This window comes from Xenophilus sp. Marseille-Q4582, from assembly GCF_916700565.1.
Taxonomy (GTDB): Bacteria; Pseudomonadota; Gammaproteobacteria; order Burkholderiales; family Burkholderiaceae_C; genus Xenophilus.
This window is the reverse complement of the sequence record NZ_CAKAKO010000002.1, coordinates 335,874-448,487: the sequence shown is the minus strand read 5'-3', so window position 1 is coordinate 448,487 and position 112,614 is coordinate 335,874. Positions and strand designations below refer to the sequence as shown.

The 112,614-nt window shown below is 71.0% G+C and carries 99 protein-coding genes and 3 pseudogenes (2 of these 102 running past the window's edge); 49 read left to right on the top strand and 53 right to left on the bottom strand.

Annotation, left to right across the window (positions count from 1 at the left end; translation table 11 throughout):
* The 5 genes from LG388_RS07375 to gtdA all read right to left on the bottom strand — a co-directional run.
* Positions 1-834, bottom strand: the 5' portion of a protein-coding gene (locus LG388_RS07375) for a tripartite tricarboxylate transporter substrate binding protein (RefSeq protein ID WP_225782212.1). It extends 129 nt beyond the left edge of the window; 834 of the gene's 963 nt are visible here — the first part of the coding sequence; it begins with the start codon at positions 832-834; the stop codon falls past the left edge of the window.
* Between the two features lie 74 nt (positions 835-908).
* A complete protein-coding gene (locus LG388_RS07370) occupies positions 909-1,898 on the bottom strand; it encodes a tripartite tricarboxylate transporter substrate binding protein (protein ID WP_225782211.1) in 990 nt (329 codons plus the stop codon).
* Positions 1,899-1,958: 60 nt separating this feature from the next.
* On the bottom strand, positions 1,959-3,155 hold the full coding sequence (locus tag LG388_RS07365) for a 3-hydroxybenzoate 6-monooxygenase (protein ID WP_225782210.1): 1,197 nt from the start codon (positions 3,153-3,155) through the stop codon (positions 1,959-1,961).
* Positions 3,156-3,182: 27 nt separating this feature from the next.
* A complete protein-coding gene (locus LG388_RS07360) occupies positions 3,183-3,887 on the bottom strand; it encodes a fumarylacetoacetate hydrolase family protein (protein ID WP_225782209.1) in 705 nt (234 codons plus the stop codon).
* 173 nt (positions 3,888-4,060) lie between these two features.
* Positions 4,061-5,134, bottom strand: coding sequence for a gentisate 1,2-dioxygenase (gtdA, locus tag LG388_RS07355; protein WP_225782208.1), 1,074 nt, complete (start codon positions 5,132-5,134; stop codon positions 4,061-4,063).
* A 180-nt stretch (positions 5,135-5,314) separates the two neighbouring features.
* Here gtdA and LG388_RS07350 point away from each other — a divergent pair, with 180 nt between their 5' ends.
* The 4 genes from LG388_RS07350 (at position 5,315) to LG388_RS07335 (ending at position 11,328) form a co-directional block, all read left to right on the top strand.
* Positions 5,315-6,247 carry a LysR family transcriptional regulator gene (locus LG388_RS07350; protein ID WP_225782207.1) on the top strand — a complete coding sequence of 311 codons (933 nt, stop codon included), beginning with the start codon at positions 5,315-5,317 and terminating at the stop codon, positions 6,245-6,247.
* Positions 6,248-6,561: 314 nt separating this feature from the next.
* Positions 6,562-7,938: a dicarboxylate/amino acid:cation symporter gene (locus tag LG388_RS07345; RefSeq protein WP_225782206.1), complete on the top strand. Its 1,377-nt coding sequence runs from the start codon at positions 6,562-6,564 to the stop codon at positions 7,936-7,938.
* 130 nt (positions 7,939-8,068) lie between these two features.
* Positions 8,069-9,970 carry an ATP-binding protein gene (locus LG388_RS07340; RefSeq protein WP_225782205.1) on the top strand — a complete coding sequence of 634 codons (1,902 nt, stop codon included), beginning with the start codon at positions 8,069-8,071 and terminating at the stop codon, positions 9,968-9,970.
* Positions 9,967-11,328, top strand: coding sequence for a sigma-54 dependent transcriptional regulator (locus LG388_RS07335; protein ID WP_225782204.1), 1,362 nt, complete (start codon positions 9,967-9,969; stop codon positions 11,326-11,328). Before LG388_RS07340 ends, LG388_RS07335 begins: the two co-directional genes overlap by 4 nt.
* Positions 11,329-11,373: 45 nt before the next feature.
* Here LG388_RS07335 and paoC read toward each other — a convergent pair whose 3' ends face one another.
* The 5 genes from paoC to hmgA all read right to left on the bottom strand — a co-directional run bounded on the left by paoC (position 11,374) and on the right by hmgA (position 18,028).
* Positions 11,374-13,614 (bottom strand): aldehyde oxidoreductase molybdenum-binding subunit PaoC, encoded by a 2,241-nt coding sequence (paoC, locus tag LG388_RS07330; protein ID WP_225782203.1) that lies wholly within the window; start codon positions 13,612-13,614, stop codon positions 11,374-11,376.
* Entirely contained in the window at positions 13,611-14,573 is a 963-nt protein-coding gene (locus tag LG388_RS07325; protein WP_225782202.1) for a xanthine dehydrogenase family protein subunit M, read from the bottom strand. Before LG388_RS07325 ends, paoC begins: the two co-directional genes overlap by 4 nt.
* On the bottom strand, positions 14,570-15,157 hold the full coding sequence (locus tag LG388_RS07320) for a 2Fe-2S iron-sulfur cluster-binding protein (protein WP_225782201.1): 588 nt from the start codon (positions 15,155-15,157) through the stop codon (positions 14,570-14,572). The genes LG388_RS07325 and LG388_RS07320 overlap by 4 nt, the downstream gene beginning before the upstream one ends.
* Positions 15,158-15,401: 244 nt before the next feature.
* On the bottom strand, positions 15,402-16,682 hold the full coding sequence (gene fahA, locus LG388_RS07315) for a fumarylacetoacetase (RefSeq protein ID WP_225782200.1): 1,281 nt from the start codon (positions 16,680-16,682) through the stop codon (positions 15,402-15,404).
* A gap of 32 nt (positions 16,683-16,714) precedes the next feature.
* Positions 16,715-18,028, bottom strand: coding sequence for a homogentisate 1,2-dioxygenase (gene hmgA, locus LG388_RS07310; protein ID WP_225782199.1), 1,314 nt, complete (start codon positions 18,026-18,028; stop codon positions 16,715-16,717).
* A 186-nt stretch (positions 18,029-18,214) separates the two neighbouring features.
* Between hmgA and LG388_RS07305 the strand changes: the two genes are divergently transcribed.
* On the top strand, positions 18,215-19,057 hold the full coding sequence (locus tag LG388_RS07305) for an IclR family transcriptional regulator (protein WP_225782198.1): 843 nt from the start codon (positions 18,215-18,217) through the stop codon (positions 19,055-19,057).
* 88 nt (positions 19,058-19,145) lie between these two features.
* On the opposite strand, the gene LG388_RS07300 is transcribed toward LG388_RS07305, so the two are convergent.
* Positions 19,146-20,039 carry a LysR substrate-binding domain-containing protein gene (locus LG388_RS07300; RefSeq protein WP_225782197.1) on the bottom strand — a complete coding sequence of 298 codons (894 nt, stop codon included), beginning with the start codon at positions 20,037-20,039 and terminating at the stop codon, positions 19,146-19,148.
* A gap of 197 nt (positions 20,040-20,236) precedes the next feature.
* Between LG388_RS07300 and LG388_RS07295 the strand changes: the two genes are divergently transcribed.
* On the top strand, positions 20,237-21,601 hold the full coding sequence (locus LG388_RS07295; protein WP_225782196.1) for a M20/M25/M40 family metallo-hydrolase: 1,365 nt from the start codon (positions 20,237-20,239) through the stop codon (positions 21,599-21,601).
* Between the two features lie 305 nt (positions 21,602-21,906).
* On the opposite strand, the gene LG388_RS07290 is transcribed toward LG388_RS07295, so the two are convergent.
* Complete coding sequence (locus LG388_RS07290; protein ID WP_225782195.1) at positions 21,907-23,406, bottom strand: M20 family metallopeptidase; 1,500 nt, start codon at positions 23,404-23,406, stop codon at positions 21,907-21,909.
* A 213-nt stretch (positions 23,407-23,619) separates the two neighbouring features.
* Here LG388_RS07290 and LG388_RS07285 point away from each other — a divergent pair, with 213 nt between their 5' ends.
* Positions 23,620-24,411: a DUF72 domain-containing protein gene (locus LG388_RS07285; RefSeq protein ID WP_225782751.1), complete on the top strand. Its 792-nt coding sequence runs from the start codon at positions 23,620-23,622 to the stop codon at positions 24,409-24,411.
* Positions 24,412-24,447: 36 nt separating this feature from the next.
* Here the strand turns inward: LG388_RS07285 and LG388_RS07280 are convergent, their stop codons facing one another.
* From LG388_RS07280 to LG388_RS07265, 4 genes are read right to left on the bottom strand one after another with little or no spacing between them, the layout of a single operon-like run.
* Positions 24,448-24,972 carry a polymer-forming cytoskeletal protein gene (locus LG388_RS07280; protein ID WP_225782194.1) on the bottom strand — a complete coding sequence of 175 codons (525 nt, stop codon included), beginning with the start codon at positions 24,970-24,972 and terminating at the stop codon, positions 24,448-24,450.
* 55 nt (positions 24,973-25,027) lie between these two features.
* Positions 25,028-25,630 (bottom strand): YigZ family protein, encoded by a 603-nt coding sequence (locus LG388_RS07275; RefSeq protein WP_225782193.1) that lies wholly within the window; start codon positions 25,628-25,630, stop codon positions 25,028-25,030.
* 48 nt (positions 25,631-25,678) lie between these two features.
* A complete protein-coding gene (gene metW / locus LG388_RS07270) occupies positions 25,679-26,263 on the bottom strand; it encodes a methionine biosynthesis protein MetW (protein ID WP_225782192.1) in 585 nt (194 codons plus the stop codon).
* Positions 26,260-27,399, bottom strand: coding sequence for a homoserine O-acetyltransferase (locus tag LG388_RS07265; RefSeq protein WP_225782191.1), 1,140 nt, complete (start codon positions 27,397-27,399; stop codon positions 26,260-26,262). Before LG388_RS07265 ends, metW begins: the two co-directional genes overlap by 4 nt.
* Positions 27,400-27,993: 594 nt before the next feature.
* Between LG388_RS07265 and LG388_RS07260 the strand changes: the two are divergent.
* Positions 27,994-28,485, top strand: a pseudogene (locus LG388_RS07260) (RNA recognition motif domain-containing protein); the annotation flags it as partial.
* A 217-nt stretch (positions 28,486-28,702) separates the two neighbouring features.
* On the opposite strand, the gene LG388_RS07255 reads toward LG388_RS07260, so the two are convergent.
* The 14 genes and pseudogenes from LG388_RS07255 to rpmH all read right to left on the bottom strand — a co-directional run bounded on the left by LG388_RS07255 (position 28,703) and on the right by rpmH (position 38,551).
* On the bottom strand, positions 28,703-28,858 hold the full coding sequence (locus LG388_RS07255; RefSeq protein WP_225782190.1) for a hypothetical protein: 156 nt from the start codon (positions 28,856-28,858) through the stop codon (positions 28,703-28,705).
* Positions 28,859-28,864: 6 nt separating this feature from the next.
* On the bottom strand, positions 28,865-29,644 hold the full coding sequence (locus LG388_RS07250; protein WP_225782189.1) for an SDR family oxidoreductase: 780 nt from the start codon (positions 29,642-29,644) through the stop codon (positions 28,865-28,867).
* 27 nt (positions 29,645-29,671) lie between these two features.
* On the bottom strand, positions 29,672-30,334 hold the full coding sequence (lptC, locus tag LG388_RS07245; protein ID WP_225782188.1) for an LPS export ABC transporter periplasmic protein LptC: 663 nt from the start codon (positions 30,332-30,334) through the stop codon (positions 29,672-29,674).
* Positions 30,331-30,921 (bottom strand): HAD family hydrolase, encoded by a 591-nt coding sequence (locus LG388_RS07240; protein WP_225782187.1) that lies wholly within the window; start codon positions 30,919-30,921, stop codon positions 30,331-30,333. Before LG388_RS07240 ends, lptC begins: the two co-directional genes overlap by 4 nt.
* A complete protein-coding gene (locus tag LG388_RS07235) occupies positions 30,921-31,907 on the bottom strand; it encodes an SIS domain-containing protein (protein WP_225782186.1) in 987 nt (328 codons plus the stop codon). Before LG388_RS07235 ends, LG388_RS07240 begins: the two co-directional genes overlap by 1 nt.
* Before the next feature lie 30 nt (positions 31,908-31,937).
* On the bottom strand, positions 31,938-32,783 hold the full coding sequence (locus LG388_RS07230; protein WP_225782185.1) for a hypothetical protein: 846 nt from the start codon (positions 32,781-32,783) through the stop codon (positions 31,938-31,940).
* A 25-nt stretch (positions 32,784-32,808) separates the two neighbouring features.
* Positions 32,809-33,486, bottom strand: coding sequence for a hypothetical protein (locus LG388_RS07225; protein ID WP_225782782.1), 678 nt, complete (start codon positions 33,484-33,486; stop codon positions 32,809-32,811).
* A gap of 81 nt (positions 33,487-33,567) precedes the next feature.
* A pseudogene (locus tag LG388_RS26785) lies at positions 33,568-33,639 on the bottom strand (zinc-ribbon domain-containing protein); the annotation flags it as partial.
* Between the two features lie 170 nt (positions 33,640-33,809).
* Positions 33,810-34,277 (bottom strand): Crp/Fnr family transcriptional regulator, encoded by a 468-nt coding sequence (locus LG388_RS07215; RefSeq protein ID WP_225782184.1) that lies wholly within the window; start codon positions 34,275-34,277, stop codon positions 33,810-33,812.
* A gap of 93 nt (positions 34,278-34,370) precedes the next feature.
* Positions 34,371-35,786, bottom strand: coding sequence for a tRNA uridine-5-carboxymethylaminomethyl(34) synthesis GTPase MnmE (gene mnmE, locus LG388_RS07210; RefSeq protein ID WP_225782183.1), 1,416 nt, complete (start codon positions 35,784-35,786; stop codon positions 34,371-34,373).
* A 98-nt stretch (positions 35,787-35,884) separates the two neighbouring features.
* A complete protein-coding gene (gene yidC, locus LG388_RS07205; RefSeq protein ID WP_225782182.1) occupies positions 35,885-37,651 on the bottom strand; it encodes a membrane protein insertase YidC in 1,767 nt (588 codons plus the stop codon).
* A complete protein-coding gene (yidD, locus tag LG388_RS07200) occupies positions 37,648-37,932 on the bottom strand; it encodes a membrane protein insertion efficiency factor YidD (RefSeq protein WP_225782750.1) in 285 nt (94 codons plus the stop codon). The genes yidC and yidD overlap by 4 nt, the downstream gene beginning before the upstream one ends.
* Positions 37,929-38,378: a ribonuclease P protein component gene (locus LG388_RS07195; RefSeq protein ID WP_225782181.1), complete on the bottom strand. Its 450-nt coding sequence runs from the start codon at positions 38,376-38,378 to the stop codon at positions 37,929-37,931. The genes yidD and LG388_RS07195 overlap by 4 nt, the downstream gene beginning before the upstream one ends.
* Before the next feature lie 38 nt (positions 38,379-38,416).
* The gene (gene rpmH, locus LG388_RS07190) at positions 38,417-38,551 is read right to left on the bottom strand and encodes a 50S ribosomal protein L34 (protein ID WP_005798102.1); all 135 of its coding nucleotides are present in this window, start codon (positions 38,549-38,551) and stop codon (positions 38,417-38,419) included.
* Positions 38,552-38,990: 439 nt separating this feature from the next.
* Here rpmH and dnaA point away from each other — a divergent pair, with 439 nt between their 5' ends.
* From dnaA to gyrB, 3 genes are all read left to right on the top strand, one after another.
* Positions 38,991-40,379 (top strand): chromosomal replication initiator protein DnaA, encoded by a 1,389-nt coding sequence (dnaA, locus tag LG388_RS07185; protein WP_225782180.1) that lies wholly within the window; start codon positions 38,991-38,993, stop codon positions 40,377-40,379.
* Positions 40,380-40,467: 88 nt separating this feature from the next.
* Positions 40,468-41,586 (top strand): DNA polymerase III subunit beta, encoded by a 1,119-nt coding sequence (dnaN, locus tag LG388_RS07180; RefSeq protein ID WP_225782179.1) that lies wholly within the window; start codon positions 40,468-40,470, stop codon positions 41,584-41,586.
* Between the two features lie 114 nt (positions 41,587-41,700).
* Complete coding sequence (gyrB, locus tag LG388_RS07175; RefSeq protein ID WP_225782178.1) at positions 41,701-44,310, top strand: DNA topoisomerase (ATP-hydrolyzing) subunit B; 2,610 nt, start codon at positions 41,701-41,703, stop codon at positions 44,308-44,310.
* A 63-nt stretch (positions 44,311-44,373) separates the two neighbouring features.
* On the opposite strand, the gene LG388_RS07170 is transcribed toward gyrB, so the two are convergent.
* The 6 genes from LG388_RS07170 to LG388_RS07145 all read right to left on the bottom strand — a co-directional run bounded on the left by LG388_RS07170 (position 44,374) and on the right by LG388_RS07145 (position 49,633).
* Positions 44,374-45,681, bottom strand: a complete 1,308-nt coding sequence (locus tag LG388_RS07170; protein WP_370630114.1) for an MFS transporter — start codon at positions 45,679-45,681, stop codon at positions 44,374-44,376.
* Positions 45,682-45,793: 112 nt separating this feature from the next.
* Entirely contained in the window at positions 45,794-46,357 is a 564-nt protein-coding gene (locus LG388_RS07165) for a hypothetical protein (protein ID WP_225782177.1), read from the bottom strand.
* A 149-nt stretch (positions 46,358-46,506) separates the two neighbouring features.
* Positions 46,507-46,830: a hypothetical protein gene (locus tag LG388_RS07160; protein WP_225782176.1), complete on the bottom strand. Its 324-nt coding sequence runs from the start codon at positions 46,828-46,830 to the stop codon at positions 46,507-46,509.
* A gap of 168 nt (positions 46,831-46,998) precedes the next feature.
* On the bottom strand, positions 46,999-47,631 hold the full coding sequence (locus tag LG388_RS07155; RefSeq protein WP_225782175.1) for a response regulator transcription factor: 633 nt from the start codon (positions 47,629-47,631) through the stop codon (positions 46,999-47,001).
* A 328-nt stretch (positions 47,632-47,959) separates the two neighbouring features.
* Positions 47,960-48,208, bottom strand: a complete 249-nt coding sequence (gene infA / locus LG388_RS07150) for a translation initiation factor IF-1 (RefSeq protein ID WP_225782748.1) — start codon at positions 48,206-48,208, stop codon at positions 47,960-47,962.
* 369 nt (positions 48,209-48,577) lie between these two features.
* The gene (locus tag LG388_RS07145; RefSeq protein WP_225782174.1) at positions 48,578-49,633 is read right to left on the bottom strand and encodes a sugar phosphate isomerase/epimerase; all 1,056 of its coding nucleotides are present in this window, start codon (positions 49,631-49,633) and stop codon (positions 48,578-48,580) included.
* Positions 49,634-49,788: 155 nt separating this feature from the next.
* On the opposite strand from LG388_RS07145, the gene LG388_RS07140 reads away from it, so the two are divergent.
* Positions 49,789-50,679, top strand: a complete 891-nt coding sequence (locus LG388_RS07140; RefSeq protein ID WP_225782173.1) for a gamma-glutamyl-gamma-aminobutyrate hydrolase family protein — start codon at positions 49,789-49,791, stop codon at positions 50,677-50,679.
* Between the two features lie 10 nt (positions 50,680-50,689).
* On the opposite strand, the gene LG388_RS07135 is transcribed toward LG388_RS07140, so the two are convergent.
* Positions 50,690-53,473: a LuxR C-terminal-related transcriptional regulator gene (locus LG388_RS07135; protein WP_225782172.1), complete on the bottom strand. Its 2,784-nt coding sequence runs from the start codon at positions 53,471-53,473 to the stop codon at positions 50,690-50,692.
* A gap of 185 nt (positions 53,474-53,658) precedes the next feature.
* Between LG388_RS07135 and LG388_RS07130 the strand changes: the two genes are divergently transcribed.
* The 6 genes and pseudogenes from LG388_RS07130 to LG388_RS07105 all read left to right on the top strand — a co-directional run bounded on the left by LG388_RS07130 (position 53,659) and on the right by LG388_RS07105 (position 60,817).
* Entirely contained in the window at positions 53,659-54,453 is a 795-nt protein-coding gene (locus LG388_RS07130) for an SDR family NAD(P)-dependent oxidoreductase (RefSeq protein WP_225782171.1), read from the top strand.
* Positions 54,454-54,526: 73 nt separating this feature from the next.
* Positions 54,527-55,711, top strand: a complete 1,185-nt coding sequence (locus LG388_RS07125) for an acetyl-CoA C-acetyltransferase (RefSeq protein ID WP_225782170.1) — start codon at positions 54,527-54,529, stop codon at positions 55,709-55,711.
* Positions 55,712-55,817: 106 nt separating this feature from the next.
* Positions 55,818-56,639, top strand: a complete 822-nt coding sequence (locus LG388_RS07120; RefSeq protein WP_225782169.1) for an enoyl-CoA hydratase/isomerase family protein — start codon at positions 55,818-55,820, stop codon at positions 56,637-56,639.
* Between the two features lie 41 nt (positions 56,640-56,680).
* Positions 56,681-58,345, top strand: a pseudogene (locus LG388_RS07115) (long-chain-fatty-acid--CoA ligase).
* Positions 58,346-58,491: 146 nt separating this feature from the next.
* Positions 58,492-59,574, top strand: a complete 1,083-nt coding sequence (locus LG388_RS07110) for a CaiB/BaiF CoA-transferase family protein (RefSeq protein WP_225782168.1) — start codon at positions 58,492-58,494, stop codon at positions 59,572-59,574.
* A gap of 61 nt (positions 59,575-59,635) precedes the next feature.
* Positions 59,636-60,817, top strand: coding sequence for an acyl-CoA dehydrogenase family protein (locus LG388_RS07105; RefSeq protein ID WP_225782167.1), 1,182 nt, complete (start codon positions 59,636-59,638; stop codon positions 60,815-60,817).
* A gap of 33 nt (positions 60,818-60,850) precedes the next feature.
* Here the strand turns inward: LG388_RS07105 and LG388_RS07100 are convergent, their stop codons facing one another.
* Positions 60,851-61,057: a hypothetical protein gene (locus LG388_RS07100; RefSeq protein ID WP_225782166.1), complete on the bottom strand. Its 207-nt coding sequence runs from the start codon at positions 61,055-61,057 to the stop codon at positions 60,851-60,853.
* Between the two features lie 66 nt (positions 61,058-61,123).
* Positions 61,124-64,075 carry a DNA topoisomerase III gene (locus tag LG388_RS07095; protein WP_225782165.1) on the bottom strand — a complete coding sequence of 984 codons (2,952 nt, stop codon included), beginning with the start codon at positions 64,073-64,075 and terminating at the stop codon, positions 61,124-61,126.
* A 322-nt stretch (positions 64,076-64,397) separates the two neighbouring features.
* Between LG388_RS07095 and LG388_RS07090 the strand changes: the two genes are divergently transcribed.
* Together LG388_RS07090 and LG388_RS07085 are read left to right on the top strand one after the other, a co-directional pair.
* Positions 64,398-65,012, top strand: coding sequence for an SET domain-containing protein (locus tag LG388_RS07090; RefSeq protein WP_225782747.1), 615 nt, complete (start codon positions 64,398-64,400; stop codon positions 65,010-65,012).
* 26 nt (positions 65,013-65,038) lie between these two features.
* On the top strand, positions 65,039-65,860 hold the full coding sequence (locus LG388_RS07085; RefSeq protein WP_225782164.1) for a biotin--[acetyl-CoA-carboxylase] ligase: 822 nt from the start codon (positions 65,039-65,041) through the stop codon (positions 65,858-65,860).
* Positions 65,861-65,894: 34 nt separating this feature from the next.
* Here the strand turns inward: LG388_RS07085 and LG388_RS07080 are convergent, their stop codons facing one another.
* Positions 65,895-67,523, bottom strand: coding sequence for an MFS transporter (locus tag LG388_RS07080; protein ID WP_225782163.1), 1,629 nt, complete (start codon positions 67,521-67,523; stop codon positions 65,895-65,897).
* A 101-nt stretch (positions 67,524-67,624) separates the two neighbouring features.
* On the opposite strand from LG388_RS07080, the gene LG388_RS07075 reads away from it, so the two are divergent.
* From LG388_RS07075 to LG388_RS07055, 5 genes are read left to right on the top strand one after another with little or no spacing between them, the layout of a single operon-like run.
* Positions 67,625-68,377, top strand: coding sequence for a MerR family transcriptional regulator (locus tag LG388_RS07075; protein WP_225782162.1), 753 nt, complete (start codon positions 67,625-67,627; stop codon positions 68,375-68,377).
* Positions 68,374-69,837, top strand: a complete 1,464-nt coding sequence (locus tag LG388_RS07070; RefSeq protein WP_225782161.1) for a TolC family protein — start codon at positions 68,374-68,376, stop codon at positions 69,835-69,837. Before LG388_RS07075 ends, LG388_RS07070 begins: the two co-directional genes overlap by 4 nt.
* Positions 69,834-70,829, top strand: a complete 996-nt coding sequence (locus LG388_RS07065; RefSeq protein ID WP_225782160.1) for an HlyD family secretion protein — start codon at positions 69,834-69,836, stop codon at positions 70,827-70,829. The genes LG388_RS07070 and LG388_RS07065 overlap by 4 nt, the downstream gene beginning before the upstream one ends.
* Before the next feature lie 25 nt (positions 70,830-70,854).
* The gene (locus tag LG388_RS07060; protein WP_225782159.1) at positions 70,855-72,042 is read left to right on the top strand and encodes an ABC transporter permease; all 1,188 of its coding nucleotides are present in this window, start codon (positions 70,855-70,857) and stop codon (positions 72,040-72,042) included.
* A complete protein-coding gene (locus LG388_RS07055) occupies positions 72,039-73,211 on the top strand; it encodes an ABC transporter permease (protein ID WP_225782158.1) in 1,173 nt (390 codons plus the stop codon). Before LG388_RS07060 ends, LG388_RS07055 begins: the two co-directional genes overlap by 4 nt.
* A gap of 30 nt (positions 73,212-73,241) precedes the next feature.
* Here the strand turns inward: LG388_RS07055 and LG388_RS07050 are convergent, their stop codons facing one another.
* Entirely contained in the window at positions 73,242-73,718 is a 477-nt protein-coding gene (locus LG388_RS07050) for an Lrp/AsnC family transcriptional regulator (RefSeq protein WP_225782157.1), read from the bottom strand.
* A 173-nt stretch (positions 73,719-73,891) separates the two neighbouring features.
* On the opposite strand from LG388_RS07050, the gene LG388_RS07045 reads away from it, so the two are divergent.
* The 5 genes from LG388_RS07045 to LG388_RS07025 all read left to right on the top strand — a co-directional run bounded on the left by LG388_RS07045 (position 73,892) and on the right by LG388_RS07025 (position 83,718).
* Positions 73,892-77,503 (top strand): indolepyruvate ferredoxin oxidoreductase family protein, encoded by a 3,612-nt coding sequence (locus tag LG388_RS07045; protein WP_225782156.1) that lies wholly within the window; start codon positions 73,892-73,894, stop codon positions 77,501-77,503.
* Between the two features lie 239 nt (positions 77,504-77,742).
* A complete protein-coding gene (gene yajC / locus LG388_RS07040) occupies positions 77,743-78,072 on the top strand; it encodes a preprotein translocase subunit YajC (RefSeq protein WP_225782155.1) in 330 nt (109 codons plus the stop codon).
* 191 nt (positions 78,073-78,263) lie between these two features.
* Positions 78,264-80,168, top strand: a complete 1,905-nt coding sequence (gene secD / locus LG388_RS07035) for a protein translocase subunit SecD (RefSeq protein ID WP_225782154.1) — start codon at positions 78,264-78,266, stop codon at positions 80,166-80,168.
* 12 nt (positions 80,169-80,180) lie between these two features.
* Positions 80,181-81,134, top strand: coding sequence for a protein translocase subunit SecF (gene secF, locus LG388_RS07030; RefSeq protein ID WP_225782153.1), 954 nt, complete (start codon positions 80,181-80,183; stop codon positions 81,132-81,134).
* Positions 81,135-81,267: 133 nt separating this feature from the next.
* A complete protein-coding gene (locus LG388_RS07025; RefSeq protein WP_225782152.1) occupies positions 81,268-83,718 on the top strand; it encodes a DUF1631 family protein in 2,451 nt (816 codons plus the stop codon).
* A 39-nt stretch (positions 83,719-83,757) separates the two neighbouring features.
* Here the strand turns inward: LG388_RS07025 and dprA are convergent, their stop codons facing one another.
* A complete protein-coding gene (gene dprA / locus LG388_RS07020) occupies positions 83,758-84,927 on the bottom strand; it encodes a DNA-processing protein DprA (protein ID WP_225782151.1) in 1,170 nt (389 codons plus the stop codon).
* 50 nt (positions 84,928-84,977) lie between these two features.
* Complete coding sequence (locus tag LG388_RS07015; protein ID WP_225782150.1) at positions 84,978-86,213, bottom strand: LysM peptidoglycan-binding domain-containing protein; 1,236 nt, start codon at positions 86,211-86,213, stop codon at positions 84,978-84,980.
* Between the two features lie 171 nt (positions 86,214-86,384).
* Here LG388_RS07015 and def point away from each other — a divergent pair, with 171 nt between their 5' ends.
* The 11 genes from def (at position 86,385) to LG388_RS06960 (ending at position 96,448) form a co-directional block, all read left to right on the top strand.
* The gene (def, locus tag LG388_RS07010; protein WP_225782149.1) at positions 86,385-86,918 is read left to right on the top strand and encodes a peptide deformylase; all 534 of its coding nucleotides are present in this window, start codon (positions 86,385-86,387) and stop codon (positions 86,916-86,918) included.
* Between the two features lie 27 nt (positions 86,919-86,945).
* Complete coding sequence (locus LG388_RS07005; RefSeq protein WP_225782148.1) at positions 86,946-87,440, top strand: hypothetical protein; 495 nt, start codon at positions 86,946-86,948, stop codon at positions 87,438-87,440.
* Between the two features lie 82 nt (positions 87,441-87,522).
* Positions 87,523-88,611 carry an IS5-like element ISCte5 family transposase gene (locus LG388_RS07000; RefSeq protein WP_225781276.1) on the top strand — a complete coding sequence of 363 codons (1,089 nt, stop codon included), beginning with the start codon at positions 87,523-87,525 and terminating at the stop codon, positions 88,609-88,611.
* 3 nt (positions 88,612-88,614) lie between these two features.
* A complete protein-coding gene (locus tag LG388_RS06995; RefSeq protein ID WP_225782147.1) occupies positions 88,615-88,791 on the top strand; it encodes a hypothetical protein in 177 nt (58 codons plus the stop codon).
* Positions 88,788-89,759, top strand: coding sequence for a methionyl-tRNA formyltransferase (fmt, locus tag LG388_RS06990; protein ID WP_225782146.1), 972 nt, complete (start codon positions 88,788-88,790; stop codon positions 89,757-89,759). Before LG388_RS06995 ends, fmt begins: the two co-directional genes overlap by 4 nt.
* Positions 89,760-90,005: 246 nt before the next feature.
* On the top strand, positions 90,006-90,746 hold the full coding sequence (locus tag LG388_RS06985; RefSeq protein WP_225782145.1) for an AzlC family ABC transporter permease: 741 nt from the start codon (positions 90,006-90,008) through the stop codon (positions 90,744-90,746).
* On the top strand, positions 90,743-91,096 hold the full coding sequence (locus LG388_RS06980; RefSeq protein WP_225782144.1) for an AzlD domain-containing protein: 354 nt from the start codon (positions 90,743-90,745) through the stop codon (positions 91,094-91,096). The genes LG388_RS06985 and LG388_RS06980 overlap by 4 nt, the downstream gene beginning before the upstream one ends.
* Positions 91,097-91,586: 490 nt before the next feature.
* Positions 91,587-92,780: a phosphoglycerate kinase gene (locus LG388_RS06975; RefSeq protein ID WP_225782143.1), complete on the top strand. Its 1,194-nt coding sequence runs from the start codon at positions 91,587-91,589 to the stop codon at positions 92,778-92,780.
* A gap of 206 nt (positions 92,781-92,986) precedes the next feature.
* Complete coding sequence (gene pyk, locus LG388_RS06970) at positions 92,987-94,432, top strand: pyruvate kinase (RefSeq protein WP_225782142.1); 1,446 nt, start codon at positions 92,987-92,989, stop codon at positions 94,430-94,432.
* Positions 94,433-94,546: 114 nt separating this feature from the next.
* Positions 94,547-95,434, top strand: a complete 888-nt coding sequence (locus LG388_RS06965; protein ID WP_225782141.1) for a fructose bisphosphate aldolase — start codon at positions 94,547-94,549, stop codon at positions 95,432-95,434.
* A 105-nt stretch (positions 95,435-95,539) separates the two neighbouring features.
* Positions 95,540-96,448, top strand: coding sequence for a phosphoribosylaminoimidazolesuccinocarboxamide synthase (locus tag LG388_RS06960; RefSeq protein WP_225782140.1), 909 nt, complete (start codon positions 95,540-95,542; stop codon positions 96,446-96,448).
* A gap of 113 nt (positions 96,449-96,561) precedes the next feature.
* Here LG388_RS06960 and LG388_RS06955 read toward each other — a convergent pair whose 3' ends face one another.
* Together LG388_RS06955 and LG388_RS06950 are read right to left on the bottom strand one after the other, a co-directional pair.
* Complete coding sequence (locus LG388_RS06955) at positions 96,562-97,032, bottom strand: META domain-containing protein (protein ID WP_225782139.1); 471 nt, start codon at positions 97,030-97,032, stop codon at positions 96,562-96,564.
* 124 nt (positions 97,033-97,156) lie between these two features.
* Positions 97,157-98,077 (bottom strand): tetratricopeptide repeat protein, encoded by a 921-nt coding sequence (locus LG388_RS06950; RefSeq protein WP_225782138.1) that lies wholly within the window; start codon positions 98,075-98,077, stop codon positions 97,157-97,159.
* Positions 98,078-98,173: 96 nt separating this feature from the next.
* Between LG388_RS06950 and purE the strand changes: the two genes are divergently transcribed.
* The 3 genes from purE to LG388_RS06935 are packed head-to-tail and all read left to right on the top strand — an operon-like array spanning position 98,174 to position 100,927.
* On the top strand, positions 98,174-98,716 hold the full coding sequence (gene purE / locus LG388_RS06945; protein ID WP_225782137.1) for a 5-(carboxyamino)imidazole ribonucleotide mutase: 543 nt from the start codon (positions 98,174-98,176) through the stop codon (positions 98,714-98,716).
* On the top strand, positions 98,713-99,909 hold the full coding sequence (locus tag LG388_RS06940) for a 5-(carboxyamino)imidazole ribonucleotide synthase (RefSeq protein WP_225782136.1): 1,197 nt from the start codon (positions 98,713-98,715) through the stop codon (positions 99,907-99,909). The genes purE and LG388_RS06940 overlap by 4 nt, the downstream gene beginning before the upstream one ends.
* 16 nt (positions 99,910-99,925) lie before the next feature.
* Positions 99,926-100,927: an L-threonylcarbamoyladenylate synthase gene (locus LG388_RS06935; protein WP_225782135.1), complete on the top strand. Its 1,002-nt coding sequence runs from the start codon at positions 99,926-99,928 to the stop codon at positions 100,925-100,927.
* A gap of 90 nt (positions 100,928-101,017) precedes the next feature.
* Here the strand turns inward: LG388_RS06935 and LG388_RS06930 are convergent, their stop codons facing one another.
* The 4 genes from LG388_RS06930 to dacB form a co-directional block, all read right to left on the bottom strand.
* On the bottom strand, positions 101,018-101,278 hold the full coding sequence (locus LG388_RS06930; RefSeq protein WP_225782134.1) for a VF530 family DNA-binding protein: 261 nt from the start codon (positions 101,276-101,278) through the stop codon (positions 101,018-101,020).
* 27 nt (positions 101,279-101,305) lie between these two features.
* Positions 101,306-101,707 (bottom strand): VOC family protein, encoded by a 402-nt coding sequence (locus LG388_RS06925; protein ID WP_225782133.1) that lies wholly within the window; start codon positions 101,705-101,707, stop codon positions 101,306-101,308.
* A 175-nt stretch (positions 101,708-101,882) separates the two neighbouring features.
* Entirely contained in the window at positions 101,883-103,451 is a 1,569-nt protein-coding gene (locus LG388_RS06920) for a S9 family peptidase (protein WP_225782132.1), read from the bottom strand.
* 277 nt (positions 103,452-103,728) lie between these two features.
* A complete protein-coding gene (dacB, locus tag LG388_RS06915; RefSeq protein WP_225782131.1) occupies positions 103,729-105,258 on the bottom strand; it encodes a D-alanyl-D-alanine carboxypeptidase/D-alanyl-D-alanine-endopeptidase in 1,530 nt (509 codons plus the stop codon).
* A 244-nt stretch (positions 105,259-105,502) separates the two neighbouring features.
* Between dacB and tsaB the strand changes: the two genes are divergently transcribed.
* From tsaB to LG388_RS06900, 3 genes are read left to right on the top strand one after another with little or no spacing between them, the layout of a single operon-like run.
* Positions 105,503-106,222 (top strand): tRNA (adenosine(37)-N6)-threonylcarbamoyltransferase complex dimerization subunit type 1 TsaB, encoded by a 720-nt coding sequence (gene tsaB, locus LG388_RS06910; RefSeq protein ID WP_225782130.1) that lies wholly within the window; start codon positions 105,503-105,505, stop codon positions 106,220-106,222.
* A complete protein-coding gene (gene rimI / locus LG388_RS06905; protein ID WP_225782129.1) occupies positions 106,219-106,773 on the top strand; it encodes a ribosomal protein S18-alanine N-acetyltransferase in 555 nt (184 codons plus the stop codon). The genes tsaB and rimI overlap by 4 nt, the downstream gene beginning before the upstream one ends.
* Positions 106,770-107,564: a uracil-DNA glycosylase family protein gene (locus LG388_RS06900; RefSeq protein ID WP_225782128.1), complete on the top strand. Its 795-nt coding sequence runs from the start codon at positions 106,770-106,772 to the stop codon at positions 107,562-107,564. Before rimI ends, LG388_RS06900 begins: the two co-directional genes overlap by 4 nt.
* A gap of 16 nt (positions 107,565-107,580) precedes the next feature.
* Here LG388_RS06900 and LG388_RS06895 read toward each other — a convergent pair whose 3' ends face one another.
* Entirely contained in the window at positions 107,581-108,012 is a 432-nt protein-coding gene (locus LG388_RS06895; RefSeq protein WP_225782127.1) for a PaaI family thioesterase, read from the bottom strand.
* Positions 108,009-108,437, bottom strand: a complete 429-nt coding sequence (locus LG388_RS06890) for a MerR family DNA-binding transcriptional regulator (protein WP_225782126.1) — start codon at positions 108,435-108,437, stop codon at positions 108,009-108,011. The genes LG388_RS06895 and LG388_RS06890 overlap by 4 nt, the downstream gene beginning before the upstream one ends.
* A gap of 107 nt (positions 108,438-108,544) precedes the next feature.
* On the opposite strand from LG388_RS06890, the gene pyrF reads away from it, so the two are divergent.
* The gene (pyrF, locus tag LG388_RS06885; RefSeq protein ID WP_225782125.1) at positions 108,545-109,369 is read left to right on the top strand and encodes an orotidine-5'-phosphate decarboxylase; all 825 of its coding nucleotides are present in this window, start codon (positions 108,545-108,547) and stop codon (positions 109,367-109,369) included.
* 66 nt (positions 109,370-109,435) lie between these two features.
* On the opposite strand, the gene LG388_RS06880 is transcribed toward pyrF, so the two are convergent.
* Complete coding sequence (locus LG388_RS06880; RefSeq protein ID WP_225782124.1) at positions 109,436-110,197, bottom strand: 16S rRNA (uracil(1498)-N(3))-methyltransferase; 762 nt, start codon at positions 110,195-110,197, stop codon at positions 109,436-109,438.
* Between the two features lie 19 nt (positions 110,198-110,216).
* A complete protein-coding gene (locus LG388_RS06875) occupies positions 110,217-111,305 on the bottom strand; it encodes an aminoglycoside phosphotransferase family protein (protein WP_225782123.1) in 1,089 nt (362 codons plus the stop codon).
* A 137-nt stretch (positions 111,306-111,442) separates the two neighbouring features.
* Here LG388_RS06875 and LG388_RS06870 point away from each other — a divergent pair, with 137 nt between their 5' ends.
* Positions 111,443-112,614, top strand: the 5' end (the start) of a protein-coding gene (locus LG388_RS06870; RefSeq protein WP_225782122.1) for an LPS-assembly protein LptD. The gene runs 1,405 nt beyond the window's last position; the window shows 1,172 of its 2,577 coding nt (coding positions 1-1,172); it begins with the start codon at positions 111,443-111,445; its stop codon lies off the right edge, out of view.

Here is a 112,614-nt window from a genome sequence, read left to right as displayed (position 1 = left end):
CACTTCGGGCGTGCGCATGATGCGCGCCAGCTCGTCGCCGATGCGGGTCTTGGCAGCCTGCGACAGGTTGGCCGGGCCCAGCAGCGCCGTCCACACCTCGAGGTTGAAGTCGCGCACGCCCAGGTCGGCCAGCGGGGCGATCTGCGGTGCCAGCGTGCTGCGGCCGCTGGTCAGGCCCACGGCCTTGAGTTTGCCCGACTGCGCCTGCGGCAGCGCGATGCCCGGCGGCACCAGCGCCATCTGCACCTGGCCGCCCAGCATGCCGGTCACGACCTGCGGGTTGCCCTGGTAGGGCACATGCTCGGCCTGGAAGCCGGGGATGCGGCTCTTGAGCAGTTCCATGCCCAGGTGGCCCACCGAGCCCACGCCCACCGAGCCGTAGTTCCACTTGTTGCCCGAAGCCTTGGCGGCGTCGAGGAAGGCCTTGCCCTCGGGCAGATCATTCGTGGCCACCAGCACCAGCGGCGCGGTGGCGATCAGCGACAGGTAGCTGAAATCCTTGGCCGGGTCGTAGGGCAGCTTGGGATAGAGCATCTTCGACGACGTGAGGTTGCCGTTGATGACGATGCCCAGCGTGTGGTCGTCGGTGGACTTGGCCACGATGTCGGCCGCGATGTTGCCCGAGGCGCCCGCGCGGTTGTCCACCACCACGGGCTGGCCCAGGGCCTTGGCCAGCGGCTCGGCGATCACGCGCGCCGCGATGTCGGGCGTGGAGCCGCCCGGGAAGCCCACCACCAGCCGCACGGGCTTGGTGGGCCAGGCCTGGGCATGGGCCACGCCGGCTGCGGCGAGGGCAAAGGCGGAGAGCAGAAGGGCTTTGCGGCGCTGAATCATGGTCGGTAGAGAAGCGGGATTGCAAAAAGTCACAGTCTATCGGCCGACGCGAAAGGACGCGCCGGCCGTGGACCCTATTCCAGGCTGATGTTGCCGCGTTGCACCAGCTCGCCGTAGGTGCGCGACTTGGCCTCGGCCTCGCGGCGGATCTGCTCGGGCGACCAGGCCAGCGGCTCGAAGGCGAAGGTGTCGAAGCGCGCGCGGATCTCGGGGTCGGCGATGACCTTGGCCACGTCGGCGTTGATCTTCGCCTGCACGGCCGGCGGCACGCCCTTGGGCGCCACGAGGGACACGAAGGAGTTCACTTCCAGCCCGGGCGGGCCGCCGGCCTCGCCCATGGTGGGCACGTCGGGCATCTGCGGAATGCGCCTGGCGGCGGCCACAGCGATGTAGCGCAGCTTGCCGGCCTTGTAGATGCCCTGGCTCGACGGGAGGCTGGCGAAGGCCCAGGGCACCTCGCCCGTGCCCACGTTGGCGTACAGCTGCGACACCTCGCGGTAGGGCGCATGCTGCATCTGGGTGCCTGCCAGCGCATCGACCTGCTGGCCGCCCAGGTGCCCCGGGCTGCCCACGCCCCAGGAGCCGTAGACGATCTGGCCCGGGCGCGCCTTGGCGTCGGCGATCAGCTCTCCCATGGTCTTCCACTTGGACTCGGTGCCCACAGCCACGAAGAAGGGCGTGCGAAACAGCGAGGCCACCGGGTCGAAATGCTGCAGCGTCTGGAAGTTGCGCGACTTGTACAGATGCGGCAGCGCGGCGATGTGCTCGCTGTCCAGCTGCAGCAGGGTGTAGCCGTCGGGCGCGGCGCGGCGCGCCTGGTCGATGGCGATGAAGCCGCCGCCGCCGGGCTTGTTCTCCACCACCACGCGCTGGTTCCACAGGCGCCCCAGCTTGTCGGAGACGAGGCGCAGCACGGCGTCGGGCCCGCTGCCGGCCGCGAAAGGCGTGATCAGCGTGACGGGCCTGGCCGGGAAGTCGGCAGCAGCGGGTGGCTGCGCGAAGGCCGCGCCGCCCAGCAGCGCGAGGCCCAGCGCCAGGGCGCTGCGGCGGGGGAGTCGGTTCATGGTTCTTGTCTCCTTGTGGGTGATGATGATCGGTGCGCGTGTCGTGTTCTTCTGTCGCGTCTATTCGGCCAGGCAGTGGTCCACCGTCCAGCCGTACAGCCATTCCATGGCATCGTAGAAGCGCTCGGGCGTGCGGCCCTTCCAGAGGTCGTTGCGCACCAGGCGCTCCACGCCCTGGGCGTGGAAGATCCGGCCCATCTCGCGCGCCGACAGCACCACGCGCGCGGTGCGCGCCACGCGCGATTTCTGGTACAGCGCGAAGGCCGCGTCGAAGCGGTTGCCGTGCACCCGCAATGCCTCGCCCAGGGTCACGGCGTCTTCCATCGCCATGCAGGCCCCTTGCGCCAGGTACTGCAGCGTGGGGTGCGCGGCATCGCCCAGCAGCGCCGCGCGGTCGAACACCCACTGCCCGATGGGCTCGCGGTCGGCCGTGGCCCAGCGCTTCCAGTCCTTGGGCAGCTCGATCAACTGGCGCGCGCGCGGGCAGATGCCCTCGAAGTAGCTCAGCACCTCTTCGCGGCTGCCTTCGCGCACGCTCCACTCTTCCTGCTCGCGGCTGTGGAAGGTGACGACGACGTTGTACTGCTCGCCGCCGCGCAGCGGGTAGTGCACCAGGTGGCAGTGGGGGCCGACCCAGATGCTGGCCGCGTTCCATCGCAGGTCGGCCGGAAAGTCGGCACGGTCCACCACAGCGCGGTAGACCACGTGGCCGGACACGCGGGCCTCGTCCCCCACGTACTGACGGCGCACGGCCGACTTCACGCCGTCGGCGCCGATCAGGGCCTGGCCCCGGTAACGCTGGCCATCGGCCGTCAGCACAGTGACGCCGCTTGCGTCCTGTTCGACGCCTTGCACCTGCGTGCCGGTCGCGATCTCGATGCGGCCCGTGGCCTGCGCGCCTTCGAGCAGCGAGCCGTGCACGTCGGCGCGGTGGATCACCGCGTACGGGTTGCCGAAGCGCCGGCGGAAGGCCTCGCCCGTGGGAATGCGGCCGACCAGGGTTTCGTCCAGCGCGTCATGCATCACCATCTCGTCGGTGTAGACGGCGCGGGCCCGGGCGATCTCGCCGATGCCCAGCGCGTCGAAGGCCGCGAAGGCGTTGGGGCCGAGCTGGATGCCGGCGCCGATCTCGCCCAGCTGCGCCGCCTGCTCCAGCACCTGCACGTCGAAGCCGCGCCGCACCAGGGCCAGTGCCGCGGCCACGCCGCCAATGCCGCCGCCGGCCACCAGCACGGGAAGTTGTTGGCTGTCGCTCATGGAGATTGCTCCCGCGTGGCGCCGCCCTCAGGCGACGCGCACCACCAGCGGCGCGAAGCCATCCAGGCGCAGCGTCATCGTCTGGCCGCGCTGCACCGCGCCCACGCCTTCGGGCGTGCCGGTGAAGATCAGGTCGCCGGGCTGCAGCGCGAACAGGGTCGACAGGTTGGCGATCACCTCGTTGACGGACCAGATCAGGTGCGAGACGTCGCTCTTCTGGCGCACTTGGCCGTCCACCTCCAGCACGATGGCGCCCGCGTTGTATTCGCCGCCCTGGGCGAGCGGGCGCAGCGGACCCACGGGCGCCGAGAAGTCGAAGGCCTTGCCCACCTCCCACGGACGGCCCTTCTCGCGTGCGGCGATCTGCAGGTCGCGGCGCGTCATGTCCAGGCCCGGTGCGTAGCCGAAGATGTGCTGCGCGGCCTGCTCGACCGGAATGTCGCGCCCGCCCTGGCCAATGGCCACGACGAGCTCGGCTTCGTAGTGGTAGTTGGCGGTCTGCGGTGGATAGGGAAGGGTGGCGGTGCTGCCTGCGGCCACCGGCACGATGGACGCGTCGTCACCCGGCTTGCAGAAGAAGAAGGGCGGCTCGCGGTCGGGGTCGAAGCCCATCTCGCGCGCGTGCGCCGCGTAGTTGCGGCCCACGCAGTACACGCGGCGCACCGGAAAGCGCGCGTCGGTGCCCACCACGGGCAGGCCCACCACCGGTGCGGGGTCGAAGACGAAGGACATTAGAAAAAAGCTCCTGCCGCGCGGTGCGGCGTTGAAGGGTCAGAAAAAGCGTGTGTGCGGCGCCCGCACCTGGCGGTGGCAGCGGCTCGCCCGCCACCGGGCCGCCCCAAGGCGGGCGGCGCCCTCTCGGGGGGCAGCGGACCGCGCGAAGCGGGGGAGCGTGGGGGCCGACATCACCGCTCGAAGTGCTCGCGCAGCACGTCCATGGCCTGCTGCACGGGGCGGTCGGAGAAGCTGAACAGCACCACCTCGTCCTGCGCGACGAGGCGCAGCGGCGCCCACGAAGGCACGACGAAGGTGTCCTTGGGAGCGAAGTCGAAGCGCTGCCCCGCGATCTCGGCCTGGCCCCGGCCTTCGACCACGCTGTAGACCGTGCCGTCGGTGCTGCGGTGCGCGCCGCCCGAGAAGCCCGCCGGCAGCAACTGCAGGAAGGGCTGGATCGTGGGCATGGGCGAGCCGCCGGTCAGCGGGTTGACGTAGCGCAGCTTGTGGCCGGTCCAGGCGTCGGGCGCTTCCTGCTTCGCCAGCTGCGCCAGCGCCTCGCGGCTGCGCGCATAGGGGTAGCTGAAGATGGGCGAGGTGGCGCTCGCATGGTCATGCCGCACCGGCACCATGTTGTGGCCGAAGCGCGCGAAGCTGTGCCCTTCCGGCCGTGCCACGCGCTGGACCTTCACGTCGTCGTTCTCGGCGAAGCCGGCGTCGAAGAAGCGCAGCATGGGAATGTCCAGACCGTCGAGCCACACCACCGGCTCGCTCGTGCCGGCGATGCCCTCGTTGCCGTGGTCGTGCCAGGCCCACGAGGGCGTGATGATGAAGTCGCCCGGGAACATGGTGGTGCGCTCGCCGCCCACGGTGGTGTACGCCCCTTGGCCGTCGACGATGAAGCGCAGCGCCGACTGCGTGTGCCGGTGTGCGGGCGCCACTTCGCCCGGCATGATCAACTGCAGGCCCGCGTACAGCGACTGCGTGATGGAGGCGCGGCCGTGGAGGGCCGGGTTCTCGAGCACCAGCACGCGGCGCACCGCTTCTTCGGCCGTGATCAGCGTGGCCGACTCCATGAGGAAGGGCCGGATGTCCGCATAGCGCCACAGCGCCGGCACGCAGGGGCTCTGCGGCTCGCGCGGCACCAGCGCATGCAGCGACTCCCACAGGGGCGAGAGATGCAGCGCGCGGATGCGCTCGTAGTAGGCGCGGCGTTCGGCCCGCGCAGCGGCTTGGCCGGCATCCTGGGGCAGGGCGGTGTTCATGGCGATGTCTCCGGGGCAGGGCCGCCGGGCGGCGGGCATGGGATGCACGCCCATCCGGGGCTGGCACGCATTGTTCGGCCGCACCACTATCCGATCAAGCACGCTGCACGATACTTGTCATTCCAAAACGAAATAATGGTCGGTGCCCGGCACGCGGCGTTCGGCTGCAGGAGGCCCAGGATGGCAACTCTGGATCTGGCATGGCTCGCGGTGTTCGACGAGATCTACCGCACGGGCAGCGTTTCGCGCGCGGCCGACAAGCTGGGCATCGCGCAGGCGGCCGCCAGCACCATGCTCAACAAGCTGCGCGCGCATTTCGACGACCGGCTGTTCACGCGCACCGCCCAGGGCATGCTGCCCACGCCGCATGCGCAGCGCATCCACCCGCACCTGCGCGAGGTGCTGGCGCAGCTGGAACAGGCGCGCGGCAGCCAGCGCGGCTTCGACCCGGCGCGCGCCGAGCGCAGCTTTCGCATCTGCATGACGGACATCAGCGAGGTGGTGCTGCTGCCCATGCTGCTGGGGCACCTGCGCCAGCGGGCGCCGGGCGTGCACATCGAGACCGAGATCGTCTCCACCGCCAGCGCACGCCGGCTGGAGGAAGGCGCGCTGGACCTGGCCGTGGGCTTCATGCCGCAGCTGGACGCGGGCTTCTACCAGCAGAAGCTGTTCATGCAGAACTTCGTGTGCCTGGCCGCGCGCGAGCATCCGCGCATCGGCACCCGGCTCACGCGCAAGCGATTCGAGGCCGAGTCGCATGCGGTGATCGCGTCCTCGGGCACGGGCCACGCGATCATCGACAAGACGCTCGCACGCCTGGGCGTGCAGCGGCAGGTGGTGGTGCGGCTGTCCAGCTTCCTGAGCGTGGCGCGCATCGTGGCGCGCACCGAGCTGGTGGTGATGGTGCCGCGCGTGCTGGGTGAGATCCTGGCCACGCAGGAGCCGGTGAAGCTGCTGGCCCTGCCGTTTCCGATGCCCTCTTACGCGGTCAAGCAGCACTGGCACACCCGCTTCCATGCCGACGCGGGCAACGTCTGGCTGCGGCGCACGGTGGCACAGCTGTTCTCGGGCCCCCATCCGCCGGGCCGGAGTGGCCCCATGGCTCAGGGTTAACCCTTTGCTTCGATTCCGGGACATCGGAATGCCCTGCGGCGGCCCATTCCGGGTTTCCCGGCGGCCAGCGCCGGTGCATGAGAAAAACCCTTTGCATATCAGCCGCTTGCGCGCATCCGGGCGCCCCGAATCGCTGGCACCGTCCTTGCGCTGAAAGCGCAGCTGGAAGCACGGCAGCGGGTTCAGCGCTCGCACCCGCGCCGCCTCTGGAGACAAAGTCCCTCGCCCGCGCCGTCGCCCCCTCGGCGCGGCGGCCCGGTCGCCGCTCCATGCCTTCCGGCGCCCCACCCCGGAGACGCCTTTAGGACACCCGCATGGAACACACGGAACACACCGCGCCCCCGCGCGCCCAACCCTTCTACAAGTCGCTGTACTTTCAGGTCATCACGGCCATCGTGATCGGCGTGCTGCTCGGGCACTTCTATCCCGACACCGGCGCCGCCATGAAACCGCTGGGCGACGGCTTCATCAAGCTGATCAAGATGATCATCGCGCCCATCATCTTCTGTACGGTGGTGGTGGGCATCGCGGGCATGGAGGACATGAAGCGCGTCGGCAAGACCGGCGGCTATGCGCTGCTGTACTTCGAGATCGTCAGTTCCATCGCGCTCGTGGTCGGCCTGGTCATCATCAACATCGTCAAGCCCGGCGCCGGCATGAACGTGGACGCGAGCCAGCTGGACACCAAGGCCATTGCGGCCTACACCCAACCCGGCCAGATGCAGGGCACGGTGGACTTCATCCTGCACGTGATCCCGAGCACCGTGGTGGACGCCTTCGCCAAGGGCGAGATCCTGCAGGTGCTGCTGTTCTCGGTGATGTTCGGCTTCGCGCTGCACAAGTTCGGCGGTCGCGGCACGCTGGTGTTCGACTTCATCGAGAAGTTTTCGCACGTTCTCTTCGTGATCGTGGGCTACATCATGAAGGTCGCGCCCATCGGCGCCTTCGGTGCCATGGCCTTCACCATCGGCAAGTACGGCGTCAGTTCGCTGGTGCAGCTGGGCCAGCTCATGGCCACCTTCTACGTCACCTGCCTGCTGTTCATCTTCGTGGTGCTGGGCGCCATCGCGCGCGCGCACGGCTTCTCGGTGTGGAAATTCATCAAGTACATCAAGGAAGAACTGCTGATCGTGCTGGGCACCTCGTCCAGCGAATCGGTGCTGCCGCGCATGATGGCGAAGCTGGAGAACCTGGGCGTCAAGAAGTCCACCGTGGGCCTGGTGATCCCGACCGGCTACTCCTTCAACCTGGACGGCACCTCGATCTACCTGACCATGGCCGCCGTGTTCATCGCCCAGGCCACCAACACGCCGCTGGACATCACGCACCAGATCACGCTGCTCTTGGTGCTGCTGCTCACGAGCAAGGGCGCCGCCGGCGTCACGGGTTCGGGCTTCATCGTGCTGGCGGCCACGCTGTCGGCCGTGGGCCATGTGCCGGTGGCCGGCCTGGCGCTGATCCTGGGCATCGACCGCTTCATGTCCGAGGCGCGCGCGCTGACCAACCTAATCGGCAACGGCGTGGCCACTGTGGTGGTGGGCAAGTGGACGGGCGACCTGGACGCCAGCCGCATGCACCAGGTGCTGAACAACGAGACGCCCGCCGAAGCACAGGAGCCCGAAGCCGTGCTGGATGGGGTGAATCAATCCTTCCCGGCGACCGCGGCGGCCGGCAAGGCGTCGTCGGCCTGACGCGGCGCGGCCCGATTCGCCGCGCGGACAGCCTCCCTCACCCGCTCGGCACCCTGGCCAAGGGCCACCCTCCGGGGTGGCCCTTCTCATTGGGGCGGCACGCGATCACTGTGCGCGCCATACTTGGACCGTGCCGACCTCCCCGGGCGCCCTGCCGGCGCCACCCCCTTCTGCCGCTGCGCCCAAGTCGCCCTCGGGCACGCCCCGCTGGCGCCGCCCGCGCCTGCTGCGCGACGCGCTGGGCATGCTCGCCCTCGTCGCGCTGGCAGCCTGGGGCGCGCACACCTGGGTGCTGCGCCAAGGCCTGCAGCGGCTGACCGAGGCCGCCGGCCACCGGCTGGAGGTGGAAGCCACGCGGCTGCAGGGCGAGCTGGCGCGCTTCGACTACCTGCCCGCGCTGCTGGAAACCGCGCCGCCCGTGCAGACGCTGCTGGCCCAGCCGCGCGACCCGCTGCTGCGTGCCCAGGCCAGCAGCTACCTTCACGCGCTCAACGCCATCGCGGGCGCCGAAATGCTCTACGTGCTGGCGCCCGACGGCTTGGCCGCGGCCGCCAGCGACGACGGCCAGCCGAGCAGCCCAGCCGGGCGCGATCTGTCGTACCGACCCTATCTGCAGCAGGCGCTGGCCGGCGGCCGCGGGCGCTTCTACGGCATCGGCGTGACCAGCGGCGTGCCCGGCTACTACCTGGCCTATGCGCTGCCACGCGGCGGGCCCACGCAGGGCGTGGCCACGGTCAAGATCGACCTGCGTCCGGCCGAGCACGCCTGGCGCCAGATGCCCGGCCAGATGCTGGCGCTGGACGTGCACGGCGTGGTGGTGCTCGCTTCGCGCGAGGACTGGAAGTACCGCCCACGGGAAGCGCTGGATGCCGCCGCGCAGCGCGAGGCCACCGAGGCGCGCCGCTACGGCACGGCGCACCTCACGCCGCTGGCCTGGCGCGAAGGCGAACCCTTGCCCGATGCGGACAGTGCCCTGAGCGCCCGACGCGTGCGCGTGGAAGGCGAGGCCTTCGTTGCCACCGAACGCACGGTGGACGAAGGGCGCTGGCGCCTGGTGCTGCTGAGCGAGGAGGCGCCCGTGCGGGCCACCGCGCGCTGGGCCGCGGCCAGCGCCGCCCTGGCCGCCACCGCGCTGCTGCTGGCCGCACTGGTGTGGCGCCAGCGCCGGCGCATCGTGCGCCAGCAGCTGGCCAGCCGCGCCGCACTGCAGGCCGCGCACGATTCGCTGGAGCAGCGCGTGCAGGCCCGCACGGCCGAGCTGCGCGCCGCCCAGGCCGATCTGGTGCACGCGGGCCAGCTCGCCGTGCTGGGCCAGATGTCGGCCGGCATGGTGCACGAACTGAACCAGCCGCTGGCCGCGCTGCACACGCTGTCGGACAACGCGGCCCTGCTGCTGGAGCGCGGCCGCACCGAGGACGCGCGCGCCAACCTCTCGCGCATCGCGCAGCTGGTGGCGCGGCTGGGCAAGCTCACGGGGCAGCTCAAGGCCTTTGCCCACAAGCGCACCGAGCCGCCCACGCCCGTGGGCGTGGCCACGGCCGTGCAGGAAGCGCTGGCCCTGCACGCGCCGCGCCTGCGCGAAGCCGCCCTGGTGCCGCAAGTGCAGATCACACCGCCCACGCTGGCGCTGCTGGCCGAGGAAGTGCGGCTGGTGCAGGTGCTGTCCAACCTGGTGGGCAATGCGCTCGATGCGATGGCGGGCCTGGAGGCGCCCCTGCGCCAGTTGAGGATCGAGGCGGCACCGCTGAAAGACGGAGGCACGGCCCGCATCTCCGTGGCCAACAGCGGCGCGCCCATCACGCCCGAGGTCGCGGCGCGCCTGTTCGAGCCCTTCTTCACCACCAAGCCCGCCGGCCAGGGGCTGGGCCTGGGGCTGATGATCTCCTCGCACCTGGTGAGCAGCTTTGGCGGCAGCCTGCGCCTGGCCGCCGACAATGAGCGGCCCGCCGGCCTGCCCGTGGCCTTCGTCGTCGACCTGCCACTCGCACCCGCGCCGGCGCCCTCCCCTGCCCCCGCACACGCCCCCGAATGACCGACACCCTCCATCCCATCCGCGTGATCCTGGTCGAGGACGACGAGGACGTGCGCCTGGGCGCCGCCCAGGCGCTGGACCTGGCCGGCTTCGCGGTCACGCCCTTCGGCTCTGTGGAGGCCGCGCGCGCGGCCGTGCAGCCGGGCGCGCCGGCCGTGGTGGTCACCGACGTGCAACTGCCCGGCCAGAGCGGCACCGGCTGGCTGGCCGAGCTGCATCGGCTGGATGCGCAACTGCCCGTGATCCTGGTCACCGGCCACGGCGACATCGCGATGGCCGTGCAGGCCATGCGCGACGGTGCCTATGACTTCATCGAGAAGCCCTTCGCCTCCGAACGGCTGGTGGCCGTGGTGCGCCGCGCCGCCGAGCAACGCCGGCTGGCGCTGGAAGTGGCAGCGCTGCGCCGCGAACTGGACGACTGGAGCGGCATCCAGGCCACGCTGATCGGCCGCTCGGCCGCCATGGAACGCGTGCGCCAAACCGTGCGCACGCTGGCGGCCACGCCCGCCGACGTGGTGATCTACGGCGAGACCGGCACCGGCAAGGACCTGGTCGCGCGCTGCCTGCACGAGCGCAGCAGCCGGCGCGGCGGCCACTTCGTGCCCGTCAACTGCGGCGGCCTGCCCGAGAACCTGGTCGACAGCGAACTCTTCGGCCACGAGGCCGGCGCCTTCACGGGCGCTGTCAAGCGGCGCATCGGCAAGTTCGAGCATGCGGATGGCGGCACGCTGTTCCTCGACGAGATCGAGAGCATGCCGCTGGCGGTGCAGGTCAAGCTGCTGCGCGCGCTGCAGGAGCGCAGCATCGAACGCGTGGGCTCCAACCAGGCCGTGCCGGTCGACTGCCGCGTGGTGGCGGCCAGCAAGGTGGACCTGCGCGAGGCCAGCGATGCCGGGCGCTTCCGCGCCGACCTGTACTACCGCCTGGGCGTGGCTTTCATCGAGCTGCCGCCGCTGCGCGAGCGGCGCGAGGACATTCCGCTGCTCTTCGAGCACTTCACGCTGCAGGCCGCCAAACGCTACGGCCAGACCGCGCCGGTGCCCGACACGCAGGCGCTGTCGGCGCTGCTCGGCCATGCCTGGCCCGGCAACGTGCGCGAGCTGCGCAACGTGGCCGACCGCTTCGTGCTGGGCTTGTTGGGCGAAGACGTCTCGGCCACGCTGGGCGGCGCGCCGCAGGGCGTGTCATTGCCCGAACACATGGAGCAGATCGAACGCACGCTGCTCACCGAATCCCTGCGCCGCCAGCACGGCGACGTGGGCCTGGCGGCCAAGGACCTGGGCGTGCCCAAGGCCACGCTCTACGACAAGCTCAAGCGCCTGGGCATCGACGCCGCGGCCTACCGGCGCGAGGAGTGAGCGCGCGGCGCGCCGGCCCGCAGCACGGCCCGGTGCGCGCCCGGCTCAGGCGGCGTGCGGCTCCTGCGCGATCAGCTTGTCCAGCGTGACCGGGTAGTCGCGCACGCGCACGCCGGTGGCGTGGCAGACGGCATTGGCCACAGCCGCCGCCGCGCCGCACAGGCCCAGCTCGGCAAGGCCCTTGGCGGCCAGGGGCGAGGCCAGCGTGTCGGGCTCGTCGAGGAAGACCACCTCCTGCGCCGGGATGTCCGCATGCACGGGCACTTCGTAGCCGGCCAGGTCGTGGTTGATGAACAGGCCCCGGCGCGTGTCCACCGCCAGCTCTTCCATGAGCGCCGCGCCCACGCCCATGGTCATGGCGCCGATCACCTGGCTGCGCGCCGTGATGGGGTTGAGGATGCGGCCGGCCGCGCACACGGCCAGCATGCGGCGCACGCGGATCTCGGCCGTGTCCACGTGCACCGCCACTTCGACGAAATGCGCGCCGTAGGTGGAGTGCTGCCACTGCGCGGACAGCTTTTCGTCGTAGTCGATGCCATCCTCGGCCACCAGCGGGCCGTCTTCGCCGACGGCCTCGGTGAGGGTGAAGCGGCGCCCGTCGGCGCGCACGCATCCGCCGTCGAACTCGGCACGCACGGGCTCCACGCCCAGCCTGCGCGCGATCATGTCACGCAGCTTCATGCAGGCCGCGTACACGCCGCCCGTGGCGTTGGCGGCCCCGAACTGCCCGCCCGAGCCGGCCGAGACCGGCCAGTCGGAATCGCCCAGCCGCACGTCCACCTGCGACAGCGGCAGGCCCAGCAGGTCGGCCGCGGTCTGCGCCACGATGGTGTAGCTGCCGGTGCCGATGTCGGTCATGTCGGTCTCGACCGTGAGGCGGCCCTGGGCGTCCAGGCGCACGCGCGCGGCCGACTTCATGAGCAGGTGGTTGCGAAAGGCCGCCGCCATGCCCCAGCCGATGGCCCAGCGGCCCTCGCGCCGCAGACCCGGCTGCGCCGGGCGCTGCGCCCAGCCGAAGCGCTGCGCGCCCTCGCGCAGGCAATTCGCCAGCCGGCGCTGCGTGAAGCGCCGCTCGGGGTGCTCCGGGTCCACCTCGGTGTCGTTCGCCAGCCGCAGCGCGACCGGGTCCATGCCCAGCCGCTCGGCCAGCTCGTCCATGGCGATCTCCAGCGCCATCATGCCCGGCGCCTCGCCCGGCGCGCGCATGGAATTGCCTTCGGGCAGGTCCATCTCGGCCAGGTACATGGCGGTGCGCCGGTTCGCCCCGGCATAGAGCAGCCGCGTCTGGTTGACTGCGGTTTCGGGCTGGCCGCCCGGCTGGTCGCCAGACCAGCTCTCATGCGCGATGGCCGTGAGGCGGCCGTCGCGCCCGGCCCCCAGGCGGATGCGCTGGATCGTGGCCGGGCGGTGCGTGGTGTTGTTGGCCATGAGCGGCCGGTGCAGCGCCACGCGCACGGGCCGTCCGGCCGCGCGCGCGGCCAGGGCCGCGAGCAGGGTGTCGGCGCGCAGGAACAGCTTGCCGCCGAAGCCGCCGCCGATGAAGGGCGAGCGCACGCGCACCTTCTCTTTGGGCATCTTCAGCGTCCTGGCCAGGTCGGTGCGGCACCAGTCGACCATCTGGGTGGAGGTCCACACCGTGAGCCGGTCGCCGTCCCAGGCCGCCAGCGTCGCATGCGGCTCCATCATGGCGTGCGTTTCGTCGGGCGTGGTGTAGGTGGCGTCCAGCTGCACGGGCGCGGCGGCGAAGGCGGCGTCGAAGTCGCCCGCCTGCGTGCATGCGTCCTCGCCGGCCAGCGGGGCCTTCGTGCGCTCGGCCGCCAGGTCGAAGCGGCCCGCCTCGCTTTCTTCGTAGCGCACGTCGATCAGCGCCGCGGCCTCGCGCGCCTGCTCCAGCGTGGTGGCGACCACCACGGCGATGGCCTGGTGGTAGTGGTCGATGGCCGGTCCGCCGAGCAGCCGGGCGGTGTTGCGCGGGGCCTGGTCCAGCGCGCCGGCGTTGTCGGCCGTGACGATGGCCAGCACGCCCGGCGCGGCACGCGCGGCCGACAGGTCCAGGGCGGCGATGCGGCCCTTGGCGATGCCGGCGCCGCGCACCCAGCCGTAGGCGGCGCCGGGCGCCTCGTCCTGCCATCCGCCGGCCGATTCGCCGGCCCATTCACGGGTCCATTCGCCGGCGTAGGGTGCCGTGCCGGTGGTCTTGCGCGGGCCGTCCACGCGCGGCGTGGGCTGGCCCACTTGGCGCAGGGCCTCGTCGGGCACCACGGTGCTGGAGGGATCGAACTTCATGCCTGCAGCTCCTTCGCATCGGCCAGGGCCGCGGCCAGCGTGCGCTGCGCGAGCGGCAGCTTGAACGCGTTGTCGGGCCGCGGCTTCGCGTCGGCCAGCAGGCGGTCGACCACGGCCTGCGGGCCGCGCGGCAGTTCGGCGTCGGCCTCTTCCATGCGCCAGGGTTTGTGCGCCACGCCGCCCAGGGCCACGCGGCCGCTGCCGTCGGGCTGCACGATGGCCGCCACCGACACCAGCGCGAAGGCGTAGGAGGCGCGGTCGCGCACCTTGCGGTAGACCTGCATGCCGCCCACGGGCGCCGGCAGCGTCACGGCGGTGATCAGCTCGGCCGGCGCCAGCGTGGTGTCGTGCCGCGGCGTGTCGCCGGGCAGGCGGTGGAAATCGGCCAGGGGGATGAAGCGCCGCGCGCCGTCGGGCTGCAGCGTTTCCACGGTGGCGTCCAGCACGCGCAGGGCCACCGCCATGTCGCTCGGGTGCGTGGCGATGCACTGGTCGCTGCCGCCGACCACCGCGAGCGGCCGGCTGTGGCCGCCCTGCAGTGCGCCGCATCCGCTGCCGGGCTCGCGCTTGTTGCAGGGCATGTCGGTGTCGTAGAAGTAAGGGCAGCGCGTGCGCTGCAGCAGGTTGCCGGCCGTCGTGGCCTTGTTGCGCAGCTGCCCCGACGCACCGGCCAGCAGCGCGCGTGCGAGCACGCCGTAGTCGCGCCGCACGCGCGCGTCGGCCGCCAGGTCGGTGTTGCGCACCAGCGCGCCGATGCGCAGCCCGCCTTCGTCGGTGGGCGTGATGCGGTCCAGGCCGACGGCGTTGATGTCGATGAGGTGCGTGGGCGCTTCCACGCGCAGCTTCATCAGGTCCAGCAGGTTGGTGCCGCCGGCGATCAGGCGCGCGCCGGGCGTGCGCGCGAGCGCGGCCACGGCGGCCTCGGGCGTGGCCGCGCGTTCGTAGCTGAAGGGCTTCATCGCGCGGCCTCCTCGGCGTCGGCCACCTCGGCGATCGCCTGCTGGATGTTGCTGTAGGCCCCGCAGCGGCAGAGGTTGCCGCTCATGCGTTCGCGCATTTCCTCGGGCGAGCGCAGCGGCCGGGCCTGCAGGTCGGCGGTGACGTGGCTGGGCACGCCCTCACGCAGTTCGCGCAGCGCCCCGACGGCCGAGCAGATCTGCCCCGGCGTGCAGTAGCCGCACTGGAAGCCGTCGTGGCGCACGAAGGCGTCCTGCAGCGGATGCAGCTGCTGCGGCGTGCCCAGCCCTTCGATGGTCGTGACCTCGCTGCCCTCGTGCATCACGGCCAGGCTCAGGCAGGTGTTGATGCGCCGGCCGTCGACCAGCGCCGTGCAGGCGCCGCACTGGCCGTGGTCGCAGCCCTTCTTGGTGCCGCACAGCTGCAGGTGCTCGCGCAGCGCGTCCAGCAGGCTGGTGCGGTTGTCGAGCGTGAGCGTGCGCGGCCGGCCGTTGACGACCAGGTGCACCGTGCTGTGCCAGGCGGCGACCGCGTCTGGCGGCGGTGCACGGTCCTGCGCAGGTGGGGGCAAGGTGGGGCTGTGCATGGGAACTCCGTGGAGGGGCGGGGCGGCCTCGCTGCACCGGGCGTGCCAGGCAACGACGCAGTCGCCACTGTGGCCGGGGCCGGGCCCCGCCGCGCCTCGGTGCAGGGGCGGCCCCGGCGCCAGTGCAGGGCGCACGGCCCTGTGGGACGGGCCGGACACAGCCCATCGCGCCGCGGAGCCCGCGCAAAAAAGCCCCGGGGCCGAAGCCGCGGGGCTGCCAGGGAGCCGGTGCCGGACCGGGAACTCAGCCGACCACGGTGCCGCTGGCCTCGCCGAAGCCGATGCGCACGGCGCCTTCGCGCTCGCACCAGCCGCGCAGGATCAGCGTGTCGCCGTCCTGCAGGAAGGTGCGCTGCTCGCCGTTGGGCAAGGCGATGGCCTGCTTGCCGCCGAGCGTGAGCTCCATCAGCGAGCCGGCCGCATCCGGCGTGGGGCCCGACAGCGTGCCCGAGCCCAGCAAGTCGCCGGGCTGCAGATTGCAGCCGTTCACGGTGTGGTGCGCGACCAGCTGCGCGGCGGTCCAGTAGGCGGCCTCGGTCACCCGGCCGTGCGTGAGGCGCGCGGGTGCGGCCCCGTCGGCGCGCATCTTGGCGGTCTGCAGATAGACCTCGAGCGTGATGTCCAGCTGGCCCTGCTGGCGGTTGGCTTCGCCGTCCAGGTAGGGCAGCGGCTGCGGGTCGCCTTCGGGCCGCGTGAAGGGCGCGCGGAAGGGCGCCAGCGCTTCCATGGTCACGATCCAGGGCGAGACGGTGGAGGCGAAGTTCTTGGCCAGGAAGGGGCCCAGCGGCTGGTACTCCCAGGCCTGCAGGTCGCGCGCCGACCAGTCGTTGAACAGGCCGACGCCAAAGAGGTGTGCCTCGGCATCGTCGATGCCGATGGCACTGCCCAGCGCGTTGCCGGGGCCGATGTAAAAGCCCAGTTCCAGTTCGTAGTCCAGGCGCCTGCAGGGGCCGAAGCTGGGTTCGGCGGCATCGGGCGCCTTGGTCTGGCCCTGCGGGCGCTTGAAGGACTGGCCGCTCACGACGATGGAGCTGGCGCGGCCGTGGTAGCCGATGGGCACCCACTTGTAGTTGGGCATCAGCGGCTGGTCGGGGCGGAACAGCTTGCCGATGGTGGTGGCATGGTGGATGCCGGTGTAGAAGTCGGTGTAGTCGCCCACGCGGCAGGGCACGGTGTATTCCGCCTGCGCCTGCGGCAGCAGGGCCTTCGCCCAGGCCGCCTGCTGGGCACTGCCTTCCTTGTCTTTCGCCAGGCCGTCGGAGATCTTCTGGCGCAGCGCCCGGCGCTCGGCCGGCATGGCGGCCATCAGCGCGTTCATGTCGTTGGTGTCGATCAGGCCCGCGGCGCGCAGGTCCAGCACCTGGTCGCCGATGGCCACGCCGATGCGGAAGGCGTCGGTGCTGCCCGCGGCGCGAAAGCGCCCGAAAGGCAGGTTCTGGATCGGGAAGTCGCAACCGGCGGCGTTGGCGGATTCCACCCAGCTTTGGCGCTGGGCGTCGTGGGTGGCGTCGAGGGGGTAGGTCATGGAAGGTCTCTCTCGTTCAGGCGGCGAAGGGCTCAGGCGGTGAATTTGTCCTTGAGCCCCGCCCAGCAGTCGGCGTAGTCGTGGTCCAGCGGCGCGGTGTTCATCGCGAACGCAGTGGGGATGAAGCGGTAGCGGCTTTCGAACATGAAGGCCAGGGTGTTGTCCAGCTTCTGCGGCTTCAGGTCCACCGAGGAGGCCTTCTCGAAAGCCTCCTCGTCGGGGCCGTGCGGCACCATGGCATTGTGCAGGCTGGCCCCGCCGGGCTTGAAGCCGCCCGGCTTGGCGTCGTACTCGCCGTAGACCAGGCCCATGAACTCGCTCATGAGGTTGCGGTGGTACCAGGGCGGACGGAAGGTGTCTTCCATCACCAGCCAGCGCGGCGGGAAGATGACGAAGTCGCAGTTGGCCGTGCCGGGCGTGTCGCTGGGCGAGGTGAGCACGGTGAAGATGGAAGGGTCCGGGTGGTCGAAGCTGATCGAGCCGATGGTCATGAAGTTGACGGTGTCGTACTTCACCGGCGCCAGGTTGCCGTGCCAGGCCACGACGTTGAAGGGCGTGGCCTTGGCCGGCGCGCGCCAGAAGCGGCCGCCGAACTTCTTGATCAGCTCGTAGGCGCCCGCTTCCTGTTCGTAGGCCGCCACGGGCGCGAGGAAGTCGCGCGCATTGGCCAGGCCGTTGGAGCCGATGGGGCCCAGTTCGGGCAGGCGGAACTGGGCGCCATAGTTTTCGCAGACATAGCCGCGGGCGGGGCCGTCGAGCAGGTCGACCTTGAAGGCCAGGCCGCGCGGCAGCACGGCGATCTCGCCGGGCTTGACCTCCAGCAGGCCCAGCTCGGTCGTGATGCGCAGGCCACCCTGCTGCGGCACCAGCAGCAGTTCGGCGTCGGCATTGACGAAAGCCCGGCGGCCCATGGACTTCGTGGCCAGGTAGACCAGCGCGCCCACGCCGCTCTGCGCATCGGCATCGCCGTTGGCGGCCAGGGTGCGCATGCCGTCGACGAAGTCGGCCTCCGCGCCGGCCTCGAAGGGAATCGGGTGCCAGCGCAGCGGCTCGGGCGCCAGCGCGGCGTGTCGATCGCCACCGGTGGTCCACAGCGGCTGCGCATAGGGCTGGTAGCGGCCGGCCACCACCGAAGGCTGGCGGCGGTACATCCAGGTGCGGCGGTTCTCGTGGCGCGGCGCGGTGAAAGCCGTGCCCGAGATCAGCTCCGGGTACAGGTCGAAGGGCGCGCGCTGCGGGCTGTTGCGGCCCTGCGGCAGGGCGCCGGGCACGGCCTCGGTGGCGTACTCGTTGCCGAAGCCGCTCTGGTAGCGCAGGGAAGAGGAAGCGGTGTCGCTGCTGCTCATGGAAATTCCTTTGCCTCTGGGAGCCGCCTCGCGCTCAGCGGGGGCGGCCGGGTTGTCTCCACGCCTCGCTGGCCATTCTCGCCATCGGGGAGTGCTCGAACGAATTCGTTTTTAGCAAATCAGTTCGTCTAAATCTAACAACTCGAAGTGTAGTGCGCACGCGCCATCGTGTCTAATGCATTCGCCATGAACGAAAAGAACGCTGCGACACCGCCCGATGCCGACCGCCTGCAGCGCGGCATCCAGAGCATCGAGGTGGGCGGCCAGCTGCTGCAGGCCCTGGTGCACCATGGCCGGCCAATGGCGCTCAAGGACCTGGCGCGCGAGGCCGACATGAGCGCGGCCAAGGCGCATCCGTACATGGTGAGTTTCGGGCGCATCGGCCTGGTGGCGCAGGACGGCGCGAGCGGCCGCTACCGGCTGGGGCCGCTGGCCGTGCAGCTGGGGCTGATCGGCCTGCAGCAGGCCGACCCGGTGCAGGCCGCCACGCCGCTGCTGGCGCCGCTGGCGCAGGCGCTGGGCCACACGGTGGCGCTGGCCGTGTGGGGCGAGCGCGGCGCCACCATCGTGCGCATTGCCGAAGCCGACACGCCGCTGCGCGTGACGCTGCGGCACGGCACCGTGTTCTCGCTGGCGCACACGGCCTCGGGCCGGCTCTTCGGCGCCTACCTCGACCCGGCCGTGGTGCGCGCGCGGCTGGAAGACGACCGCCGCCGCGCCGCGCACGACGCGCAGGCCGGCCATGCGCCGGCGGCCGGCATGCCCGCCGCGCAGCCCGTGCCCGAATGGGCCGCCTTCGAGGCCCAGATGGCCGAGGTGCGCGCGCGCGGCCTGAGCCGCTCCGAAGGCGAGATCGTGGCCGGTATCAGCGGCATGGCCGCGCCCGTGTTCGAGCCCGCGGGCGCGATGGTGCTGGCGCTGGTCGCGATCGGCCCGGATGCCACTTTCGACAGCCGCTGGTCGGGCGCCGTGGCGCGCGAGCTGCAGGCCTGCGCACGCGAGATCTCGCAGCGGCTGGGGCGCCTGTAAGCGGCCGGGCCCGCGTGGCCGGACGGCGGCGGCAAGCCTCGGCGGCCGTGCCGCCGCCAGACCTTCGCCGGCACGCTTGCCGCCGCGCTCATGGCGATGCGGCCACCTCTTCCAGCCATTGGACGAACGCGCCCGCCAGTGCCTCCCCGGCGGTGTGCGGCGCCAGGAACAGGCTGTAGCCGATGCCCGTGCGCCCTTCCTGCGCATGGGCCTGCAGCAGCTCGCCGCTGCGCAGTTCGCGCTCCACGCAGTAGTGCGGCACCAGGCCCACGCCCAGGTCGGCGCGCACCCCCTCGATGAGCATGGAGAACAGGTCGAAGCGGTGGCCGCTGAGTGCATTGGCCGGGCGGCGCACGATGCCGGCCTGCGCGAACCAGGCCTCCCACGCGCCCAGGCGCGAACTGAGCTGCAGCAGCGGGACCTGGCGGAAGTCGCGCCGCGCCAGCGCGGGGCGCCAGCGCGACTGCGGCGCGCACACCACCACGCAGCGCTCGCGCATCAGCGGCCGCACCTGCGCACCCGGCCAGCTGGCGTCGTCGTACTGCAGGCCGATGTCGTAGGGCAGCTCGTCCATGTAGACCCGCGTGGGAAAGACCTTCAGGTGCACGCTGCAGGCCGGGTGCCGCGCCAGGAAGGCCGGCAGGCGCGGCAGCAGCCAGCGCTCGGCCAGCACGGGCACGGCGCCCACGATCAGGCGCGCGCCATCGGGGCGCTGCGACATGGCGTCCAGCGTGTGGTTCTCCAGCCGCAGCAGGTCGGCGGCCACCTGCGCGTGGTAGCGCCGGCCGGCGTCGGTGAGCGTGGTGCCGCGCGCACCGCGTTGCAGCAGACGCACGCCCAGCTGCGCCTCCAGTCCGCGCAGCTGCTGGCTGATGGCGCTGTGGGTCAGGCACAGCTCGTCGGCGGCGCGGCTCAGGCCATGGTGGCGCGCGACGGCATCGAAGATCTGCAGGGCACGTGTGCTGGGAAGATGGCGGGGCATGGCGAAGGAAAGGCCGGGCGACCGGGCCGCGCGCCAGGACGCACGGCGGGCGGGGCGGGCGGCTGTCAGAAAAACTGTCAGCCGCCGAGATTAACGCCGAGGCAGGCCGCGCGGCGCTCGCCACAATGGCCGGCGGCCACCGCTGCCACAGCCCTGTGGCGGTTCGGCCGGTCCCGTTCATTCCTCGCACACGCGCCATGCCCGCTCTTTCGACCTCCCGTTTCCTGACCTCGGTGGCCGCGGCCGCCCTGCTCGCCTGCACCGGCAGCGCTTTCGCGCAGGCCGTGGCGCCCACGCCCGCCCACGTGCGCCCGGCCATCGACCAGGCCTACACGCAGCTGATGGCCGCGCCGCAGATCCAGCAGTTGCTGGAAGCGGTGAAGGCCGACCATGCACGCTCCATCGAGGACCTGAAGCTGCTGACCGAGATTCCGGCGCCGCCCTTCAAGGAACAGAAGCGGGCCGAGGCCTTCCTCGCGCGCCTGAAGGCACTGGGCCTGCCGGACGCGCACATCGACGCCGAAGGCAATGTGGTGGGCCTGCGCAAGGGCACGGGAGGACCAGGAGGAAGTGGACCGAAGCTGCTGATCTCGGCCCACCTGGACACGGTGTTTCCCGAAGGCACCGACGTGACGGTGAAGGAGCGCGACGGCCGCCTCTACGCGCCCGGCATCTCGGACAACACGCGCGGCCTGGCGGTGCTGCTGTCCTGGCTCAAGGTGCTCAACGACCAGAAGGTGCAGACCGTGGGCGACCTGCTGTTTGTCGGCAACGTGGGCGAAGAGGAACTGGGCAACCTGCGCGGCATGAAGCACCTGTTCGCGCAGCACAAGGACATCGACGGCATGGTGGGCCTGGAGCCCGCGCCCGACGGGACGGTGCTGGTGCTGGGCACGGCCAGCCATCGCTACGAAGTGAGCTTCAAGGGCCCGGGCGGCCACAGCTACGCGGCCTTCGGCCAGGTGCCCAGCGCCATCCATGGCATGGGCCGCGCCATCGCCAAGATCGCCGAGGTGAAGACACCCACCTTCCCCAAGACCACCTTCACGGTGGGCACGGTGGGCGGCGGCACGTCCGTGAACACCATCGCCCCCAGCGCGAAGATGGCGGTCGACATCCGCTCCGACCAGATGGGCCCGCTGCTGGAGACCGAACAGAAGATCCTGGCCGCCATCGACGAGGCGGTGGCCGAGGAGAACAAGCGCTGGAACGTGAACACGCTGCATGTGGAAAAGAAGCTGATCGGCGATCGCCCGGGCGGCCGCACGCCGGCCGATTCGGTGATCGTCGAGGCCGCCACGCGCGCCAATGCGGCCTTCGGCCACAAGACGCTGCTCACGGGCGCCAGCACCGACGCCAACGTGCCGATGTCGCTGGGCATCCCGGCCATCGTCATCGGCGGCGGCGGCAAGACCGGCGGCTTCCATGCACTCAGCGAGTGGATCGACCTGACGGACGGCTGGAAAGGCGCGCAGAACTCGCTGGTGACGGTGCTGGGCCTGGTCGGCGTGCAGGGCCTGACCCAGCCGCTGCTGGAGAAACGTGCGCCAACGGCGAAATAATTGGTCACACATCGGGCCGCTCCGCGGCACGCGGCCCTGGCTGTGCGCGCGGCCCTGCAGAACAATCCGCCCACTGTCACACGCGGCCAGCAGCTTGCGCCCGCGCCCCGGCCGTCTGTGGACCGGCAACGCGATGGCCCGGCGCAAGCATGCAGGGAGGGAAGGAAGGAGGCGGCATGCGATGCCGCATGCGCCCGCGGCCAGCGCCCCCGGGGAGCCTGCCGGGCCTCTTGAAGAAGGGGCACCGGCAGCGGGGGCGCCCGCCGGGCCCGCAGGCCCGGTTTTTGTTTTTTTGGCGCTGAGCTTCAGGCCGCCTGGGCATCCTGCGATGCCGCGGGCAGCGCCGCGATCACTTCGGCCACGGCCGCCGTGAGCTTCTTGGCATAGGGCACATGCAGGAACTCGTTGGGCCCGTGCGCATTGCTCTTGGGCCCCAGCACGCCGCACACCATCATCTGCGCCGTCGGGAAGCCCGCGCTCAGCATGTTCATCAGCGGAATGGTGCCGCCCTGGCCGATGTAGCCGCAGGGCGCGCCGAAATGCGCCTGGCTGGCGGCGTTCAGCGCGTTCTCGAACCACGGCACCATCGCCGGCGCATTCCAGCCCGTGGCGGCGCCGCTGCCGTCGAAGGTGATCCTGGCCTGGTAGGGCGCGTTGTCTTCCAGCAGCGTCTTGAGTTCGGCCATGACCGAAGCCGCGTCCACCAGGGGCGGCAGGCGCAGCGAGAGCTTGAAGGCCGTGTAGGGGCGCAGCACGTTGCCGGCGTCCTTGAGCGCCGGGAAGCCCTCGGCCCCCGTCACGCTGAGCGTCGGCTTCCAGGTGCGGTTGAGCAGCGCCTCCACCGGATCGGTGGTGGTGGGCAGCGCGAAGGTGGTGGCGCCGCCGCAGTCGTAATGCGCCCAGGGAAAGCGCTTGTAGACCTCGTCGCCCAGGATGGCGGCCGTGGCGCGCGCCTGGGCCAGCCGGTCGGCCGGCACTTCGCAGTGGAAGCTGGCGGGCAGCAGGCGGCCCGTCTTGCTGTCCTCGAGCCGGTCCAGCACCTGCCGCATGATGCGGAAGCTCGACGGCACCAGGCCCGAGGCGTCGCCGGAATGGATGCCTTCGGTGAGGATCTCCACCTTCAGCGTGCCGCCGGCCAGCCCGCGCAGCGAGGTCGTGAGCCACAGCTGGTCGTAGTTGCCCGCGCCCGAGTCCAGGCAGATCACGAGCGCCACGTTGCCCAGGCGCGGACGCAGCGCGTCCACATAGGGCAGCAGATCGTAGGAGCCGGACTCTTCGCAGGTCTCGATCAGGCCGACGATGCGCGGATGCGCCGCGCCCTGCGCCTTGAGCGCCTGCACGGCCGCCAGGCTGGCGTAGACCGCGTAGCCGTCGTCGGCGCCGCCGCGGCCATAGAGCTTGCCGTCCTCGTACTTGGGCGTCCAGGGGCCGAGGTCGTTGCGCCAGCCCGTGAACTCGGGCTGCTTGTCCAGGTGGCCGTACATCAGCACGGTGTCGGTCAGGGTCGTGCCGCTGGCCGGCACCTCGAAGAAGAGCACCGGCGTGCGGCCTTCCAGCCGCACGATCTCCAGCTTCAGGCCTTCGACTTTCTGCGCCTCGACCCATTGCGCGGCATTGCGGAGCACGGTCTCGAGGTGGCCATGCGCGGCCCAGTCGGCGTCGAAGCCCGGCGACTTGGCCGGGATGGCGATGTAGTCGGTGAGCTGGCGCACGATGTCACGGTCCCACTGGGCCGTGACATCGGCCAGGGTGCGTTCGGCATCAAGCAGGGCGGCGGGCATTTCGCGGTGCAGGGGGGCGTTCATCGGTGGGGATCTCCGCACGAAGGAAGGAACCAGGCGTGCGGACATTTTGCGCCTTCGGGCGCGGGCGCGTAGAGTGGGGTGTTACATCCTGGAGCGTCCGCCGTGAGTCCTGCCCCGAAGCGCCCTGCCCCGTCGAAGTCCGTCGCCGCGCGCAAGGCCGCGCCCGAGCGGCCGCGCAAGGCGGCTTCGGCGCCCGCGCTCGCGGCGGACGACCTGGCGCACGCCGCACCGGCCCGGGCCCACGCACCTGCGGTGCGCGTGGGCATCGGCGGCTGGACCTACGAGCCCTGGCGCGGCACCTTCTACCCGCCCGGGCTGGCGCATGCCAAGGAGCTGCAGCATGCGAGCCGGCGGCTCACGGCCATTGAGGTCAACGGCACCTACTACAGCACCTTCAAGCCGGCCACCTTCGCCAAGTGGCGCGACGAGACGCCCGAGGGCTTCGTCTTCTCGCTCAAGGCCAGCCGCTTCAGCACCAACCGCAAGGTGCTGGCCACGGCCGGCGAATCGATCAGCCGCTTCATCGACAGCGGCGTGGAAGAGCTGGGCGCCAAGCTCGGCCCCATCGTGTGGCAGTTCATGCCCACCAAGGCCTTCGACGCCGAGGATTTCGAGGCCTTCCTCGAACTGCTGCCCAGGAAGGCGGGCTCGCGCACGCTGCAGCATGTGATGGACGTGCGGCATGCCAGCTTCATCGTGCCGGCCTACCAGGCGCTGGCGCGCAAGCATGGCGTGTCCACGGTGTTCACCGACGCGCAGCAGTTCCCCTCCTTCGAGGAGCCCGAGGGAACGATCGCCTATGCGCGGCTGATGCGGGCCTCGGCCACGGAGCCGGCCGGCTATGCGCCGCCGGCGCTGGACGACTGGGCCGCACGCGCGGCGCAGTGGGCGGCGCAGCGGCCGACCTTCGTCTATTTCATCAACGGCGCCAAGGAAAAGGCCCCGGCGGCGGCCCGGGCCTTGCTCGAGCGGCTGGGCTGGTCACCGAAGCCTGCCGCCCCCTGAGAAACCAGGGCCACGCGCCTCGGCGAGGCGCGACCCTCAGGCCGCGGCCTGCAGCTTGCCGGCGCTGCTGCTGTCGCCCTTGTCGGTGCCCACGCTGACCTCGCCCGACAGCTGGCCGCCTTCCTCGATCACGATCTTGCCGTAGCGGATCTTGCCCGTGACCTTGCCGGTGGAATGGATCACCAGCTTCTCGCGCGCCGTGAGGTCGCCGTCGAACAGGCCGCGGATCTCGGCGATGTCGATGGCCACCGAACCCTTGAAGGAGCCCTGCTCGGCGATCTGGATCACGCGCGAGTCCATCGTCGCTTCGACGATGCCTTCGACCACGAGCGTGTCGCAGTCGGTGATTTCCACGCCCTTGAGCTTGATGTTGGGGCCGACGGTGAGCTTGCTGCCGCCTTCCTTGACCGGCGCGCTCACGGGCGCAGCCGTGGCGAGGGAGGACGGGCTCACGGGCGAGCCGGTGAGGCTGGTGCCGCCGCCCACCAGCGGAGCGGGGCGGGAGTTCAGGCTGTCGTCAGTGCTGCTGCGCTTGCCAAAGAAGGGGGATTGCGATGCCAATGGGAGCTCCTCGGAAAACGTTGCATCGTAGGGAAGCATGCCGGCCGGTCACACTTCATTGCGCAAGATCGGTAACCAAAATCCAGGCCGCCCGCCCCTGGGTGCCGTTGTCGATGCGAACCTTCAGTTCGTCCGCCTGCGCCTGCAGCACCTCGAAGCGCAGTTCGACCCCCGCGCCATGGCGCACTTCGCCGAGCACGCCCTGCACGGCGGCCAGTTCGCGCCGCACCAGGCCTTCGAAGGCATAGGGCACGGTGCAGGCCATCGGGACGCGCCGCTGCAGCGGCACCAGCACGGCGATGCGCAGGGCCTGCGCCACGCTGTCGGTGTAGGCGCGCACCAGGCCGCCCGCGCCCAGCTTCACGCCGCCGAAGTAGCGCACCACGGTCGCCAGCGCGCCTTCCAGGTCGTGATGGCGCAGCACCTCCAGCATGGGCCGGCCGGCGGTGCCGCTGGGCTCGCCGTCGTCCACCGCCGCGGACTGGCCGCCGGCCATCAGCGCCCAGCACACATGGGCTGCTGCGGGGTGCTGCGTGCGCAGCGCGGCGACGATCGCCTGCGCCTCGGCACGGCCGCCCACCGGCTGCACGCAAGCCAGGAAGCGGCTCTTGCGCACCAGCAGTTCGGCATGCGCCGGCGCGGCCAGGGTGAAGGGCATGGGACTCAGCGGATCGAGGACGGCGCGGGCATCGACGCGGCCTGCCACTCATTCCCGCTCGAAGCGGAACACCGCCGTGCTCGCGCGCGCGTTGGGCAGCCAGCGCACCTCGCGGCCGACATGCACGCCGAAGGCGTCGAGCACGCGCAGCCGGTTCTTGCGCGCCAGCACCTCGAAGTCCTTGAAGGTGCCGACGCGGATGTTGGGCGTGTCGTACCACTGGTAGGGCAGGCGGCGCGTGACCGGCATGCGCCCGCGCGCGATGCTCACGCGGTTGGGCCAGTGCGCGAAGTTCGGGAAGGCGACGATGCCGAAGCGGCCCACACGCGCGGTTTCGCGCAGCATGACTTCGGCATTGCGCAGGTGCTGCAGCGTGTCGATCTGCAGCACCACGTCGAAGCTCGCGTCCTCGAACATCGACAGGCCTTCGTCGAGGTTGAGCTGGATCACGTCAACGCCGCGGCGCACGCACTGCAGCACGTTGCCGTCGGCGATCTCCACGCCGTAGCCCGAGCAGCCGCGCTCGCGCTGCAGCCGCTCGAGCAGGGCGCCGTCGCCGCAGCCCAGGTCGAGCACGCGCGCGCCTTCGGGCACCAGGCGCACGATGGCGCTCTGCAGGTCGAAGTCGCTCATGCGCGCACCTCCTCCAGTTCGGCCGCGATGCCATCGAACCAGGCCCGCACCACGCCCAGGTAGCGGCTGTCGTCGAGCAGGAAGGCATCGTGGCCGTGCGGCGCATCGATCTCGGCGTAGCTCACGCTGCGGCGGTTGTCGAGCAGGGCCTTGACGATCTCGCGGCTGCGCGCGGGCGAGAAGCGCCAGTCGGTGGAGAAGCTCACGAGCAGGAACTTGGCCGTGGCGCGGGCCAGCGCGGCGCGCAGATCGCCGCCGAAGGTGCCGGCCGGATCGAAATAGTCGAGCGCGCGCGTGATCAGCAGGTAGGTGTTGGCGTCGAAGTACTCGCTGAACTTGTCGCCCTGGTAGCGCAGGTAGCTTTCGATCTGGAATTCCACGTCCTGCGTGGAGTAATGGATCGCCGGGCCGTTTCTCAGCTGGCGCCCGAACTTCTCGTTCATCACGTCGTCGCTGAGGTAGGTGATGTGGCCGATCATGCGCGCGATGCGCAGGCCGCGGCGCGGCACCACGCCATGTTCATAGAAATGGCCGCCGTGGAAATCGGGGTCGGTGACGATGGCGCGGCGCGCGACTTCGTTGAACGCGATGTTCTCGGCGTTGAGGTTGGGCGCGCTCGCGATCACGGCCGCATGGCGCACGCGCTCGGGGTACTGCAGTGTCCACGACAGCGCCTGCATGCCGCCCAGGCTGCCGCCCATCACGGCGGCCAGCGTGTCGATGCCCAGCGCATCGAGCAGGCGGGCCTGCGCGTCCACCCAGTCCTCCACCGTCACGACCGGGAAGTCGGCGCCGTAGACGCGGCCGGTGTCGGGGTTCACGTGCATCGGCCCCGTGGAGCCGAAGCAGGAGCCGAGGTTGTTGATGCCGATGACGAAGAAGCGGTCGGTGTCCAGCGACTTGCCCGGCCCGATCATGTTGTCCCACCAGCCTTCGGACTTGGGCTGGCCCGCATAGCGCCCGGCCACGTGGTGCGAGGCGTTGAGCGCATGACATACCAGCACGGCGTTGCTGCGGTCGGCGTTGAGTTCGCCGTAGGTTTCGTAGGCCAGCGCGTAATCGCGGATCGACGCCCCGCTGCGCAAGGTCAGCGGCGCCTCGAAGCGCATCGACTGGGGAGTGACATCAAAGGACATGGCGCAAAGAAAACCCGGCCTCGCCAAAAACGAGCCGGGTCATGTCATGTCCGCGTCCGTCTTTAGCTGCATTTGTGAAGCGCCCGCAAGCTGGAGCAAATCGGCGCGTGGCCCAAGTATAGGCGCCGCCGCCGGGACGCGGCGCGTGCGCCCATGACGTTCCGCTCGGCCGTCTGCCTCCGATTCCGCGTTCCGGCGCCCGAGCCCGCACGGGCCGCAGGCTTCGGCGGGGCCCGCCGGTGTCCCCGCTTGGCGCGTCGAAAAATCAGGACACCTGCGCGCCCGTAAGGCGCAATTCCGGTGCGTGCGATGCCTTCTTTTTTCCGGGGATGCACCCTCTTGAGGCAAACCCTTGTCCTTTTGTGGTAGGGCATGCAGAGTGAGCAAGCGCACACATCAAGTAAATTCGGACGGCTTGACAAGCCGCGGGCAAATTCCTACTTGCAAAAGAAGCAAATCACCCATAATGGTCGGGCCTGTAGGCGGAAAAAATGCCTGCAGTCATCGGTGATCGGACAGTTTCGCCGGGCCTGCCCACCAGGTCCTGCTCTCGGGACTCCATCGCTTTTTCTCTGTGTTCATAGGAGTCCCTTGATGGGCAACAAACTGTACGTCGGCAACCTGCCTTATTCGGTGCGCGACGGTGATCTGGAACAGGCGTTCAGCCAATTTGGTGCTGTCGCCAGCGCCAAGGTCATGATGGAGCGCGAGACCGGTCGCTCCAAGGGCTTCGGCTTCGTCGAAATGGGCAGCGACGCAGAGGCGCAAGCTGCCATCGAGGGCATGAACGGCCAGTCGCTGGGCGGCCGTAATGTCGTGGTCAATGAAGCGCGCCCGATGGAACCGCGCCCGCCCCGCACCGGTGGCTATGGCGGCGGTGGCGGCGGCTACGGTGGCGGCGGCTACGGTGGTGGTGGTGGTGGCGGCTACGGCGGTGGCGGCCGCAGCGGCGGTGGCGGCTACGGCGGCGGTGGTCGCAGCGGTGGCGGCAATGACGGCGGCTTCCGCAGCCCCTATGGCACCGGCCCGCGCGGCGGTGGCGGCAACCGTGGCGGTGGCTACGGCGGCGGCGGCGGCGGCGGGGTTACGGTGGTGGCGGCGGCGGCTACGGCGGCGGCAGCTACTGACCCACGCTCACCGCGAGCTTCGGCTCGGAAAAGAGGCCCTTCGGGGCCTTTTTTTGTTGGGGAGGAGCCGCCGAACAGGCGGATGGGGCGGCTTGGGGGCTCCGGCCTGCCTTCACGCGCTGCAGACCGCTGCGGGCCCATTACGCGCCACAGGGTGCCGCGCGCAAGGCCGGCCCTCAGAAGGTGTGAATGAATTCGGCGTGACCGAGCAGAGCGTCAAAACGTTCGCAATCGAGGCGCAAAGCGCAGCCATAGCTCGGGCTATGGCGAGCATTTGCAACGAAGAGTGCGGGCGTTTTGGCGGGATGAGCGGGCATGTCGGATTCGTTCACAGCTTCTCAGTGCTCGCCGCGCCGCTTCTTGCGCCCGCGCCCCTGCACGGCGCGGTCGAACACGGCGTTCGGCACCCAGCGCAGCAGCCGCGCCACCCATCCCATCTGCCACGGGATCACGCGGTAGCTGGCGCCCGCTTCGATGGCCTGGAAAGCCCGGTCGGCGAACGCCTCGGGCTGCATCAGGAAGGGCATGCCATAGCGGTTGCCTCGCGTCAGCGGCGTGTCGATGTAGCCCGGGCACAGGGTCACGACGCGCACGCCGCTGCCGTGCAGCTCGGTACGCAGGCTCTCGCAATAGGCCACGACACCGGCCTTGCTGGCGCAATAGGCGCCGTGGCCGGGCAGCCCGCGCACCGATGCGACGCTGGCGATGCCGACCAGGCGCCCGCTGCCGCGCTGGACCATCGGCGCCACGAAGGGATGGAAGGTGGCGGCCAGGCCCGTGTTGTTGAGCGCGAAGGTCTGGGCCATCACGTCCAGGTCGGCGCGCTCGCGCGTGTCCATGCCGATGCTGATGCCCGCGTTGGCGATCACCACGTCGGGCACACCGGACTCGGCCAGGCAGCGCTGCCCGGCCGCCACGATGCTGTCGATCTGCGCCACATCGGCGCCATAGATCCGGCAGCGGCTTTCGTCCAGCCGCAGGCCGGCGGCCCAGGCCTGCATTTCCTCGGTGCGCCTGGCCACCAGGGCCAGCCGCCAGCCGGCTTGCGCATAACGGGCGGCGAGGGCCTGGCCGATGCCGCTGGACGCGCCGGTGATGAAGGCCAGGGGTGGGCTCATGCCGAATGACCTCCTGCGAGGGGGCGCTCAGCGCGGATGCGCCGCGGGGGCCGCCGACGGCGCGATCTGCCCGCGCACGCGGCCGCGCAGGTGGGCGACGCCTTCGAGGTTGTCGTAGTCCATGGAATCGGCCGTGAACTGGTCGCTGCCGCGCGTGAGGGTCACCGGCAGGTGCGACCGCACGCGTTCCGTGTTCACGAAGGCGTGCAGGAATTCGCCGCGGAACTCCAGCCGCGGCATGAAGCGCCCGTTGGGCAGCGTGGCGGCATCGCGCACCACCACCGCATTGCCGAACAGCTGGATCTCGCTGCCGTCGCCATTGGACAGGCCGCGGTCGGCCGTGGCATGCGTCACCAGGCCTTCGGGCGACACGGAGCGCACGCGCACCTGGTCCACTTCCAGCGTGTCGGTGTCGGGGTAGTGGCGCCCCTCCTTGCCGCTGAGTTCACTGCGCAGGTTGCCGTTGGGCAGGAAGTTCTTCACCGTGAAGTCGCGCATGAAGAAATCGGGCTCGTGCGTGGGCGCCTGCGCGGCCACGGGCTCGGCCAGCCGCGGGGCGTTGCGCACCAGCCAGTAGGTGCCCAGCGCCAGCGCGCCGGTCAGGATGATGGGCAGATACAGGCTCAGGCGGTCCAGCGCCCTGCGCCAGGACCAGCCGCGCAGCGGCGCCAGCGTGGCCGCGGCGCTCATGCGGCGCCTCCGTGCACGTCGTCCAGCAGGCGGCGGTAGTGGCCCCCCGCCATCAGCAGCAGGTCGCAGCATTCGCGCGCCGCGCCGGCGCCGCCCAGCGCCGTGGTCACATGGTGGGCGACGGCGCGCACTTCCACATGCGCATTGGCCGGCGCGACCGCGAATCGCACGCGGCGCAGCAGCGGCAGGTCGGGCCAGTCGTCGCCCATGGCCGCGGCCTGGTGCCAGTCCAGCCCCAGGGCTTGCAGGATGGCCTGCGCGGCGGGCAGCTTGTCGGTGATGCCGTAGCGCACATGCTCGACGCCCAGCGCTTCGAGGCGCACGCGCAGCGGCTTCGAATCCCGCCCCGTGATCACCGCCGGCGTGATGCCCGCGCGGCGCAGCAGTTGCAGGCCGTAGCCATCGAGGATGGAAAAGCGCTTGAGCGTCTCGCCCGCCTCGCTGAAGTACACGCCGCCATCGGTCAGCACCCCGTCGACGTCGAAGAAGGCGATCCGCAGGTCCTGGGCCGCCAGCAGGACTTCCGGCGCGAACCGCTGCGCCGGCAAGGCCGGGGACGGCGGCGGCACGAACGAGGGGCCGCCCATCAGATGACCTTGGCCCGCATCAGGTCGGTGGTGTTGAGCGCGCCCACGAGCCGGCCCTCGCCGTCGACCACGAACAGCCGCGTGATGCCGTGCTGCTCCATGAGTTCGGCCGCTTCCACGGCCAGCGCATCGGCGCGGATGGTGCGCGGGCCGGCGTGCATGACTTCGGCGGCGGTCGGCGTGCGCAGGTCGGCGCCGGCCTCGATCAGGCGGCGCAGGTCGCCGTCGGTGAAGATGCCCGTGGCGCGGCCCTGCGGATTGACGATGGCGGCGGCGCCGAAGCCGCCGCGGCTCATGGCGCGCATCAGTTCGCTGATGCCCACGTTCGGCGCCACGCGCGGCACGGCGTCGCCGGCGCGCATCACGTCGCTCACGTGCGTGAGCAGCTTGCGCCCGAGCGCCCCCCCCGGGTGCGAGCGCGCGAAATCCTCGGCGCCGAAGCCGCGCGCTTCGAGCAGCGCGACCGCGAGCGCATCGCCCAGCGCCATCTGCGCCGTGGTGCTGGCGGTGGGCGCCAGGTTCAACGGGCAGGCCTCCTTCTCCACGCCGCTGTCCAGCACCAGGTCGGCATGGCGCGCGAGCATCGACTGGGCGCCGCCGGTCATGGCGATCAGCGGCACGCCCTGGCGCTTGACCACGGGCAGGATGGCGGCCAGCTCGTCGCTTTCACCGCTGTTGGAGATGGCCAGCACGATGTCCACCGCCTTGATCATGCCCAGGTCGCCGTGGCTGGCCTCGGCCGGGTGGACGAACATGGCCGGGGTGCCGGTGGAAGCGAGCGTGGCGGCGATCTTGCGGCCCACATGGCCGCTCTTGCCCATGCCCATGACGACCACGCGTCCGCGCACGTCGAGGATGCGGCGCACGGCGTCGGTGAAGGACGGGCCCAGCCGCGCCTTCAGGCCCAGCACGGCCGCAGCCTCGATGTCGAAAGTGGCGCGCGCGCGCGCCAGCAGCACGTCGGGGTCGAAGGCCGTAGAACTCATCGGCGGAATTCTAGGGCGCGGCCGCCCCCCTCAAAGCGGTGGGGACGTGCGCGGCGGCAGATCGTGGATGCGCTCCAGGCTTTCGCTGGTGAGCCACTGCCCCCCGTGCAGGAAGAAGTGGCGGCGCTGCACCAGCGTCCAGCCTTCGGCCGTCTGCGTCCAGCGCGCGCCGCGCCAGGACGGCCACTGCGTGGCCAGCACCGGCCCCATCGCGGGAGAAGCCAGCCAGGGCGCCGGCTCCTGCGGGACCCACACGACGTCCGCCGCCACGCCCTTGTAGGCCTCGCCGCGAAAGCGCATCGACTGCACCGGCCCCAGGTTGCGCACCGCCTGCAGCCGCACCGCCCGCGCCATGCACAGGCGGCGCTCCCCGCCCCAGCCCTCCAGCGCGGGCAGCGGCCGGTAGACCTGCACGGGCGAGCCGTCCTTGGCCTGCGCGACGGCGTCCGGCTCGGCCGCATAGAGGCCGACGCGCACCAGCGCCTCCATCCAGGCCAGCGTCGCCTCGTTGTTGCGCTGCACGTGCACGCGGTCGTGGTCGTAGGGCAGGCCATTGGCGACGCAGACCGGATCGGTGCCTGGGCCGCCCCCGCGCGCGACCGTGCTCTCGACGGCATGGCGCAGCGCCTCGGGCGTCACCTGCAGCCGCTCCTCTTCCCACCAGGCCCAGGCGGCCCCCGCCATCAGCAGCGCCGCCCCCAGCAGGCCCAGCCACCAGCCACCGCCGCGCAGCCGGGGCGGCTGCGCCCGCGCATCCAGGTCTCTGCCCAGTTCGCTGAGCAGCGTCATGCGTTCCGAGGGGTAGACCGTCGCGCCGCATTGCGAGCACACGCGCGCCGTGTCCGGCAGCAGGGCGGAGCAGGCGGCGCAGCGCATGGCGGGCGGCGGGAAGAGGCGGCCGTCAGGCTCCGCCGTCGGGATTGCGGATGCGCTCTTCCAGCTGTTGCTGCTGGCGAACGGCTTCGCACTGGGGATGCCGCGCCTGCGAGGGCTTGGCGCATTCGGCGGCCAGGCAGCGCGAACGCGCGATGAAGCCCAGGTGGGCGCAGGCCTGTTCCGGGCTGGCAGGCGGCGGCGGGGCCGGCGCAGCGACCGGCGGCGGTGCGGGTGCGGCGGGAGCGGGCGCCGCTTCGGCCGGCACGGCCGCAGGCGGGGCCGTCTGGCGCGCGGGGCGGGGCCGCTGTGCAGCGGGCGCCGGTGCGGGGGCGGGCACGGGCGGCGGCGCGGCCTCGGCCGGTGCGGCAGCCGGCGGCTCGGCCGGCGTCGGGGCCGGGGGCACGGGAGGAGATTCCGCCGGCGCGGACGCGGGCGCCGACCCCGCCACGGGTGCCGGCTCCGGCACGACCGGCGGTGCGGCCGCCGGCCCTGTCGGGGCAGCAGGCGCTGCCGCGTTGCGGCCGCCGAGCACGCCCCAGGCCACGCCCGCCGCGAGGATCACGGCCACCAGCAGGCCGCCGATGAACAGGCCACGGCGCGGCGCGGCAGGGGGAGCAACGCCCGGCGCCTGCGCGGCTGGGGCCGGCGCCACGGGCGCGGCCGCAGGCGGGCCGCTCGGTTGGGCGGCCGGCTTCATCAGCACCGTGCGCTCTTCGGGCAGGTCCGAAGGCTGGGTCCGGGCCCAGGAGGCCGGGTCCTGCGCGGCGGCAGGCCCGCCCAGGCGTGCACCGCAGCCGCGGCAGAACTTGGCCGCGTCACGATTCTCTGCCCCGCACGCCGCGCACACCACAGCCATCCACGCACCTCGAAACACGCTTTGTAACATCCTAGCGCAGGGCCACGCGATTGTGTTGCCCCTGCAAGCGTTGTTACTTCTAGGTGCGGGGGACGACAGCCCCGACGGGGGACGGCCGCCGGCTCGGCCGGCAGGACGCGCCAGCGAGCGGAACCCGGCAGACGGCCGGCTCAGGTCACCGCGACGCGCCGCACCTTGTGCCGCAGCCGGCGAGCCATCACCAGGCCGAGGGCCAGCGTCAGCTCCAGCGCCACGCTGGGCTGGCGGTTGGCCATCTCGCCGAAGCGCAGGGGCGTCAGGCGCCACAGGCGGCTGGCCGTGGCGCTGGTCACCGTGGCGGCGCGCGGCAGGCGGGAGAAGAAGGCGCCTTCACCGATCACGGAGCCCGCGTTCACCAAAGCCAGCTGGACCTGCCCGCTGCTGCTGAGCCGGTGCACGCTCAGCGAGCCCGATTCCACGAAGTACAGCGTGCGGTCCTGCGCGCCCTCGTTGATGAGGGTCTGGCCGGCGGGCAGTTCGACGAATTGCAGGTAGGTGCCCAGGACCTCCCACTGCGCGGGCTGCAGCGCGGGGGCGAACGCGTCGTCGCTGGTGTTCTGCGCCACGGCGTCGCAAAAGGCCTGGATGGGAGATGACATGTCTGTGGTTCTCGCTCGATGGAGGCCCGCCGTGTCGGGCGGACGGCCGCAGGAGGGAACCTCCTTCGGCGGCGCATTGTTCGTGGGTTTGGGCTACTTTCCAATACAGAAGCGGGAAAAAATCACGCCCAGCAAAGCTTCGGCGTCGAACTCGCCCGTGATGGCGTTGAGCGCGCCCTGGGCCAGCCGCAGTTCCTCGGCCAGCAGGTCCAGCGCGGGCATCCGCTGCGCCAGCAGCGCCTGGGCCTGCTGCAGGTGCTCGCCCATCTGCTGCAGGGCCTGCACATGGCGCGCGCGCGCCAGGAACACGCCTTCGGGCAGCGCCTGCCAGCCCGCGATCTCCAGCAGGCGCTGGCGCAGCGTCTCGATCCCCTCGCCGGTGCGGGCGGACAGCCGAAAGGCCTCGCCGGGCAGACCGGCCTGCGGCGCGGCCGCCGCGTCGGACTTGTTCCAGACGTCCAGCACGGGCACGGCGGCCGGCAGGCGCGCCAGCATTTCCTCGCGGATGGCCGCGTCGGCGGTGCGGTAGGCCGGCTCGCCCGCGCGCGTGAGGTCGTGCAGGAACAGCAGCGCGTCGGCCTGCTCGATCTGGCCCCAGGCGCGGGCGATGCCGATCTGCTCCACCTCGTCGCTGCTGCTGCGCAAACCTGCCGTGTCCACGACGTGCAGCGGCACGCCCTGGATCTGGATGGTCTGCGCCACCACGTCGCGCGTGGTGCCGGCCACGCTGCTGACGATGGCCAGCTCGGCGCCGGCCAGCGCATTGAGCAGCGAGCTCTTGCCCGCGTTGGGCTGGCCCGCGATCACGACCTTGATGCCTTCGCGCAGCAGGGCGCCCTGGCGCGCGCGCTGCCGCACGGCGACCAGTTGCGCCTGCAGCCGCTCCAGCTGCCCGGCCGCGTCGGCCTGCTGGAGGAAATCGATGTCTTCCTCGGGGAAATCCAGCGTCGCTTCCACCAGCATGCGCAGGTGGATCAGCGCCTCGCGCAGCGTGCCGATCTCGCGCGAGAAGGCGCCGCCCAGGGAGCGGCTGGCACTGCGCGCCGCGGCCTCGGTGCTGGCGTCGATCAGGTCGGCAATGGCCTCGGCCTGCGTGAGGTCCATCTTGCCGTTGCGAAAGGCCCGCTCGCTGAACTCGCCGGGCCGCGCCACGCGCAGGCCGGGCAGGCGCGGACGACCGGTGGCCGGGTCGGGCTCGGCGGCCGCCGCCAGGCAGCGCGCGAGCAGCAGCTCGAGCAGCACCGGGCCGCCGTGCGCCTGCAGTTCGAGCACGTCTTCGCCGGTGAAGGAATGGGGCGCCGGAAAGAACAGCGCCAGCCCCTGGTCGAGCGCACCGCCCTGGCCGTCGGCAAAGGGCAGGTACGTGGCCTCGCGCGGGCGCAGGCTGCGGCCGCACAGCGCCTGCACGAGCGGCGCCAGCCCCGCGCCGGACACGCGCACGATGCCCACGGCCCCGCGTCCGGGCGCCGTGGCGATGGCGGCGATGGGGTCGTGCAATTGGCCGAGCATGCGGGGATTGTGCGATGGGCAGGGCCAGGGGCCGGGGCGCCATGGAAAAAGGCCGCTCGCGCGGCCTTTCTCTGCGGGAAGCGGTCAGGGCCGGCGGACTATTTGCCCAGCACACCCAGGCGCTTGTTGATGAACCACTGCTGCGCGATGGACAGGATGTTGTTGGTGATCCAGTACAGCACCAGGCCGGCCGGGAAGATGAAGAACATCACGCTGAAGGCCAGCGGCATGATCCACATCAGGCGCGCCTGCAGCGGATCGGGCGGCGTGGGGTTGAGCCAGGTCTGCAGCAGCGTGGTGCCGGTCATCACCAGCGGCAGGATGAACCACGGATCGGGGGCCGACAGGTCGCGGATCCACAGGATCCAGGGCGCATGGCGCATTTCCACCGACGATAGCAGCACCCAGTACAGCGCGATGAACACCGGGATCTGGATCACGATCGGGAAGCAGCCGCCCAGCGGGTTGACCTTCTCGTCGCGGTAGATGCGCATCATCTCCTGCTGCATCTCCTGCGGCTTGTCCTTCAGGCGCTCGCGCATTTCCATGATGCGCGGGTTGATCTTCTTCATCTTCGCCATGCTGGCGTAGGCCTTGGCGTTGAGCCAGTAGAAGGCGGCCTTGAGCAGCACCACCAGCGCCACGATCGCCCAGCCCCAGTTGCCCAGGAGGCTGTGCAGCTTGTCCAGCAGCCAGTACAGCGGCTTGGAGATGATGGCGAAGATGCCGTAGTCCTTGATCAGCTCCAGGCCCGGCGCCAGCACTTCCAGCTTCTTTTCGTCGGCCGGGCCGGCGAACAGGCTGCTTTCCACGGTCTGGGTCGCGCCGGGCGCCAGCGAAGGCAGGCTCGCGACCATGGAGATCGCGTATTGGTTGCTGCCCAGGTCGGACACGCGGAACTCGCGCTTGAGGTTGTCGCTGCCGGGCAGGTTCAGCAGCCAGGCCGAGGCGAAGTAATGCTGGACCATCGCGATCCAGCCGTCCTGCGCGGCGGGCGGCAGCTCGGCCTTGTTCTTCGAGATGTCAGCGAACGACACCTTGTGGAACTTCTTCTCGTTGGTGTAGACGGCCGGACCCGAGAAGGTGCTGGTGCCGAACATGGAGCCACCCTGGTCGGCGCCATGGCGCGTGAGCTGCATGTACAGCTGCGGCTCGCGCGGCTGGTCGCTCACGTTCACCACGTCGTGCTTCACGCGGATCACGTAGTCGCCGCGGCGGAACTGGTAGGTCTTGACGTACTTGATGCCGCCGGCCGGCTGCGATTCGAACACCACGTCCAGCTGGTTCTGGCCTTCGGCCAGCTTGTACGGGCCGGGCTTGACGGCCATCAGGCTCAGGTGCGTGGGGAAGGCGCCGCCGCCGGCCACCGGATTGAGCAGGCCGGTCTGCGCGAGGTAGCGCGTGGCCGGGCTGGCGTCGTCCATCAGCAGCACCGGGTGGTCGCGCACCGGCACCTCGGCCTGGCCCGTGATGCGGCGGAACCAGGGCATCAGGCCCGTGCGCTCCTTCTCCTCGATGTACTGGCTCAGCTCCAGGCGCGAGAGTGTGCCGCCCTGGCCGTCGAGCACGGCGTTGTAGACGTCAGTCTGCACCTGCACCTTCTCGCTGGTGGCAGCGGCGGCGGCGGTGGCGGCGGCCGTGGGGGGCGTGCCGGCCGGCGCCGCCGAGCCGGCCGCGGCCGAGGGCACGCCCGACGCGCCGGCCGCACCGCCCGCCGCAGCAGGGTCGGCCGGCGCCGCCGCCGGCGGCTTGGCAGAAGGCAGGAAGGTGGGCTGGCGACCGTTGTGCACCTGCCATTGATCCCACAGCATGACCAGTGAGAAGCCGAAGATCACCCAGAGGATGGTGCGACGAATGTCGTTCATGACGAGGACTTGCGGGTCTTGGAAACGAGAGAGGTGAACAGCCCGGCCGCCGATGGGCGCGGCCGCGCGGCCGGCACCGGATCATGGCCCCCCGCGCACCACGGCCCGCAGCGCATCAGGCGCCAGGCGCTCAGGCCGCCACCGCGCCAGGCGCCGTGGCGCTCCAGTGCCTCGATGGCGTAGGCGGAACAGGTGGGCGAGAAACGGCACGCGCTGCCCAGCCAGGGGCTGAGCAGAAGACGGTAGCCGCGGACGATGGCAATCAGAAGACGCTGCATCAGGCGCCCTTCTCGACGGAGGGCCTGGCCTTGGCGCCGGCCGCAGCGCCGCTGCCGCGCGCGGCCCGCGCGAACAGCTGCTGCAGTTCCGCGCGCACGGCCGCTTTCAGCGCCGCGGAACTGGCGCTGGGAAACCGGCTGCGGTCGAAGGCTGCCCGCAGGCGCACCACATGCGCGGCCGGCGGCAAGGCCGGGGCCAGCGCACCGCCGAGGGCATAGATCTGCCGACGGATGGCATTGCGCGTGACGGCACGGCGGGCCCAGCGCTTGGGCGTCATGGCGCCCAGCCAGACGCCGCCCCCTGGCCACAGCGCCGCTCGGGACGTGCCTTCGCCTGCGCCGGCAGGCGCATCGAGAGCACAACGGTGCAGCGCGAAATGCGCCGTCCGCGCCACGGTGGAGCCGGACAGTGCCGCCTGGAACTGGGCGCGCGTCTGCAGCCGATGCACGGCCGGTTCAGTCAGCGCCGCAGGCGGCCGATGCAAGCTCAGACAGCCAGGCGCTTGCGACCCTTGGCGCGGCGCGCATTGATGACGGCGCGGCCGCCACGGGTCTTCATGCGGACGAGGAAGCCGTGGGTGCGGGCACGACGGGTCTTGGACGGTTGATAGGTGCGCTTCATGATCTGAATATTCCTGTGGGTGCCGGCGGCATCCATCCAGGCCTGGGTCACGCGGAGGCCTGCGGCATGAGAAGTTCATGCGCAGCGCCGCCGACCGCACCAGACCGACGGGGCTGTCGGCGCGAGATCCCTGCGATGCCGGATGGCGGCCGCCGGGCTCAGTGCTGCCCCGAACCGGCCGGCATCCGTGCCGGACCTGGCCCGAAATCGGACAGGCGCCGGATGCGAGGGTTGCAGGGAAACCCGCGATTATCACAAACAAACCGCTTTCCGACAATGCCGGACGGCTCGCGCACCGTTGCCAGCCTGCTTTGCGCGCGGCGGTCAAGGGGTGTGGATAAGTTTGTGACAAGTTAGAATGGGCCGCGCATGTCGAAGCCGTCTATCCACAACACCTATCACATCGGACCCGCGGCTCATCCGTCGGGCGCCCGCCTCCATGTCCGCTGAAGACATCGCCGCCAGCCTGTGGCAGGCCTGTGTCGATCAACTGGCCCAGGAGCTTTCCGAACAGCAGTTCAACACCTGGATCAAGCCGCTCACCGCGCAGGTGGCGGACGATCTGTCGCGCATCACCATCTTCGTCGCCAACCGCTTCAAGCTGGACTGGATCCGCGCCCAGTACGCGGCCCGCATCGCCGACATGGCCGGCAATCTCTCGGGCCAGTCGGTCACCATCGAGTTGGCGATCACTCCGCGCGAAACGCCCGTCCGGCCGGCCCCGGTGATGCCCGCGGTGGCGGAAATGGACGTGCCGCGCGAAGTCCCCAGCGCGCCCGGGGCGCCGGAGGAGCCGCCCGGCCTGCTCAAGAACCGGCTCAACGCGCAGCTGACCTTCGACACGCTGGTGGAGGGGTCGGCCAACCGCATGGCGCGCGCGGCGGCCATGCATGTGGCCGGCACGCCCGGGCACCTGTACAACCCGCTCTTCATCTACGGCGGCGTCGGCCTGGGCAAGACCCACCTGATGCACGCCGTGGGCAACAAGCTGCTGGCCGACCGGGCGGACGCCAAGGTTCTCTACATCCATGCGGAGCAGTTCGTGTCGGATGTGGTCAAGGCCTACCAGCGCAAGACGTTCGACGAGTTCAAGGAGCGCTACCACTCGCTCGATCTGCTGCTGATCGACGACGTGCAGTTCTTCGCCAACAAGGACCGCACGCAGGAAGAGTTCTTCAACGCCTTCGAGGCGCTGCTGGCCAAGAAGAGCCACATCGTCATGACCTCGGACACCTACCCGAAGGGCCTGACGGACATCCATGAGCGCCTGGTCTCGCGCTTCGACTCGGGCCTGACGGTGGCGATCGAGCCGCCCGAGCTCGAGATGCGCGTGGCGATCCTGATCAACAAGGCGATCGTCGAGGGCGCGGAAATGCCCGAGGAAGTGGCCTTCTTCGTGGCCAAGAACGTGCGCTCGAACGTGCGCGAGCTCGAGGGCGCGCTGCGCAAGATCCTGGCGTACTCGCGCTTCAATCAGAAAGAGATTTCCATCCAGCTCGCGCGCGAGGCGCTGCGCGACCTGCTGTCGATCCAGAACCGCCAGATCAGCGTGGAGAACATCCAGAAGACGGTGGCCGACTACTACAAGATCAAGGTCGCCGACATGTACAGCAAGAAGCGCCCGGCCTCGATCGCGCGGCCGCGCCAGATCGCGATGTACCTGGCCAAGGAGTTGACGCAAAAGAGCCTGCCCGAGATCGGCGAGCTCTTCGGCGGCCGCGACCACACCACGGTGCTGCATGCCGTGCGCAAGATCTCGGGTGAGCGCCAGCAGTTGACGGAGCTGAACCAGCAGTTGCACGTGCTGGAACAGACGCTCAAGGGTTGATGCGCCTGAAATCGGGAAGAGGGATCCGTCACGCCGCTTGGAGACAATGCGGCGCTCTGGCTGAGAAGAGTCGTCAAAGAGGACATTCATGATTGTTTGGAAAGCACCCCAGAACGAAGTTTTGGCTGCACTGCAGTCGGTGGCGGGCATCGTCGAGCGCCGGCACACGCTGCCGATCCTGGCCAACGTGCTGATCCGCAAGGACGGCGACCAGCTGCACCTGACCACCAGCGACCTGGAGATCCAGATCCGCACCAGCGCCACGCTGGGCGGCGACGAAGGCGCCTTCACCACCACGGTGGGCGCGCGCAAGCTGATCGACATCCTGCGCACCATGCCTTCGGACCAGACGGTGAGCCTGGAGTCGAGCGCCAACAAGCTGGTGCTCAAGGGCGGCAAGAGCCGCTTCACGCTGCAGTCGCTTCCGGCCGAGGACTTCCCGCTGGTGCAGGAATCGGCCAGCTTCGGCCCCGCCTTCAGCGTGCCGCAGAAGACGCTCAAGACCCTGCTCTCGCAGGTCTCCTTCGCGATGGCGGTGCATGACATCCGCTACTACCTCAACGGCATCCTGTTCGTGGCCGAGGGCAAGCAGCTGAGCCTGGTGGCGACCGACGGCCACCGCCTGGCCTTCGCCTCCGCCACGCTGGACGTGGAAGTGCCCAAGCAGGAGGTCATCCTGCCGCGCAAGACCGTGATCGAGCTGCAGCGCCTGCTGTCCGACGCGGGCGGCGAGGATCAGCCGCAGATCGAGATGCAGTTCGCGAACAACCAGGCCAAGTTCAGCTTCGGCGGCATGGAGTTCGTCACCAAGCTGGTGGAGGGCAAGTTCCCCGACTACAACCGCGTGATTCCCAAGGGCCACAAGAACAGCGTCACGCTGGGCCGCGCCGCGCTGCTGGCCAGCCTGCAGCGCACCGCGATCCTGACGAGCGAGAAGTTCAAGGGCGTGCGGCTGAACATCGAGCCCGGCACCTTGCGCATCGCGTCCAACAATGCCGAGCAGGAAGAGGCCGTGGACGAGCTCGACATCGACTACGGCGGCGACGCCATCGAGATCGGCTTCAACGTGACCTACCTGATCGACGCGCTGGCCAACATGAGCCAGGACATGGTGACGGTGGACCTGCAGGACGCCAACAGCTCGGCGCTGCTGAGCATTCCCGAAGACGCGCATTTCAAGTACGTGGTGATGCCCATGCGAATCTGAGGCCTGCTGCGCGGCCTCGGATTCGCCTCGCGCGAACGTGAGCACCCTCTGCCCCCCGCCCAGCGGGGGTTCTAGCCAGTTAGACGAGACGGCCGCTGCGCGGCCTTGAGAACCATGAGCGACAACCAGAAGCCGCAAGAGCCCAAGACCGAACCCGTGTACGAAGCCGAGATCGAGAGCGCGATCCCGGTCGAGGTGGGCGGCGATGGCTACGGCGAAGGCTCCATCCAGATCCTGGAAGGGCTGGAGGCGGTGCGCAAGCGTCCGGGCATGTACATCGGCGACACCTCGGACGGCACGGGCCTGCACCACCTGGTGTTCGAGGTGGTCGACAACTCCATCGACGAGGCGCTGGCCGGCCATTGCGACGACATCGTCGTCACCATCCACTCGGACAACTCCATCAGCGTGACCGACAACGGCCGCGGCATTCCCACCGGCGTGAAGATGGACGACAAGCACGAGCCCAAGCGCTCGGCGGCCGAGATCGCCCTGACCGAGCTGCACGCCGGCGGCAAGTTCAACCAGAACAGCTACAAGGTCTCGGGCGGCCTGCACGGCGTGGGCGTGAGCTGCGTGAACGCGCTGTCGAAGATGCTGCGCCTGACGGTGCGCCGCGACGGCAAGGTGCACACGCTGGAGTTCAGCAAGGGCGTGGTGCAGAACCGCATCGTCGAGACCATTGACGGCGTCGAGGTCTCGCCCATGAAGGTGATCGGCGACACGGAAAAGCGCGGCACCGAGGTGCACTTCCTGCCCGACACCGAGATCTTCAAGGAAAACAACGACTTCCACTACGAGATCCTGTCCAAGCGCCTGCGCGAGCTGAGTTTCCTGAACAACGGCGTGCGCATCCGCCTGAAGGACGAGCGCAGCGGCAAGGAAGACGATTTCTCAGGCGCCGGTGGCGTGCGCGGCTTCGTGGAGTTCATCAACAAGGGCAAGACGGTGCTGCACCCCAACACCTTCTATGCCGAAGGCGAGCGTCCGGCCGACACCTATGGCGGCATTCCCGGCACGCACATCGGCGTGGAAGTGGCGATGCAGTGGAACAGCAGCTACAACGAGAGCGTGCTGTGCTTCACCAACAACATCCCGCAGCGCGATGGCGGCACCCACCTCACGGGCCTGCGCGCCGCGATGACGCGCGTCATCAACAAGTACATCGAGGAGAACGACCTGGCCAAGAAGGCCAAGGTCGAGGTCAGCGGCGACGATATGCGCGAGGGCCTGTGCTGCGTGCTGAGCGTGAAGGTGCCCGAGCCCAAGTTCTCGAGCCAGACCAAGGACAAGCTGGTCTCCAGCGAAGTGCGCGCGCCGGTGGAAGACATCGTGGGGCGCCTGCTCACCGACTTCCTGCAGGAACGCCCGCAGGACGCCAAGATCATCTGCGGCAAGATCGTGGAAGCCGCCAAGGCCCGCGAGGCCGCGCGCAAGGCCCGCGAGATGACGCGCCGCAAGGGCGTGCTCGACGGCATGGGCCTGCCCGGCAAGCTGGCCGACTGCCAGGAGAAGGACCCCGCGCTGTGCGAGATCTACCTGGTGGAGGGCGACTCCGCCGGCGGCTCCGCCAAGCAGGGCCGCGACCGGAAGTTCCAGGCCATCCTGCCGCTGCGCGGCAAGATCCTGAACGTGGAGAAGGCGCGCTACGAGAAGCTGCTGTCCAGCAATGAAATCGTCACGCTGATCACCGCGCTGGGCACCGGCATCGGCAACGCGGGCGCGACGGGCGGCAACGGGGCGGACGACTTCAACGTCGCCAAGCTGCGCTACCACCGCATCATCATCATGACCGACGCCGACGTGGACGGCGCCCACATCCGCACGCTGCTCTTGACCTTCTTCTACCGCCAGATGCCCGAGCTGGTGGAGCGCGGCCACATCTACATCGCGCAACCGCCGCTGTACAAGGTCAAGAACGGCAAGGAAGAGCTGTACCTCAAGGACGGCCCCGCGCTGGACGCCTTCCTGCTGCGCGTGGCGCTGCGCGACGCCAGCGTGAGCAGCGGCGGCGAAGCGCCCACCGTGATCCGCGGCGAGACGCTCGACGAGCTGGCGCGCAAGCACCAGGTGGCCGAATCGGTGATCGAGCGCCTGTCGGCCTTCATGGACGCCGAGGCGCTGCGTGCCATCGCCGATGGCGTGGCGCTGGACCTGGACACCCCGGCCGCCGCCGAGGCTTCGGCCGTCGCGCTGCAGGCCAAGCTGCGCGAACTGAGCACCAGCGGCGCGCCGGCCGAAGTGGCCAGCGAATTCGACACCCGCAGCGACAAGCCGCTGCTGCGCATCAGTCGCCGCCACCACGGCAACATCAAGTCCAGCGTCATCACGCAGGACTTCGTGCACGGCGCCGACTATGCCGCGCTGGCCGAAGCGGCGCAGACCTTCCGCGGGCTGCTGAGCGAAGGCGCCACCGTGCGCCGCGGCGAAGGCGACAAGGCGCGCGAAGAGAAGGTGAGCGACTTCCGCCAGGCCATGCGCTGGCTCATCAGCGAAGCCGAACGCACCACCAGCCGCCAGCGCTACAAGGGCCTGGGCGAGATGAACCCCGAGCAGCTGTGGGAAACGACCATGGACCCCGAGGTGCGCCGCCTGCTGCGCGTGCAGATCGATGACGCCATCGAAGCCGACCGCGTGTTCACCATGCTGATGGGCGACGAGGTGGAGCCGCGCCGCGAGTTCATCGAGACCAACGCGCTGCGCGCGGCGAACATCGACGTCTGACACCCAAGCCCGCGCAGGGCATCCTCCCAGGGCCGCAGGCACATGCCGGCGGCCCTTCGCGTTTCAGCGAGCCGCAGGCAGCGCCGCCGGCACCGACGCCGCAGGCGGCTTGGGCAGCCACACGAAGCCCGCCGCGCCCGCAGCCAGCAGCGCCCCGATCGCCATGAACACGGCCAGGAAGGGATCGACCCCCTGGCGCTGCGCGAAGGTGGCGATGGCGCCGGTCAGCCATTGCATCAGGGCCACGCCCAGGAACATGGCCATGGTGAACAGGGCCATGGCGCGACCCGTGACCGCGGCCGGGTAGGCGCCTTTCACGTCGGGGTACTGCAGCACCATGTAGCCCGACAGGAAGCCCACGGCCATGATCAGCGCCACGTCGAGCACGGCGTTCACCGCAAAGCCCATGGCGCCGAACAGCGCGGCCACCAGCAAAGTGAAGCCGGCGATCCAGCGGCGGCGACGCGCGGGGCCCGGGTCCAGCCGGCCGAACAGCGGCGGGCTGAACATGGCGATCAGCGTCATGATGAGCGCCACGTTGCCGCTCGCGATGAGCGAGAAACCATGCCGCTGCATCAGCATCGGCCCCAGCCACAGCCCGCGCAGCGCGACGAAGGAGGCGTAGGTGACCAGCGCCAGCACCACGATGCCCAGCGTGTGCGGCATCAGCAGCAGGCCGCCGAAGGTGCGCACGGCCTGGCCCAGCGACTCGCGCGGGGCGCCCGCGGCCGCCGCGGGGCGCGGTTCGCGCACGCACATCGCGATGGCGCCCCAGGCCACGACCGACAGCGCGGCCAGCACCCAGAAGCCCATGCGCCAGGAACTGGCCTCGATCAGCCACGCGAGCGGCGTACCCGTGAGCAGCATGCCCACGCTGCCGAAGCCCAGGATGGCGCCCGACACGGCCGCGAAGCGCTCGGGTGCGAACTGCCGCGCGATGAACACCGTGCAGACCAGGAAGGCCGGCGCACAGCCGATGCCGATCAGCACCTGCCCCAGCAGCAGCCATTGAAAGCTGGGCGCGAGCGCCGACAGCACGGCCCCGAGGATGGCGAGCGGAAAGGCCACCAGCACCGTGCGCCGCAGGCCCTGCAGGTCGATGCCGATGCCCATGAAGAGCTGCAGCGCGCCGAAGGCGAAATGGAAGGCGCCCGCGAACACGCCCAATGCCTGCGCCGACAGGCCGAATTCCTGCGCCAGCGGCGCGGCCATGATGGCAGCGATGGTGCGGAAGGCCTGGCTCAGGAGGAAGGCGCTGCTCAGGATCAGCAGCATCGCCCAGGCCCGTGCGGGCGAAAGCGGCAGGTCGGGCCCGGTCGGGGGCGAGGTGGGCGAAAGAGGGGCGCGTGCCGTGTCGGCTGGGGGGCGCATGCTGGCTCCGGGGTGGTCTCCAGCCCCCGAGCCTACGCGTTTGCCGCCTTTCCTGCTGAGCCACGGCGGACAGCAGGCGGGCCGGGCGCTCCGGGGGTGGCCGCGAGGCGCGTCAGCGCAGGTGCATCCAGCCGCTTTGCGCCGCCGGGTCCGCCGCCGCCCGGGCGGCCGGCGCCGCTTCGGCGTCCCCGGCCGGGCCCGAAGGCGCAGCCCGCGCGCTGGCGATGGCGGCCTCGGCCGAGGCTGGTGCGCAAGCCGGCGGCGCCGCACCGCCGGGCGCGCGCGGCAGGCGCGGCGGCAGGCCGGCTTCGTGGAACACCCGCGCCGCTTCGCAGGCCAGGCGCGAGGCTTCCTGCGCGCGCGCCGTGGCGTCTCGCCAGGCGCTGGCCTGCGGATCGTGGTACGCCGAACGGGAGGCCGCCACGCGCAGCGCGGCGTGCAGCGCCTCGAAGGCCGACATCAGCGCCAGCCGGGCGCCCCAGTGGTCGGGAGCCACGTCGTAGGCCGCCAGGTCGGCGCGCTCGGCCGCGTCGCGCTCGGCGCCACTCAATTGCCAGAGCTCGGCCAGAGGGCGCAGCGGCCGCACCACCTCGGCCGCGTTGGCGCGCACGAAGGCGCTGTCCAGAGCACGGATGGCCAGCTCCAGCGCGCCGATGTAGGCCTGCTGCTTGTTCAAGCGCCCCCTTTTCGGTCCGACCGATGAATCCTTTTTTCCTAAAACGGAATCATCGCACCGCCGCGTGCCCGGCCTCGGCCGGCGCGCGCACGCAGATCGCGCGGACGTGGCGTATGCCGCGAAGCCGCCGTGCCGGAAGGGGGCTCGGTTCACGCCTCTTCGGCGGGAAATTCGGGAATGGGCCACTCCAGCAGCTCGGCCAGGCGCTGAGTCACCCACTGCGCCTCCGGCGCCGACAGGCCGGAGTCGCCCTGCGCCAGGCCGGCATGGCAGCGGGCCAGCACGGCCGCTTCGCTCACCGTGCCGCCATGCGACTGGGCGCGGGCGGTCTCGACGAGCATCTGCGCCAGGTCTTCGCACAGTTCGTGGCGCTGGTGGACCTGGGCGGGCGGCAGGGTGAGGCGCTGGCGGCGGTCGCTGTAGAGGGCGAGGAAGGCGGGCGGAATGTGGATCTGAGAGTCGGCTTCGTTCATGCCGCCAGTGTCGGCGCAATCGTCGCCATCGGCGCCATCGGCCCGGGCCACCGCATGCGCGGCAGGCGGCAACGCGCCCTGGCGTCGCGCGCGGCTTGCGGCGGCCGCCCATGCCGCGCGGCCCGAAGGCCGCCCGGGCCGATTCCGGTTCTCGCTCGGAACCGGCTCTCAGTTGATGAGCTGCGCCTTCATGGCGTAGTAGGTCAGGTCGCTGTTGGTCTGCAGCGCCAGCTTTTCCATCAGGCGGGTGCGGTAGGTGCTGATGGTCTTGACCGACAGCGAAAGGTCTTCGCCGATCTTGCCCACGGTCTCGCCCTTGGCCAGCTTCAGGAAGACCTGGAACTCGCGCTCCGACAGCTGCTCGTGCGGGGCGGCGTTGTCCTTCTTGCCCAGCTGGTTGGCCAGCAGGTCGGCCACGGCCGGCGTGATGTAGCGGCGGCCCAGCGCGATGGTGCGCACGGCCTTGACGATCTCGTCGGGTTCGCATTCCTTGTTCAGGTAGCCGCTCGCACCCTGGCGGATCAGGTTCATGGCGTAGTGCTCTTCCGGGTAGCTGCTGAGGATCAGCACGCCCATGTCCGGCGCCTTGGCGCGGATCATGGACAGCGCGTCCAGCCCGCTCTGCCCGGGCATGGACAGGTCCATCAGCAGCACGTCGATCTCGGTGTTGCGCACCAGATCGATGGCCTCGCGGCCCGAGGCCGCCTCGCCCACCACCCGCAGGTCCACATGGGTGGAGAAGAAGTCGCGCAGGCCGGCGCGCACGACGGCATGGTCGTCAACGATTCCGATCTTGATCATGGCTGTCCTTTCATGGTCTGCCGGGCCCCGCCGGCGGCCAGAAAAGCTGACCACCCACGGCTCCAGGCCCGTTGACGGCGAGCATGCCATCGGCCCGGGCCGCTGCGCGGCGGCAAATGCAGGTCGGGCAGTTGTCCTGCAAGAGATCGGGAGTTGCGCGCGCGCGGCCATGAGGCGCCGCCGCGCACTGGGACGGGCATGTAGGCGCACTGCGCGAGGTCCGCGGCTCCCGGGGCACGTTTCCCGAACGTCCCCGCGATGAAAAAAGCCTCCCGAGGGAGGCTTCAGCCCGCAGGCTGCACGGGGCGCCGGCAGCGCGGCGGCCGGCTCAGCGCCCGGTGGGCGGCGGGCCGCGGCGCTCCAGATGGCGGAAGGTGATGCGGCCCTTGGTCAGGTCGTAGGGCGACATCTCCAGCGACACCTTGTCGCCCAGGATGATGCGGATGTGGTTCTTGCGCACCTTGCCGCCGCTGTAGGCGATGACCTCGTGGCCGTTTTCCAGCGTGACGCGGTAGCGCGAGTCGGGCAGCACTTCCGTCACCGCCCCCTGCATTTCAATGAGTTCTTCCTTGGCCATTTCGGTCCGTCCTTTCAGCATGTGCGCGCCTGGGCGCGCCTCCAGTCCAGCGGGCCCCACAGGCACCGCCGCCCGGAAGGAATGCGACCGGGCTGACAAGTTCGCAGGCGCGGACGGCGGGCGGCGCACCTGGCCGTCAGGCACACCGGTGGGCCGCTGCCGGGGCAGGCGGGGCAACAGCGGTGCGGATGGACGCTTCGAGCGGGCAGGGCCTCGGAACCGGGCCGGCCGCGAGTGCCGGGGCGCCGTGCCCGCGCGAGGGGGCGATGCGCGTCGTCGTGCGAGCGAAACTCTGGGATTGTAACCGGCCCGGGCGGCGGCTGCCATCGCCCGTGCGCTGCGCGCCGGGGCCCCGATCGCCGGCCGGCCTCAGCCCAGGCCCAGCATCCGCCGGTTGCCGGCGCGGTCCACCTCGCCGGCGGCAAAGTCGTCGAATGCCCGGTCGGCCACGCGGATGATGTGGTCGGCAATGAACTGCGCGCCCTCGCGCGCGCCGTCCTCGGGGTGCTTGAGGCAGCACTCCCATTCGAGCACGGCCCAGCCGCCGAAGTCGTACTGCGCCATCTTGGAGAACACGGCGCCGAAATCCACCTGCCCGTCCCCCAGCGAACGGAAGCGGCCGGCCCGGTTGACCCAGCTCTGGAAGCCGCCGTACACGCCCTGCTTGCCGGTGGGGTTGAACTCGGCGTCCTTCACGTGAAAGAGCTTGATGCGCTCGTGGTAGTGGTCAATGTAGGCCAGGTAATCGAGCTGCTGCAGCACGAAATGGCTCGGGTCGTAGAGCAGGTTGGCGCGCGGGTGATGGCCGACGCGCTCCAGGAACATCTCGTAGCTCACGCCGTCGTGCAGGTCCTCGCCGGGGTGGATCTCGTAGCCCACGTCCACGCCCGCGGCATCGAAGGCGTCCAGGATGGGCTTCCAGCGCCGCGCCAGCTCGTCGAAGGCTTCCTCGATCAGGCCGGCCGGCCGCGGCGGCCACGAATAGAAGTAGGGCCAGGCCAGCGCACCCGAGAAGGTGGCATGTGCCGTGAGCCCGAGCCGCTGCGAGGCCCGGGCCGCCAGATGCAGCTGCTCCACCGCCCATTGCTGGCGCGCCACGGGGTTGCCGCGCACCTCGGGCGCCGCGAAGCCGTCGAAGCCCGCGTCGTAGGCCGGATGCACCGCGACCAGCTGGCCCTGCAGGTGGCTGGAAAGTTCGCTGATCTTCAGCCCATGCGCGGCCAGCGTGCCGGTGATCTCGTCGCAGTAGGTCTGGCTTTCGGCGGCCTTCTTCAGATCGATCAGGCGGCTGTCCCAGCTCGGGATCTGCACGCCCTGGTAGCCCAGGCCGGCGGCCCAGCCGGCGATGGCGTCGAGCGAGTCGAAGGGCGCGGCATCGCCGGCGAACTGGGCCAGGAAGATGGCGGGGCCCTGGATGGTCTTCATGGGGCGGTCTCCAATCAAGGATGCAGAGGTCGAGCCGGGGCATCGGGCCGGCGCGGCACCGTGGCGGCAAGCATACTGGGTGGCGTCGGCTGACACCCGGCCGAAGGGCCGTGCGCGCACAATGAACTTTGCGCTTGACGCCCACACTCAACCGTATGACGCAGCCCGTCTCTGCCCGCCTCAAGATCGGCCTGTCGGCCTGCTTCTCGCACGCCGACCCCGCCCGCTCGCTGTTCACCAACAAGACGCTGCAATACGTCGAGCAGTCCATCGCACACTGGCTGATGTCGGCCGGCGCCATGGTGGTGATGGTGCCCTGCCCGACCGGCGACACCGCGCGCGGCGACACCAGCCTGGCCCATTACGCCGAATGGCTGGACGGCGTGGTCATGCATGGCGGCGCCGACGTCTGGCCCGGCAGCTATGGCGAAGTGCCGCTCAAGGACGCCTGGATCGGCGACCGCATCCGCGACCTGTACGACATGGCGCTGGTGGAAGCCTTCGCCCAGGCCGGCAAGCCCATCTTCGGCGTCTGCCGCGGGTTGCAGCTGATCAACGTGGCCTTCGGCGGCACGCTGTACCAGGACATCGAGGAGCAGCACGGCCACCCCGAAACGCTCAGGCACCGCGACCCGGTCACCTACGACCAGAACTTCCACGAGATCGAGATCGTGGATGGCACGCGCCTGGCCCGGCTCTTTCCCGACACGCGCACCGCGCGCGTCAACAGCATCCACCACCAGGGCATCAAGGGCCTGGCCGAGGACTTCGAGGTCGAGGCCTGGAGCCTGCCCGACCGCGTGCCCGAAGCCATCCGCCGCCGGCCCGACCGCGGCCGCAGCTACATCGCGGCCACGCAGTGGCACCCGGAGTTCCACAAGTACGGCAGCACCGACACCCTGAACGGCGAGCCGATCCTGCACGACTTCCTGTGGGCCTGCGCCACCGCCCGCGTGCAGCCGCGGCGCAGCGGCGTGCACGGCATCCCGGGCCGCATCCGCGACCGCGCCTCGCGCCTGCTGCGCCAGGCCCTGCTGCGCCGCTGAACGCGCCTTCTCAGCGCACCATGCCCGCCTGGCGCGCGAGCGCCACGGCCTGGGTGCGGTTGCGCGCGCCCAGCTTGGCGTTGATGTGCCGCAGGTGCGTGCGCACGGTGCTGTCGGACACGAAGAGCTTTTCGGCCATGGCCGCATTGGAGTAGCCCGCGGCCAGCAGGTCCAGCACGCGCAGCTCCTTGCGCGTCAGCGGCTCCAGCCAGGCCGGGCCGCCCCGTGGCGCCGCGCCTGGCGCCCCGTCGGCACCGGTGGCTTGCGGCATGTCGGCGGGGTCCGCGCCCTCGCCCGCTTCGCCCAAGGCCGCCAGCAACTGGCGCACGTGGTCGGCGACGACCGGGTCGGCCTGCGCCGCGGGCGCCTGCTGCAGGGCGCGCTGCACCGACTGCAGCGGCGCCAGGAGCAGGCCGCCTTCGTCCAGCAGCAGCCGCATGAAGCCTTCGCGCGCGGTGGTGCCCAGCACCTCGCGCAGCGTGGCGCAGGCGGCCGCCTGCTGCCCCGCGCGCGCCTCGGCCAAAGCCTGCAGCGTGCGCAGCTTGAGCACGCGGTGGCCGCGCGCCTGCGATTCGGCCTGCGCGGCCCGCGCCGCCAGGTCCGCGGCCAGCGCCGGCCGGGCGGGTTCGAAATGCAGTCGCCAGCGCAGGCGGCCGATGAGCAGGTCCTCCACCTCATGGGCGGCAAAGCGCATGCGGCCCACGCGCTCCCACACCGGCGCGTCGTCGGCGCGCGCCAGCGCCTCGGCCGCGGCCTCGCGCTGGCCCTGCAGCACGAAGATGCGCGCCTGCTCCAGCCGCGCACTGGCGCTCACGCGCGGCAGCTGGCGCGCATGGCCCAGGTAGTCCAGCTCGGTCAGCAGGCCGAAGGCGCCGTCCACGTCGCCGCGCAGGAAGGCGATGCGCGCGCGCATGCGGTAGCTGGCGATCAGGTGGTCGGGCAGGCCCACGTCGCGCGCCAGCGGCAGGTACACGCTCAGCAGGTGGTCGGCGCCGTCGGTGTCATGGCCTTCATAGAGCACGCCCGCATGCAGCACGCCGGCCCAGGCATTGCCATGCGTGGGGTTGTACGGCGCGGCGCGCGGCGTGGCGGCCAGCGCCATGCGGATGCGCGCGGCGGCCTGGCGCAGGCGGCCGGCCTGCAGGTCGAACACGCCTTCCATCGCCTCGGTGTACATGCGGCTGAACAGGCTGCCGCCCTGGGTGCGGTGTGCGGTGTCCAGCCATTGGCGCGCCGCCTCGGGCTGGCCGGACGCCGACAGCACATGGGCCATGGCATTGGCCAGCATGTTGTCGGCAAAGGGCCGGCTGCTGGGCAGCCGGGCCAGCGCGGCCTGGCCCAGGGGCAGCGCCTCCTCCACGCGGTCCATCATGGTCAGCAGCAGCGGGCGCAGCGCGTTCAGGTGCGCTTGCACGGCCGCATCGCCCGCCGCCAGCTCGGCCTGGCAGGCGTCCAGCCGCTGCTGTGCGCTCCAGCCCCCATGGGTGAAGGTGTCGGCGCAGACCGCCACGGCCTGCAGCAGGGGGCGGCCTTCAAGCAGGGGCGCTGGCAGCGCCGCGAACCAGCGCGCCAGCAGCCGCATGCGGCCCTGCGCCAGCAGGTCTTCGGCATGGCGCTCCAGCAGGTGCAGCGCATGCGGCGGGTCGCCGCCCTGCAGCGCATGCTCGATGGCCGGCACGGGGCGCTGCTGCGATTCGTACCAGCCCGAGGCCGCCAGGTGCAGCTGGGCCAGGCGCTGGGGCTGCTCGCGCGCCAGCTGCGCGCGCAGGAAGTCGGCGAACAGGCTGTGGTAACGCCAGCTCTGCGCGCCCGCCTCCGTGGGCGCCAGGAACAGGTGCGCGGCCGCCAGCCGCTCCAGCATGGCCAGGCCGTCCACCTGCGGCACCAGCGCCGCGCAGGCGGGCGCCTCCAGCGTGCGCAGGATGCTGGTGCGCAGCAGGAAGTCGCGCACCTCGGGCGGCTGGCGCGCGAGCACGTCCTCGGCCAGGTAGTCGGCCACGGCGCGGTCGGAACCCGAGAAGCGCGCCACGAACTCGTCGGGGGCGCCATGGCGCTCCAGCGCCAGCGAGGCCAGCCACAGCGCCCCGGCCCAGCCCTCAGTCTTGCGCCACAGCTGCGCCAGCGCCTCGCGCGGCAGCGGCAGCCCGCGCAGGCGGAAGAACTCCTCGGCCTCGGCCAGCGAGAAGCGCAGCAGGCCGGCGTCGATTTCCAGCAGCTGCCCGCGCGCGCGCAGCCGGCCCAGGCCCAGTTCGGGCAGGGCGCGCGAGCCGATCACCAGGTGCGCGCGCGCCGGCAGCTGCTCGGCGATCTGGCGCACCAGCGCCGTCACGGCCTCGCCCTGCAGCAGTTCGAAATCGTCGAGGAACAGCGCGAAAGGCCGGTCCTCGCGCGCCAGCGCCTGCAGCAGCGCCAGCGCATCGGGCGGCGCGAGTGGCGCGGCAAAGGACGCGGCGGAAGGCGCCTCGCCCTCGGCGTCGAGCAGCTGCAGCGCGCAGCCCAGGCTGCGCAGGAAGCGCGGCGCGTCGTTGTCGGCCGCATCGAGCGTGAGCCAGGCCGTCGCCAGGCCCGCCGCCTGGAAGCGCTCGCGCAACTGGCGCATGGCCGTGGTCTTGCCGAAGCCCGCGGGCGCGCGCACCAGGATCAGCCGCGCCCCCAGCGCCTGCCCCAGCCGCCCCGTGATGGCCTGGCGCACCACCTGGGCCGCGGGCGCGCCGGGCGGATGCAGGCGCGCCGCGGGCACGAAGCCGGGGCCAAAGGGCGAGGCAGGAGAAGGGGTGGAAAGGTCCGGTCGCATGCGCATCCGCCGCCCTGGAACAGAGCCGCACATCCAAAGCGCGGACAGGTGCCGCGCGACAGCCCCGGAATTTCGTCGCTTTGGACGATGGCGGCAAGCCGGGGTCTTCCCACAGACTGCCGACACGGCCGGCGCAGCGGCGCCTCTGTTTCCCTGCCTCCCTGCTTCCCGAGGACCTGTCACCCATGCAACTCGATTCCCGCATTGCCGCCGTCGTCACCGGGGGTGCCTCGGGCCTGGGCGCGGCCACCGCGCGCCGGCTGGCCAGCCATGGCGTGAAGGTGGCGCTGTTCGACCTCAACGCCGCGCAGGGCGAGGCGCTGGGGCGCGAGATCGGCGGCGTGTTCTGCGCCGTCGACGTGACGAAGGAGGAGCAGGTCGATGCCGGCTTTGCGAAGGCGCGCGCGGCGCATGGCCAGGAGCGCATCCTGGTCAACTGCGCGGGCACCGGCAACGCCGTGAAGACCGCCAGCCGCGACAAGGCCACGGGCGAGATCAAGCACTTTCCGCTCGCCAACTTCGACCGCATCATCCAGATCAACCTGGTCGGCACCTTCCGCTGCATCGCCAAGAGCGCGGCCGGCATGCTGAGCCTGGAGCCGCTGGCGGACGACCTGCACTCGGGCGAGCGCGGCGCCATCGTCAACACCGCCTCGGTGGCGGCGGTGGACGGCCAGATGGGCCAGGCCAGCTATTCGGCCAGCAAGGCCGGCATCGTGGGCATGACGCTGCCCATCGCGCGCGACCTCATGGGCGAGGGCATCCGCGTCAACACCATCCTGCCGGGCATCTTCGACACGCCGCTGCTGCAGGGCGCGCCCGACAACGTGAAAGCCGCGCTGGCCGCCTCGGTGCCCTTCCCCAAGCGCCTGGGCCATCCCGACGAGTACGCGCAGCTGGCCGAGGCCATGATCACGAACCGCTACTTCAACGGCGAATGCGTGCGGCTGGACGGCGCGATCCGCATGGCGCCGCGCTGAGGCGGCCTTCCTCTTTTCCTTGTCGATGCATCGCCGGGGCCGCGCGGCCTCGGCCCACTTTCAGGAGACTCCCATGGCAGAAGCATTCATCGTCGCCGCCACGCGCACCGCGGCCGGCAAGCGCAAGGGCAAGCTCGCGGGCTGGCACCCGGTCGATCTGGCGGCGCAGGTCATCGACGAGCTGGTGCGCCGCACGGGCGCCGACCCGGCGCTGATCGACGACGTGATCCTGGGCTGCGTGAGCCAGACCGCCGAGCAGGGCATCAACGTGGCGCGCAACGCGGTGCTGGCGTCGTCGCTGCCCGAGTCGGTGCCCGGCACCTCGGTGGACCGGCAGTGCGGCTCGTCGCAGCAGGCGATCCATTTCGCGGCCCAGGCCGTGATGAGCGGCGCCATGGACGTGGTGATCGCCGCGGGCGTGGAAAGCATGACGCGCGTGCCCATGTTCGCCACCAGCGAGATGCCGCGCAAGGCCGGCATGGGCTTCTACATGAGCCCGGCGATCCAGAAGCGCTACCCCGGCATCGAGTTCAGCCAGTTCATGGGCGCCGAGATGATCGCGAAGAAGTACGAGCTGTCCAAAGACCAGCTGGATGCCTACGCGCTGCTGAGCCACCAGCGCGCCGTGGCCGCCACGCAGGCCGGCCATTTCAAGCAGGAGATCCTGCCCATCGCCGTGCGCAGCGCCGAAGGCGACGCCGAGGACGAAGGTCAGCCGCACACGGTGGACGAAGGCATCCGCTTCAACGCCACGCTGGAAGGCATCGCAGGCGTGAAGCTGATCGCCGAGGGCGGGCGCTGCACGGCCGCCACCGCCAGCCAGATCGCCGACGGCGCCACCGGCCTGATGGTGGTGAACGAGCGCGGCCTCAAGGCCCTGGGCGTGCAGCCGCTGGCGCGCATCCACCACATGAGCGTGATGGGGCACGACCCCGTGATCATGCTGGAGGCGCCCATCCCGGCCACGCAGCGGGCGCTGCAGAAGGCCGGCATGACGGTCGACGACATCGACCTTTTCGAGGTCAACGAGGCCTTCGCGCCCGTGCCGCTGGCCTGGCTGCAGGTGACGGGCGCCGACCCGGCGCGGCTCAACGTGAACGGCGGCGCCATCGCGCTGGGCCATCCGCTGGGCGCCTCAGGCACCAAGCTCATGACCACGCTGGTGCATGCGCTGCACCAGCGCGGCGGCCGCTACGGCCTGCAAACGATGTGCGAAGGCGGGGGCATGGCCAACGTCACCATCATCGAGAAATTGTGAGGCACCCAGAGGCCTGGCAAAGCCAGTTCCTCGGGTGCCCTGAGAAATTCATGAGGCACCACGGCCCCGAGGGCCGAGCTTCCCATCCGTTCCCGGAGACCCGACCATGCCTGACACCCCGGCGGCGCTGGTGCGCCTGCAACGCGACGGCGAAGTGGCCGTCATCGCCCTGTGCGACGCGGCACGCCTCAACCCGCTGAGCATTCCTCTTCAAGAGCAGCTGCGCGCGCAGCTGGCCGAGGTGGCGCAGGACCGCAGCCTGCGCGCGCTGGTGCTCACGGGCGAAGGCCGCGGCTTCTGCGTGGGCGCCGATCTCTCGTCCATCGGCAGCGCGCCCGATGCTGCCGACGCGCGCAGCGTGGGCGACCGCACGGCCGACACCATGCAGCAGCTCTCGAACCGGCTGGTGCTGGACCTGCAGCAGCTGCCCGTGCCCGTGGTCTGCGCGGTCAACGGTGCGGCCGCCGGTGCCGGCGCGGGGCTGGCGCTGGCCGGCGACTTCACGCTGATGGCCGACAGCGCCTACCTGTACTTCCCTTTCCTGCCGCGGCTGGGCATCGTGCCCGACCTGGGCTCCACCTGGTTCCTGGAGCGACGCGCCGGCCGCGCGCGTGCGCTGGGCGCCGCGCTGCTCGACGGCCGCATCGCCGCCGCGCAGGCCGTGGACTGGGGCCTGGCCTGGGCGCAGGTGCCCGATGCCGCGCTGGCCGACGAGGCGCTGGCCCTGGCCGGCCGGCTGGCCCGGCTGCCGGCCCATGCCGTGCTGGAGGCGCGCCGCGCGCTGGACGCGGCCGCCACGCACACGCTGGCGCAGCAGCTGCACTACGAATCGGAGCGGCAGCGCGAACTGGTGGGCGGGCCGGCTTTCAACGAGGGGGTGCAAGCCTTCGCCGCCAGGCGACCGCCGGCCTTCCCCGGCCGCCACTGAGCCCTCCGACTTCGCCCCTCTTTCTTGTACAGGAGCCCGGCATGACTCCCCTCTTCGGCCTGATGCAGGACCGCCCGCTGATGATCTCGTCGCTGATCGAGCATGCGGCGCGCTTCCATCCGCACACCGAGATCGTCTCGCGCCTGCCCGAGGCGAAGGACGGCACGCTGCACCGCACCGACTGGGCCGGTGTGCGGCGCGAGGCCTGCCGCGTGGCCCATGCGCTGGCCGCGCTGGGCGTGCAACGCGGCGAACGCGTGGGCACGCTGGCCTGGAACAGCTACCGCCACCTGGCGCTGTACTTCGGCGTCTCGGGCGCGGGCGCGGTGCTGCACACCGTCAACCCGCGCCTGTTCCCCGAGCAGATCGACTACATCGTGAACCATGCCGAAGACTAGGTGCTGTGCTTCGACACGAGCTTCGCGCCGCTGGTCCAGAAGCTCGCGCCGCAACTCCAGACGGTGAAGCACTACCTCTGCATGTGCACGCGCGCCACGATGCCGCAGATCGAGATCCCGCCCGGCACGCAGTTGCACTGCTGGGACGACCTGATCGGCAACCAGCCGGACGTCTTCGCCTGGCCCGAGTTCGACGAGCGCTCGGCCTCCTCGCTCTGCTACACCTCGGGCACCACGGGCAACCCCAAGGGCGTGCTGTATTCGCACCGCTCCACGCTGCTGCATTCGCTGATGGAGCTGGCGCCCGACAGCTTCGGCCTGAGTTCGCGCGAGACGGTGATGCTGATCGTGCCCATGTTCCATGCCAACGCCTGGGGCACGCCCTATGCGGCGGCGATGGCGGGCTGCCGGCTGGTGCTGCCCGGCCCGCACCTGGACGGGCAGAGCGTCTACACGCTGATGCGCGATGAGAAAGTCACGTTCTCGCAGGGCGTGCCCACGGTCTGGCTGATGCTCTTCCAGTACCTGGACGCGCACCCCGAGATCGACCCGCGCCAGCTGGGCATCCGGCGCATCGGCATCGGCGGCGCGGCCGTGCCACGGGCCATGCTGGAGCGCTTCGAACGGCAGTTCGGCGCCGAGGTGGTGCAGGGCTGGGGCATGACGGAGACCAGCCCCATCGGCGTCATCAGCCAGCTGCTGCCCAAGCACGATGCGCTGCCCGAGGAAGAGCGATTGAAGATCAAGCTCAAGCAGGGCCGCGGCGTGTGGGGCGTGGACCTCAAGCTGGTGGACGATGCCGGCCAGGTGCAGCCCTGGGACGGCGAATCGCGCGGGCACCTGCGCGTGCGCGGGCCCTGGATCGCGAGCGGCTATTTCAAGGGCGAAGGCGGCTCGCCCATCGACGAGGAAGGCTACTTCTGCACCGGCGACGTGGCGACCCTCGACGCCGACGGCTTCCTGCAGCTCGTGGACCGCGCCAAGGACGTCATCAAGTCCGGCGGCGAGTGGATCTCGTCCATCGACGTGGAGAACGCCGCCATGGGCCATCCGGGCGTGGCCGAGGCCGCCATCATCGGCGTGGCCCATCCCAAGTGGCAGGAGCGCCCGCTGCTCATCGTCGTGCCGCGTGAAGGGCATGCCGTCGACAAGGCTTCGGTGCTCGATTTCCTGTCCACGCGCATCGCCAAATGGTGGCTGCCCGACGACGTGGTTTTCGTGAAGGAGCTGCCGCACACGGCCACCGGCAAGCTGCTCAAGACAAAGCTGCGCGAGCAGTACCGGGACTACCGCCTGCCCGGGACCTGAAGGCTGGGCTGCGCATCGCGGGCGCCCGGGGCCCATCGGCGCTCCTGTCGCACATTCGTCCATTGCGACGATAGGCCGCGCGCTACCCTTGGACCATCATGCAATCGCGCCGGCGCCCCGTGCGCCGCATCGAGGAGACACGAGTTATGGCAGGTCCTTTGCACGGCATCCGGGTGGTCGAGTTCGCGGGCCTCGGGCCCGGGCCCTTCTGCGCCATGCTGCTGGCCGACCTCGGTGCCGAGGTGCTGCGCCTCGTGCGGCCCGGCACGCCGGTGGACCCGAAGGACATCACGACGCGCAGCCGCGCACAGGTCGAGGTCGACCTGCGCAGCGCCGAAGGCCAGGCGGCGGCCCTGGGGCTGATCGACAAGGCCGACCTGCTGGTGGAGGGCTTCCGCCCCGGCGTGATGGAGCGCCTGGGCCTGGGGCCCGAAGCCTGCCTGGCGCGCAACCCGCGCCTGGTCTACGGCCGCATGACGGGCTGGGGCCAGCACGGGCCACTGGCGAAGGCCGCGGGGCACGACATCAACTACATCGCCATCTCGGGCGCGCTGCATGCCATCGGCCGCGCCGACCAGGCGCCCGTGCCGCCGCTGAACTACGTGGGCGACTTCGGCGGCGGCGGCATGCTGCTGGCGGTGGGCCTGCTGGCCGCGCTGCACGAGGCCGGCCGCAGCGGCCAGGGCCAGGTGATCGACGCCGCCATGACCGATGGCACCGCCCTGCTCTCGGCCTTCATGTACGGCTTCAAGGCCAAGGGCCAGTGGAGCAACCAGCGCGGCGAGAACATGCTCGACGGCGGCGCGCATTTCTACGACACCTACGCTTGCGCCGACGGCAAGTACGTGGCCGTCGGCGCCATCGAGCCGCAGTTCTATGCCGAGCTGCGCGAGCGCTGCGGCATCCAGGACCCGCTGTTCGACGGCCAGATGGACGCCGCGCGCTGGCCGCTGCTGAAGCTGCGGCTGGCCGACATCTTCCGCACGCGCACCCGCGACGAGTGGTGCGCGCTGCTCGAAGGCACCGACGCCTGCTTCGCGCCCGTGCTCGATTGGGACGAAGCGCCGCAGCATGCGCACAACCGCGCGCGCGGCACCTTCACCGAGGTGGCAGGCGTGGTGCAGCCTGCGCCGGCGCCGCGCTTTTCGCGCAGCACGCCCACGGCGCCTGCCGCGCCGCAGGCCCGGACCCTGGCCGATGCGCTGGCCGCCTGGGGCGCGCGGCCCTGAGCCAGCCCGCCGCCTGCCTCGCCTGCCCGGCCCTCCCCCCGCGACCCACGGAGATCCATCCATGCCCCTGTCCTTCACCCGCTCGTGGAGCAACGAGGAACTGGAGGCGCTGCGCGCCACGGCCGCGCGCTTCATCGAGACCGAGATGCAGCCCCAGGACGCGGCCGCCCGCCAGCGCGGCCACGTGGGCCATGCGCTCTGGCGCCGCGCGGGCGCGCTGGGCCTGCTGTGCACCGACATCCCCGAGGCCTACGGCGGCGGGGGCGGCGACTTCCGCCACGAGGCCGTGATCCATGAAGAGATGGCGCGCCGCGGCCTCACGGGCCTGAGCAATTCGGTGCATTCCATCGTCGCGCACTACCTGCTCAACCACGGCACCGAGGCGCAGAAGCGCCAGTACCTGCCGCGCATGGCGCGCGGCGAGCTGGTGGGCGCGATCGCGATGACCGAACCCGGCGCGGGCTCGGACCTGCAGGGCGTTCGCACCCGCGCGACCCGGGACGGCGACAGCTACGTGATCGAGGGCAGCAAGACCTTCATCACCAACGGCTACCTCGCGGGGCTGATCCTGGTCGTGTGCAAGACGGACCCGTCGCAGGGCGCGCGCGGCACCTCGATCCTGATCGTCGAGACAGAGCGGGGGCCGAAGGACGACGAGGAGGGCGGCATGCATCGCGCGGGCTTCCAGGTCGGCCGCGTGCTCGACAAGATGGGCATGAAGGCGCAGGACACCTCGGAACTGTTCTTCGACGGCGTGCGCGTGCCGGCCGACAGCCTGCTCGGCGGCCGGGAGGGCCAGGGCTTCTTCCAGCTCATGGGCGACCTGCCCTACGAGCGGCTGATCATCGGCCTGAGCGCGCTGGCATGCATGGAAGGCGCCTACGAAGCCACCCTGGCCTACGTGCGCGAACGCCAGGCCTTCGGCAAGCCGATCGCGGAGTTCCAGAACACGCGCTTCAAGCTGGCCGAGGTGGCGACGCAGATCCAGGTCGGCCGCGCCTTCATCGACCGCTGCGTGGAGCAGCTGGTGGCCGGCCAGCTCGACACGGCCACGGCCTCCATGGCCAAGCTCTGGGGTTCGGAAGCGCAGGGCCGCGTGCTCGACGAGCTGGTGCAGCTGCACGGCGGCTACGGCTTCATGAACGAATACCTGGTGACGCGCATGTACGCCGACGCGCGGGTGCAGCGCATCTACGGTGGCACCAGCGAGATCATGAAGGAAGTGATCGCGCGGGCGCTGTGAGCGTCGCGCGACCCGAGGCCAAAGGCGGCGCGCTCAGCGCCGCTCGGACTTGTTGGTGGTGCGGCTCACCCCGGCATCGATGGTGCCGAAGACCTCGACACCGCTGCGGTCCGCACGGGGGCTGCCATCGGCCGGCGCGGTGCCGGCGCAGCCGGCAAGCGTGGCGGCCAGGGCCAGCACGGCGATCACACCGGCCGGCACGGACACGCGCGGCAGGCGCACAAGGCGGTTCATGTTCATGCGGCCACTATAGGCCGGGCCCGCCGGCGGGGCGTAACAGCCCGTGCGCGCCAAGGGCTGTCACGCTCATTCTGAAGACAGGTGCTTGCCCAGGATGCCGGCCAGCTCGAACATGGTCGCGCTGGGCTTGCCGAACACGGCCTGCAGCTTGGCATCGGCCCGGATGCTGCGCTTGTCCTGCGGGTCCTGCAGGCCCTGGGCCTTGATGTAGTCCCACAGTTTCTTGGTCGCCTCGGTGCGCAGCACGGGCTCGGCGCCGATCACGGCCGCCAGGTCGGCGCTGGGCTTGAGGCCCGTGCCGGCCGCGGCCTTGCGGGGTGCCTTGGGCGCTGCCGCCTTCTTGGCAGCCGGTGCCTTCTTGGTCGCAGGCGTTTTCTTCGCAGCGGCGGCGCGCGCGCGTGCGGCGCCGGCCGTCTTGCGCGGCGGGAATTTGCTCGTGCGCGGCTCGAATTCGAAGGTGACCTTGCCCTCGTCCTTGTTCCAGACCAGGAAGGCCTTGAAGGTGCGGCGCGTGCGCATGCTCACGAACTTGTCGAGCAGGTCGGTCTTGCCTTCGGTCAGCAGCTTGTGGATCTGCGCCTCGTCCACTGGCTGCTGCAGGATGATCTGGCCGGTCTTGAAGTCGCAGCTGGGGGTGGCCTGCGCGGCCGTGGGCACGGCATGCTCGCACACGTAGTTGGCGCCCAGCTTGAACACGCGGCCGCGGCACTTGGGGCACGGCCCCAGGCTCGCCTGGCCGCCGAAGTCCACGATCTCGCCGGTCTCGGCCGGGTCCTTGCCGTCGTCGCCGAAGTCGAACTCCAGCTTGAAGTTCCTGTCTTCCTCGTTGTAGGCCAGGTTGATCTCGGCCACGAAGGGCCAGCCGGCCTTGGAACGGAAGCCTTCGAGCGGGCCGATGTGCTTGTCGCGCACCAGGGCCTCGGCCTCGGCGACTTCGAAAGTGCGGCCGGCCGGCGACTTGGTGAAGGAGAAGCCGCAGCTGTCCGTGCCCGCGCCGCTCTTGCCGGCGCAGGCATAGCGGCGGTAGTTCTCCTTGACCACGCCGCCGCAGTTGGGGCAGGGCGCCTCGAGCGTCGCGTAGTCGCCGGGCACGGTGTCGCGGTCGTATTCCTTGGCCTTCTTGACGATGTGCTCGGTCATCTGCGCGATCTCGCGCATGAAGGCGTCGCGGCTGAGCTGGCCCTTTTCCATCTGCGAGAGCTTGTACTCCCACTCGCCCGTGAGCTCGGCGCGCGACAGCTCTTCCACGCCCAGGCCGCGCAGCAGGGTCATGAGCTGGAAGGCCTTGGCCGTGGGGATCAGCTCGCGGCCTTCGCGCAGCATGTATTTTTCGGTCAGCAGGCCTTCGATGATGGCCGCGCGCGTGGCCGGCGTGCCCAGGCCTTTCTCCTGCATGGCTTCGCGCAGCTCGTCGTCCTCGATCCACTTGCCCGCGCCTTCCATGGCGCCCAGCAGCGTGGCTTCGGAATAGCGTGCCGGCGGGCGGGTCTTGAGGCCCTTGGTGTCGACGGACTCGGCCCGCACCGTCTCGCCGGGCTTGACCGACACCAGGTTCTTGCCGTCCTTCTCGTCGTCCTCGCTCACGGCTTCCTTGCCGTAGATGGCCATCCAGCCCGGCTTGACCAGCACCTTGCCGTCGGAGCGGAAGCTGTATTTCTTCGCGTCGCGCTCCACCGTGCTGATGCGGGTGGTGACCTGGAATTCCGCGCTCGGGAAGAACACCGCCAGGAAGCGCCGCACCACGAAGTCGTACAGCCGCTGCTCGGCCTCGGACAGGCCGCTGGGCGCCTGCAGGGTGGGGATGATGGCGAAGTGGTCCGACACCTTGGCGTTGTCGAACACGCGCTTGCTGGGCTTGACGTAGTTGCCGTCGATGGCCTGCTGCGCGAAGGGCGCCAGGTGGCGCATGCCGCTGGCGGCCAGCATCTTCATCGTGTCCTTGACCACCGGCAGGTAGTCCTCGGGCAGGGCGCGCGAGTCCGTGCGCGGGTAGGTCAGGGCCTTGTGGCGCTCGTACAGGCTCTGGGCCAGCGCCAGCGTGGTCTTGGCCGAGAAGCCGAAGCGGCTGTTGGCCTCGCGCTGCAGCGAAGTGAGGTCGAACAGCAGGCCGCTGGCCTGGGTGCTGGGCTTGCTCTCTTCCGTCACCGTGGCCGGCTGGCCGCGCGCGGCGTCGGCGATGGCGCGCGCCTCGGCCTCGCTCCAGACGCGGTCGGCCTTCCATTCCGGGTCGGGGTCGCCGCTGGGCAGCAGGGGCGCGTTGGCCTTCTTCCAGGCCGGGTCGAACCACTTGCCGGGATACGCGCCGGCCTCGGCCTGGAACACGCCGTGGATTTCCCAGTAGTCGCGGCTCACGAACTTGCGGATCTGTTCCTCGCGCTCCACCACCACCGACAGCGTGGGCGTCTGCACGCGGCCCACCGTGGTCAGGAAGAAGCCGCCGTCGCGCGAGTTGAAGGCCGTCATGGCGCGCGTGCCGTTGATGCCGACCAGCCAGTCGGCCTCCGAGCGCGAGCGCGCGGCGTCGGCCAGGCCCTGCATCTGCTGCTCGCTGCGCAGCGATTCGAAGCCCTCGCGAATCGCCTGCGGCGTCATCGATTGCAGCCACAGGCGCTTGACCGGCTTGCCCAGCGGCTTGTTGCCGCCGGCGTACTGCTCGATCAGGCGGAAGATCAGCTCCCCCTCGCGGCCCGCGTCGCAGGCGTTCACGAGCTGGGTCACGTCCTTGCGGCGGGCCTGCTTGACCACGGCGTTCAGCCGGGTCTTGGTCTTGTCCACGGGTTTGAGGTCGAAATGCGGCGGGATCACCGGCAGGTGCGCGAAGCTCCACTTGCCGCGCTTGACGTCGTACTGCTCCGGCGCCTGGATCTCCACCAGGTGGCCCACCGCGCTCGTCACGACGTACTGCTCGTTCTCGAAATGCTCGTCGTGCTTGTCGAACTTGCCGCTCACGGGCGTGAGCGCACGCACGATGTCCTGCGCCACCGACGGCTTCTCCGCAATCACCAAGGTCTTCGTCATCTGGGTTCCAGCTTCTCTGTCATGGCCGCGTGCGGCGGGGCGGAATTGCCCGGCGGCCGGTCACGCGGCGTCTCTATACTCGGCGCCTCTCGCGCGTGCACGTACACGCGCACACACGCGCCTGTGTGCCTATTCAAGCTATCAGAACTCGGCGATGCCCTCCAAATCCCCCACTTCGCCCTCAGCATCGCCCGCCGCCGCCGAAGCCCCGCCGGCACGCCCGGCGCGCAAGCGCGGCACACCTCTCAAGGCCGAGGGCGCAGGGGCCGGCACGCCCCACCTGCCCGCCGCGCGCACTGCCGCCGCGGAGCCCGGGGCGCCGATGGCGCGCGTCGAAATGCGCCGCTCGGAAGTGCATGGCAACGGCGTGTTCGCCGTGGCCGACCTGAAGGCCGGCGAGCTGCTGCTGGAATACACCGGCGAGGTCATCAGCTGGAAGGAAGCGCTGCGCCGCCATCCGCACGACCCGTCGCAGCCCAACCACACCTTCTACTTCCACATCGACGACAAGCATGTCATCGACGGCGGCGTGAACGGCAACGACGCGAAGTGGATCAACCATTCGTGCGAGCCCAACTGCGAGGCCGACGAGCAGGACGGCCGCATCTTCATCAAGGCGCTGCGCGACATCCCGGCCGGGCAGGAACTGAACTACGACTACGGCCTGGTCATCGACGAGCCCTACACGCCCGAGCTGCTGGCCGATTTTCCCTGCTGGTGCGGCAGCGCCAACTGCCGCGGCACGCTGCTGTCGCCCAACGAAGGCGGCGACGTGCCGGGCCAGGACAAGAAGAAGGCCAAGAAGAAGAGGAAGGAAAAGCAGGGCAGGAAGGCGGACAAGGTCCGCTCCGAAGGCAAGTCCAAGGGCAAGGGCAAGGGCAAGAAGGACAAGAAAAAGAAGGCCAGGAAGAAGGCCGACGAGGCCTCTTCGGACTGACTGGACCGCCCCCTGCACGCCCTGCCGTGACCGACGCCGCAACGCTCCCGCCCACCGATACCCAGCTGCAGCCCCTGCGCGCAGCGCTGGCGCAGGCCTGGCCCGGGCTCACGCTGGAATGGCGCGAGGAAGTGGACTCCACCAACGTCGAGCTGATGCGCCGCGCGCGCGCCGGCGATGCGGCGCCCGTGCTGCTGGTGGCGCAGCGCCAGACGGCCGGCCGCGGCCGCCTGGGCCGCGCCTGGCAGAGCGCGCAGCAGGCGCACGACCCGGCCGCCTCGCTGACCTTCTCGCTGGGCCTGCCGCTGGCGCCGCGCGACTGGTCGGGCCTGTCGCTGGCCGTGGGCGTGAGCGCGGCCGAATCGCTGGACCCGGACGGCCGCGCCGGCGTGCAGCTCAAGTGGCCCAACGACCTGTGGGCGCAGCAGCGCAAGCTGGCCGGCATCCTGATCGAGACCGCCTCGCTGCCCGCCGGGCACGCAGCGCGCTACGTGGTGATCGGCATCGGCCTGAACATTGGCGAGCGGCCCGGCACGGACATGCGCACGCCGCCCGCCTGGGTGCGCCAATGGCAGCCCGGCGCCACGCCGCTGAGCGCCTTGCAGGCCCTGGCGCCGGCGCTGGTCGACGAAGTGCGGCGCTTCGAAGACGCCGGCTTCGCGCCGGTGCTGGCGCGCTTTGCCGCACGCGACGCGCTCGCGGGCCAGGACGTGCACCTGAGCGACGGCCGCGAGGGCCGCTGCGAGGGTGTGGGCCCGGGCGGCGAACTGCGGGTGCGCACGACGCGGGGGCTGGAAGAGATCAGCAGCGCCGAGGTCAGCGTGCGGCCGCGCGGCATGGCGCTGTAGGGCTTCAACGCGCAAAGCGCGCCGCCCTGCCGCCTCAGCGCTGCACCACGTAGCGCGTCACCACCGGCAGCCCTTCGCCCTTGTGGAAGGCCAGGCGCCGCTCGCGCAGCGCCAGGTCGGCGGCCGTGGCGCGGTTGAAGCGGCGCAGGTGCTCGGTCCAGGATTCGTCCACGATCTGCTCGACGTAGCGCTCGGGCTGGCCCACGTCGTGCAGCAGCTCCCAGGCGATGGCGCCCTCGCTCAGGCGCGCGCGGCGGGTCTGCTGCATCACGACGCGGAAGGCGCGCGCGCGGGCCGGGTCGATGATGTATTCCACCATCACCACCACCTGGCCCGATTCGCCCGGCGCCTCGGGCGGCGGGCGCGCGGCCCAGCCGGCCTGCGCCGGGCTCAGGTCGTCCTCGCCGGGCCCGTCGGTCACGTAGCGCAGCACCAGCGCCATGCTCAGCAGCCCGCTCACGCTGGCCACCAGCAGGCTGGCGGACAGCGAACTCACCGTCGCGACCTGCCCCCACAACGCGGCGCCGATGGCGCTCGCGCCCATGATGCCCATCTGGTACATGGACATGCCGCGCGCGCGCACCCAGTCGGGCAGCGAGAGCTGGGCCGAGACCGACAGCGAATTGGCCACCGTGATCCAGGCCGCACCGCAGAAGAAGCAGCCCAGCACCGCCACCCCGACGTGGGGCGCCACCGCCACCGTGGCCGTGGACAGCGACAGCAGCAGCGTGCCGCGCAGCACCAGCGGGTCGCGCGTCCAGCGCTGGCGCAGCCGCGGCAGGCACAGCACGGCGACGATGGCGCCGGCCCCCATGGAAGCCAGCAGCAGCGTGAAAGTGCCGGCGCCGCCGCCTTGCAGGCCGCGCGCCACCAGCGGCAGCAGGGCCATCACGGCCGAGGAATGCAGGAAGGACACGGCCACGCGCACCAGCACGGCGCGCATGCGCGGCGACTGGCGCACGAACTGCACGCCCACGCGCATCGCACTGATGAGCCGCTCGCGGCCCAGCGGCTGCGGGCGCTGCTCGCGCCGCCAGCGCAGGATGACGAAGCCCGAGGCGATGGACAGCAGCGCGTTGAGCACGAACACCCACACCGTGCCGGCGCTGGCGATCAGCGCGCCGGCGACCAGCGGGCCGATGATGCGCGAGGCGTTCATCGCGATGCCGTTCAGGCCCATGGCGGCCGGCAGCATGGGCCGCGTGACCAGCTCCGGCACGATGGCCGAGAACACCGGCCAGCGCAGCGCCAGCCCGATGCCGTTGGCAAAGGTGAGGGCCAGCAGCAGCGGCGCGTTGATCAGGTCCAGGGCGATGGCGCCGCACAGCACCACGGCCGTGCCGGCCAGCCAGAACTGGGTGGCCACCAGCCAGCGCCGGCGGTCCAGAATGTCGGCCAGCGCGCCACTCGGGATGCCCAGCAGGAAGACCGGCAGCGTGGAAGCCGTCTGCACCAGCGCCACCCAGATCGGCGAGGTGGTGAGCGTGGTCATCATCCAGGCCGAGGCCACGTCGCTCATCCACATGCAGACGTTGGCCATGAGCCAGGTGGTCCACAGCAGGCGGAACACGGGAGCGCGCAGCGGCTCCAGCGCCGCCAGCGAGCGGCGAGGCGGCTTCAGGACGGCTTGGGGGGGTGTCTCCTGCGGATGGATGGGTGGCATGCGCGGCCGATTGTCGCCTTTGGCCACCATCCGCCGCACACGGCGCGGCGCTTCCCGCATTCCGGCTTGACATCGGAATGCGACATCGTTAATGTTACATGATGAACGACGCACTGAGCGCATCCCGGCCCGGGGCGGCGAGCCCGCCGCCGTCCTGGCCCATCGAGGAGCTGGCGGCGCGCAGCGGCCTGACGGTGCGCAACATCCGTGCGTACGGCTCGGCCGGCCTGCTGCCGCCGCCCGCGCTGCGCGGGCGGCTGGGCCTGTACGGCGCCGACCACCTGCAGCGGCTGGAGGTGATCCGCGCGCTGCGCGCCCAGGGCTTCGGCATCGAGGCCATCCGCCGCATTTTCGAGCGCGCGCCTGCCTCGTCCTGGCGCGAGCTGGTGGCGGTGGCCGAATCGCTGTCCGGCAGCCTGTTCGCCGACGAGACGCCGGTGGCCGTCACGCCGCAGGAACTGGCCGCCAAGTGGGCCGGCCAGCTCACGCCGGGGCTGCTGGCGCGTGCCACGCGCACCGGCCTGATGCGCACCCTGCCCGACGGGCGCGTGGAGTTGCTGAGCCCGGCGCTGGGCCGCATCGGCGAACAGCTGGCCGCGCTGGGCCTGTCGGCCGAGCAGGCCATTGCCATGCAGGAAACGCTGGTGCGCGCGCTGCGCACCATGGCGCGGCGCTGGCTGCGCACGCTCATCGACACCGTGCTGGCCCAGCCCCGGCCCGACCCCGCGCAGGTGCGCAGCCTGCTCGCGAACGCGCGCGGGCTGGCCACGGGCGCGGCGCAGGCCGCCTTTCCGGTGGTGCTGCAGCAGGAGCTGGACCGCCTGCTGGCGCGGCGCGGGGAGGTTGTCCAATGAGCGCCGCCCGGCCGCCCGAAGGTGCCCGCACCGCAGCCGCAGGCGAAGGCCGTTCCATGCGCGCGCGGCGGGCATGGGCGGCAGCCTGCATGCCGGCCCTGCTGGGGCTGGGCGCGGCCCAGGCCCAGGAGCCCGCCCTGAGCTACGAGGCCGCGCGCGTGTACGTGCTGGACCGCTCCGACGCCCTGGCCGCCGCGCAAGCCGGCGTGCAGGCCAAGGACCTGCAGGCCGAGGGCCTGAAACGCCTGGGCGGCCCGGTGCTCAGCCTGGGCGGCACGGCCTACGCCTACAACCTCAGCCTGGGGCTGTACCTCTCGGCGCTGAACCAGCGCGTGGAGCAGCTCGAACAGCGCTTTCCGCCGCTGCTGCAGGGCATGCTCGCGGGGCTGCCGGCCCTGCCGAGCAGCTATACGCTGCGGCGCCGCGACGAGGGCGCCAACGCTTCCGTCTCCGCCCTCTGGCCGATCTACATGGGCGGCGCGGCCGACGCGGCGCGCGGCGTGGTGCAGGCCCAGGGCGACGAGGCGCGGGCCGATGCGCAGCAGGCCGGGCTGGAGGCAGAGGCCCAGCTCGCGCAGCGCTACTTCGGCGCCCAGCTGGCCCGCCGCGCGGCCGACCTGCGCGCCCGCGCGGCCGAGACCGTGGCGCAGCACGACCAGGCCGCGCAGAAGATGCTGGCGGCCGGCGTGATCTCGCGCGTGGAACGGCTGCAGGCCCTGGCGGCCAGCGAAGACGCGCGCCGCCAGGCGGCCAAGGCCGAGGACGATGCCCAGCTGGCCGCCACCGCCCTGGCGCGCAGCCTGCGCATGCAAGGCGCGGTGCGTCCGGCCACGCCGCTGTTCGTGCTCAGCCAGCCCATCGAGCCGCTGGACTTTTTCGTCGAGCAGGCGCTCGCGCGCCACCCCGGCCTGGCGAAGGTGGCGGCCAAGAAGCAGCAGGCCGAACAGCTGCACGCGGGCGAGGAAGCCCTGCGCCGGCCGCATCTGGTGGCCTTCGGCACGCGCGAACTGCGCAGCGGCAGCGCCGACTGGGTGGCCGGCCTGAGCCTGCGCTGGACCCTGTACGACGCGGTGAACCGCGATGCGCTGGCCGCCGCCTCTCTCAAGCAGGTGGAGCAGGCGCAGCACACCGGCGCCCAGGCGCGCACCGACATCGCGCTGCTGGTGGAGCGCCACTGGCGCGCCGTGGAGAACGCGCGCCGCCACTTCCTGGCCCTGCAGTCCGGGGAGGATCTGGCGCTGGAAATGCAGCGGCTGCGCGTGGCCGGCCTGCGCGAAGGCACCAGCACCACGCTGGACCTGATCGATGCCGAAACCAACCTGGCCAAGGTGCGCACCGAGCGCGCCCAGGCGGCCAACGACTACGTGCAGGCGCTGGCCCAGCTGCTGGGCAGCGCGGGCCTGAGCGAGCGCCTGCCCGATTACATCGCCCGCGCCGACATCCGGCTGGACACCCCATGAACGAACACGAGAACAACGGCAAGCGCCCAGGGCTGGGCGTCATCGCAGGCATCCTGCTGGTGGCGGGGCTGCTGGGCTGGGGGCTGTGGCAGGCCAGCCGGCCCGCGCCCGAGCCCATCCAGGGCCAGATGGAGGCGCAGGAAACCGACGTCGCCGGCAAGGTGACCGGCCGCGTGGCCGAGCTGAAGGTGCGCGAGGGCGAGCGCATCGAGGCCGGCAGCCTGCTCCTGCGCCTGGACGCCCCCGAGGTGGCGGCCAAGATGGCGCAGGCGCGCGCGGCCGAGGAGGCCGCGCAGGCCGTGGCCCGCAAGGCCGAGCACGGCGCGCGCCCACAGGAAGTGGAAATGGCGCGCATGCAGTGGCAGCGCGCGCAGACGGCGGCCGAGCTGGCCCGCACCTCCTTCGTGCGCGTGGACAACCTCGCGCGCGAGGGCCTGGTGGCGCGGCAAAAGCGCGACGAGGCCGAAGCCAACTGGAAGGCCTCGCGCGACGCCGCCGCCGCCGCGCGGGCGCAGTACGACATGGCCCGCCAGGGCGCGCGCACCGAAGACCGCGACGCCGCCGCCGCCCAGGCGCGGCAGGTGGGCGGCATGGTGCAGGAGGTGGAGGCCGCGCGCGCCGAAACCGAGCTGCGCAGCCCCGTGGCCGGCGAAGTGGCCAAGGTGCTGGCCCGCGTGGGCGAGCTGCTGCCGCAGGGCGTGGCCGCCCTCACGGTGGTGGACCTGCAGGACCAGTGGGTGGTGCTCAACGTGCGCGAAGACCGGCTGTCGCGCTTTGCCATGGGCAGCGAGTTCGACGCCCGCCTGCCGGCCCTGGGCGAAGACGCGCGGGCACGCTTCAAGGTCAGCTACAGCGCCCCCCTGCCCGACTTCGCCACCTGGCGCGCCACGCGCGCGGGCTCGGGCTTCGACATGCGCACCTTCGAGGTTCGCGCACGGCCGCTGCAGCCCATCGAAGGCGCGCGCCCCGGCATGAGCGTGCTGGTGGACTGAGCCGATCCCGCACACCGTCCGGCCGATGTCCGCCTTCCGCACCAGCCTGCGCCTTGAGACGCAGCGCCTGCGCGCGCAGCCCTGGGAACTGGCCCTGGTGAGCTGGGTGCCGGCGCTGGCGGCGCTGTTGCTGCTGTGGACCTTCTCGACCGGCGTGCCCACGCGGCTGCCCATCGGCGTGCTGGACCAGGACCACTCCTCCCTGTCGCGCCAGCTGGTGCGCCTGCTGGACGCCACCCCCGGCCTGCACGTGGCCGAGCGCTGGGCCGACGAGGCGCAGATGCAGCGCGCCCTGGTCGCCGGGCGCGTGCAGGCGGCGGTGCAGCTGCCGCGCGGGCTGGCGCGCGAGGTCAAGCACGGCCGCGCGGGCCAGGTGCTGCTGCTGCACAACGCGCAGCTGGGCACGCATTCCAGCATGATCCAGCGCGACGTGCGCGCCGTCGTGGCCACCGCCTCGGCCGGCATCGAGCTGAATGCGCGCATGCGGCGCGGCCAGTCCCCGGCCGCCGCGCGGCAGGCCCTGGAGCCGTTGCGCGCCGCGCCCGTGGCGCTGTTCAACACCGCCACCAACTACGAGCAGTTCCTGGCCTCGGCGCTGGTGCCGGCGCTGCTGCACATCCTGGCCATGACGGCTGGCGCCTGGGCCGTGGGCCGCGAACTGCGCGACCGCAGTCTGGGCCGCTGGCTGCAAGCCTGCGTGGGCGGGGCGCCGGGCTGGGCCGGCACGCTGGCGGCGCTGGCGGGCAAGCTCCTGCCGGCCTGGGTGCTGCTCACGGCCGTGGGGCTGCTCGCGCTCACCGCCCTGACGGTGGGGCGCGGCTGGCACCCGGCCGGCTCGCTGGGCTGGACGATGCTGGCGCTGGCCGTCTTCATGGCGCTGTCGGTGGCGATGGGCGCCTTCGCGGCGGCGCTCGGGCGCTCGCTGCGCCTGGCCCTTTCGGCCACGGCCTTCCTCACCGCGCCCGCCTTCGCCTTCGGCGGCATCGGCTTTCCGCTGGGCGCCATGTCCTTCGGCGCGCGCGCCTGGGCGCAGGCCCTGCCCTACACGCACTACGCGCGCGTGCAGGTGCAGCAGTTGCAGATGGGCGCGCCGCTGGCCGTCTCGCTGGCCGCGCCGCTGGCGATGCTGCTGGCCACGGCGGCGCTGCTGGCCGCGTCGGCCGCGCTGCTGGGCCGGGCCGCGCGCGCACCGCAAAGCTGGGGGCGCCGATGAGCAGTGCGGCTCTCGACGCGCACGCAGCCGGCACGGCCGGCCGCGAGCGCACCGGCTTCGGCGCCGCCTTCGCGCACACGCTGCGGACCGTGCTGGGCGACAGCGGCGTGCTGCTGATCCTGCTGGCCGCGCCGCTGATCTACGGCTTCTTCTACCCCTGGCCCTACGGCACCGAAGCCGTGCAACGCGTGCCGGTGGCCGTGGTGGACCAGGACCACAGCGCGCTGTCGCGCCAGATCACCCGCTTCGCGCAGGCCAACCCGCGCATCGACGTGCGCCTGGTCACCGCCGACGTCGGCGAGGCTCGCGCGGCGCTGTGGCGCGGCGAGATCGAGGGCTATGCCCTGCTGCCGCGCGACCTGCGCCGCGACGTGCTGCGCGGCCAGTCGGTGGTCGTGCCCGTGGAGGGCAACGGCGCCTACGCGCTGCTCAACAAGGCCGTGGCCTATGGCTTCGCGGAAGCGGTGGGCACGGTCTCGGCGGGGGCGGAGATCCGGCGGCTGGAAGCGGGCGGCCAGGGGCCGTCGCAGGCGGCGGCCAGCCGCAGCCCGCTGGTGCTGCAGATGGCGCCGCTGTTCAACCCCACGGAGGGCTATGGCAGCTACGTGGTGCCGGCAGTGGCGCTGCTGATCCTGCAGCAGACCCTGCTCATCGGCGCCGCCATGCTGGCCGGCACCTGGGCCGAGGCCGGGCGCCTGCGCGCGCGCGCCGCGGCCTGGGCGGGCCGCATCGCCGCTCTCACGGCCTGCGGGCTGGCCACCGGCGCTTTCTTCTTCGGCTGGATGTTCTGGCTGCAGGACTATCCGCGCGGCGCCAACCTGCCGGGCGCGCTGGTGCTGCTGGGCTTGTACGTGCCCGCCGTGTGCACGATCGGCCTGCTGCTGGGCTGCTGGCTGCGCAATCGCGAACGCGCGCTGCAGGTGCTGCTGTTCACTGCCCTGCCCATGGTTTTCGTGGCCGGCTTCACCTGGCCGGCCGAGGCGCTGCCGCCCGCGCTGCGGTGGCTGGCCCACGTGCTGCCCAGCACCGCGGCCGTCCAGGCCTCGCTGCGGCTGAACCAGATGGGCGCGCCGCTGGCGGCCGTATGGCCCTGGCTGGCCAATCTGGCGGTCCTGGGCGCGCTAGCCGCGGCGGCACTGCTGTGGGTGGGGCGGCCGCAGCGCACCTGAGAAGCGCGGCGGCGGCGCAGCACCCGGCTTCTACTTGCGCAGGTGCCCCAGCGGCAGCGCATGGCTGGCCTTGACCTCGCCCAGCGAGAAGCTGGTGTGCAGGTCCTTCACGTTGGGCAGGTGCATGAGGCTGTTGAGCGCGAAGCGCGAGAAGGCGTCCAGGTCCTGCGCCACGACCTGCAGCTCGAACATGCCGGTGCCGCTGATGTAGTGGCAGGCGATGACCTCGGGCAGTTCGCGGATCGCGGCCTCGATCTTCTTCGTGACCTCGCTGGTGGCGCGCTCGGTGTCCAGCCGCACGAAGGCCAGCACGCCCAGGCCGATCTTGCGGCGGTCGATCTCGGCGTGGTAGCCCTTGATGAAACCGGCCTCCTCCAGCGCCCGCACGCGGCGCCAGCAGGGCGCGGCCGACAGGCCCACGCGCTGGGCCAGCTCGGCATTGGTCAGGCGGCCGTCGGCCTGCAGTTCTTGCAGGATGGCCAGGTCAAAACCATCAAGTGTTTCCATAAATGGCACTAAATAGAAAGAATCTTTCTGGATTCTCGTTTTGGAGGGCATGAAAAGCAAACACCTGTCTGACACGCAGGCATACACTTTGCAAGCATCATGGGCCTCGCGCCCGACCCGGGCGCAGACCCCACCGCCAGGCTCACAAGGCCACGCCACCAGGAGACAACACGATGAATGCACCGTTGCCCGAGCACATCCGCAAGGCCCTCGAAACCGTCACGCTCGACGACAAGTACAGCCTGGACTACGGCCGCGCCTTCATGAGCGGCGTGCAGGCCCTCGTGAAGCTGCCCATGCTGCAGCGCCTGCGCGACGCGCAGCAGGGCAAGAACACGGCCGGCTTCATCAGCGGCTACCGCGGCTCGCCGCTGGGCGGCTACGACCAGGCGCTGTGGAAGGCCAGTCCCTACCTGAAGGCGCAGAACATCGTCTTCCAGCCCGGCGTGAACGAGGAGCTGGCGGCCACGGCCCTGTGGGGCACGCAGATGCTGGGCTTCTCGCCCAGGGAGACGCAGAAGTTCGACGGCGTGTTCGGCATCTGGTACGGCAAGGGGCCCGGCGTGGACCGCTGCTCCGACGTCTTCAAGCACGCCAACATGGCCGGCACCACGCCCTGGGGCGGCGTGATCGCGGTGGCGGGCGACGACCACATCTCCAAGAGCAGCACCGCGGCGCACCAGAGCGACCACATCTTCAAGGCCTGCGGCACGCCGGTGTTCTTTCCCACCAACGTGCAGGAGATCCTCGACCTGGGCATCCACGCCTTCGCGATGAGCCGCTTCTCGGGCGTGTGGTCGGGCATGAAGACGATCCAGGAGATCGTCGAATCCAGCGCCACGGCCATGATCGACCCCGAGCGCGTCGACATCGTCATCCCCACCGATTTCGAGATGCCGGCCGGCGGCCTGCACATCCGCTGGCCCGACGCGCCGCTGGAGCAGGAGGCGCGCCTCATGCACTACAAGTGGTACGCCGCGCTGGCCTACATCCGCGCCAACCGGCTCAACCACAACGTCATCGAAGGCCCGAATGATCGCTACGGCATCATGGCCAGCGGCAAGGCCTTCAACGACACGCGCCAGGCGCTGATCGACCTGGGTCTGGACGACGCGGCTTGCCGCCAGCTGGGCATCCGGCTGCACAAGGTCAACGTGGTGTGGCCACTGGAGGCGCAGCTCACGCGCGACTTCGCCACCGGCCTGCAGGAGATCCTTGTGGTCGAGGAGAAGCGCCAGGTCATCGAGTACCAGCTGAAAGAAGAGCTCTACAACTGGCGCCCCGACGTGCGGCCCAACGTGCTGGGCAAGTTCAACGAGCTGGGCAACGACCACTCGGGCGGCGAATGGTCGATGCCCAACCCGACGGCCAACACCCTGCTGCGCGCCAACGCCGACCTGAACCCGGCGCTGATCGCCAAGGCGCTGGTGCAGCGGCTCAAGAAGACCGGCATCCTCGAATCGGGCGGCGCCGACATGGTGGCGCGCGTGGACGCGCAGATGGCGATCCTGGAGGCCAAGGAGCGCTCCATGCAGGTGCTGCAGGCCGACGGCGTGCAGGGCGCCGACCGGGTGCCATGGTTCTGCTCGGGCTGCCCGCACAACACCAGCACGGTGGTGCCCGAGGGCTCGCGTGCGATGGCTGGCATCGGCTGCCACTACATGGCCAACTGGATGGACCGCGCCACCTACGGCTTCACGCAGATGGGCGGCGAAGGCGTGCCATGGGTGGGCCAGGCGCCGTTCTCGAACGAGCAGCACATCTTCGCCAACCTGGGCGACGGCACCTACTTCCACAGCGGCCTGCTGGCCATCCGCCAGAGCATCGCGGCGGGCGTGAACATCACCTACAAGATCCTCTACAACGACGCCGTGGCCATGACCGGCGGCCAGCAGGTGGGCGAGCGGCCCGAAGGCCACAGCGTGCTGCAGATCGCCGAGAGCCTGCACGCCGAAGGCGCGAAGAAGGTGGTGATCGTCACCGATGAGCCGCAGAAGTACGAGGGCGTGCAGATCCCCGGCACCTACGGCGGCGAGAAGGTGCAGGTGCGCCACCGCGACCAGCTCGACGAGATCCAGCGCGAATTCCGCGAGATCGCCGGCACCACGGCCATCATCTACGACCAGACCTGCGCCACCGAGAAGCGCCGCCGCCGCAAGCGCGGCAAGGCCGTGGACCCGGCCGTGCGCGTGGTCATCAACGAGCTGGTGTGCGAAGGCTGCGGCGACTGCAGCGTGAAGAGCAACTGCATGAGCGTGGAGCCGCTGGAGACCGAGTTCGGCCGCAAGCGCACCATCAACCAGAGCACCTGCAACAAGGACGTGAGCTGCGTGAAGGGTTTCTGCCCCAGCTTCATCACCGTCGAGGGCGGGCAGCTTAAGAAGAAGGCCAAGGCCGAGAAGGCCGCAACGCCCGCCGAGATGGGCGCGCTGCCCGAGCCGGCGCTGCCCTCGCTGCACGGCGGCCAGGTGTGGGGCATCGTGGTGGCCGGCGTCGGCGGCACGGGCGTCATCACTATCGGCCAGCTGCTGGGCGTGGCGGCGCACATCGAGGGCAAGGGCATCGTCACGCAGGACGCGGCGGGCCTGGCGCAGAAGGGCGGCGCGACCTGGAGCCACGTGCTCATCGGCGACACGCAGCAGGACATCCGCACCACGCGCGTGGGCACGGCCGCGGCCGACCTGATCCTGGCGTGCGACCCGATCGTCACCGTCAACTACGAGACGCTGGCGCGCATGCGCGAGGGCCGCACGCACGTGGCGCTGAACAGCCACAGCGCGCCCACGGCCAGCTTCGTGAAGAACGCCAACTGGCAGAACCCGCAGGACGCCTGCGCGGCACAGATCGCCAAGGCCGTCGGCGAGTCGGGCCTGGGGGCCTTCGACGCCGACGCGGCCGCCACGCAGCTGATGGGCGACACGATCTTCGTCAACCCGATGATCCTGGGCTACGCCTGGCAGAAGGGCTGGATTCCGCTGGGCCACGAATCGCTGATGCGCGCCATCGAGCTCAACGGCGTCGCCATCGAGGCCAACAAGGCGGCCTTCGAATGGGGCCGCCAGGCGGCGCACCGCCCGGCCGAGATGGCCAAGCGCCTGAACCCCGGCCAGGTCATCGAGTTCAAGAAGCGCGAGACGGTGGAATCGCTGGTGGCACGCCGCGTGGAGTTCCTCACCGCCTACCAGAACGCCGCGTACGCCGAGCAGTACCGCGCCTTCGTGCAGAGGGTGCAGCAGGCCGAGAACGCCCTGGGCAAGACCTCGCTGGCCGAGGCGGTGGCGCGCTACCTGTTCAAGCTGATGGCCTACAAGGACGAGTACGAGGTCGCGCGGCTGCACAGCGACCCCGCCTTCCTGGCGCGCGTGAACGGCATGTTCGAGGGCGACTTCAAGCTCAACTACCACCTGGCGCCGCCGGCGACGGCGAAGAAGAACGCCAAGGGCGAGCTGATCAAGAAGAAGTACGGCCCGTCAATGCTGACCGGCTTCAAGCTGCTGGCCAAGCTCAAGGGCCTGCGCGGCACCGCGTTCGACCCCTTCGGCCGCACCGAGGAGCGCAGGACCGAGCGGGCCCTGATCGGCGAGTACCGCGCCACCGTCGAGGAGCTGCTGCGTGGCCTGAGCGTCGACAACCACGCGCTGGCGCTGGAAATCGCGGCCCTGCCCGAGCAGATCCGCGGCTACGGCCACGTGAAGGAGCGCAACCTGGCCGCGGTGCGCACGCGCTGGGCGGCGCTGCAGCAGCAGTGGGGCCAGCCGCGCACGGGCGATCGCGCCGCGGCCTGAAGCAGGGCCTTCGGGCCGGCGCGCCGCGCGGCCCGGCCACCGCGGCCGGCGTCCGCCACGCCGCCGAAATGACCGGACCGGGCCCCGGATTTGGCCCCGGAAGCGCCCGCGGGCGCCGCATACAATCCGCCGGTTGTGCCGGGCCTGCGCGGTCCGGCGGCCGGCGCCCCGCGGGGTGACGCCGGAACCGCGTGGCCTGGCCCGCGCGCCCTTGACTCCCCCTCCGCTGGAGACTTCTCTTGTTCATTTCCAACGCTTTTGCCCAGTCCGCGCCCGCTGCCGGGGGTGGCGACATGATGTCCTCGCTCGCCAGCATGCTGCCGCTGCTGCTGATGTTCGTGGTGCTGTACTTCGTGATGATTCGTCCGCAGATGAAGCGCCAGAAGGAAATGCGCGCCATGCTCGACGCGCTGCAAAAGGGCGACGAAGTGGCGACGGCCGGCGGCCTGCTGGGCCGCATCACGGTGCTGGGCGACCAGTTCCTGACGATCGAGATCGCCAACAACGTCGAGATCAAGGTGCAGCGCAGTGCCGTGGTGCAAGTGCTGCCCAAGGGCAGCTACAAGTAAGCGGGCCCTGCTGCCGTACACGCGCCATGGCCGCCGCGCCGCTGTCCCTGCCCACCGGGGCCGGCAGCGCCAGGCGGCCGCAGCGCCCTGATGACACGCGACGCCCCGGCGCCGCGTGTCCTGTTTCAGGCCCCGTCATCGGGGGCCGTCGGCCCGCGGGCAACCCGGGCCGGTCTTGAGAGGTTCGGGCCATGAACCGTTATCCGATCTGGAAGTACGCGATCATCGTGATCGTGACCCTGGTGGGGCTGCTGTACGCCCTGCCCAATTTCTATGGCGAGGCGCCGGCCGTGCAGGTCTCGGCCGCCAAATCCACCGTCAAGGTGGACGCCAGCACCGAGGCCCGCGTGGCCGATGCGCTCAAGGCCGGCGGGCTGACGCCGGACATGCTCACGCTGGACGGCACCTCGGTGCGCGCGCGCTTCACCACGCCCGACGAGCAGCTCAAGGCCCGCGACGTGCTGCAGCGCGCCCTGGTGCCCGACCCGAGCGACCCGCCCTATGTGGTGGCCCTGAACCTGGTCTCGCGCTCGCCGGCCTGGCTCAGCGCGCTGCACGCCTTCCCCATGTACCTGGGCCTGGACCTGCGCGGCGGCGTGCACTTCATGCTGCAGGTGGACATGCAGGGTGCGCTGGACAAGCGGGCCGAGAACTTCGCCAGCGACCTGCGCACCGCGATGCGCGACAAGAACATCCGCGGCGGCGTGGTCACCCGCAACGGCCAGGCGCTGGACGTGCGTTTCCGCGACGCGGCCGCCGCCGACGCCACGCAGCGCCTGCTGCAGGACCAGTTCGCCGACCTGACGGCGGTGCGCACGCAGGAAGGCGCCGAGACGCGCCTGGCCGTCACCATCAAGCCCGAGGCGGCGCGCCGCCTGCAGGACACGGCCCTCAAGCAGAACATCACCACGCTGCACAACCGGATCAACGAGCTCGGCGTGGCCGAGCCCGTGATCCAGCAGCAGGGCCTGGACCGCATCGTGGTGCAGCTGCCCGGTGTGCAGGACACGGCCAAGGCCAAGGACATCCTGGGCCGCACCGCCACGCTGGAGCTGCGCCTGGTGGACGAAAGCACGGAAGGCCGCGCGGCCGAGGCCGGGACCGGTCCCGTGCCCTTCGGTTCCGAGCGCTTCATGGACCGCGAAGGCCGCCCGGTCATCGTGCGCAAGCAGGTCATCATCACGGGCGAGAACCTGACCGACGCGCAGCCGGGCTTCGACTCGCAGACGCAGCAGCCCAAGGTCGACCTGACGGTGGACGCCAAGGGCGGGCGCATCATGCGCGACGTCAGCCGCGAGAACTACCGCAAGCGCCTGGCCATCGTGCTGTTCGAGAAGGGCAAGGGCGAGGTCATCACGGCGCCGTCGATCAATGGCGAGCTGGGCACGCGCTTCCAGATCTCGGGCTCGATGGGCGTGGTGGAAGCCAACGACCTCGCGCTGCTGCTGCGCGCCGGTTCGCTGGCCGCGCCGATGGAAATCATCGAGGAAAGCACCATCGGCCCGAGCCTGGGCGCCGACAACATCGAGATGGGCTTCAAGAGCGTGGCCTACGGCTTCCTGGCGATCATGGTCTTCATGTGCGCCTACTACGCGATGTTCGGCGTGTTCTCGTCCATCGCGCTGGCGCTGAACCTGCTGCTGCTGGTGGCCATCCTGTCGATGCTGCAGGCGACGCTCACCTTGCCCGGCATCGCGGCCATGGCGCTGGCGATCGGCGTGGCCATCGACTCAAACGTGCTGATCAACGAGCGCATCCGCGAGGAGCTGCGCAATGGCGCCGCGCCGCAGGCGGCCATCCATGCCGGCTATGAGCGCGCCTGGGCCACCATCCTGGACTCCAACGTCACGACACTGATCGCGGGCATCGCACTGCTGGCCTTCGGCTCGGGGCCGGTGCGCGGCTTTGCCGTGGTGCACTGCATCGGCATCGTCACGTCGATGTTCTCGGCCGTGTTCTTCGCGCGCGGCCTGACGAATCTCTGGTACGGCCGCCAGAAGAAGCTCAAGAGCGTGTCGATCGGCACCGTCTGGAAGCCGCCCGTCGATGCGGAACCCCAGGCCCAGCTGTCCGGCAAGTCGCTGTCGACGAAGTAAGAAGGATCAGCCATGGAGTTCTTCCGCATCCATCGCACCATCCCGTTCATGCGCCATGCCCTGGCGCTGAATGCGGTCTCGGTCATCACCTTCATCCTGGCGGTCTTCTTCCTGTTCCACAAGGGGCTGCACCTGTCGGTGGAATTCACGGGCGGCACCGTGATGGAGGTGAGCTATTCCCAAAGCGCGGACCTGGAAAAGGTGCGCAGCGCCATCGGCAAGCTGGGCTACCAGGAAGTGATGGTCCAGAACTTCGGCAGCTCGCGCGACGTGCTGATCCGCGTGCCGCCGCAAAAGGGCCTCAGTTCCACGCAGCAGAGCGAGCAGCTGATGGGCGCGCTGCGCGCCGACGCGCCCGACGTGCAGCTGCGCCGCAGCGAATTCGTGGGCCCGCAGGTGGGCGACGAACTGACCAGCAACGGCCTGAAGGCGCTGGCCATGGTGGTCGTGGGCATCATGATCTACCTGGCCTTCCGCTTCGAATGGAAGTTCGCGCTGGCCACCGTGATCGCCAACCTGCATGACGTGGTGATCATCCTGGGCTTCTTCGCCTTCTTCCAGTGGGAGTTCTCGCTGGCGGTGCTGGCGGCGGTGCTCGCGGTGCTGGGCTATTCGGTGAACGAGTCGGTGGTGATCTTCGACCGCGTGCGCGAGACCTTCAGGCGCCAGCGCAAGCTGGACACGCCCGAGGTGATGAACTACGCCATCACCTCCACCATCAGCCGCACCATCATCACCCATGGCTCCACGCAGCTGGTGGTGCTGTCGATGTTCTTCTTCGGCGGCCCCACGCTGCACTACTTCGCGCTGGCGCTGACCATCGGCATCTGCTTCGGCATCTACTCGTCCTGCTTCGTGGCGGCCTCGGTCGCCATGTGGCTGGGCGTGAAGCGCGAGGACCTGATCAAGGCCCAGCCGTCCAGGAAGGACGACCCGAACGATCCCAATGCGGGCGCCACGGTCTGAACCGGCGCGCCGCCCCCTTCGAGATGGCGCCCGGGTGGCGCCATTTTTTCGTCCCTGCCCGTTCGGGCGGGCGGTCTGCCCGCTGCCGCAAGGCGATGGGCTGAGATAAGCTCAGGAATCCCCGCACACGCCCATGACTTCCCCGCGCTTCGACGAACCCGCCTTGCAGATCGCCCGCCAGACGCGCGAGCGTTTCGTGGCCACGACGGAGACCGCCCTCGAAGCCGTGGCCCTGGCCATCCGGGAGCGCCTGACGCAGCAGTCCGCCGAGACGAAGACCGCGCGCGAGATGCAGGCGCTGCGGGACCACCTGATCGCCTACCGGGGCGCCGAGACGAGCTGGGTGTCGCTCGCTCGCCTGCAGTGGCGCAAGGCGCTGGCCGACAGCCAGGCCGGCGCGACCACGGCCGCAGGCGGCCTGTCGCTGCGGCTGGAGCTGGTGGGCGACGAGGTGGTGGAGAACAACATCCTGTCTTCGCGGCTGGCGCTGGCCATCCAGGACAAGGCCAACTTCGACCTCAACGACCTGCGCCTGCGCATCCAGTACCTGGAGCGCAAGGACGACCTGGACGCCAAGGACGTGTTCAAGCCCGAGACGCTGTCCAAGCTGCTGGTCGAGCAATGGCAGGCGGCGGGCATGAGCCGGGAGCTGTGGACCGCCGTGCGCGACCTGCTGCATGCGAAGGTGGCCGAGGCCGCCACCGCCGCCTACAAGGATGCGAACGCCTTCCTCGTGAGCCAGGGCGTGATGCCCGAGATCGACCTCAAGCGCCTGGTGCGCCGTCCCATTGCCGGACCGGGCAGCCAGCCCGGCACCCTGGGCGGCGGTGCGGGGGGCGCTCCTTATACGCCGACGCCACAGCCGGGCGCGGCGGCATCGGCCGCCAGCTGGCAAGGCGCCGGCGGCGCCGTGCCGGGCGCGCAGCAGGCCGGCATGATGGGCTTCGCGCCGGCCGCCATCGGCGTGCAGCCGCAGCAGCCGGCGGGGGCGGCACCCGCCGGCGCCGAGGCGATGGTGCCGACCCTGGTCACGCCCTTCGCGCAGGCGCGCCAGCGCGCCCAGGGCATGCTGGTGAGCCTGCGGCGCCTGATCGGCTCCGTGGGCGGCGCAGTGGGCTGGACCGACGCCACCACGGGCACGGAGGGCAGCATCCCGATGGTGCCGGCCGGCGGCGCGGGCGGCGGCGCCGCCCCGGCCTTCGTGGCCGCGATTGCCAATGCGGGCGCCGCGTACCAGGCGGGCGCCGCCACCTACGTGCTGACGGACGACCCGGGCGGCGGTGCGGCCGCCGTGCAGCGCAGCGCGGCCGAGCTGCGCCGGCATTCGAACGAGCTCAAGCGGCAGGCGCCCACCACGGCCGACAAGGCGACGGTGGAGATCGTCGCCCTGATGTTCCAGGCCATCCTGGCCGAGGAACGCATTCCCTTTTCGGCGCGCGTGTGGTTCGCGCGCCTGCAGATGCCCGTGCTGCGCGTGGCCATCGCCGAGCCCGAGTTCTTCGCCACCCTGCAGCACCCCGCGCGCATGCTGATCGACCGCATGGGTTCGGTGGTGATGGGCTTCGACGCCGCCGCCATTTCGGGCAGCGCGCTGGAGAACGAGATCCGCCGCGTGGTGCAGGTGATCGAGCAGTACCCCGAGACCGGCCAGCGCGTGTTCAAGCTGGTGTACGACGAGTTCGTGGCCTTCCTGTCCAAGTACCTGACCCAGAACGACACCACGCAGCGCGTGATGAGCGTGGCGCAGCAGGTGGAGCAGAAGGAGACGATGGCGATCCAGTACACCATCGAGCTGCGCAAGATGCTCAACGACATGCCGGTGCGCGAGGAGATCCGGGCCTTCCTGTTCAAGGTCTGGGCCGAGGTGCTGGCCATGGCCGCGCTCAAGTACGGTGGGCAGGGCGAGCAGACGGTGGTGTTCAAGCGCGCGGCCTCCGAGCTGGTGTGGGCCGCCAGCGCCAAGCCCAACCGCGCCGACCGCACGCGCGTGATCCAGGAGCTGCCGCAGCTGCTGCAGCGCCTGCGCCAGGGCATGGAGCTGCTGGGCGTGACCGGGCCGGAACAGGAAGAGCACATCAAGACCATCGGCAAAACCCTGTCGGACGCCTTCATGTCCAAGACCGCCACCATCAGCGTCGAGCAGATCGACGCCATGGCCTCGCGGCTGGCCAATCTGGAGGACTACATGGGCGAGGAAGGCGGCGAGGAAATGCCCATGGACGCGGCCAGCGTGGAGCTGCTGCTGGGCGTGGACGCCGCCTCCATCGAGGTGCTGCCCAGCAGTGGCGCCAAGGTCAGCGAGGACATGCTGGCCTGGGCGCATGAGCTGCAGGTGGGCAACTGGTTCCTGCTGGACCACAACGGCCGCGCGAGCCAGGTGCAGTTCGTCTGGCGCAGCGAGCGCAAGCGCCTGTACCTGTTCGCCGCCGCCGACGGCCGCAAGTTCATGATCCAGGTCGGAAGGCTGGCGGCCTACCTGCAGGCGGGCCTGCTGGTGCCGGCCGAGGAAGAAACGCTCACCGCCCGCGCCACGCGCGAGGCGCTGGCCAAGCTGGACGCCAACCCGGAGCGCCTGCTCCACTGAGCGACCGGGGCCGCACAAGCACCGGGCGGGCGCCGCCGCTCAGGCGCTGGCGATGCGCTGGAACAGCCCGCCCGGCAGGCGACCCACCTGGCCGGCGAGCTCCAGCTCCAGCAGCATCACCTGCAGCCGCGCCACGTCATGGCCAGTGCGCGCGCACAGCGCGTCCAGGCTCACGGGGGCATGGCCCATCTGGGCCAGCAGGCCCTCTTCGTCCTGGGGGGCCGCGGTCTCGGCCCCCGCATCAGGCGGGGCCGCTGCCCGGCCCTGCGCCACGAAGCCCGGCAACTCTTCCAGGATGTCCTGCGCCGATTCCACGAGCTTGGCGCCCTGGCGGATCAGCGCATGGCAGCCACGCGATTGCGGCGAATGGATGGAGCCCGGAATCGCGAACACCTCGCGACCCTGCTCCGCGGCCATCCGCGCCGTGATCAGCGAGCCCGACGCCAGCGCCGCCTCCACCACCAGCGTGCCTTGCGCCAGGCCCGAGATCACGCGGTTGCGGCGCGGGAAGTTGGGCGTGAGCGGCGGCGTGCCGAGCGGGAATTCGCTGACGATCAGGCCGCGCGACGCAATGCGGTGCGCCAGGCCGCGGTGCCGCGCGGGGTAGACGCGATCCAGCCCGGTGCCGACCACCGCCACCGTGGCCGCCGGCGCATCCGGGTCCTCGGCCATGCCCTCCAGGGCGCCTTCGTGCGCCGCGCCGTCGATGCCCAGCGCCAGCCCCGAGACGATGGTCAGCCCCGCCTGCGCCAGATGCCGCGCGAACAGCCGCGCATCGCTGGCGCCCTGCGGGCTGGGATTGCGGCTGCCCACGACGGCCAGCGCGCGCGTGGCCGCCACGCCGCCCAGCGACAGGCGCGCGGGGCCGAGCGTGTAAAGCAGCAGCGGCGGATCGGCCGTCTGCAGCAGGGCCGCGGGATAGGCCGGGTCGGCCAGCGTGAGGATGCGCCGCACCGCCGGCGTCGGCCCGGCGCCTTCCGTGCCCTGCAGCCACGCCCAGGTGGTGGCCAGCATCGCGTCGAAGCCCTCCGGCATCTCGGCCACGGCGCGCACCTGCGCGGGGCCCAGCACCGCCTCCAGCGCGTCGGCCGGCTGCGCGAAGATCCGCTCCGGCAGGCCGAAGGCGGCCAGCAGCCGGCGCGCGCTGCCCGGGCCGACGCCCGGGCTCAGCGCCAGCCGCAGCCAGCCGGCGAGTTCGTCCAGGTCCATGCGCCGCCCTCCGGCCCCGCGCGAAGAAGCCGTGCTCCCGCGGCGCGGGGTCAGGGATTGGCCAGCAGGTCGCCGGCGCGCGGGTTGTCGTTGATTTCCAGCACCAGCGCGTAGGACGCCTTTTCGAAGGTGCGGAAGACCATCAGCAGCCCGGCGCGCTCGTTGGGCAGCTTCAGCGTTTCCCGGGTGCCGCCGGTGCGGTCGATGATGGTTTCGCCGTTCTTGAGGATGGCCAGCACGTGGCCGCTCTCGATGCCGTCGCGCCGGCCCTTGTTGATGCTGACGATCTGGTTCTGGCCGATGTAGCTCACGGCGTTGCCGTAGACCGACACGATGCGGCCGCCTTCGATGGCCTGCTGCGGCGCGCGCGGCACGTAGCTCACCAGCTGGCGCGGTGGTTCGGGCAGCAGCCGGTCGCCGGCGCGGATTTCCTCGCGCGCGGCCACCACGTCCACGGTGGCGGGCACTGCCATCGTGCTGCTCTTGCCGTCCTGCTGCAGCGTCTCGCTCGATTCGCCGCGCTCCAGCCGCACCTTGCCCAGATACTGGGCCTCGTAGCCCAGGATTTCGCCCGTGCCCGGGTCCTTGAGCGGCGTGGCCGAGCGGAACACGCGCAGCTGCGGCAGCGGGCCGTCCTCGGCCAGCAGCAGCGGCGCGGCGGGCGTGCCGCGCGCATAGGCACGGTCGCCGCGCGTGAGCAGCACCCGGTTGTCGTTGGCGCCGACGATGCGCGGCGCCGCCGCCAGCGTGGCTTCGTCGTCCAGGATCTCCGGCTCCGTGAGGAAGGCTTCGATCAGGTTCGGGTTGATGGCGGGCAGCGCCAGGTCGGAGGCCGACTCGTAGCGCGTGCGCGGCGTGAGCTTGATGGTGCCGCCGCTGCCCGTCGCGCCGTCGCCGCGGCGCAGGCCCAGCCGCGCGCGGCCGTTGCTCTTGTCCAGGTACAGCATTTGCCCGGGGTAGATGCGGTGAGGGTTGGCGATGTCCTGCAGGTTCATGCCCCACAGCTCGGGCCAGCGCCAGGGGCTCTTCAGGAACATCTTCGAAATGGCCCAGAGCGTGTCGCCGCGCTTGACCGTGTATTCGTCGGGCGCGTTGGGCGCCAGTTCAGACAGCGGCACGCCCTGCTGCGCCGTCTGCTGGGCCATGGCGCGCTGCGCAGGCGTGATCGGATAGTTCTGCGCCTGCGCCGGGCCGGCGGCAACCAGCCCCCCGAGCGCCGAGGCCAGGGCGATGCCGGTCAAGGCGGATTGCGGGCGAACGGAGAAGCGAAGGCAGACTTTTTTCATGGATCGCATGGTTGCTCACCGCGCAACGCCTGCGCGATTCGAGAGGTGAACAAATACTCACAATTTGCAACGATTTTGCGCTGAAGCCCCGCGCACGGCAACGTCAATCGCGTGTCCGACGGCATGACGGGGCTGGATTTGGCGAAAATAGCCACAACTTCGTCCGTATTCATGGCCCTGCGAACCATTTTGAGTTACCCCGACCCGCGCCTGCACACGGTGGCCCGCCCCGTGCAGGAAGTGGACGCGCGCATCCGGACCCTGGTGGCCGACATGATCGAGACCATGTATGACGCCAACGGCATCGGCCTGGCCGCCACGCAGATCGACGTGCACGAGCGCGTGGTCGTGATCGACGTGTCGGAAGAGCGCAACGAGCCGCTGGTGCTGATCAATCCGGAGATCACCTGGGCCAGCCCCGAGAAGGTGGTCAACGAGGAAGGCTGCCTGTCGGTGCCCGGCATCTACGATGGCGTGGAGCGCTCCACCGCCGTGAAGGTGCGGGCGCTGGACGCCCAGGGGCACTCGCGCACGATCGAAGCCGAGGGCCTGCTGGCCGTCTGCGTCCAGCATGAGCTGGACCACCTGCTGGGCAAGGTGTTCGTCGAATACCTCTCGCCGCTCAAGCGCAACCGCATCAAGACTAAGCTGCTCAAGCAGCAGCGCGACGACGAACGCCAGGCGCGGCGCCGGGCCGAAGCCTGACGACCCCTCAGTCCGAACCGCCGTCTCATGAAAGCCCTCTTCGCCACCGCCGCCCTCGGCCTGCTGCTGGCCGGCTGCATTTCCGAGCCCACCTGGCTGGCGCCGGGCAGCTCGCGCGAGGAAGCCCTGCAGAAGCTGGGCCCCCCGACGGCCCGCTACCCGCTGGCCCAGGGCGGCGAGCGGCTGCAGTATTCGCGCCAGCCCATGGGCTTCGAGGTCAGCAATGTCGACCTGGACGCGCAGGGCCGCGTGGCCGCCGTGACCCAGGTGCTGGACGAAGGGCGCTTCGCGCACGACATCCGTGTGGATGAATGGCGCGTGCCCGATGTGCTGCGCACCTACGGCCGGCCCGAGGAGGTTTCGCAGGTGAGTTCCTTCGAAGGCACGGTCTGGCAGTGGCGCTACAAGCAGCTGAACAACCCGCGGCTGCTGTTCATCTACCTCGACCCGCAGGGCGTGGTGCGGCGCTACCACGTGGGCGACGACCTGCGTTTCGTGCCGCCCAACGGCGGCCGACCCTAGCAGGCCGTTGAAAAATCCCCTGCGAGCGTCCGCGTCGGCCGCTACGATCTGAAGCCATCCCGGAACAACTGCGACAAGAAAGATGAGAGGCAACCAAGACTTCCAGGGGGCGATGTTTAGCTACATCAGCCTTGAAGAAAGAGTGCCAGCGGCACACCCGCTGCGCAAGTTGCGCGCCGTGGTGGATGCGCTGCTGTCGAGCATGAACAGCGAGTTCGAAGCGGTGTACGCCCGCCGTGGCCGCCCCTCGGTGCCGCCGGAGATGCTGCTCAAGGCCTTGCTGCTGCAAATCCTGTTCTCCATCCGCAGCGAACGCCAGCTGGTCGAGGCGGTCAACTACAACCTGCTGTACCGCTGGTTCGTGGGCCTGAACATTGAAGACAAGGTCTGGGACCACTCCACCTTCAGCGCCAACCGCGAACGCCTCTTCAACGAAGACCTGGCGCGCGCCTTCTTCGAGCGCGTCAAGCTCAGCGCCCAGTGGGGCCGGCTTGCCAGCGACGAACACTTCAGCGTGGACGGCACGCTGATTGAGGCCTGGGCCTCGCACAAGAGTTTCAAACGCAAAGACGACGACAGCGGCACGCCACCCGGACGCAACCCCGAGGTGAACTTCAAAGGGCAGGAGCGCTGCAACGACACCCACGCCAGCACCACCGATGCCGATGCCCGGCTGTTCAAGAAGAGCGCGGGCGACAAATCTCGCCTGTGCCACATGGGGCACATCCTCATGGAGAACCGCAACGGGCTGATCGTGGATGTGGAGATCACACATGCCAGTGGCACCGCCGAGCGCGAGGCGGCGCTGGCGATGCTCAAACGCCGGGGAAACAAGAACAAGCGGGCCACGGTCGGGGCCGACAAAGGTTACGACAGCCAGGCCTTCATCAAGGGCTGCCGAAAGCTCAAAGTCACGCCACACGTGGCGGCCAAGGACAAGCACTCGGCGGTCGATGGCCGCATCCGGCGCCACGAGGGCTACAAGACCAGCCTCAAAGTGCGCAAGCGCATCGAGGAGGCCTTTGGCTGGATCAAGACAGTGGGTGGTCTGGCCAAGACCAAATTGATCGGTCAGGCCAAGCTCGCGGGCCAGGCGCTGCTGTGCTTTGCCACCTACAACCTGGTGCGCATGGGCAGTCTGGGCGGCTGGTGGGACGCGCATCATGCGTGAACCATGGGATACGTGCGCCCGGAACGGGCAAAACGGCCTGCAAACAGGCCGAAATGGCCGCTCCAATCGCTGCGCAGGCCAGTTTGGGCGATCCGTTTCTTCGAAATCCACGACCCTGGCGCGTTCGATGAGCATTTTTTCAACGGCCTGCTAGAAGAAAACCGGCGAACCTGGCTGTGAGAGTTGTTTTTGCGGGCACGCCCGAATTCGCGCGTGTCGCGCTGCAGGCCGTGCACGAGGCCGGTTTCCAGATTCCCCTGGTCCTGACCCAGCCCGACCGGCCGGCCGGCCGCGGCATGAAGCTGCAGGCCTCGCCCGTCAAGCAGTACGCCGTGGGCCAGGGCTGGCCCGTGGCCCAGCCGCGCAGCCTGCGCTTGGACGGCAAGTACCCCGACGAGGCCCGCGCCGCGCGCGAGGCGCTGCAAGCCGCGCACGCCGACGTGATGGTGGTGGCCGCCTACGGGCTGATCCTGCCCCAGTGGGTGCTGCAAATGCCCCGCCTCGGCTGCCTGAACATCCACGCCAGCCTGCTGCCGCGCTGGCGCGGCGCCGCGCCCATCCACCGCGCGATCGAGGCCGGTGACGCGGAAACCGGTGTCACCATCATGCAGATGGACGAAGGGCTGGACACCGGCGACATGCTGCTGGCCGAATCGCTCGCCATCGGCGAGGACAGCACGGCGCAGCTGCACGACCGCCTGGCTGCGCAGGGCGGCCGGCTGATCGTGCAGGCGCTGCGCGACGCCGAGACCGGGGTGCTGAAACCCGTGGCGCAACCCGAACAGGGCATCACCTACGCCCACAAGATCGAGAAGGCCGAGGCGGCCCTCGACTGGACGCAGCCGGCCGCAGTGCTGGCGCGGCGCATCCGGGCCTTCGACCCCTTCCCCGGCGCCCTGGCCGCGGTGGACGGCGAGACCCTGAAACTCTGGGCCGCGCAGGCACTGCCGCCGTCGATGGCCGCGCCCGGCACCGCGCCGGGCCACGTGCTGGCCGCCGGCCCGCAGGGCATCGACGTGGCGACCGGTGACGGCGTGCTGCGGCTCACGCAGTTGCAGCGCGCGGGCGGCAAACGCCTGTCCGCAGCGGACTTCCTGCGCGGCTTCGACGTGAAGGCGGGGCAGGTGTTCGGCCGGCCGGAAGCCTGAATGCCTGGCCCTCGCCCTCTCTTGCATTGCAGCGCCTGCGGGCGGGCGGCCGGGCGGCGCTGACATGGCACCACCCCCACGCTCCCCCGCTTTGCAAGGTCCGCTGCCCCCCGCGGGGGCGCGTCAGCGCCTGCGGGCGGCCGGGCGGCGCTGACATGGCACCACCCCCACGCTCCCCCGCTTCGCGAGGTCCGCTGCCCCCCACGGGGGCGCGTCAGCGCCTGCGGGCGGCCGGGCGGCGCTGACATGTTCCTCTCCCCTTCCATCCGGCGCCACCCGGCGTTCCGCGAGGGCTGGCGCGAGATGGCGGCCGTGGCCCTGGGCATCGGCGCCTGGGGGCTGATGACGGGTGTGGCCATGCTCAAGTCGGGCATGAGCGTGGTCGAGGCCGTGGCGATGACGCTGTTCGTGTTCGCGGGCAGTTCGCAGCTGGCGGCCATCCCGCTGCTCATTGCCGGCGCGCCCGCCTGGGTGATCCTGGCCACGGGCTTTTGCGTGAACCTGCGCTTCGTGGTGTTCAGCCTGCACCTGCGGCCCTACCTCATGCACATGCCGCGCTGGCGGCGCCTGCTGCATGGCTACCTGACGGCCGACATGAGCTACGCCATGTTCACGCGCCGCTATCCCACGCCCGGCGTGCTGCCTTCGCAGCACGAGGAGCAGGAGGCCTACCTGACCGGCGGCTACGCCATCAACTGGCTCACCTGGATGGGCATGAGCCTCGCGGGCATCGCGCTGGCCAACTTCATCCCCATGGAATGGGGTCTGGGCTTCGCGGGGGTGCTGAGCCTGGTGGCCATCGTGTGCTCCATGGCCACGACGCGGCTGCGCATGCTGGCGGCCCTGATCGCCGCGGCGACGGCCGTGGCGGCCTTCTCCCTGCCGCTCAAGCTCAACATCGTGGCCGGCATCGGCGTGGCGGTGCTGCTGTGCTTCTGGCTCGAAAAACAGCGGGGCCTGGACGCCGACGCGGAGGACGCGAAATGAGCGCGGCCGCCACCGCCGGCGTCACCGACCTGTGGACCCTGGCCGTGATCGGCGGCCTGACGGCCGTCACGGTGCTCACGCGCTGCTTTTTCTTCATCATGGACCGGCCCTGGGGCCTGCCCGAATGGGCGCACCGCGCGCTGCACTACGCGCCGGTCGCGGCGTTGGCCGCGGTGATCGCGCCCGAGATCGTGATGACCCAGGGCGAGCTGATCCGCACCTGGCAGGACGCGCGCCCGTATGCCGCGGCCGTGGGCGCCGCCTGGTACTTCTGGCGCGGCGGCGTGCTGGGCACCATGCTGGTGGGCATGGCCGTGTACCTGCCGCTGCACCTGGGGCTGGGCTGGTAGCAGCGCCGGGGCGCAGCGCGTGCGCCGAAAGCTGACACGCAGGGGCTCTGAGAACGTGTTCAAGGTTTCCCAGGGGCCGCGCAGCCCCCTTGCCGGGTGGGCCTGCAAGGCGCGCAGCGCCGCTCGTAGTGATCTACGAGCAAGCAGCGCAACGCCGCAGGACGCCCGGCAAGGCGGCTGCCCTACGGGTTGGAGCGCCGCCCACGCATTCGCGTGGGCGTCCCTTGACAGGGCCGGCACGGCCGCACAGCCGACCGGCTGTGCGGGCGGGCGATTTCTTCGGCCGTTCGCTTGCATGGACACAAGTCCATGCGGCGCGACCGGCCTGCGAACTCATCCCGATTGCGCTCCAACGCGACCCCTGCGAGACCTTGAACACGTTCTGAATGCTGTCCTGTGGCGGACGGGCCACGCCGGCGGGCTTTTTACAATGCCCGCCATCGCGGCGCGGCGCGCCGTCACGGCTTTTTCATTTCCAGGCCCCTCATTCATGAACGTTCTCCGCTTCTCCGACCTGTGTGCCCAAGGCAAGGCCGCCGGCCAGCGCGTCTTCATCCGCGCCGACCTCAACGTGCCGCAGGACGACGCCGGCCACATCACCGAAGACACGCGCGTGCGCGCCTCCGTGCCCTGCATCCGCATGGCGCTGGACGCCGGCGCGGCCGTGATGGTGACCTCGCACCTGGGCCGCCCGACCGAGGGTGCGTTCAAGCCCGAGGACTCGCTGGCCCCGGTGGCCAAGCGCCTGGGTGAGCTGCTGGGCCGCGAGGTGCCGCTGGTCTCGAACTGGGTCGACGGTGTGCAGGTGCAGCCCGGCCAGGTCGTGCTGCTGGAGAACTGCCGCGTCAACAAGGGCGAGAAGAAGAACGACGAGGCGCTGGCCAGGAAGCTCGCCGCGCTGTGCGACATCTACGTCAACGACGCTTTCGGCACCGCCCACCGCGCCGAGGCCACGACCTACGGCATCGCCCAGTTCGCCAAGACCGCCAGCGCGGGCCCGCTGCTGGCCGCCGAGATCGACGCCATCACCCAGGCGCTGGCCCAGCCCAAGCGCCCGCTGATCGCCATCGTGGCCGGCTCCAAGGTCAGCACCAAGCTGACCATCCTGCAATCGCTGGCCAAGAATGTGGACGGCCTCATCGTCGGCGGCGGCATTGCCAACACCTTCCTGTTGGCCGCCGGCCTGCCGATCGGCAAGAGCCTGGCCGAGCCCGACCTGGTCGGCGAGGCCAAAGCCGTGATCGAGGCCATGAAGGCGCGCGGCGCCGAGGTGCCGATCCCCGAGGACGTGGTCACGGCCAAGGCCTTCGCGGCCGACGCGCCAGCCACCGTCAAGGCCGCGGCCGATGTGGCGGCGGACGACCTGATCCTGGACATCGGCCCCAAGACCGCAGCCCGCCTGGCGGCCCAGCTCAAGGCGGCCGGCACCATCGTCTGGAACGGCCCGGTCGGCGTGTTCGAGTTCGACGCCTTCGCCAAGGGCACGGAGGCCATCGCGCGCGCCGTCGCCGAGAGCAGCGCCTTCAGCATCGCCGGCGGCGGTGACACGCTGGCCGCGATCGCCAAGTACGGCATCGAGAAGGACGTGGGCTACATCTCCACGGGCGGCGGCGCCTTCCTCGAAGTGCTGGAGGGCAAGACCCTGCCGGCTTTCGAGATCCTGTCCAAGCGCGCCGCCGGCTGATCACCGCCGCGCTCCCGATGCGAGCCCGCCGTGTGCGGGCTTTTTTGCGCCTGGCCGGTCTGGCGATGCCCGGATGGCGGCCACTTGCCCGCATGGCCCTGATCCGCGCGGCCGTATCGTGATTTGTCATTGCTGCATGTGAAAATGGCCGTGCGCCGGCTGCTGTCGTCATGGGAGGACGGGCCGAGCCAGAGGAGACAAGCCCGATGAATCCCGACCGCCTGCCCCGCCACGCCACCAAGATCGTCGCCACGCTGGGCCCGGCGTCCAGCACGCCCCAGATGCTGGAGGCGATGATCACGCACAAGGTCAGCGTGGTGCGCCTGAACTTCAGCCACGGCACCGCGCAGGACCACATCGCCCGCGCCGCCATGGTGCGCGAGGCCGCCCGCGTCGCCGGCCGCGAAGTGGCCATCATGGCCGACCTGCAAGGTCCCAAGATCCGTGTCGGCAAGTTCGGCGAAGGCAAGGTCTGGCTGGAGCCGGGCGCCAAGTTCACGCTGGACGCCTCGCGCACCGAGCCCGGCGACGTCGACGCGGTGGGCCTGGACTACAAGGACCTGCCGCGCGACGTGAAGCCCGGCGACCGCCTGCTGCTCAACGACGGCCTGATCGTGCTCACGGTGGATGCGGTGCGCGGCGAGCAGGTGCACACCACCGTCAAGCTCGGCGGCGAGCTGTCGAACAACAAGGGCATCAACCGCCAGGGCGGCGGCCTCACGGCCCCGGCGCTGACGGCCAAGGACATGGAGGACATCAAGACCGCCATGAGCTTCCAGGCCGACTACGTGGCCGTGAGCTTCCCCAAGAACGCCACCGACATGGAAATGGCGCGCCAGCTGTGCAACGTGGCGGGCGCGGAATGGGGCCACAAGCCGAGCATGATCGCCAAGATCGAGCGCGCCGAGGCGATCCCGAAGCTCGAGGAAATCCTGCGAGCGAGCGACGGCATCATGGTCGCGCGTGGCGACCTGGCGGTGGAAGTGGGCAACGCCGCCGTGCCGGCGCTGCAGAAGAAGATGATTCGCCTGGCGCGCGAGATGGACAAGGTCGTCATCACCGCCACGCAGATGATGGAGTCGATGATCGCCAACCCGGTGCCCACGCGCGCGGAGGTCAGCGACGTGGCCAATGCCGTGCTGGACGGCACAGACGCCGTGATGCTGAGCGCGGAAACCGCCTCGGGCCGCTACCCGCTGGAGACGGTGCAGGAGATGAGCCGCATCTGCGAAGCCGCCGAGCAGGCCGAGGACCCGTCGCTGGACCTGGACTTCCGCGGCCACTACACGCGCATCGACCAGTCCATCGCCATGGGCGCGCTGTTCACGGCGCACCACCTGGGCGCCAAGGCCATCGTGGCACTGACCGAATCGGGCTCCACGCCGCTGTGGATGAGCCGGCATGCGGCGCACATTCCGGTCTACGCCCTCACCTCGCGGCTGGCCACGCAGCGCAAGATGGCGCTGTACCGCAACGTGCGCCCGCTGCTGATGGATTCGGAAACCGACCGCGACACCGCACTGGAGCGCGCCGAGGCGCATCTGAAGAAGCGCGGCATCGTGCAAAGCGGCGACGTGTACGCCATCACCTGCGGCGAGCCGATGGGCGCGCCCGGCGGCACCAACATGCTCAAGATCTGTCGCGCGGCGTAGGACGCGGCAGTCAGTTCGCGGGCTCTGGGAGCCCGTCGACGGGCGGTCCTTCTACAATCGCCGGTTGACCTCGTGCCGCCGCGGCGGCATCCACCCCCACCAGAGAGCGACACAGTGAATCAGGATCAACTCAAGAAGGTTTCCACGGGCAAGGGCTTCATCGCGGCGCTGGACCAGAGCGGCGGCAGCACGCCCAAGGCGCTCAAGCTCTACGGCGTCGAGGAGTCGGCGTACAAGGACGAAGCACAGATGTTCGACCTGGTGCATGCCATGCGCGCACGCATCGTCAGCAGCCCGGCCTTCACCGGCGAGCGCGTGCTGGGCGCGATCCTGTTCGAAATGACCATGGACCGCCAGTTCGAGGGCCAGGACGCGGCCCAGTACCTGTGGGAAAAGAAGCAGGTCGTGCCCTTCCTGAAGGTGGACAAGGGCCTGGCCGACGAAGCCGACGGCGTGCAGGTGATGAAGCCCATGCCGCAGCTGGATGCGCTGCTGGCGCGCGCCGTGAAGAAGGGCATCTTCGGCACCAAGATGCGTTCGGTGGTCCACGCGGCCAATGCCAAGGGCATCGACGCCGTGGTGGCGCAGCAGTTCGCCGTGGGCAAGCAGATCCTGGCGGCCGGCCTGATGCCCATCATCGAGCCCGAGGTGAACATCAAGGCGACCGACAAGAAGGAAGCCGAAGCCCTGCTGAAGGCGGCCCTGCTCAAGGAACTGGACGCGCTGGGCGCCGACCAGAAGGTGATGCTCAAGCTCACCATCCCGAGCGTGGACGGCTTCTACACCGAGCTGGTGAAGCACCCCAAGGTCGTGCGCGTGGTGGCCCTGTCGGGCGGCTACAGCCGTGAAGAATCGAACGCCATGCTGGCGAAGAACCCCGGCGTGATCGCCAGCTTCAGCCGCGCGCTGACCGAAGGCCTGTCGGCCCAGCAGAGCGATGCCGAGTTCAACGCCGCGCTGGACAAGGCCGTCGAGTCGATCTACCAGGCCTCCATCGCCTGAGAAAAGGCGTGGCCGGGGCCTGCCCCGGCCTGCGCACCGGCCACCCGCTGCGGTGGCTTTTTTCTGCGCGCACAATGCGCGCTGCCCCGCCCTTGCCGAACTGCCATGACGACCACCGTCCACACCTCCTCCATCCAGAGCCTGCCCCTGCTCGCGCGCGGCAAGGTGCGCGACAACTATGCCGTGGGCACCGACCGCATCCTGATGGTGGCCAGCGACCGCCTGTCGGCTTTCGACGTCATCATGGGCGAGCCCATTCCGGGCAAGGGCGAGATCCTGACCCAGATGGCGCTGTGGTGGTTCGATCGCCTGGGCCATCTGTGCCCCAACCACCTGACCGGCGACGCGCCCGAAAGCGTGGTGCAGCCCGGTGAAGTGGCCCAGGTCACCGGCCGCTCGATGCTGGTCAAGCGCCTGCGCCCGATCCCGGTCGAAGCCGTGGTGCGCGGCTACCTGGCCGGCAGCGGCTGGAAGGAATACCAGGAAGGCCGCGCCGTCTGCGGCGTGCCGCTGCCCGAGGGCCTGCGCAATTCGCAGAAGCTGCCGCAGGCCATCTTCACGCCGGCGGCCAAGGCCGCCGCGGGCGAGCATGACGAGAACATCTCCTACGAGCGCGTGGTCCAGATGATCGGCCCCGCCCTGGCCCAGCAGATCCGCGAGACCAGCATCGCCATCTACGAAGCCGCGGCCGCCATTGCGCTCACCAAGGGCATGATCATTGCCGACACCAAGTTCGAATTCGGCCTGGACGACCAGGACCGGCTGGTGCTGATGGACGAGGTGCTCACGCCCGACAGCTCGCGCTACTGGCCGGTGGAAGGCTATGAGGAAGCGCTGGCCAGCGGCGCCAATCCGCCCAGCTACGACAAGCAGTTCGTGCGCGACTGGCTGGAGGCCGTGCGCATCCATGGCAAGCCCTGGGACAAGACCCCGCCCGCGCCGCGCCTGCCGCGCGAGGTGATCGAGAAGACCGCCGCCAAGTACCGCGAGGCGCTGGAGCGGCTGACGGCTTGAACCGCCAGCGGGCCCCGTCACCGTCCCGAATGCCAACCGGGCGCCGCACCGCGAGGTGGGGCGCCCTTTTTTTGTGCCTGGGCCTCAGGAGAGGTGCAGCGCGCCTCGGCGACTCAGCGCCCGGTCGCGGACTCCAGCCGCGCGAGGGTGCGCCCGCCCGCGTCGAGCAGCGCCAGCTGCCCCGGCCCGGCCAGCCGGTAGCTGGCGGTGGTCTGCAGCGCCTGGAAGAAGGCGGTCTCGGTGGCCGTGCGGGTGGCGTCGGCGCAGGCCATGCGTGTGGCGCCCAGCTGGCTCAGCCGCAGCTGCGCACCGCTGCGCGTGAAGCCGCCCGACAGGCGGTTGCAACCGCCCGAGCCCGTCACCCGCCCCTGCAGGTCGAACTGCACGTGCGGATCGCGGCTGGCGTCCGGCCCGGGCACCGGCCGGATGTCGCCCACCTGCACGAGCCGCCACAGCGGGCCCTCGATGGGCTCGTCCAGGCTGATGCCGCTGCTGCAACCGGCCAGCAGGGCCGCCAGGGTCAGCACGCAGGCCGCGGGCGCGGCGACACGACGTTCTTGGAAGAGGCGAAGAAGCAGGCGCATGGCGGCGAAAAGGTCGGTGGATGCGTCAGGATGTGACAGAGCCTGCATCCTAACGTCGCCCTCCGCGCGCCCGGCCCCAAGACCGGCAGGACGGCCGGCCCATCCGGGGCGGATGGGCCGGCGCTCAGCTGAGCACGACGCTGGACAGGCGGCGGCGGTAGGTCGCCACCGTCGGATCGTCCGGCGGAATCTGGCCTTCGGCCACCTTGGGCTTGGGCGGCTCGATCACGTCCAGGATCGCGATGTAGGTCTTGCGCGCCAGGTCCTCGTTCCAGGCCTTGTCGCGCATCAGGATCTCAAGCAGCTCGTCCATGGCCGCCGTCCATTGCTGCTGCGCCATCAGCAGCTGCGCACGCGCAAAGCGCGCGTCGAAGTCACGCTTGGCCGCGGCGATCTTCGCGTCGGCCTCGGCCAGGCGCTGCGCCCACTGGCTGGGGTCGCCGGCGGCGTCGATGGCGTCCATCCAGCGCTGCAGCGAATCGAAGCGGCGCACCAGCGCGCGGCGGTCGATGACGGGTGCGAAGGCCACCTTGGCGTCGTCCTCGCGGCCCAGCTGCAGCAGCAGCTTGACGTAGTCGAAACGTGCATCGTCGTTGGCCGGGTCGGTGGCCACGGCATGCTGGAGCTTTTCGAGCGCGGCGTCGGTGTCGCCCTCGGCCAGGGCTTCCTGGGCTTCCTCTTCCTGCTGCTGGGCTTCGAGTTCCTCGGCCCCCGGCACGTGCTTGTCGAGGAATTCGCGGATCTGCTCGGCCGGGATCGCGCCCACGAAACCGTCCACCGGCTGGCCGCCGACGAACATCACGCAGAAGGGAATGCTGCGCACGCCGAACATCTGCGAGAGCTGGCTGGACAGCTGCGGCACCTTGTCAGCGTCCAGCTTGGCCAGCTTGAAGCGGCCCTCGTACTCGATCTCCAGCTTCTCCAGCACGGGGCCCAGCTGCTTGCAGGGGCCGCACCATTCGGCCCAGATGTCCAGCAGCACGGGCGTGGTGAGCGAGGCTTCGACCAGTTCGGTCTGGAAGTTGTCGAGGGTGATGTCGATCATGGTGGCGGCAGGGCGATGGGAAGAGGCGGCGCCGGCCGGAAGGCCAAGGGGCCGCGCCATCCGTGAAGCTGGGGGCCAAACGTAGAATTCCAACCTATGAGCGAAACCATCCAGGTCGGCGTCGTCATGGGCTCGAACTCCGATTGGGAGACGATGCGCAATGCGGCCGAGATTCTGACCCAATTCGGCATTGCCCACGAAGCGAAGGTGGTGTCGGCCCACCGCATGCCCGACGCCCTCTTTGCCTATGCCGAAAGCGCCGCTTCGCGCGGGCTGGCGGCCATCATCGCCGGCGCCGGCGGCGCGGCCCACCTGCCGGGCATGCTGGCCGCCAAGACGACGGTGCCCGTGCTGGGCGTGCCGGTGGCCAGCAAGCACCTGCAAGGCGTCGATTCGCTCTACAGCATCGTGCAGATGCCCAAGGGCGTGCCCGTGGCCACTTTTGCCATCGGCGCTGCCGGCGCGTCCAATGCGGCGCTGTTCGCCGTGGCCATGCTGGCGGTGAACGACCCGGCGCTGCGCGCTCGGCTCGACGCTTTCCGCGCGGAGCAGACCGAAGCCGCCACCGCCATGACGCTGCCGCCCGTGGCCGCCGAAGCGGTGTCACCCTTCTCGCCGCAGGGCGGAGGCGCGCTGTGAGCCCTGCCACCGTCACCTCGCCCCTGCTGCCCGGCAGCACGCTGGGCGTGATGGGCGGCGGCCAGCTGGGCCGCATGTTCGTGCATGCCGCGCAAGCCATGGGCTACTTCACCGCCGTGCTCGACCCCGACGCGGACAGCCCGGCCGGCCGCGTGAGCCACCACCACATCCACGCCGACTACCTGGACGAAGACGGCCTGGCCCGCCTGTCGAAGCTGGCCGACGCCATCACCACCGAATTCGAGAACGTGCCGGCCCAGGCCCTGGCCTCGCTGGCCGGCGACCGCCCCGTGGCGCCGGCCGCCCATGCGGTCGGCATCGCGCAGGACCGCATCCTCGAAAAGGCGCATTTCACGCGCTGCGCCGCCACGAGCGGCGTGGGCTGCGCGCCCTATGCCGTGATCGAAAGCGCTGCGCACCTGGCCGCCGTGCCCGCCACGCTGTTGCCCGGCATCCTGAAGACCGCGCGCCTGGGCTACGACGGCAAGGGCCAGCAGACCGTGCACACGGCCGAGGAACTGGCCCGCGCCTGGGAAGCCACGGGCGGCGTGCCCTGCGTGCTGGAAAAGCGCCTGCCGCTGGCCGCCGAGTGCTCGGTGATCGTGGCGCGCAGCGCCGACGGCCGCAGCGTGCACTTTCCGGTGCAGCGCAACCTGCACCGGGACGGCATCCTGGCCGTGACCGAAGTGCATGAGCAGGTGCTGCCGCCCGCGCTGGCGCAGCAGGCCGTGGCCGCCGCCGTGTCGGTGGCCGACGGGCTGGACTACGTGGGCGTGCTGTGCGTCGAGTTCTTCGCGCTGGAGGACGGCTCGCTGGTCGTCAACGAGATGGCCCCACGCCCACACAACAGCGGCCACTACACGCTGGACGCCTGCGACGTCTCGCAGTTCGACCTGCAGGTGCGCACGCTGGCCGGGCTGCCGCTGGTGGCGCCGCGCCTGCACAGCCCGGCCCTCATGCTCAACCTGCTGGGCGACCTGTGGTTCGCACCGGGCTCCCCCCAGCAGACCGAGCCGCCCTGGGACCGCGTGCTGGCCCTGCCCGGCACCCACCTGCACCTGTACGGCAAGACCGAGGCGCGCCGCGGCCGCAAGATGGGCCACCTCAACATCACCGGCACCGACGTGGCGCAGGTGCGCGCCACCGCCGCCCAGGCCGCTCGCCTGCTGGGCCTGGCGGACTCGACCGCCTGAACCCGCCGCCCTTGCCATGATCCTCGACGGCCGCGACCCCGCCGCCCTCCAGCAGGCCGCCGACGCGCTGCAGGCCGGGCAGCTCGTCGCCTTCCCGACGGAGACGGTCTACGGCCTGGGGGCCGACGCCGGCAACGACGACGCCGTGCGCGGCATCTTCGCGGCCAAGGGCCGGCCGGCCGACCATCCGCTGATCGTGCACGTGGCCGCGGGCGCCGCCGGCACCGCGGCGGTTGCGCATTTCGCCCAGCCGCTGCCGCCCTTCGCGCAGGCCCTGGCGCGCGCCTTCTGGCCCGGGCCGCTGACCCTGATCGTGGCGCGGCAGCCCGGCGTGGGGGCCGTGGCCGCGGGCGGGCAGGACACCATCGGCCTGCGCTGCCCCGACCACCCGGTCGCGCAGGCCCTGCTGATCGCCTGCGCAGAACGCGGCGTGATGGGCCTGGCCGGCCCGAGCGCCAACCGCTTCGGCCGCGTGAGCCCCACCACGGCCGCACATGTGGCCGGTGAGTTCCCCGACGATCTGCGGGTGCTGGATGGCGGCCCCTGCGAGGTCGGCATCGAATCCACCATCGTCGACTGCAGCCGCGGGGCGCCCGTGCTGCTGCGCCCCGGCAAGCTCACGCGCACGCAGATCGAGCAGGCAGCCGGCCAGCCGCTGCGCGAACGCGAGGCGCTGCAGGCGCCCGACCCGCGCGCCTCGGGCACGCTGGAGGCGCACTACGCGCCCACGGCCAAGGTGCGCCTGATGGACGCCAAGGCCCTGCAGGCCGGCCTGGACGTGCTGGGCGCGCAGGCGGCGCACATCGCCGTGTGGTCCCGCGCGCCGCTGCGCAGCGCCTCGCAGCGCCTGCTGATGCGCCGCATGCCCGACGACGCCGAGGACACGGCACGCCAGCTTTTCGCCGTGCTGCGCCAATTCGACGACGAGGGCGTGAAACTGATCTGGATCGAAACGCCGCCCGCCACGCCCGAATGGGAAGGCGTGCGCGACCGGCTGCAGCGCGCGGCCGCGGCCTGAGCCGGGCAGGGGCAGGCGGCGAGGGAGCTCGCTGGTTCTGCGTCTTCAGCAACGCGCGGATGCCCGAGCGCCGCCGCGGCCGGCCTCGGTTCAGTGCGGCTTCCGCTTCGCATCGCCCCGCGCCTCGCGCGGTGCGAAGGTCAGAACGTACAGGCGCTCCACCTGCTCGCGCGCCCAGGGCGTCTTGCGCAGGAAGGTCAGGCTGGACTTCACCGACGGATCGTTCTTGAAACAGTTGAGAGGGATCTTGCGCGCCAGCCCGTCCCACCCATGGTGCTCGGCCAGCCGCACCACGATGGCCTCCAGCGTGAGGCCGTGCAAGGGGTTGTTGGGCTGTACGCCGGCCGTCATCGCGGGGCGGCCTGAATCCGGCGCCGCTCAGGCCGCCTTGGGCGGCCGATGGATCGCGCACAGCTTGTTGCCATCCGGGTCGCGCACATAGGCCAGGTACATCGCTCCCATCTTGCCTTCGCGCAGCCCCGGCGGCTCTTCGATGGACGTGCCGCCATGGGCCACGGCCACGTCATGGAACTGCTGCACCTGCTCGGGCGAGTTGCACTTGAAGCCGATGGTGCCGCCATTGGCCTGCGTGGCCGGCTCGCCATTGATGGGCTCGCTCACGCAGAAGGACGCGCCGTCGTGCCGATAGAACAGCCGGTTGTGGCCCGAACCGGCCTGGTTCTGGAAGGGCTCTCCGGCCCCGAGGACGCCGAGCACGGCGTCGTAGAAGCGTTTGGAACGTTGGAGGTCGTTGGAACCGACCATGATGTGGCTGAACATGTATGTCTCTGGTGGGGCAATGTGCACGGCCCCCAGGTTTCGTCGCATTTCGATCGGGAACCCTGGGGGCTTGCATCGTAGTGGTTATGCCGGGCCTGGCGAATGCTGCCCGCATGCGGGCAGCCACGGTGCGGCGAACCTGCGCGCAGCGCAGGCATCCCTCAAGGGCCGCGCCTCACCCGCCGCTCGCCAGCACCCCCTGGAAAAAGCCGCGCGCCGACGCGACGCAGAAGGGCGGCACCAGCGTGCCGTGGTAGGCGCGCAGCACGGCTTCGGCCTTCACGGCGGCGTCGCCTTCGGTGCTTTCATACCGCTGGGCCTTGGCCTGGGCGAAGCCGGCGCGGGCGGCGGCATACGGGTCGTTCGCGCCGCCCGCCGCCTCCAGGTCCAGCACCTGCAGGATCGACGCCGGCATGCCGCGCGCGGCGAAGTAGCCGGCCGTGGCGCGGGTGCTCAGGAAGTTGACCGTGGGATCGTCGGCACCGCCGCAGAAGAAGACCGGACGCGTGGGCAGCCAGTTGCGCAGGTCGTTGGCGACCGCCGCCTTGCGGAAGCCGTTGTCGGGCTTGCAGTCCAGCGCCGCGGCATTGCCCAGCGAGCCGGCCGTGGCAGGCAGCGCGTTGCCCGGGCAGGGGCGCGCCATCACGTCACCGGCGGCCTGGGTCAGGTAGCTCTGGCGCACGAGGTTGTCGGGGCCGTAGAAGACGCGCAGTTCGGGCGCCACCGGGCCGGGCACGGCGTTGGCCGGGTACAGCGCGGTGAGCGGCAGCTTGCCGGCGGCGAAGAGGTCGTTGATGGGCGTCAGGCTGGGCAGCAGGGTGTCGATGCCCGGCGCGTAGCGGCTTTCGTAGATGTCTTCGGTCTTGGCGTACACGTTGCCGAACTGCTGCTGCCAGCTGGTGGACAGCAGCGGCACGAAGACGGTGGAGCCCAGCGCCGGCCAGCCCAGGAAGTTGTAGTCGGTCAGCAGGCTGATGGCCGAGGGCGCCGACAGCGGGGCCGAGGCGGTGACTTTCTCGCCCAGCGCCTGCAGTTCGCGGTGCGCGGCCAGCGCCACGTAGCCGCCCTGCGAATAGCCAGTGAGCAGCAGCGCGCCGCTGTCGCCGACGCCGGCCACCGGCAGCACGCTGCGCGCGGCGGTGAGCGAGTCCACCACGTCGCGCGCCTGCTGCGTGCCGTTGAGGTAGGGGTGGTAGGGCAGGGTGGACTTGTCGTAGCCCGCATAGTTGGGCGCGACCACGATGTAGCCCTGCGCCGCGAACATGGCGGCAATGATCACGCCCTCGGCGGCCGAGGCCTGGCCGGGCTCCATCCAGCGCGCCAGGTCGTAGGCGCGGTCGGTGGTGGTGCCGTGCGCGTACACCACGACGGGGCGCTTGCCATTGCAGGCGGGGTCGGTGCCGGCGGGCACCATCAGCGCGCCGCTGGCGGTGGTTTCTTCGTCGTGTCCGCCCACAGTGCGGTAGTGGATGGCCTGCAGTTCGAAGCCGCACCTGGGCTTGCCGGCGATCTGCTCCAGCGCACGGCCCTTGTCGTCCAGGCGCAGCAGGGCGGTGAACTGGTCGGCCGACAGGCGCGCGACGGGCTTCGCGGGCTCGACCAGCGTGCCGCGCCCGGGCGGCGGGGGCGGCGGCGGGGGTTGACGATCGGGGGGATGAAGACCGGACCGCTCCCGCCGCCACCGCAGGCGGCAAGCACGGCGGTGGCCAGCAGCGCTGCGGTGGTGCGGGCCCGCCGGGCCCACGGCTGGGCGGGCGTGCGGGGCGGCGGGCAGGGGGCAGCGGCTGGCGGGGCATCAGGGGGTCTCCTTCGGTTGGATGGATGGGGCGCCGGGCCGCGGCGAAGCGAGGAAACGGCCGGTGCCGCGCCATTCTGGAGACGTGCCGGGCGCGACGCAATCAGTAACAGTCACTGGCCCGTCGCCGCGGCGCGGGCACGCGGCGGGGTGGCGTCGGGCCGGACGCTGCGCCCGGCCGGCGGCGCCGCATCACCGCCATCTTCTTTCCATGGGTTCATTGTGTTCATTGGTCGCGCGTGGCCCAGTCCACCAGCGCGTCGAAGGCCGGGCGCGCGGCGGCCGCGTTCGGGTCGTTGGCGATGGCCACCAGCACCCAGCGCCGGCCGCTGGCGCCGTCCACGTAGCCGGCGATGCCGCTGCTGTCGCGCAGGGTGCCGGTCTTGAGGTGGGCCGAACCGCCCGAGCGCAGCTGGCGCCGGCGCAGGGTGCCGTCCACGCCGATGGCGGGCAGCGAGGCCATCAGCTCCGACATGGCCGGCGAGCGCCAGGCCACCTGCAGCATCCTGCCCAGGCCGGCGGCCGTGAGGCGCTCGTCGCGCGACAGGCCGGCGCCGTTGTCGAAGGTCGGCTGGCCCTCGCCGGTGCCGATGCGCTCGTTCCACCACTGGCGGATGGCGCGGCGCGCATCGTCGAAGCCCACCGGCTGGCGCGGCTGCTGCTGCAGCGCCAGGGTGAGGAAGACCTGCTGCGCCATCACGTTGTTGCTGTACTTGTTGATGTCGCGGATCACCTCGGCCAACGGCGGCGACTGCACCTCGAAGGCCGGCTTCAGGCCCGCGGGCACGGTGCCGTGGCGCATCTGGCCGCCCACGCGGCCGCCCATCTCGGCCCACAGGCCGCCCACGGCGCGCAGGGCGTAGCTGCGCGGATCGGGGTAGGCCACGGACCAGCTGCGCTCGCCGCAACTGGCCGGCAGGCCGCCGGCAAAGACCATGCGCTGCGGGTCGCTGAAGTCCGGCCGCAGGTTCGTGCGCCAGTCGCCGCCCGCGTTGCATTCGCCAGCCGTGAGCGGCACCGACGGCTGCACCGCCACGCCGGCCAGCGGCGGCTCGAAGCGCAGGTGCGCCACCTGGTTGTGGCGGTCGGGCATGAAGTGGATGGCCACCGAGCGGAAGTTCAGCAGCAGCGCGTCGGGCGCGGCGTTGTAGGGGCGCAGCGGCTCGCCGTCGAAGGCGGCGGGGTCGTTCTCCACGCTGGCGTCGAAGGCGCTGCGGTCCAGCACGATGTCGCCTGCGATCTGGCGGATGCCCATGCCCTGCACGCGGCGCAGCAGCAGCCACAGGCGCTCGATCACCAGTGCCGGATCGCCGCGGCCCTGGATGTAGAGATTGCCGCGCAGGGTGCCGTCGACGACCGGGCCGTCCACGTAGACCGGCGTGCTCCAGGTGTAGGCCGGGCCCAGCAGGTCCAGCGCCGCGTAGGTGGTGACCACCTTCATGATGGAGGCCGGGTTCACCGGCTCCTGCGTGCGCCAGGCCAGGCGCGGCGGGCGCAGGCCTTCGGCGTCGGCCACCAGCAGGGTCACCGCCTCGCGGGGCACCTTGGCGCGGGCGAGGGCGGCTTCGACTTCGGGCGGCAGGGCCTGCAGGCGACCGGCGGGTGCGGCCGGGGCCGCCGAGGCGGCCTGCGCGCAGGCGGCCGGCGGCAGGCCCAGCACGGCGGCCGCGGCCAGGGCAGCGCCGGCGGCGGCCGGCAGCGAACGGAGGAAGGCAAGGGGACGGGGGCGGCGCAGCGCCGGGCGGGTCGCGGACATGGCGCGGAATTATCCAAAGCGCCGGCGGCCGCCCTGCGTCGGACGGGGCCGGCCGCCCGGGCCACGGCGGCGCCCCGGCCAGCGCTCGATAATCGCCCGATGCCCGATCCGTCCGCCGTCCCGCGCCCGCCGCTGCTGCCCCCGCGCGCCGTGGGCCTGGGCGCGGCGGCGGCCCCGGCGCCGCCATCGGCCCCCGGGCGCGCCGCGCCGCTTCCTTTTCATTGTTCTGCCGTGGAGCGCTGCCGTGCCTGATCTGCTGGCTTTCGACACCAGCACCGAGGTGCTGTCCCTGGCCGTGCAGCGCGGCGATGCCGTACTGGCCCGCACCGAGGCCGGCGGCGCGCAGGCCTCCGCCACGCTGATCCCCGCGGTGCAGCAGTTGCTGGCCGAAGCCGGGCTGGCGCTGTCGGCGCTCGATGCCATCTGCTTCGGCCGCGGACCGGGCGCCTTCACGGGCCTGCGCACGGCCTGCGCCGTGGCACAGGGCCTGGGCTTCGGCAGCGGCCGGCCCGTGCTGCCCATCGACACGCTGCAGGCCGTGGCCGAGGAAGCCCATGCCCGCAGCGGCGCCACGCGCGTGCTGGCGCTGCTGGACGCGCGCATGGACGAGGTCTACGCCCAGGCCTTCTGGCGCGACGGCCAGGGCCTGTGGCAGCGGGCCGCGGGCGAAGCCGGCGAGCCGCGGCTGATGGCGCCCGAGCAGGTGCAGGCCCCGTCCTCGCCCGACGCCACGGGCTGGACGCTGGCCGGCAACGCCTTCGCCGCCTACGGCGAGCGCCTGCCCGCCGGCCTGCCGCGCCAGCCGGCCCTGCCCACGGCCGCCGCGCTGCTGCGGCTGGCGCCGGCGCTGCTGGCGGCCGGCGGCGCCGTGCCACCCGAGGCGGCCTGGCCGCTCTACGTGCGCGACAAGGTGGCGCAGACCACGGCCGAGCGCCTGGCGGCCAAGGCCGGAGCGGCGGCATGAGCGCCGTGCAGTCTTCGCAGGAGGCCCGCCTCGAAGCCATGACCGCGGAGCACCTGGACGCGGTGCTGGCCGTGGAACAGGTGGCCTACAGCCATCCGTGGACGCGCGGCAACTTCATCGACTCGATGCGCGTGGGCTACCACTGCCAGTGCCTGGTCGGGCCGGCGCCGGGCGGCAGCCCGGCCACGCTCTCGCAGCCCGTGCGCTTCGGCGCGGGCGACGCGCTGATCGGCTACTTCGTCGCCATGAAAGGCGTGGACGAAGTGCATCTGCTCAACATCACGGTGGCGCCGGCCTTCCAGCGCCAGGGCTGGGCCTCGCTGATGCTGGCGGCGCTGACGGGCTGGGCCCGCGCGCAGCGGGCGCACTGGCTGTGGCTGGAAGTGCGCGTGAGCAACGCGCGCGCGCAGGAGGTCTATGAACACCAGGGCTTCCGGCGCGTGGGAGTTCGCAAGGCCTACTACCCGGCGGCCCGGGGGCGCGAGGACGCGATCGTCATGAGCCTGCGGCTGGACGAATCGCCCAGCGCCTGGGGAGGCCTGGCGCGATGACGCTGCAACTCGACGCGCGGCAGCGCGCCATGCTGGAAGAGATGGGCATCAAGGTCTGGCTGCCGCAGCCGCCGGCCCAGACTGCCGAAGCGGCCGTGCCGCCCGCGCCCCGCGCGCACCTGCCAGCGCCCCCGTCCGGGCCGCAGGCCTTGGCAGATCCGGCCGAGGTGCCGTCGTCGCCCACGGTGCCCCCACCGGCCCTCGCCCCGGCCCCGCGCAGCGCATTGCCCGCGGCGGCACCCGTGCCGGCGCCTGCTGCCGCCACCGCCGCGCCGCTGCTCATCACGGCCCCGCAACGGCTCTATGCCAGCGAGGGCCAATCCGCCACCGGCGGCTGGCTGGTGGTGGTCGAAACGCCGCCCCACGCCGACGGCCGCCACGACGGCCTGCTCGACGGCGAGGCCGGCCGGCTGCTCGACCAGATGCTGCGCGCCCTGCGCCTGCCCGCGGGCACGGCGCCGGTGCATGCGATGCGCCTGTGGCGCGCCTCCCCCGGCCAGCCGGACACCGAGGGCGCGCTCGATTTCGAGGCCGCCTTCGCCGGCGCCGTGGCGCCGCTGGCGCCGCAACTGGTGCTGGCGCTGGGCCCGCTGGCGGCGCAGCGGCTGCTGGGCCAGCAGGCGCCCCTGGGCCGGCTGCGCGGCTGCGTGCACCAGGCGGCGCTGGCGGGTGCGGAATGCGCCGTCGTCGCCAGCTACCACCCGGCCTACCTGCTGCGCAACGGCGACTGCAAGGGCCGCGCCTGGGTGGACCTGTGCCTGGCCGCCGAGCGCCTCGAGCGCGCGGCCTGAAAGGCGCGCCCCGGGCTCAGGCGCGGCGCGCCGGATCGATGTTGCGCGCCGTGCCCAGCAGCGTGGCGCACAGGGTTTCCTGCCCGTCCTCCACCGCGAAGACCTCGGCTGCGCACACGGTCAGCAGCCGCCCGGCATCCACCACGCGGCCGCGGGCGCGCAGGTGGCTGCCGCGCGCGGGCGCCAGCAGCTTGAGCGTGCCGTCGATGGTGGCGTTGATCCAGCCCTCGGGCAGCCGCGTGCCGGCGGCCGAGACGGCGGCGAAATCGGCCGCCGCGAACACGGCCGTGGCCTGCAGCTGGCCGGGGCGGAAGCAGAAGCCCGGCTGCACGGGCAGCTCGAGCTCGGCCACGCCAGCGTCGATGTGCGTGAAGCGCAGGCCCAGCGTCTGAGCCATGGGCATGGCGAGCACGGCGCGGCGCACCTGCTCGGGCATGGAGGGGGTCATGGTGTGCGGTCCTTTCGCGAGGAGGAAGAGGGAGAAGAAGAGGAAGATGAGGAAGGGGAGCGGCCGGGCGCCGCGGCGCGCTGGCGCCGTTCGCACCAGGCGATGTGTTCCACCAGCCGGCGGCGCAGGGCGCGCTGCGCCGCGATGGCCGCATCCACCTGGGCCACGCGCTCGCGCAGGCGGTCGGCCAGCTGGTCCAGCCGCAGCGTGCCGGCGCGGTAGCGCGGCAGCAGCTCGGCCAGCACCGGCAGCGGCACGTCCAGCGCACGGCCCATGGCGATGAAGGTCACTTCGCGCACCACCCGGTCGGCAAAATCCCGGTAGCCGGCCGCGCTGCGCTCGGCGTGGATCAGGCCCGCGGCTTCGTAGCGCCGCAGGCGGTGCACCGACACGCCGGTGCGCTGCGCCAGTTGCGAGATGTTCATGGTGAGCGGCAGCGTAGCAAGGCTCGCACTGTGCGAAGGTCGCGCCGGCCGTCGCCCGCGCGACTGCCGCCGGGGCGGCGCGAGGGCGCCACCTAGAATCCCGCCCCATGAACTTCATCGACCAGCTCCAGGCCGCGCAGCAGCGCAACAGCTCGATGCTGTGCGTGGGCCTCGATCCGGAGCCCGCGCGCTTTCCGGCGGGGCTCCAGGGCGACGCGAGCCGGATCTACGACTTCTGCGCCCAGATCGTCGACGCCACGGCCGACTGCGCCATCGCCTTCAAGCCGCAGATCGCCTACTTCGCCGCGCACCGCGCCGAAGACCAGCTCGAGAAGCTGATCGCCCACATCCATGCCAACGCGCCGGGCGTGCCCGTGATCCTGGACGCCAAGCGCGGCGACATCGGCTCCACGGCCGAGCAGTACGCGCGCGAGGCCTTCGAACGCTACGACGCCGACGCCGTGACGCTGTCGCCCTTCATGGGCTTCGACTCGGTGGCGCCGTACCTCAAGTACGAAGGCAAGGGCGCCTTCCTGCTGTGCCGCACCAGCAACCCGGGCGGCAGCGACCTGCAGGGCCAGCGCCTGGCCAGCGTGCCGGGCGAACCGCTGCTGTACGAGCACGTGGCCGCGCTTGCGCAGGGCCCGTGGAACCTCAACGGCCAGCTGGGCCTGGTGGTGGGCGCGACCTACCCGCACGAGATCGAGCGCGTGCGCGCGCTGGCGCCGACGGTGCCGCTGCTGATCCCGGGCGTGGGCGCGCAGGGCGGCGACGCGGTGGCCACAGTGCGCGCCGGCTGGCGCACCGGCGCGCCAATCGCGGTGAATTCGTCGCGCGCGATCCTGTACGCCTCCTCGGGCGACGACTTCGCCGCCGCCGCGCGCCGCGAGGCGCTGCGCACGCGCGACTTGCTGGAAGCGGCCAAGGGCTGAGCGGCGCCGGCCGCGCCTGCACGCTCATCGCCCCCCGGCCCTGCAACCGGCCGCCCCGCGGCGGCTTCAGACGGCCGGCGCCACCGATGCGCGGGATTCGCCCAGCGCCAGCAGACCGGCCAGCGCCGTGAGCTGCGCCGTTTCGGACCGCAGCACGCGCGGGCCCAGGCTGACAGGCTGAAAGCCGCGCGCACGCGCCGCAGCTTCTTCCTGCACATTCAAGCCGCCCTCGGGGCCGCCCAGCACGAGCACGCCTTGTCCGGCGAGCCCCGCCGCCGTGGCCAGCACAGAAAGCGGCCGGGCATCGGGCGCGAAGGCCAGCAGCAGCCGGGCCTGCGCCGCGGCCGGCAGAGCGTCCAGCCAGGCCGCCAGCGGCAGCACCGCATGCACCGGCGGCACGCGGTTGCGGCCGCACTGCTCGCAGGCCGCGACAGCCACGGCCTGCCAGTGCGCCTGCTTCTTCTGCGCGCGCTCGCCGGCCAGGCGCAGCACGCCATGCGCCGTGACCAGCGGCTGGAGGCTGGCCACGCCCATCTCCACCGCCTTTTCCACCAGCCAGTCCATGCGCTCGTTGGCCGGCATGCCGATGGCCAGGTGCACGGCCAGGGCGGCCTCGCGCTCGACCGGGTCGTGCGCGCCCACCTGCACCTCGACCTCGCTGCGGCCCATGCGCTGCACGGTGGCCGCGTATTCGCCGCCTCGCCCGTCGAAGAGCGTCAGCGCGTCGCCGGGCTGCAGGCGCAGCACCTGGACATGGCGCGCGGCGCCGGCGGGCAGGGCCAGCGACCGGCCCGGCGCCAGCGGCTCGGAGCAGTGGATGCGCGGCATGGCGGACAGGAAAACCGGATCAGACGCGGCCGTAGGCGAAGCCCACCTGCGGCGTGGTGCCCTCGATCTCGTCGATCAGGCGCAGCAGCGGCATCAGCTCGCGGTAGCGGCCGGCCGTGGCGCGGATGTAGGCAATGAAGCGCGGCGTGTCGGCCAGGTACCTGGGCTTGCCGTCGCGCAGGGTCAGGCGCGCGAAGATGCCGGCCACCTTCAGGTGCCGCTGCAGGCCCATCCATTCCACGGCGCGGTAGAAGTCGCCGAAGTCCTCGTGCACGGGCAGGCCGGCCTTGCGCGCGGCCTGCCAGTAGCGCACCGTGACGTCGAGGACGAAAGACTCGTCCCAGCTCAGGAAGGCGTCGCGCATCAGGCTGGCGATGTCGTAGGTGATGGGGCCGTAGACCGCGTCCTGGAAGTCGAGCACGCCCAGCGTGGCCTCGTCCGTCAACATGAGGTTGCGCGGCATGAAGTCGCGGTGGACGAACACGCTCGCCGATGACAGGTTGTTCTCGACGATGACGGCGAAGGCCCGGTCGATCACGGCGCGCTGCTTGTCGCCCAACTGCACGCCGCGATGGCGGCCCAGGTACCAGTCGGGGAAGAGCTGCAGTTCGCGCCGCAGCAGCGCGGCGTCATAAGGGGGCAGCACGCCGGGGCGGGAAGCCATTTGCCAGCGCACGAGCGCGTCGATGGCCTGCTGGTAGCGCGGCAGGTTGGCCGCGGGATCGTCGGGCTGGATGCCGTCGAGCAGGGTGCGAGCCCCCAGGTCGTCCAGCAGCAGGAAGCCCTCGGCCTCGTTCCAGGCCAGCACCTGCGGCGCGCGCACGCCGGCGCCCTGCATCAGGCCGGCCACCTGCACGAAGGGGCGGCTGTCCTCCTTGTCGGGCGGCGCGTCCATGACGATGCGGGCCAGCCCGTCGGTATGCGTGTCGATGCGCAGGTAGCGGCGAAAGCTCGCGTCGGCCGAGGCCAGGCGCAGGGTTTCGGGGCGCAGCCGGTGCTCGGCGGCAATGGCCTCGATCCAGCGGGAAAAGGACGCGGCGCGCGCCGGGTCGGACCAGGCCACGGACGGTGAGGAAAGGCCGGCGGCCGGGGGCGGGAAAGCGGTCATGGATAATCCGAATTCTACAAATCCGCCCTGCGCTGCCCCGCGCGACAGGGGCCCTGCGCCGGCGCTGTGCCGTCGTCCGGTTCCTGACTGCGCCGCCCCATCGCCCACCTTCCGCGTTGTACGCTGCAAGCTTCTCGATGCCTGAACTGACCCGCGCCGAACGGCCCCGGCAGCGGCCGCCCGTGCGGCTGGCCCTGTTGTCGCTGGCCCTGCTGCAGGCGCAGGCCGCCTGGGCCCAGCAGTCGGCCTGGGAAGCCGAAACGCCCCTGCGCCTGCAGCGCACCCCCATGCTGCTGGAGACCATTCCCCAGGCCGAGCGCGGCGGGCGGCCCAGCATCGTGGAAGGCGACCGCATCTCGGGCCGCCCCAACCTCGAAACCATCGTCGAAGGCAATGCCGAGCTGCGCCGCGCCGACACGGTGATCCGCGCCGACCGGCTGGAGTACTACCAGCCCGACGACCTGGCCACGGCCACCGGCAACGTGCGCGTGAACCGCGCCGGCAACGTCTACGAAGGCCCGCGGCTGGAGCTGAAGGTGGAACGCTTCGAGGGCTTCTTCGACAACGTGCGCTACCGCCTGCTGGCCACCGGCGCGCATGGCGAAGCCGAGCGCGTGGACTTCATCGACGCCGACCGCGCCGTGGCGCGCCGCGCCACCTACACCACCTGCCGGCGCGACGACACCGAGCGCTACACGCCGGCCTGGTTCCTGACGGCCGAATCGCTGCGCACCGACAGCGAGGAGAACGTGGGCGTGGCCGAGAACGTGCAGCTGCACGTGTTCGGCGTGCCCACCCCGCCCATCCCGCGCGTGAGCTTCCCGCTCAACAACGAGCGCAAGAGCGGCCTGCTGCCGCCGACCCTGGGCGTGGACAGCGTCAACGGCCTGGAGCTGGCGCTGCCGTACTACTGGAACATCGCGCCCAACCGCGACGCCACGCTGACGCCCACCGTGATGGCCAAGCGCGGCATCAACCTGTCGGGCGAGTTCCGCTACCTGGAGCCCAAGTACCAGGGCGAGGTGCGGCTGGACTACATGCCCAGCGATTCGCTGCCCAGCAGCCGCCGCAGCGAGGCGATCACGCAGGCCATCAACAGCGACAACCCGGCGCTGGCCAACCAGCTGGCCGCCGAAAGCTCGCGCCACAGCAGCGCGCGCTGGGGCCTGTGGGCCAAGCACCAGCACAGCTTCAATGCACGCGACATCGGGCTGGATTCGCTGAGCGCGGACCTGCAGATCAACCGCGTGAGCGACGACAACTACTGGAAGGACTTCGACCGCACGCCCACGCGCGTGACGCGCCTGCT

Bases quoted from the DNA above. Each gene is read 5' to 3' on its own strand.
- LG388_RS07370 (WP_225782211.1), bottom strand. From the start codon at position 1,898: ATGAACCGACTCCCCCGCCGCAGCGCCCTGGCGCTGGGCCTCGCGCTG.
- LG388_RS07365 (WP_225782210.1), bottom strand. From the start codon at position 3,155: ATGAGCGACAGCCAACAACTTCCCGTGCTGGTGGCCGGCGGCGGCATT.
- LG388_RS07360 (WP_225782209.1), bottom strand. From the start codon at position 3,887: ATGTCCTTCGTCTTCGACCCCGCACCGGTGGTGGGCCTGCCCGTGGTG.
- gtdA (WP_225782208.1), bottom strand. From the start codon at position 5,134: ATGAACACCGCCCTGCCCCAGGATGCCGGCCAAGCCGCTGCGCGGGCC.
- LG388_RS07350 (WP_225782207.1), top strand. From the start codon at position 5,315: ATGGCAACTCTGGATCTGGCATGGCTCGCGGTGTTCGACGAGATCTAC.
- LG388_RS07345 (WP_225782206.1), top strand. From the start codon at position 6,562: ATGGAACACACGGAACACACCGCGCCCCCGCGCGCCCAACCCTTCTAC.
- LG388_RS07335 (WP_225782204.1), top strand. From the start codon at position 9,967: ATGACCGACACCCTCCATCCCATCCGCGTGATCCTGGTCGAGGACGAC.
- paoC (WP_225782203.1), bottom strand. From the start codon at position 13,614: ATGAAGTTCGATCCCTCCAGCACCGTGGTGCCCGACGAGGCCCTGCGC.
- LG388_RS07325 (WP_225782202.1), bottom strand. From the start codon at position 14,573: ATGAAGCCCTTCAGCTACGAACGCGCGGCCACGCCCGAGGCCGCCGTG.
- LG388_RS07320 (WP_225782201.1), bottom strand. From the start codon at position 15,157: ATGCACAGCCCCACCTTGCCCCCACCTGCGCAGGACCGTGCACCGCCG.
- fahA (WP_225782200.1), bottom strand. From the start codon at position 16,682: ATGACCTACCCCCTCGACGCCACCCACGACGCCCAGCGCCAAAGCTGG.
- hmgA (WP_225782199.1), bottom strand. From the start codon at position 18,028: ATGAGCAGCAGCGACACCGCTTCCTCTTCCCTGCGCTACCAGAGCGGC.
- LG388_RS07305 (WP_225782198.1), top strand. From the start codon at position 18,215: ATGAACGAAAAGAACGCTGCGACACCGCCCGATGCCGACCGCCTGCAG.
- LG388_RS07300 (WP_225782197.1), bottom strand. From the start codon at position 20,039: ATGCCCCGCCATCTTCCCAGCACACGTGCCCTGCAGATCTTCGATGCC.
- LG388_RS07295 (WP_225782196.1), top strand. From the start codon at position 20,237: ATGCCCGCTCTTTCGACCTCCCGTTTCCTGACCTCGGTGGCCGCGGCC.
- LG388_RS07290 (WP_225782195.1), bottom strand. From the start codon at position 23,406: ATGAACGCCCCCCTGCACCGCGAAATGCCCGCCGCCCTGCTTGATGCC.
- LG388_RS07275 (WP_225782193.1), bottom strand. From the start codon at position 25,630: ATGCCCTTCACCCTGGCCGCGCCGGCGCATGCCGAACTGCTGGTGCGC.
- metW (WP_225782192.1), bottom strand. From the start codon at position 26,263: ATGAGCGACTTCGACCTGCAGAGCGCCATCGTGCGCCTGGTGCCCGAA.
- LG388_RS07265 (WP_225782191.1), bottom strand. From the start codon at position 27,399: ATGTCCTTTGATGTCACTCCCCAGTCGATGCGCTTCGAGGCGCCGCTG.
- LG388_RS07250 (WP_225782189.1), bottom strand. From the start codon at position 29,644: ATGAGCCCACCCCTGGCCTTCATCACCGGCGCGTCCAGCGGCATCGGC.
- lptC (WP_225782188.1), bottom strand. From the start codon at position 30,334: ATGAGCGCCGCGGCCACGCTGGCGCCGCTGCGCGGCTGGTCCTGGCGC.
- LG388_RS07240 (WP_225782187.1), bottom strand. From the start codon at position 30,921: ATGGGCGGCCCCTCGTTCGTGCCGCCGCCGTCCCCGGCCTTGCCGGCG.
- LG388_RS07235 (WP_225782186.1), bottom strand. From the start codon at position 31,907: ATGAGTTCTACGGCCTTCGACCCCGACGTGCTGCTGGCGCGCGCGCGC.
- LG388_RS07230 (WP_225782185.1), bottom strand. From the start codon at position 32,783: ATGCGCTGCGCCGCCTGCTCCGCCCTGCTGCCGGACACGGCGCGCGTG.
- LG388_RS07215 (WP_225782184.1), bottom strand. From the start codon at position 34,277: ATGTCATCTCCCATCCAGGCCTTTTGCGACGCCGTGGCGCAGAACACC.
- mnmE (WP_225782183.1), bottom strand. From the start codon at position 35,786: ATGCTCGGCCAATTGCACGACCCCATCGCCGCCATCGCCACGGCGCCC.
- yidC (WP_225782182.1), bottom strand. From the start codon at position 37,651: ATGAACGACATTCGTCGCACCATCCTCTGGGTGATCTTCGGCTTCTCA.
- rpmH (WP_005798102.1), bottom strand. From the start codon at position 38,551: ATGAAGCGCACCTATCAACCGTCCAAGACCCGTCGTGCCCGCACCCAC.
- dnaA (WP_225782180.1), top strand. From the start codon at position 38,991: ATGTCCGCTGAAGACATCGCCGCCAGCCTGTGGCAGGCCTGTGTCGAT.
- dnaN (WP_225782179.1), top strand. From the start codon at position 40,468: ATGATTGTTTGGAAAGCACCCCAGAACGAAGTTTTGGCTGCACTGCAG.
- gyrB (WP_225782178.1), top strand. From the start codon at position 41,701: ATGAGCGACAACCAGAAGCCGCAAGAGCCCAAGACCGAACCCGTGTAC.
- LG388_RS07170 (WP_370630114.1), bottom strand. From the start codon at position 45,681: ATGCGCCCCCCAGCCGACACGGCACGCGCCCCTCTTTCGCCCACCTCG.
- LG388_RS07160 (WP_225782176.1), bottom strand. From the start codon at position 46,830: ATGAACGAAGCCGACTCTCAGATCCACATTCCGCCCGCCTTCCTCGCC.
- LG388_RS07155 (WP_225782175.1), bottom strand. From the start codon at position 47,631: ATGATCAAGATCGGAATCGTTGACGACCATGCCGTCGTGCGCGCCGGC.
- infA (WP_225782748.1), bottom strand. From the start codon at position 48,208: ATGGCCAAGGAAGAACTCATTGAAATGCAGGGGGCGGTGACGGAAGTG.
- LG388_RS07145 (WP_225782174.1), bottom strand. From the start codon at position 49,633: ATGAAGACCATCCAGGGCCCCGCCATCTTCCTGGCCCAGTTCGCCGGC.
- LG388_RS07140 (WP_225782173.1), top strand. From the start codon at position 49,789: ATGACGCAGCCCGTCTCTGCCCGCCTCAAGATCGGCCTGTCGGCCTGC.
- LG388_RS07135 (WP_225782172.1), bottom strand. From the start codon at position 53,473: ATGCGACCGGACCTTTCCACCCCTTCTCCTGCCTCGCCCTTTGGCCCC.
- LG388_RS07130 (WP_225782171.1), top strand. From the start codon at position 53,659: ATGCAACTCGATTCCCGCATTGCCGCCGTCGTCACCGGGGGTGCCTCG.
- LG388_RS07125 (WP_225782170.1), top strand. From the start codon at position 54,527: ATGGCAGAAGCATTCATCGTCGCCGCCACGCGCACCGCGGCCGGCAAG.
- LG388_RS07120 (WP_225782169.1), top strand. From the start codon at position 55,818: ATGCCTGACACCCCGGCGGCGCTGGTGCGCCTGCAACGCGACGGCGAA.
- LG388_RS07110 (WP_225782168.1), top strand. From the start codon at position 58,492: ATGGCAGGTCCTTTGCACGGCATCCGGGTGGTCGAGTTCGCGGGCCTC.
- LG388_RS07105 (WP_225782167.1), top strand. From the start codon at position 59,636: ATGCCCCTGTCCTTCACCCGCTCGTGGAGCAACGAGGAACTGGAGGCG.
- LG388_RS07100 (WP_225782166.1), bottom strand. From the start codon at position 61,057: ATGAACATGAACCGCCTTGTGCGCCTGCCGCGCGTGTCCGTGCCGGCC.
- LG388_RS07095 (WP_225782165.1), bottom strand. From the start codon at position 64,075: ATGACGAAGACCTTGGTGATTGCGGAGAAGCCGTCGGTGGCGCAGGAC.
- LG388_RS07090 (WP_225782747.1), top strand. From the start codon at position 64,398: ATGGCGCGCGTCGAAATGCGCCGCTCGGAAGTGCATGGCAACGGCGTG.
- LG388_RS07080 (WP_225782163.1), bottom strand. From the start codon at position 67,523: ATGCCACCCATCCATCCGCAGGAGACACCCCCCCAAGCCGTCCTGAAG.
- LG388_RS07075 (WP_225782162.1), top strand. From the start codon at position 67,625: ATGAACGACGCACTGAGCGCATCCCGGCCCGGGGCGGCGAGCCCGCCG.
- LG388_RS07070 (WP_225782161.1), top strand. From the start codon at position 68,374: ATGAGCGCCGCCCGGCCGCCCGAAGGTGCCCGCACCGCAGCCGCAGGC.
- LG388_RS07065 (WP_225782160.1), top strand. From the start codon at position 69,834: ATGAACGAACACGAGAACAACGGCAAGCGCCCAGGGCTGGGCGTCATC.
- LG388_RS07060 (WP_225782159.1), top strand. From the start codon at position 70,855: ATGTCCGCCTTCCGCACCAGCCTGCGCCTTGAGACGCAGCGCCTGCGC.
- LG388_RS07055 (WP_225782158.1), top strand. From the start codon at position 72,039: ATGAGCAGTGCGGCTCTCGACGCGCACGCAGCCGGCACGGCCGGCCGC.
- LG388_RS07050 (WP_225782157.1), bottom strand. From the start codon at position 73,718: ATGGAAACACTTGATGGTTTTGACCTGGCCATCCTGCAAGAACTGCAG.
- LG388_RS07045 (WP_225782156.1), top strand. From the start codon at position 73,892: ATGAATGCACCGTTGCCCGAGCACATCCGCAAGGCCCTCGAAACCGTC.
- secD (WP_225782154.1), top strand. From the start codon at position 78,264: ATGAACCGTTATCCGATCTGGAAGTACGCGATCATCGTGATCGTGACC.
- secF (WP_225782153.1), top strand. From the start codon at position 80,181: ATGGAGTTCTTCCGCATCCATCGCACCATCCCGTTCATGCGCCATGCC.
- LG388_RS07025 (WP_225782152.1), top strand. From the start codon at position 81,268: ATGACTTCCCCGCGCTTCGACGAACCCGCCTTGCAGATCGCCCGCCAG.
- dprA (WP_225782151.1), bottom strand. From the start codon at position 84,927: ATGGACCTGGACGAACTCGCCGGCTGGCTGCGGCTGGCGCTGAGCCCG.
- LG388_RS07015 (WP_225782150.1), bottom strand. From the start codon at position 86,213: ATGAAAAAAGTCTGCCTTCGCTTCTCCGTTCGCCCGCAATCCGCCTTG.
- def (WP_225782149.1), top strand. From the start codon at position 86,385: ATGGCCCTGCGAACCATTTTGAGTTACCCCGACCCGCGCCTGCACACG.
- LG388_RS07005 (WP_225782148.1), top strand. From the start codon at position 86,946: ATGAAAGCCCTCTTCGCCACCGCCGCCCTCGGCCTGCTGCTGGCCGGC.
- LG388_RS07000 (WP_225781276.1), top strand. From the start codon at position 87,523: ATGAGAGGCAACCAAGACTTCCAGGGGGCGATGTTTAGCTACATCAGC.
- LG388_RS06995 (WP_225782147.1), top strand. From the start codon at position 88,615: ATGGGATACGTGCGCCCGGAACGGGCAAAACGGCCTGCAAACAGGCCG.
- LG388_RS06985 (WP_225782145.1), top strand. From the start codon at position 90,006: ATGTTCCTCTCCCCTTCCATCCGGCGCCACCCGGCGTTCCGCGAGGGC.
- LG388_RS06980 (WP_225782144.1), top strand. From the start codon at position 90,743: ATGAGCGCGGCCGCCACCGCCGGCGTCACCGACCTGTGGACCCTGGCC.
- LG388_RS06975 (WP_225782143.1), top strand. From the start codon at position 91,587: ATGAACGTTCTCCGCTTCTCCGACCTGTGTGCCCAAGGCAAGGCCGCC.
- pyk (WP_225782142.1), top strand. From the start codon at position 92,987: ATGAATCCCGACCGCCTGCCCCGCCACGCCACCAAGATCGTCGCCACG.
- LG388_RS06960 (WP_225782140.1), top strand. From the start codon at position 95,540: ATGACGACCACCGTCCACACCTCCTCCATCCAGAGCCTGCCCCTGCTC.
- LG388_RS06955 (WP_225782139.1), bottom strand. From the start codon at position 97,032: ATGCGCCTGCTTCTTCGCCTCTTCCAAGAACGTCGTGTCGCCGCGCCC.
- LG388_RS06950 (WP_225782138.1), bottom strand. From the start codon at position 98,077: ATGATCGACATCACCCTCGACAACTTCCAGACCGAACTGGTCGAAGCC.
- purE (WP_225782137.1), top strand. From the start codon at position 98,174: ATGAGCGAAACCATCCAGGTCGGCGTCGTCATGGGCTCGAACTCCGAT.
- LG388_RS06935 (WP_225782135.1), top strand. From the start codon at position 99,926: ATGATCCTCGACGGCCGCGACCCCGCCGCCCTCCAGCAGGCCGCCGAC.
- LG388_RS06930 (WP_225782134.1), bottom strand. From the start codon at position 101,278: ATGACGGCCGGCGTACAGCCCAACAACCCCTTGCACGGCCTCACGCTG.
- LG388_RS06925 (WP_225782133.1), bottom strand. From the start codon at position 101,707: ATGTTCAGCCACATCATGGTCGGTTCCAACGACCTCCAACGTTCCAAA.
- dacB (WP_225782131.1), bottom strand. From the start codon at position 105,258: ATGTCCGCGACCCGCCCGGCGCTGCGCCGCCCCCGTCCCCTTGCCTTC.
- rimI (WP_225782129.1), top strand. From the start codon at position 106,219: ATGAGCGCCGTGCAGTCTTCGCAGGAGGCCCGCCTCGAAGCCATGACC.
- LG388_RS06900 (WP_225782128.1), top strand. From the start codon at position 106,770: ATGACGCTGCAACTCGACGCGCGGCAGCGCGCCATGCTGGAAGAGATG.
- LG388_RS06895 (WP_225782127.1), bottom strand. From the start codon at position 108,012: ATGACCCCCTCCATGCCCGAGCAGGTGCGCCGCGCCGTGCTCGCCATG.
- LG388_RS06890 (WP_225782126.1), bottom strand. From the start codon at position 108,437: ATGAACATCTCGCAACTGGCGCAGCGCACCGGCGTGTCGGTGCACCGC.
- pyrF (WP_225782125.1), top strand. From the start codon at position 108,545: ATGAACTTCATCGACCAGCTCCAGGCCGCGCAGCAGCGCAACAGCTCG.
- LG388_RS06880 (WP_225782124.1), bottom strand. From the start codon at position 110,197: ATGCCGCGCATCCACTGCTCCGAGCCGCTGGCGCCGGGCCGGTCGCTG.
- LG388_RS06875 (WP_225782123.1), bottom strand. From the start codon at position 111,305: ATGACCGCTTTCCCGCCCCCGGCCGCCGGCCTTTCCTCACCGTCCGTG.